Below are 112286 nucleotides of genomic sequence, written 5' to 3' on the forward strand. Positions count from 1 at the left end.
CCAGCCGGATCGGTCAGAAGATGGCCGAGGCCGTCACCCTGGCCAAGCTCGCCGGCACCGACCAGGTCGACCGCGCCCTCGGGGTGGCCGCGGTGCACCAGCGCTTCGCCCACGGCGACCTGGCCTCCCTGCTCACCGCCGCCGGCCACCGCACCGGGATGCACACCGCCACCGAGGAACGGTCCCTGACCCAGGGCACCGCCGGCTGGGCCGGCCTCGGTACCTCCAACACCGAGGGGGCAGCCCGGTGAGCATCCACACCCCGAACACCGCCGCACCGGCGCTGCCGGCCGATTTGGAGGCGCTGTTGCGGCAGCTGAAGATGCCCCACGCCCGCGGTATCGCCGCCGAGGTACTGGCCACCGCCCGGGCCCAACGCTGGGAGCCGGCCGAGGTCCTCAAGGCCCTGCTGGTCGAGGAGACCACCGGTCGGGCCCGATCCATGCTCGCCGCCCGGCGCAAGGCCGCCGGGTTCCCCACCGGCAAGACCTTCACGACCTGGGATCCGGGCGCCTCCTCGATCCCGGCCCCGACCCAGCAGTCCCTGCGCACCCTGGAATGGCTCTCGCGCAGAGAGAACCTCGTGGTCTGCGGGCCCTCCGGCACCGGCAAGACCTTCTTCCTCGAGGCCCTGGGCCAGCAGGCCGTGGAGGAGGGCAAGCGGGTGGCCTGGTTCACCCTGGAGGACCTCGGGGCGATGATCCGGGCCCACCGGCCCGATGACACCATCACCAAAGCCGTCGCCCGAATCCTGCGCGCCGACCTGATCGTCATCGACGACATCGGCCTGCTGCCGGTCGCCGACGATGCCGCCGAGGGCCTCTACCGCATCGTGGACGCCGCCTACGAGAAACGCTCCGTAGCGATCAGCTCGAACCTGCACCCGGCCGGCTTCGACGAGCTGATGCCCAAGACCCTGGCCACCGCCACCGTGGACCGGCTCCTGCACCACGCCCACGTGTGCCAGACCACCGGAGACTCCGTACGGATGACCCAGGCAATGGCCGGGAAGGGAGTCATGCCACTGAACTGATCCCATCACGGTGGCCAGCACCACCACCCAAACGGGCAAACCAGCTGGCCACCAGTGGGCAGTTCTGATGGCCACCAGCGGGAAGAAACACTGGCCGCCTATGGGCAGAACTCAATGGCCCTTGACAGGTGGCGAAGGCTCGGGTCGTGAAGTCGCCGGGCGCGACGTCATCATCCGTTGCATGCTGTGCCCCGCGCTTCCGGCGGGCCCAGGACTGTGTTGGACTGCTCATGATCACCATTCTGGCCTGCACCGGACCCTGAGCGCCGAGCCTCCCGTCAGTTCGTGCGCTTGAGGCCGCGGCGCAGCCAGGGGTCGGCCCAGCGGGTGAGGGCGGGCAGCACGAGGTAGACCATGAACGGCATCACCAGCACGACGTTCGCGAGCACCCGCAGCGGCAGGGGCACGTCTGCCGGCAGGACGTGGGACAGCAGCCACTGGCCGAGCAGGCTCATAGGGAAGAACCCGGAGAAGATCACGATCATCTGCTTCCACCGGGGCGGGGTGACGGGGTCGGCGAGCTCCGCCGGGTCGAACCAGCCCTCGAGCCCGGTCCGCGCACTGACCTGCTCGGACACCACCTGGCCGGCCATCTGCGCCGCCCAGGCCGCCCGCTCAGGCGACTCCTCCCACGCGCGGCACGTGGCGTCGTCGGCGAACCGGTACACCATGTGCCACACGTGCGAGTCCCGCTCCAGGCGCACCAGCCCGGAGCCGAGGTAGCCGTCGAAGCCGAGCATGACGTCCTGCCCCGCGCGCACCCAGTCGCGGATCCGCGGAGCGGCCCCGGGCGCCATGTGCCGGGCGATCTGCTTGGTCACCGTGCTCATGCCAGGAGGATACGGGGCGGGGGCCGCCCAGGCCTGCCCGCCCTCCCCGACCAGGCGCGCCGCCCCACTTCGAGGCGGGAAATCGAGCGCACCCGCGCTCAGAAGCGCGGAATACGCGGGATTTCCCGCCTCGAAGGGTCGGCTGTCAGAGCATGCAGCTGACGCAGCCCTCGACCTCGGTGCCCTCCAGCGCGAGCTGGCGCAGGCGGATGTAGTAGATCGTCTTGATGCCCTTCGTCCACGCGTAGATCTGCGCGCGGTTCAGGTCACGGGTGGTGGCCGTGTCCTTGAAGAACAGCGTCAGGGACAGACCCTGGTCCACGTGCTGCGTCGCCGCGGCGTACGTGTCGATGATCTTCTCGTAGCCGATCTCGTACGCGTCCTCGTAGTACTCGAGGTTCTCGTTGGTGAGGTACGGCGCCGGGTAGTAGACGCGGCCGAGCTTGCCCTCCTTGCGGATCTCGATCTTCGAGGCCACCGGGTGGATCGAGGAGGTCGAGTTGTTGATGTAGGAGATCGAGCCCGTGGGCGGGACGGCCTGCAGGTTGCGGTTGAAGATGCCGTGCTCCATGACGGAGGCCTTCAGCTCACGCCAGTCGTCCTGCGTGGGCAGGGCGATGCCGGCCTCGGCGAACAGCTCGGCGACGCGCTCGGTGGCGGGCGCCCACTCCTGATCCGTGTACTTGTCGAAGAACTCTCCGGAGGCGTACTTCGAGTCCTCGAACCCGCCGAACCGCTGGCCGGTCTCGATGGCGATCCGGTTCGAGGCCCGCAGCGCGTGGAACAGCACCGCGTAGAAGTACATGTTCGTGAAGTCGATGCCCTCCTCCGAGCCGTAGTGGACGCGCTCGCGCGCCAGGTAGCCGTGGAGGTTCATCTGCCCCAGGCCGATGGCGTGGGAGGCGGCGTTGCCCTTGGCGATGGACGGCACCGACTGGATGTCGGACATGACCGACACGGCCGTCAGCGCACGGATCGCGGTCTCCACGGACCGGCCGAAGTCCGGCGAGTCCATGGTCTTGGCGATGTTCATCGAGCCGAGGTTGCAGGAGATGTCCTGGCCCACGTGGGCGTAGCTCAGGTCCTCGTTGTACTCGGAGGCCTCGGAGACCTGCAGGATCTCGGAGCACAGGTTGGACATGGTGATGCGGCCCTTGATCGGGTTCGCGGCGTTCACGGTGTCCTCGAACACGACGTACGGGTAGCCGGACTCGAACTGGATCTCGGCGATGGTCTGGAAGAACTCGCGCGCGTTGATCTTGGTCTTCTTGATCCGCGCGTCGTCGACCATCTCGTAGTACTTCTCGGTCACGGAGATCTCGGAGAACGGCACCCCGTAGACGCGCTCGACGTCGTACGGCGAGAACAGGTACATGTCCTCGTTCTTCTTCGCCAGCTGGAACGTGATGTCCGGGATCACGACGCCGAGGGAGAGGGTCTTGATGCGGATCTTCTCGTCCGCGTTCTCGCGCTTGGTGTCGAGGAAGCGGTGGATGTCCGGGTGGTGCGCGTTGAGGTACACCGCGCCGGCGCCCTGGCGCGCGCCGAGCTGGTTGGCGTAGGAGAAGGAGTCCTCGAGGAGCTTCATCACGGGGATGACGCCGGAGGACTGGTTCTCGATCTGCTTGATGGGCGCGCCGTGCTCGCGGATGTTGGTCAGCGAGAGGGCCACGCCGCCGCCGCGCTTGGACAGCTGCAGGGCGGAGTTGATGCCGCGGGCGATCGACTCCATGTTGTCCTCGATGCGCAGCAGGAAGCAGGAGACGAGCTCGCCGCGCTGCTTCTTGCCCGAGTTGAGGAAGGTGGGGGTGGCCGGCTGGAAGCGGCCGGCGATCATCTCGTCCACCAGGTGGGTGGCCAGCTCCTGGTCGCCCCGGGCCAGGTGGAGGGCGACGACGGCGACGCGGTCCTCGTAGCGCTCGAGGTAGCGCTTGCCGTCGAAGGTCTTCAGGGCGTACGAGGTGTAGAACTTGAACGCGCCGAGGAAGGTCGGGAAGCGGAACTTGGCCTTGTAGGCACGATCGAACAGGCCCCGGATGAACTCGAAGGGATACTGCTCGAACGTCTCGGTCTCGTAGTAGTCGTTCTTCTGCAGGTAGTCGAGCTTCTCCTCCAGGTCGTGGAAGAACACCGTGTTGGTGTTGACATGCTGCAGGAAGTACTGGCGCGCGGCCGCGTGGTCGGCCTCGAACTGGATGCGACCGTCGGCGCCGTAGAGGTTCAGCATGGCGTTGAGCTCGTGATATCCGAGGTTCTGCCACTCGGCGGGCATGTTCTTCGCCTGGCGGATGAGGTCCGCCTCGGTGGGTGCGGTGATGGTCATGTCCACAGTCCTTCCAGGCCGCCGCGGACGCGTTCGACGTCGTCGGGCGTGCCCATCAGCTCGAATTTGTACATGAGGGGGACCTGGCACTTGCGGGAGATGATGTAGCCGGCCAGGCAGTAGCCCTCATGGAAGTTGGTGTTCCCGGACGCGATCACGCCCCGAATCCAGTGACGGTTCTCCGGGACGTTGAGGAACTTGATCACCTGCTTCGGGACCGCGCCCGGCCCGCTGCCCCCGCCGTAGGTGGGGGTCATCAGGACGTACGGGGCGGTGGCCCCGAGGGTGGGTTCCCGGGTGATCAACGGCAGTCGAGCCACCCGGTCCTCGGGCAGCTCGAGCTTCTCGACGAAGCGGTGCGTGTAGTTGGAGGCGGAGGAGAAGTAGATCAGTCCCGCGTCGGTGGGGACGAGCCCCTGCGCCTCGGCCGAGCGGATGTGGCTCGGGTCCGCGGCGACGGTCATGTCGACTCCGGTCAGGCCACCGATGCCGCGGCGGACTCGGCGAGCTCGGCGATCTTGTCCGGGCGGAAGCCGGACCAGGAGTCGGTCTCGGTGACGACGACGGGGGCCTGCATGAAGCCGAGGGCACGGACGCGCTCGAGGGCGGCGGGGTCCTGGGACATGTCCACGACCTCGTAGGCGATGCCCTTCTTGTCCAGTGCACGGTAGGTGGCGTTGCACTGCACGCAGGCCGGCTTGGTGTACACGGTGACGGTCATGGCGATCCCTGTTCCTTCGTGGTCTCTGGTGGTCTGCGGGTGTCGGCGCGGCGCCCGCGAGGTGAATCACGGGGCGTGCCGAGCATCTGCGTCGATACTACATCTAGTGATCACGGCCGGGAACCATCCCTACATGTAGTAGTCACACCACTGTAGTTACGTATCCCCACCCTCTGCCCATCCTGTCCACACCCTGCTGTGCGAGACGATCCGCGCGGACATGCGGGACACGCCAGGGCCGAGGTCGACTGTCCACAGCCGGTGGAGATCTCGGGGCCGGGTTCCCACAGCCGGAAAGTCGGGTTCGCCACGTCCGCGAGCGGCGTGTCAGGCCCCCGCGGACCACTACATGTAGGAGCCCGCCGCCGGCCGGCACCGGAATACCCCGTCACCACCGGGGGTTGCCCCGGCATGAGCACCTCCCCCACCGTCACCCGCAATGACGCCGAGTCCCGCTACGAGCTCCATGACGGCGGCACCCTGCTCGCCGTCCTCGACTTCCGGGACAACGGCGCGGCCGTCTCCCTGAACCGGGCGTTCACCATCCCCGTGCACCGCGGCCGGGGCCACGCCGCCGCGCTGACCGCGGGCGCCGTCGAGGACATCGAGACGAACGGCGGCCCCGCAGGGGGCCGCCGCATCGTGCCGATGTGCTGGTACGTCGCCCAGTGGTTCGACGAGCACCCGGAGAAGAGCGCGCTGCTCGCGCCCCGCTGACCGGAGCGGTCAGGCCGCGACGCGGTGCCGGCGCACCACGGCCAGGACGCCCGCGGTCAGCACCGCGACGGCGGCGGGCCACGCCGCCGGACCACGCCCGGTCTCGACCGTGTCCGGCACCGTGTGCTCGCCCTCGGCCGGGTCCGCGGGGGTCTCGGGCTCCGCCGGCTCCGTGGGGGTGTCGGGATCGGCCGGCTGGCCCGGAGCCGGTGCGTCGAACAGGCCGGCCACGGGGAAGGTCACGAACCCCGGGATCCGCCCGTTCTCCCAGTCGTAGAGGTCCACGCGGGGATCGCCGAACCGCACGGTCACCGTCCGCGTCGTCGTCACGCCGTCCCTCGTGGCCCGCAGGGTGACGGTGTCGGATCCGGTGAAGCCCTCGGGCGCCTGGTACACGTAGCCGCGCGGACCGCCGGTCTCCTCCTCCGTCACCTCGACGACCCGGCCCTCGGCCGGGCCCGCGACGAGCGTCAGCGGCGCTGCCTCATCGCCCGTGTTCGAGGAGATGAACACGTATCGCTCCCCCGGCGCCGCGAGCAGGGTGGTGTCCCAGGCGGTGGGGAGCATGTGGAAGCCGAGCTCATGCCGCTGGTCGGCGCGCAGTGGCTCGCCCGGGTCAGCGTCGGTGAGGTCGGCGTCCGGACCGTAGGTGAGGGCGGCCACCTCGCCGCCCAGGACGTAGAGGGTGTAGACGACGGGGCCGGTCCCCGACTCGCCCAGGCTCCGCCGGGCCGCGGCGACGTCGAAGTCACCGCGCTCCAGCTCGTCGTCGTACGTGAACGGGACCTCGGTCTCGGCGCCGCGGGTCTCCCCTTCCAGCACCGGGGCCACCGTCAGGCGGATGTCGGACTCGTCCACCTCGAACTCGGTGCCGAAGGAGGCACCGGTCTCACCCTCCGCGCTGGCCACGAGGAAGGATCCGCCGGGCAGGCCGTGCTCGGCGGTCCATCCAGCGGGGTGGGCGGGTGAGGCGAGGGCAGGGGTCGCCCCCAGGCCGGTGAGAAGGACGCCGACGCCCAGGGCGGCGGCAAGGCGGGTCGGTCGGGCGGTGCGCATCGTGCTCCTCCAGGGGTGCGGTGCTGCGACGGGCCGAAGGGTTCTTCGGCCCGGACGCCCGAGATCGACCGGATGCCGCACTCGCTGCGTCGGCACGAATCTACGCCGCACGGACGTGATGCGGGTCACTGTCCGGTGATGAAACGCTATCGACTCGGTCACGGCGACGCCCGATGCGGATCGGGCCGGCCGGCGCGTCAGCGGGATGCGCTGGGCGAGGGGCTTGCCCCGGAGGAGGGGCCCGGGGTGGCCTGCGCCGTGTCGGCCGGGCTGGGCGACGGGCTCGCCGATGCGGCGTCCCGCCCCCGCTGGTCCTCGGCGTCCCGGCCGGACGCGCTGGCGGAGCCCGACGCACTGGAGGAACTGGGCGAGCTCGACGACGGCAGCACCGGCTTCTGGGTGGCGCGGAAGTTGCGCACCCGCTGCACCGGCTCCGGGACGAAGTCCGAGGGGACGGAGCCGCCGTTCGCGCCGGTGCCCTCGATCTTGATGGGGCCGGTGAACCCGGACGGTTCCGCCGTGCGCGCCCCGCTCGACCCGATCACGCCCATCTCCGCGAGCGTCTCGGCCAAACTCTCCAGCTCCTTGCGATGGCCCTCGACCACGCTGGAGGCCAGCTCCTTCGCCGCGTCGTCCGAGCCGTCCTCCGCCTCCGTGGCGGAGATCGTCAGCGCGCCCTGATAGAGGCGGCGCATCTGGAGCAGGTAGATCCGTCCTGCCTCCTCCGGCTCGGCGGCGGCCAGCACGTTCTTCTCCCGGTCGGACAGGAGTCCGGCGCGCAACTCGTCGCCCACGATCTGGGTCGGCTCCGCGTCCTCCGTGGACTCGGGCTGCGCAGACGGGGTCGACTCGGCACCCGCACCGCGCACGTCATCCGAGGGGACGCCCCAGCCCTCGAGCATCGACTCGAGCCGGCGCGCCCGCTCCTCGTGCTCGGACTTCATCCGTTCGGCGGTGGCCCGGATCTCCTGGTCCACGCCGTCCTTGCCCAGCACCTCATCGGACTGCTGGATCGCGTCGCGGTGGTTGCGCAGCAGCAGACCCGCGAACTGGATGTCCGCCGCGAGCGGGTCGGCGGACGTCTGGCTGGGGCTGGCCAGCACGCCCTCCAGGTAGGTGTTCCCCGCCTCCGTGCCACCGGTCTGTCCGGGCTCCTCGGCGACGCTGCAGCCGCCGGTGGCCAGGGTGATGCTCAGGAGCGCCCCTCCGACGGCCACGCTCCAGCGGCGGGGGCGCACGCGGGCGGGGGCGATGTCGGCTCGGCTCATGGGCGCAGGTCCTCTCGGCGGTCGTCACCCGGTCACGGGGTCAATGGCGGTCCGACGCGGTCGGCCGCCCCGGCCTCCCCAGGGTACCCCTCCGGCCTCCCGGCCCCGGGGTCGCCGCGGCCTCAGGCGACGCGGGTGGCCTGCACCACCCAGTTGTTGAAGGCGTTCCCGGCCATCCCGGTGCCCGGCACGAGGTCGCACGTGATCAGCGTGACCTTTGCGTCATCGCCCCCGGGCTCCCAGGCCCAGCGGTGCGCCGGATCCTGGGTGAGCGCCTCCTTCTCCACCGAGACCGCGTCCGCGTCCGCCTCGAAGGCGGCCTGCGTGCCGTCGTCGTACGTCACCACGACGACGGCGCCCGCCCGCACGTCGCCCAGGTTCCAGAACACGTCCCGCACGCCGTAGTAGACGACGTGCCCGGCCAGGACCCCCGCGTACGGGGAGCGCTCCCCCGGCGTGGTGCCCCACTGCGGCGGACCGTACCAGCCGACCGTCTGCGGCTCCGGGTCGAGGTCGCCGCCCTCGTCCAACTGTGTCAGGTCGATCCCCGCTCCGACGATCTGCTCGCCGTCCTGGTGGACGTCCACGTGCACGGGTGTCGCCGTGATCTCGTCCCACGGGGCGGCGGGGCCGGAGAGGTGGGCGGCCGCGGCGGGGGCCGGCTCCTCGGTGGGGGTCGGCTCCTCGGACGGCGTGGGCTCCGCCGATGTGGGCGTGCCGGCGGGTTCCTGGGTCCCGCCGGGAACCGCCGCTTCGCCCGTGGGTGCCGCGGAGGACGGGGTCGGCGTCGGGGTCGGTGTGGCCGTCGGTGCAGGGCTGGGCGTGGAGCGTGCTGAGGACGACGGCGACGGGGTCGCGGACGCCGTGGCGCTGAGGGTGGGGGCAGCGCTGATCGGCACGGCGCCGACCGCCAGCACCCCGCGCAGCGCGAGGAACACGAGGCCCAGGCACAGCAGCACCAGGACCACCCACAGGGCGCGTCGGACGGTGGTGTTCATCCGGGTTCTCCCCTCGTGTGCATCGACGCGGCCCGCCCGGGGCCGCGTCCGACGACGGCATGGTCTCACGCGCTCCGGCCTCGGCCCGGCGCGTCGTCCGTTCGGGATGGCCGAGGCGACCGGGACGCGGGTGCGCCCCGGCCGCCTCGGTGCGGGCTCAGGCCAGGCCGAAGGTGCGGCGCAGGCGCACCAGAACGCCGGCGGCCAGGGCGCCGATGGCGGCCAGGCCCCACGCGGAGCCGTTGCCGGTCTCGACCGTGTCCGGGACGGTGTGGCCGTCCTCGGCCGGCTACTCGGGAGCCGGGGCCGCGGGCTCGCCCTCGTCGACGACCGGTTCGGCCGGCTGCTCGGGCTCGGCGGGCTCCTCGGGGGCGGGGGCCGGATCGACCGGCTCCTCCGGGGCGGGCTCGGGTTCCGGAGCCGGCTCGGGTTCCGGAGCCGGCTCGGGTTCCGGAGCCGGCTCGGGTTCCGGAGCCGGCTCGGGCTCGGGCTCGGGCTGCGGCTCGGGGGCGGGCGCCGGGTCGATCGGGGTGGGCGTGGAGTCGCCCGGCAGGTCGAGCACCTCGACCGTGAACTCGACCGTGCGGGTGACGCCGTTCGCGGTCATCACCACGGTGAAGGTGTCGGTCCCGAGGAAGTCCTTCTCCGGGGTGTAGCCGAAGGAGGTCCCGCCGATCTCGACGGTGCCGTGCTGCGGCGCCACGGTGAGCTCGGCGTCGATCGGGCTCGGCACGCCGCCGTCCTCGGTCACGAGGGACTCGACGACGGTCGCGTTCTGGTCCGTGTAGACGCGCCACGTGGCGACCTCGGCCCAGTCCTCGAACGGGATGAACTCCTCGGCCTCGATCGGGGTCATGGTGCCGTCGGCGGCGAAGGCCGCGCCGAAGGCGAGCTGGCCGGCGCCGTAGACATGCACCTCGTAGGGCTGCGCCAGGTCGCCGCCGAGGGCCTGCTCGATGTCGTGCAGGAACACGGCGCCCATGTCGTCCTCGGTGATGAAGTCGACCTGGATCTCGGTCTCCTCCCCCGACGCGGTGACGACGACGGCGCGGATGTCCTCGGTCGCGAAGTTGTCGTAGAGGACGAACTCCATCAGGTCGCCGTCGGCGCTGACGAACGTGCCGGACGGGGTACCGTGCTCGGGCGTCCAGGTGGCGGCGTGGGCCGGGGCGGCGGCGACGCCGACGAGGACGGCGGCACCGAGGGCGGCGGCGGACAGGCGGGCGGGGAACTGCAGGGACATGGGGTCCTCCGGTTCGGCGGCGCGGGCGTGGGTCACCCGGGGCGGGTGCAGGTGATGGGGGTCACGGACATCTCGACCCTATCTGTCACATGTGCATCTGTTGAGCTCCGCCTGTCCACAGCCGCCGAGTTCACTCACTCTTCATGTGAGACGCCACATCCCCGGGCTCGGCATAGCGGTCCCGGACGAAGGCCTGCAGGCGACGGGCGAGCGCCTGCAGCGTCTCGGCGGCGAAGTGGTCCTCCCGCCACGCCGCGTGCAGTCGTACCGCGAGCGTCCGCCCCTGCGCGATGACCCGCACCGGCGTCAGCCCGAAGGCCGGGTCCTCGGTGACGACGGCGACGCCCGCCCCCGTCGCGACCAGGGCCTGGGCCACCCGCCCGGAGTTCGCCTCGGTGAGGGCCGGCGGCGTGAGGCCCGCCACGGCCACGGCGCCGTCGAGGACGCGCCGCGCCATGAAGGTGCGGGCGGGCGCGACGACGGGTTGGGCCACGAGCTCGTTGAGGGACACTCGCGTCCGGCCCGCCCAGGGGTGGCCCGGGGCGACGTACGCCCAGACCGGCAGGTCCATCAGCGGCAGCGACGCGACGGAGGGCGGCGGCACCGTCGGCATCACCACGAGGTCGTGCCGCGCGACGGCGTCGAGCAGCGAGTCGTCCAGCTGGGTCTCCGCGACGCGCGGGCGCGGGTCCTCCTCCCCGAAGGTGGCCACGAACGGCAGCACGACGTCGATGAGGGTGGTGCCCGGTGCGGCCACGGCCACGTCCGTGAGCCGACCGGAGGCGAGCGTGCGGGCCGCCTGCTCCGCCCGGCGATGGGCGACGAGGACCTCGCGCGCCACCGGGAGGAACGCCTCGCCGGCCGTCGTCAGCTCGAGCCGGCCGCCGACCCGGGCGAACAGTGGCAGGCGCAGCTCACGCTGAAGCCGCTGCAGCTGCCGACTGAGCGCGGACTGCAGGAGATCCAGGCGGATCGCGGCCCCCGAGACCGTGCCGACCTCGGCCACCGTGACGAAGGCCCTGAGCAGTTTCTCCTCCATGCCGGATAAGCATAGCCTCCATGCCGGATCATCACTGGACGGCATGGCCTCGACGCCCCACCATGGGAGGACGCGGCCCGACGCGTCGTCGTCGTGCCCACCCGTCGTCCCCGCTCCCCGTGAGCCGTCCCCAGGAGGCATCCCCATGACCGCCACCCCCGACCTCGAGCAGACCCGCCACCTGGCCACCGAGCTGCCCGGCCCACGCTCCCGTGAGCTCGCCGAGCGCCAGAAGCGCGCCGTCCCAGCCGGCGTGGCCACCACGATGCCGGTGTACGCGGCCCGCGCCGCGGGCGGCATCCTCGAGGACGTGGACGGCAACCGCCTGATCGATCTGGCCTCCGGCATCGCCGTCACCTCCGTGGGCGCCTCCCACCCGCGCGTCGTGGCCGCCGTCCAGGAGCAGGTCGCGCAGTTCACCCACACCTCGTTCATGATCACCCCCTACGAGGGCTACGTGGCCGTGGCCGAGCAGCTGGACCGCACCAGCCCGATCCCCGGCGAGACCCGCACCGCCCTGTTCAACTCCGGCGCCGAGGCCGTGGAGAACGCCGTCAAGGTGGCCCGCGCCTACACCGGCAGGCAGGCCGTGGCCGCGTTCGACCACGCCTATCACGGCCGCACCACCCTGACGATGGCGCTGACCGCCAAGTCCATGCCCTACAAGCACAGCTTCGGACCGTTCGCCCCCGAGATCTACCGCGTGCCCGGCTCCTACCCGCTGCGGGACGGCCTGTCCGGCGCCGAGGCCGCGCAGCGCGCCATCTCCGCGCTGGAGAAGCAGATCGGTGCCGACAACCTGGCCGCCGTGATCATGGAGCCGATCCAGGGCGAGGGCGGCTTCATCGTCCCGGCCGAGGGCTTCCTGCCGGCCGTGGTCGAGTGGTGCAAGGCCAACGACGTCCTGTTCATCGCGGACGAGGTCCAGTCCGGCATCGCCCGCACCGGCGCCTGGTTCGCCTCCGAGACCGAGGGCATCGAGCCGGACCTGATGGCGACCGCCAAGGGCATCGCCGGCGGCATGCCGCTCTCCGGCGTCACCGGCCGCGCCGAGGTGATGGACTCCGTGCACCCGGGCGGCCTCGGGGGCACCTACGGCGGCAACCCCGTCGCCACGGCGGCGGCGCTCGCCGTGTTCGAGGCCGTCGAGGAGGACGGTCTCCTGGAGAAGGCCCGCCGGATCGAGCAGGTCATCCGCGAGCACTTCGCGCAGAACGCCGACGACCGCATCGCCGAGGTCCGCGGCCGCGGCGCGATGATGGCGATCGAGTTCGTGGACCCCGCCACCGGCGAGCCGGACGCGACGCTGACCGCCACCGTGGCCGCGGCCGTGCGCGCCGCCGGCGTCATCCTGCTCACCTGCGGCACCTACGGCAACGTCGTACGCTTCCTGCCGCCGCTGACCATCGGTGAAGACCTCCTCAAGGAGGGCCTGAGCGAGGTCACGAACGCGCTGCAGTCCGCCTGAGCCCCCGCCACCGGCGGACCGACGACGACGGCCCCGCATCCCTGCCCGGGATGCGGGGCCGTCCGCCTGTCGGCGGAGGACTCAGATGTCGTCCTCGTACGCGGGGCCGCCTTCGTTCTCCATGGCCTCGATGCGCCGGGACTTCTCGGCGGTGAAGATCCGGCGGACCCCCGTGCCGCCGAACTCGTCCTCCGGGACCAGCCCGACGCCGTACTTCAGCAGGGCCTTCTCCAGACGCAGACGCTCGTCCACCCGCAGGTCGGCCAGCCCCTTCTCGAAGCGGCGCAGCTGCTCCTTCTCGAGACCGGCCGCGGTGGCCAGGGTGCGGACACTGACCTGGGCGAGAGCGCGGCCGGCGCGCGCCACGTCGAAGGTAATCGGGGTGGGGTACATCAGACATTCTCGATTCTGCAGTTCTCGACGGGGATCCGGTCCATGATGGCCACGCCCCGGATGAAGGGACAAGGGCGCGCCAGCCTAGAACCCGCTGTGTGACAGGCGCGTCGCTGACCCATCGCTCCCGCCACGCCGGCGGGACGCGGACGGGCCCGCCTCCGGTCACCGGAGGCGGGCCCGTCGTCGTCGTGGGGTGTCAGTCCTGGACGAAGTACATCTGCTTGTTGACGAACTCGTCCATGCCGAGCGGGCCGAGCTCGCGGCCGAAGCCGGAGCGCTTGATGCCGCCGAACGGGATCTCCGCCCCTTCTCCCGCCGGCGTGTTGACGTTGGCCATGCCGACCTCGAGCTGCCGGGCGATCCGCTCGGCCTGAGCCTCGTCCTGGGAGAACACGGCGCCGCCCAGGCCGTACTGGGAGTCGTTGGCGAGAGCGAGCGCCTCGTCCGCGGACTCCACCTTGTAGACGACTGCGACGGGGCCGAAGAGCTCCTCGCGGTAGGCGTCCATCTCGGAGGTGACGCCCGTGATCACGGCCGGGGCGAAGCGGGCGCCCGCCTCGTCCGTGACGGTCCCGCCGACGTGGACGGTCGCCCCCTGCTGCCGGGCCCGCTCCACCTGCTCGGCCAGGCGCTCGGCGGCACCGCGCGAGGACAGCGGGGTGAACACCGTCGGGTCCTCGTCGGCGGCCTCCCCGGGCTTCATGGCCTCGGCCAGGGACACCAGCTCGGCCACGAAGGCGTCGTGGATGTCCGCCGTGACGATCATGCGCTTGTTGGAGTTGCAGGCCTGGCCCATGTTGTACATGCGGGTCGCCCACGCGGTGCGGGCGGCCTCGGCCGGGTCCTCGGCGTCGAGCACGATGTACGGGTCCGACCCGCCGAGCTCGAGGACGGCCTTCTTGAGGTGCTGGCCCGCGAGCGCGCCGATCACGGAGCCGGCCCGCTCGGAGCCGGTCAGGGACACGCCGGCCACGCGCGGGTCGGCGATGAACTCGGCGATCTGGTCGTGCGTGGCGAAGACGTTGGTGTACACGCCGGCCGGCACGCCGGCGTCGTCCATGATCTGCTGCACGGCCAGGGCCGAGCGGGGGCAGATCTCGGCGTGCTTGAGCACGATCGCGTTGCCGAGCATGAGGTTCGGCGCGGCGAAACGGGCGATCTGGTAGTACGGGAAGTTCCAGGGCATGACCCCCAGCAGCACGCCCAGGGGCAGGTGGCGGATCATGGCGCGGCCGCCCCCGTAGGTCTCGATGGGGCGGTCCGCGGCGAGGGTGGGGCCCTTGTCCGCGAAGTAGCCGAAGATGGCCGAGCTGAACTCCGCCTCCTCGACGCCCTCGGTCACGCGCTTGCCCATCTCGGTGGCGATGATCTGCGCGAGCTCGTCTTTGCGCTCCTCGAAGAGGTCCGCGACCTTCTGCACGATGGTGGCGCGTTCCTCGATGGGGCGGGCGGCCCATGCGCGCTGGGCGGTCTCGGCGGCGGCCAGCACCTGGTCGACCTCACCGTCGGCGAGGGCGGGGAAGGTCTCCACGACCTGGTCGGTGCTGGGGTCCTGCACGCGATAGCCGGTGGGGGTGCTCATGAGTGGGTCCTCTCGTTGGGGTCCCGGACCACGGCAGTGCCGTCGTCGTCCGGACGGATGATCGGGATGGGTCGGGTCGAGTCCGTCTGCGGCAGGGTCTCGCCACGGAAGTAGGCCGGGTGGCGCAGCCGCGTCCACATCATCAGTACCACGCCGATGGCCAGCACGCCCATGCCCAGGATGAACACGGTGCCGACACCGAACACGGAGGAGCCGGAGCCGTAGTCGGGGTCGGTGGAGTCCATCGCGGTCACGCAGAACATCACCAGCAGCACGAGGCCGCCGATCAGCGGGAACAGGAAGGTGGTGAGGGCGTTGCCCACCGAGGTGAACCACTCGCGGCGGAAGTACCAGACGCAGGCCAGGGCGGTGATGCCGTAGTAGAAGCAGATCATCAGGCCCAGAGCGGTGATGGTGTCCCACAGGGCGTTCTCGGAGAGCAGCCGCGTGACGACGTAGAAGAGGCCGGCGAAGCCCGCGCACACCCAGGTCGCGAAGGCCGGGCTGTTGAACCGGGGGCTCAGCTCGGCGAAGCGCGCGGGCACAGCCCGGTAGAAGCCCATCGCCAGCAGGGTGCGGGCCGGGGAGACCATGGTGGACTGCAGGGAGGCCAGGGAGCTGACGAGGATCGCGCTGGACATGATCACGGCAAAGGGGCCCAGGATCGGGCCGGCGAGGACCGCGAAGATCGACTCCTGGTTGTCCGGGTTGCCCGCGCCCAGGCCCTCGGAGCCGATGCCCGCCCAGGAGATCACGGCCAGGGCGGACAGGATGTAGACGGCGATGATGACGAACACGGTGACGGCGGCGGCCCGGCCGGGGGTGCGCTCGGGGTCCTTGGTCTCCTCGTTCATCGTGAGGGTCACGTCCCAGCCCCAGAACAGGAAGATGGACAGGGAGACGCCGGCCGCGACCACACTGAAGTCGCCCGCGGTGAACGGGTTGAACCAGTCCAGCTGCACCGGGGTGGGGTCGAAGCCCGCGCCACGGGAGGACTGCGTCAGGGCGGCGACCGCGAACGCACCGAGGGCCAGGATCTGGAAGGCCACCAGGATGTACTGCAGGTGCTTGGTGGTCTCCATGCCGCGGTGCGAGATCCATCCGGCCAGGGCCAGGTACACCAGGGTCAGGGGGATGTTGACCCACAGGTTGCCGGCCAGGTCCGCGATGGCCTGGCTCCCGGTGATCTGGGCGAGCAGCAGGAACGTGAAGTCGACGGCGACGGCCGCCAGGTTGGACAGCACGATCACGGAGGCGGCGATGAGCCCCCAGCCGCCCATCCACCCGACATACGGCCCGAAGGCGTGCGTGGCCCAGGTGAACGACGTGCCGGAGTCCGGCACCCGCGTGTTCAGCGCCCGGTAGCCGAGGGCCACCAGGAGCATCGGGATGAAGCCGAGCAGCAGGATCGCGGGCACGTGGGTGCCGACGGTGCTGATGGTCGGCCCGAGGCCCGAGGTCAACGTGTAGGCGGGGGCGACGACGGAGACGCCGATCACCACCGCCCCGAGCAGGCCGACCTTGCCGGCCTGGAGCCCCTTGTTGCTCACCCCGCCCGGGTTGAGCAGGTTGACCTGCTCGATGGCGGAGGTGGTCGGGTACACGTGCTCGTGTCCCTCATTGTCGACGACGCGGCGTCGTGGGGTGGATGCGCTCATGAGGATGTCCTTGTCCGTCGGGCCGGTCAGCCGGTGGGCTGCCCCGCGTCAGTGGCTTCCCGCTCGGCGATGGCCAGGGCGGCGGCCTCGCCCATGCGGATCGCGCCGTCCACGTGCTGGTAGCCCTCGGCTGCGATGTCCGAGCACGCGTAGTGGATGGGACCGGTCGGGCGGTTCTGGAGGTGGCCCCAGCGGGAGAGCCCGCCGAGGTCGTAGCTGGTGGCGTAGGCGCCTCGGGTCCACTCCTCGGCGGCCATGTCCGAGAGGAAGAACGCGATCGGCTCGAGGGTCCGGGGGCCGAGGTACTCGGCCATGGCGCCGAGGATCGCGGCCTTGCGCTCCTCCTCCGGCAGGGCCCACATCTGCTCCGCGTACACGTCGGACACGAAGCCGACGAGGGTGCCGTGCGGGTCCTCCTTGCCCGGGGCGCCACCGGCCAGGTTCTCGCCGCGGTTGGTGTTGTCATAGATCTCCTGGACGAGACGGCCCCCACCGAAGCACGTGCCGGACAGGCCCTCCTCGCGCCAGAACGGGGTCTCGTACACGGCGTGCACCTTGATGACCAGGCCCATGGAGATGTGCTGGTGCGCGATCTGCTGCTCGCGCGGCATCGGCGGCTCGAAGGAGATGCGGCTGTAGAGGTTCGGCGGGACGGCCAGGACCGCGTAGCGGGCGTGCACCTCGTAGTCGTCAGTGAGCGCCACGACGTCGCCGGCGGCGCCGTCGTGCGCCACGCCGTTGCGCACGTCTGCGGCCACACCGTTCTTCTCGTCCGCGGTGGACGGGTCCGGCTCGGCCCAGCGCAGGGTGCGCACCGGCTGGCCGAGGACGACGTCGTCGCCCAGCTCGGCGGCCATGGCCAGGGACACGGACTGCATGCCGCCCTCGACGCGCTTGTCCAGGATGAAGTCCTCGTCCACCAGGTTGCGGAACGACCCCGCCGAGGCGGACATGAGCAGCGCCTGGAGCAGCAGGGAGAAGGTGTGGGAGGGCTTGGTCAGCATGCCGGAGGCGATGTAGATGGAGACGTTGTCGATGGCCTCCGGGTCGTCGGACTGCTGCTCCAGCCAGTGCCGGAAGGAGATCTTGTCCAGCTCGGCGGCCCGCGGGTGCTCCCACGGGGCGGCGGCGTCGATCTCGGCGGTCAGTTCGTCGATCTTGGCGATCAGGCGATCCATCTCCCGGTCCGTCTTCTCGGCCACCGGGAAGTCGAGGCCGTCGTAGACGTGGCGTTCTCCGCGCGGGTCCACGTAGACGTTGCGACCGTCGCGGAAGCGGGAGAACGTCGGCAGGCCGAGCTCCTCCACCAGGGAGATGAGGCGGGTCTGGTCCGGGGAGATCCACTGGCCGCCGATCTCGATGAAGTGGTCCTTGCCGTCGGCGCCCTCGACCAGGCCGTTCCAGGTGCGGCCGCCGACGCGCCGGCGAGCCTCCAGGACGGTGACGGACAGGCCCTGGGCCTTCGCGGTGCGGGCGGCCATGAGGCCGGCCGGGCCGGCGCCGATCACGACGACGTCGCTCGTCCGGCGCTCGCGGCCGGCGGTGGCGGGGGCGGTGGTCATGGGGTGCTCCTCTGGCGGGGACGGGGCATCGGGCGGGGCCCGGGTGAATGCCGTTCATTTAGAGTGTCGGCGCTCACTGTACGGGCCGCGCGCCGGGAAGGGAAGGCTGGTCCGTAGCCGGCCTGACACCTCCTGCCCGTCCGACGGGTCAGAATGGCCGGATGGACGAGACCACTGAACCGCCCCGGGCGCGCCGCCGCCGCGGACGACCTCTCTCCCCCGCTCTGAGCCGCGAAGCGATCGCGGACGCGGCGCTCGCGGTCGCCCGCACCGAGGGATACGAAGGGCTCACCATGGCGGCGGTCGGCCGTCGCCTGGGCGTGGCGCCGAGCGCGCTCTACAACCACATCAGCGGCAAGCATGAGCTGCTCGTCCTGCTGCAGGACGCCGTGATGGGCGAGGTCTCGCTCGTCGAGCTGGAGGCCGCGATCCGGGGCGAGGTGCCCGTCGTCGCCGCCCTGCGGGCGTGGGCGCGCTCCTACCGCGACGTCTTCGCGGCCCATCCGCCGCTGATCCCGCTCATCGCGACCCTGCCGATCGAGGGAGCCCCGTCGACGCAGCGGGTCTACGAGACGGTGTGCGCGGTGCTGGCCCGGACCGGTCTGGCGCCGGAGCAGGTGCTGGCCCGGGTGATCGCGCTCGAGTCGTTCATCTACGGGTCTGCGTACGACGTCGACGCTCCGGCCGACATCTTCGAGGTGGCGGGGGCGCAGGAGCGCCTGCCCGCGCTTGGCGCGGCCGCCGAGGCCTTCCGGGCGGGCGGGGGCACGCGCGCGACGGGGGCGCGGAACCCCTATGCGGACGCACCCTTCGAGGAGGGACTGGACCTGCTGCTCGCGGGCCTCGGCGACTGACCCGCGGACTGCCGGCCACGTGTCAGGCCGGCACGGACGCGCCGCCCCTGTGTGTGAGAGGGGCGGCGCGTCGACGGATCTGTGCGCGGCGGATTTTCAGTCGGTCAGGCCCAGACGACGGCGGGCCGCGACCAGCACCCCCGCGGCGGCGGCGCCGAGGCCGGCCAGCCACCAGCCGGTGGACTGCCCCGTCTCGACGGTGTCCGGGGTCGTGTGCTGCTCGTCGGCGTCGTCCTCGACCGGAGCGGGCTGCTCCTCCTCGTCCTCCGGAGCCGGGGCGGCCTCGTCGGCCCGGAACGCGGCGAGCGCCGCGGCGGTGTCCGGGTCGGTCAGGTCGAGCGGCTTCCCGTTGAGAACGCCCTCCTCGGCATCGAGGAAGCCGTCATACGCGGCGGGGATCTCCTCGCCGACATGCACGGTGACGGTCTGGACATGGGCGACGTGCTCGCTGTGGAAGTCGACGGTGAAGGTGTCTGTGCCGACGAAGCCCTCCTCGGGGATGTACCAGGCCCGGAGCTCGGAGTGCCCCGAGTCACGGAACGCGAAGACCTCACCGTGGGCCGGCTCGGCCACGACCTCCGCGTAGGTGCTCTCCATCGTCGGCGCCGCGACCAGGTGGACGATCTCGGCGCCCGCCACCCCGGGTGCCAGCTGCATGGCCGAGTCCCAGATCAGGGGCCGGTCCCCGAGGTGGGCCATCTGCGGGCCGTCGACGGAGTGCACGGCCGCCCCCTGATCGTCGGCGAGGTCGGTGTCCGCCTGGAGCGTGATGCCCATGTTCAGCATCTGCCCGTCGGCCACGACGTCGTACCGCACCAGGCCTGCACCGGCCGCGCCGAGCGCGCGGCGGGTCTCCAGGACGTCCACCGCACCGCCGTCGATGACGTCCAGGGCGGTGAACTCGACCTCCTGGCCGCCCTCCAGGCGGGTGCCGTCCTCGGCCACCGGGGTGAGCGTGAGCGTGAGGTCCTCCGGGTCGTAGCCGTCGTAGGTCTGGAAGAGGGCGGTGGTGACGTTCTCGTGGTCGACGGCCTGGAAGTAGCCGGCCTGGGGGCCGTGGGCGTCGTCCCAGGCGGCGGCGGGGCCGGCGAGGGCGACGGTGGTGACGAGGCCGGCGGCGGCGACGGCGACGGGCAGGTGACGGAGGGAGGGACGACGGGTACGGATGACGGACATGGCAGCTCCTCACTGAGTCGGCCGGACAGGGCCGGCGGCCCCCGCCTCTGCAGCACCGGTGTTCCGGGCTCCACGGGTGGGGACGCCTCGAGTCTGTCCGCCGAGAGCCTGCCATGAAAGAGCTATGCGACGTCGATGCGTGATCGACACTGGACCGCAACCCGGCCGTGACCGGTGGTTCTCGACGGCGAGCTGGCCGTCACGACGACGAAGGCCCGGTCCGCACGGACCGGGCCTTCTGACTGGTGGAGGTAAGGGGATTCGAACCCCTGACCTTCTGCATGCCATGCAGACGCGCTACCAACTGCGCCATACCCCCAGGTGGGTGGTGACTCCGTTCCCGGCGGGCCGGCCGGAGCACCTGGATAGGATACCCAGCCTGCGGCGGCCGTGCAAACCGGCCCGGCGGCGTCGATGGACCGCCGCGGCCCCACGGCCTAGCGTGCAGGGGACGCCCCCATGCCCGCCGCCAGACCAGGAGGTCCTGCATGTCCCGCACTGACGCACCGATCCGCACCGCGTTGATCGGCTATGGGTTCGCCGGGAAGACGTTCCACGTCCCCCTGCTCCACGCCACGGAGGGACTCGCGCTCACCCATGTCGCCTCGAGCCGCCCGGACGCGGTGCACACGGACCTGCCGGACGTCGTCGTGGTGCCCGACGTGGACGCGCTCCTGGCACACCACGACGTGGACCTCGTGGTGATCGCCGCCCCGAACGACCAGCACACGCCGCTCGCGCGCGCCGCCCTCAGGGCGGGCAGGCACGTGGTGGTGGACAAGCCCTTCACGCTGAGTCTCGCCGAGGCGCGGGAGCTGCGCGACCTCGCGGCCGAGACGGGGCAGGTGCTGCGGGTGTTCCAGAACCGCCGCTTCGACAGCGACTTCCTGGGCATCGCCGAGCTGGTCCGCTCCGGCCGGCTCGGGGACGTCGTCCACCTCGAGTCCCGGATCGACCGCTTCCGCCCGACCGTCCGGGACCGCTGGCGGGAAGCCGCGGTGCCCGGGGGCGGCATCTGGTTCGACCTCGGCCCGCACCTGGTCGACCAGGCGCTCCTGCTCTTCGGCGTCCCCGAACGCGTGGACGCCGACCTCGCGGCCCTGCGTCCGGGCGCCCCGGTCGAGGACTGGGCGCACTGCGTGCTGCAGTACCCAGGCCGGCGCGTGGTCCTGCAGGCGTCGATGCTCGTGGCCGGCGGCAGCCCGCGCTTCGCGGTCCACGGCACGCGCGGCACTGCGGTGAAGGAACTGCCGGATCAGCAGGAGGCTCAGCTGCGCGCGGGTCTGCTCCCCGGTGCCGAGGGTTGGGGCGTCGACCCGGACCCGATCCTCCTGCACGACGGGGAGGGGAACATCGAGCGCGTCCCCGCGCCGACCGGAGCCCAGCAGCGGTCCTACACGGGCGTGCGCGACGCGATCCTGGGCCACCCGAGCGGCGACGCCGCCACCCCCGACCAGGCCGTCGCCGTGATGGCGGTGCTCGAGGCCGCCGTCGCCGCGGCGCGGGAGGGCCGTGCGGTGGAACCCGCACTCACGGCGGCGGAGCGCGCCGCGTACCCCGGCGTGTCCCCCGCACCGACCGCGGCGGAGCGACATCACCGCAGTGCCGCGGCGCGGTGATGTCGCAGGGCGGCGGTCGCCGCCCGGGCCCGCACAGGAGCCCGACGACGACGAAGGCCCGGTCCGCATGGACCGGGCCTTCTGACTGGTGGAGGTAAGGGGATTCGAACCCCTGACCTTCTGCATGCCATGCAGACGCGCTACCAACTGCGCCATACCCCCAGATGTGGGCGTCACCCGCGATGTTCACGCGCCGTTTCCGGGCCGTTCGCCTCGCTGGCAACTCGACCAGCGTACACGGTCCCCGCGCGGGCACCAAATCGGCGTACGGGCCGAGGCACCCTCAGATGTTGTAGCCCTCGAGGGTCCAGTCGCCCCAGCCCTCGGCCCCGGTGTCGGGAGCGAACGCGCCCTGCAGCACGGCGGCGCGGGCGTTGCCGATCCGCTCCATCGCCGCGAAGGCCTCGCCCTCGTGACGCAGGAGCAGCCCCGTGGCCGCGCGGATCAGCGCACCGTGGGCCACGGCGAGCAGAGTCTGGGCGCCCCCGTCGCGCGGGGTGTCCGCCCAGTGCGGGGGCACGTGTCCGCGCAGTGCGCGCAGGGCCCGCCCGCCGCCCCCGCGCAGGGTCTCCCCGCCGACGGGGCCGGCGTCGAGCGCCGGCTCGGCCCGCCAGAGGCGGTGCTCGTCCGGCCAGCGTTCCGCGATGGCACTGAGCTCCAGGCCTTCCCACTCTCCCCGGCCAGCTCGACCAGCTCCGGGTCGAGGGCCAGGGCCGCCGCGCCGACGCGGGCCTGGAGGACGATCTCGGCCGTGCGCCGCGCCCGGGCCAGCGGGGAGCACACGGCCACGAGCTCCTCCGCGTCCTCGATCAGGTCGCCCACGGGCCCGCCGGCGGCGCGGCGCGCCTGGCGCTCCCCCTCGGCGTTCAACTCGATGTCCGTATGCCCCTGGTAGCGGTCCAGGGCGTTCCAGTCGGTCTCGCCGTGTCGCAGCAGGATCAGGCGCATCTCGCGGCCCCGCTCAGGAGGCGTGCGAGACGGAGGCGCCGTCGTCCTGAGCGGCGGCGTCCGGGCGGGTGCTCTCCTCCGGCAGGCCGAGGTCGATCGCCGGGGTGTCCTTCCACAGGCGGTCCAGCGCGTAGAACTCGCGGTCCTCGCGATGCTGGACGTGCACCACGAAGTGCCCGTAGTCGAGCAGCACCCAGTGGCCGTCGGACCGGCCCTCGCGACGCAGCGGCTTGAGCTGCTCGTCCTTCAGCAGCGCCTCCTCGACGCCGTCGACGATCGCGTTGACCTGACGCTCCGAAGCGCCGGAGGCGATCAGGAAGGCGTCGGTCAGGCCGAGCCGCTCGGCGACGTCGAACGCGACGATGTGCGTGCCGAGCTTGTCCGCGGCGGCGGCCGCGGCGGTGGTGAGGGCGTCCAGGGTGGTCTGGGGAACGGTCACGAGGTCTCCTCTTCCGAGACGTAGAGGTGGTGCTTGGCGATGTATTGGACGACGCCGTCCGGGACGAGATACCAGACGGGTCGGCCCCGGCGGACGCGCTCCCGGCAGTCCGTGGAGGAGATCGCCATGGCGGGGATCTCCATCAAGGACACGTCATCGCCCAGGCCCATGTCCGAGAGGTCGTGGCCGGGACGGGTGACACCGACGAAGTGCGCCAGGTCCCAGAGCTCGTCCACGTCCTTCCACGTGAGGATCTGGCCCATGGCGTCCGCGCCGGTGATGAAGAACAGCTCGGTGTCCGGGTGCAGGCGGCGCAGGTCCCGCAGCGTGTCCACGGTGTAGGTGGCGCCGGGGCGGTCGATGTCCACGCGGGAGACGGTGAACCGGGGGTTGGAGGCGGTGGCCACCACGGTCATGAGGTAGCGGTCCTCGGCCGGGGAGACCTGCCGGTCCGACTTCTGCCACGGCTGACCCGTGGGGACGAAGACGACCTCGTCCAGCTCGAACTCGGCGGCCACCTCGGAGGCGGCCACGAGGTGCCCGTGGTGGATCGGGTCGAAGGTGCCGCCCATGATGCCGAGGCGACGACGGCGCGCGCCCCCGGCGGTGGGCGCGGGCACGGGGGTGCGGGAGGCGACGGTCATGCGCTCAGGAGACGAACGGACGGCCCGCCACGCAGCCCCCGGCAGGGGCGACGACGCGGCGGGCCGGTGAGACGTCAGTGACCGGAGGTGTGCGAGCCGCGGCCGGTGCCGTGGTGCTGGACCGCGGTGGTGGGCTCGGGCAGGCGCAGCGCGCGGGAGCGCATGGACATGGTGGCGGCCAGGGCGGCCATCAGCAGCGCGAAGACGAGCAGGCCGTACCAGATGGGGTCCATCGGCAGCTCGTTGACGACGTGGTGGCCCTCGGCGGCGGCCAGGATCAGGGAGGTGTTCAGCATGGATGCTCCTCGGTGCAGCGGGTCAGACGGCCGGGCCGGGGCCGGGCCGAAGGGGTCCTGATGTCCATCGTAGCCCGGCTCAGCGGCGGATCTGCCCGTCGCCGCGCAGGATCCACTTGGTGGTCGTGAGCTCCTCCAGGCCCATGGGCCCGCGGGCGTGCATCTTCTGGGTGGAGATGCCCACTTCGGCGCCGAGGCCGAGCTCGCCGCCGTCGGTGAAGCGCGTGGACGCGTTCACGATGACGGCCGCGGCGTCCACCTCGGTGATGAACCGTTCGGCCGCGGCCAGGTCATTCGTGACGATGGCCTCCGTGTGGCCCGTGGACCACCGGCCGATGTGCTCGATCGCCTGGTCGAGGGAGTCCACGACCCGCACGGCCATCTCCATGTCCAGGTACTCGGTGCCCCAGTCCTCCTCGGTGACGTCCACGGCGTCCCGGGCGTGGTCGCCGCGGTCGGCGAGCGTGGGCAGCCAGGCCCGCGCGGCCTCGTCCACGTGCAGCAGCACGCCGGCACGGGTGAGGGCGCGCAGCACCTCTCGGCCCACCTCCTCCGCGTCCCGGTGGAGCAGCAGGGTCTCGGCCGCATTGCACACGGAGGTGCGGTGGGTCTTCGAGTTGAGCGCGATGTCCACCGCCATCTGCTTGGGTGCGGAGGCGTCCACGTACAGATGCACGTTGCCCTCGCCCGTCTCGATCACGGGCACCCGGGCCTCGCGGACCACGCGCTGGATCAGCTCACGGCCGCCGCGCGGAACGAGGACGTCCACCGCACCACGGGCGGCCATCAGGGCGGCGACACCGGGACGTCCGAGGTCGTCGATGCCCTGGATGATGTTGGGGTCGAAGCCCTGGTCCACGAGCGCCTCCCGCAGCACCTGGATCAAAACCGCGTTGGTGGACTCCGCGGCCGAGCCGCCGCGCAGGATCACGCCGTTGCCCGACTTCAGGGCGATGCCGGCGATGTCCACCGTGACGTTCGGACGGGCCTCGTACACGGCACCCACGACGCCCAGGGGCACCCGCACCTGGCTCATCCGCACGCCGTTGGGCAGCGGGCCGCCGCGGACCACGGTGCCCACGGGGTCCGGCAGGCCGGCCAGGGTCTCCAGGGCGAGGGCCAGCGCCTCGACGCGCGCCTCGTCCAGCTTGAGGCGGTCCAGCATGGCCGCCGAGGTGCCGGCTTCGCGGCCGCGGCTGCGGTCCTCGCGGTTGGCCGTGATGATCGCGGCCGCGTTGGCGCGCAGGGCCTCGGCCATGTGGCGCAGGACGGCGTCCTTGCGGACGCGGCCGGCGGTGGCCAGCTCGGGCACGGCCTGACGCGCCCACTCGGCCCGTTGGCGGACGGCCTCCTCGACCTCGGGCGTCGGCGCCTCGGCGTCCTGGCGGCCGGACTGATCCTGGGGTGCGGTGCTCTCGGTGGTCTGCATGCCTCCAGCCTATCGAGCGCCTCGGACGAGGCACGAGGCCCCAGCCCGTCGCCGCGGTCGCGGCCCGTACCGGTCAGCGCTGCGGCGGAGCCAGGCGCACCCAGTCGTCGGCGTGCACGACGACGCCGTCGTAGCCCGCGCCGAGGTCCTCGCGGAGGTCGGCGGTCGTCCGCCCGAGCATGGCGGGCAGCTGCGACGAGGAGTACTGCACGAGGCCGCGCGCCCGCACCCGGCCGTGCGCGTCCACGATCTCGACGACGTCGCCCGGCGTGAAGTCGCCCGTGCAGCCGGTGATGCCCGCGGCCAGCAGGGAGCGGCCGCGGTCGATCGCCCCGGCCACCGCGCCGTCGTCGATGACGAGCCGGCCCCGGACCTCCGCTGTGAGGCCGAGCCACGCCGCGCGTGCGGACCGGCGGCGGCCGGTGGCGGAGAACCACGTGCCCACGTCCTCCCCCGCGAACGCGGCGCCCGCGTTCGCGGCCGAGGTGAGCAGGGTCGGGATGCCGGTGGTGGCCGCGATGCCGGCCGCGTCCACCTTGGTCACCATGCCGCCCGTGCCCACGCCCGCGGAACCGGGCACACGCACGTCGACGCCGGCCAGATCGTCGTCCGAGGTGACCTCCGGGATGCGCCGCGCGTCCGGGTTCGAGGGGTGGCCCGTGTAGAGGGCGTCCACGTCCGAGAGCAGGACCAGCAGGTCCGCCTTGCAGAGGTTGGCGGTGAGGGCCGCGAGGCGGTCGTTGTCGCCGAAGCGGATCTCGCGGGTGGCCACGGCGTCGTTCTCATTCACGATCGGCATCACATCGAGCGTGAGCAGCCGCGACAGGGCGCGGTGCGCGTTCGTGTACTGGGTGCGCCGCATGAGCTCCTCGGCGGTCAGCAGCACCTGGGCCACCTCGGTGTCGTGCCGGCCGAAGCTCGTGGTGTAGTGCGCCATGAGCTTGCTCTGGCCGACCGCCGCCGAGGCCTGCTGGGTGGCGGTGTCCTTGGGGCGTCGGCCCAGTCCGAGGTGGGGGAAGCCGGCCGCGATGGCGCCGGAGGACACGAGCACCACCTGGGTGCCCTTCTGCCGCTCGGCGGCGAGGACGTCCACGAGCCGGTCGATGGCCTCCACGTCCAGGCCGTCCGGGGTGGTCAGCGAGGACGAGCCGATCTTCACGACCACTCGGCGTGCGGCGCCCATCGTCTCCCGCGAGGTCACGGGGTTGGCCCGCGGGTCCTCGGAGCCGCGCGTGGCGGGGGTCGGATAGCGGGTGACGACGGTGCGCCGCACGGACATGGATCATCCCTCTCGATCGTCGGTGTCGTTCCACAGGCCGGAGCGTCGCTCGGCCTCCATCTCGGCCCGGGTCGCCGCACGGGCGGCCCGGCGGGCATCCTGCTCGGCGCGCTTCTCCGCGCGGGTCGCGCGGGTGCGCTCGTCGAGCCGCAGGTCGGTGCCCCGGGGCCCGGCGAGCAGCTCGGCTCCCGCGGACAGCGTGGGCTCCCAGTCGAAGACCACGCCCGTGACGTCGTCGCCGATCACGACGGCGTCGCCCGGCCTCGCACCGGCCTTGAACAGGCCGTCCTCGACGCCGGCCCGCTGGAGCCGGTCCGCAAGGTAGCCGATCGCCTCGTCGTTCTGGAAGTCCGTCTGGGCGACCCACCGCTCGGGCTTCTCGCCGCGCACGCGGAACAGCGGCTCGAGGTTGCGCTCCTCGCGGCGGATCGTGAATTCGGCCCGCTCGCCACGGCGGCGATGCCGGCGCGGCACCTCGACGGGCGCGGCCGGCGCGGGCTCGACCACCCGGGAACGGGCCTCCGCCACGAGCTCGGCCATGGCGTACTTGAGGGCGTCCAGGCCCTCGCGGGCCAGCGCGGAGATGTCGAAGACCCGTAGGCCACGGCCCTCGAGCTCGTCGCGGACCATGTCCGCCATCGCGGCGCCGTCGGGCAGGTCGGTCTTGTTCAGGGCGATGAGGCGGGGCCGCTCGTTCAGCGGTACGACGCCCTCCCCGCCCTGGGAGAAGACGGGCTCCACCGCGTAGGCCTCGAGCTCGGCCTCGATGGCCTCGAAGTCGGCGATCGGGTCGCGGTCGGACTCGAGGCTGCCGCAGTCGAGGACGTGCACGAGCGCGGCGCAGCGCTCGACGTGGCGCAGGAACTCCAGGCCGAGGCCGCGGCCCTCCGAGGCACCGGGGATCAGGCCCGGGACGTCGGCCACGGTGAAGCGCACGTCGCCGGCCTGCACGACCCCGAGGTTGGGCACGAGCGTGGTGAACGGGTAGTCCGCGATCTTGGGACGGGCCGCAGACAGGGCAGCGATGAGGGAGGACTTGCCGGCCGAGGGGAAGCCCACGAGCGCGACGTCCGCCACGGTCTTGATCTCGAGCGTCAGGTCCCGGCTCTCCCCCGGCAGGCCGAGCAGCGCGAAGCCGGGCGCCTTGCGCTTCACGGAGGCCAGAGCCGCGTTGCCGAGGCCGCCCTGACCGCCGGCGGCGGCGACGTAGGTCGCGCCCTCCCCCACGAGATCGGCCACGATGTTGCCCTGCTCATCCTTGACCACCGTGCCGTCCGGCACGGGCAGCACGAGCGACTGGCCGTTCTTGCCCTCGCGGTGGTCGCCCATGCCCGGCTGGCCGTTCTCAGCGGACCGGTGCGGGGCGTGGTGGTAGTCCAGCAGCGTGGTGGTCTGCGAGTCCACCACGAGGGTGATGTCGCCGCCGTCGCCCCCGTCGCCGCCGTCGGGGCCACCCAGGGGCTTGAACTTCTCGCGATGCACGGAGACGCACCCGTGCCCGCCGTTGCCGGCGGTGAGGTGGAGGACCACGCGGTCCACGAAGGCTGCCATGGGAGTGCTCCTAGGGGCTGGAGGGATCGGACTCAGACGGCCCAGGGGCCGGAGACGCCGACGGCGGGGGCGGGTCCGGTGGATGCCGGGCCCGCCCCCGCCGGGGCGTCAGGGGGTGCGGGTGTCCTCGCCGGGCGAGGGTCCGCACGCAGACCGCACGAGTGTCAGATCACTCCGCGGCGGGGACGATGTCCACGACCTTGCGGCCGCGGCGCTGGCCGAAGGCCACGGAGCCCGCGGACAGCGCGAAGAGGGTGTCGTCCTTGCCGCGGCCGACGTTGCGGCCCGGGTGGAACTTGGTGCCACGCTGGCGGACGATGATCTCGCCGGCGTTGACGTCCTCGCCGCCGTAGCGCTTGACGCCGAGGTACTGCGGGTTCGAATCGCGGCCGTTCTTCGAGGAACTGCCGGCCTTCTTATGTGCCATTGCTGTTGCCTAACCTCTCGGATGCTCGGTTTCGCCGGTGCCGGTGACGGCTCAGGCGATCCCGGTGATCTTGACCGTGGACAGCTCAGAGCGGTGGCCCTGGCGCTTCTTGTAGCCGGTCTTGTTCTTGTACTTCATGATGACGACCTTCTTGCCACGGGAGTGGGAGACGACCTCGGCGGTCACCTTCACACCGGCGGCATCGGCGCCAGCCTTGACCTCGTCCCCGTCCACCAGCATCAGAGCGGGCAGCTCGACGGAGCCACCGGTCTCAGCGGGAACGCGGTCAAGGGTAACGAGGTCTCCGACGGAAACCTTCTCCTGGCGGCCGCCAGCGCGGACAATCGCGTACACCACTTGGGACTCACTTCTCTCGACGTTTCAACGGATCAGATCGGGTTCTGCTCGCCCGCACCTCGACCGCGGCTGCGTCCGGGTCCGGCGGTCCCTCACCGGGACATGCGGGAGCGTGCGGGCGGTGAACACCGATGGTCCAGCATACTCGCTGCCGGGCATCCGGACCAAACAGAGGCGTGTCGGCGCGTCGCCGCCGCCCGGGGCAGGCCCGGGGCGGCGGCACCGACGACGGTCAGCGGCCGCGACGGGCCAGGTCGGCGGCCTTCACTCCGACGCCGAGCATCACCGGGGCGGCACCCTGCGGCTCGGCGGGGGTGGACGCCTCGGCCACGGCCGCGGTGAAGCGGCCGCCCTGGGCGCCGCCGGGCGCGGCCTGGACCTGGACGTGGACGCCGTCGGACGACACGGCGCGACGCGAGCGCCGGCGCGGCGATCCAGGCACCGGGGCGGTCGGAGCCGCCTGGGCCTCGGTCGGGGCGTCCGCGGCGGACGCCTGGTCCGCGTCCGCCGTGGGCTCCGCCGTCGGCTCGGTCGCCGCAGGCTCCACCATCACGGCCTCCTCGACGGAGGCCGGGGCGGCGGGCTGCTCGTGGACCTCGGTGGCGTCCGTGGACTCCTCGGGCGAGGGCTCGGTGGCCTCCACCGGAGCCGCGTCCGTGCGGTCGGCCGTCCGCTCGGCGGACGCGTCCGCACCGGCGGCCGGACGGACGACGCCGTCGCTCGAGGCCCGGCGGGACCGGCGGCGCCGGGGCGCCGGGGCATCCTCGGCGGGCACGGGCGCCGGGGCATCCTCGGCAGGCACAGGCTCCGATGCGACCTCGGAGGACACGGCCACCGAGGAGTCGGCGTCCGCGGCCTCGTGCCGCGACGGCGTCGCGCGCTCCGCACCGTGGTCCTCGGCGTCGGCGTCGGCCTCGGTCGAGGCCGCCTCGCCGCCTCGGCGAGACCGCCCGCGGCCACCCCGGCGACGCCGGGACCGGCGGGGACGGTCGTCCTGCTCAGCCGCGTCTTCCGGGGACTCGGCCTCGGCGTCGGCCTCCGCCTCCGCGACGGCGGCCACGGCCTCCTCGGCCTGCACGACCGGGTCCTGGTGCTCGGGGGCCGCGGCGGCGGCCGGCTCGGCCGCCTCCTCCTCGGTCTGACGGGTCTGACCGGCGGACTCGGCGGGGCCGTCGTCGTGCGACCGCGCGGCATCCTCGGAGCCGGCATCCTCGGCGCCGGTGTCCCCCGACTCCTCAGCGCGGCCCCGGCTGCGGCGGCGGCCCCGACGACGCCGGCGACGCGGCGTCTCCTCCTCGTCCGTCCCGGCCGGCTGCCCGGCCTCCGCGGGCCCGGCCGACGCGGCCTCGACGGCCTCGGCCGCGGAGTCCTCGGCGGCGTCCGCCGCCTGCTCGGCGGGGGCGGACTCCTGGGCGGGGGCCTCGTCCTCGGCCACCTTGCCGGAGGCCTTCGCGATCGAGTGCAGGGCGACCCGGGCGGCCTCGGCCCGCTCACGGCGCTGCCGCTCGTCCTCCGAGTCGGCGTGCTCGGCGCCCGTCGTCGTGGCCGCGGCGGCGTGGGCGTGCTCGCCCTCGCCGTCGCCCCGACGCCGGCGACGACGGCGGCCCTCCGCCTCGCCGCGCTGCTCACCGCCGGAGCGGCCCCGCTCGACCGGCGTGTCCTGGATGAGGATGCCGCGGCCGGCGCAGTGCTCGCAGGTCTCCGAGAACACCTCCACGAGCCCGGTGCCCATGCGCTTGCGCGTCATCTGGACCAGGCCGAGCGAGGTCACCTCGGCGACCTGGTGCTTCGTGCGGTCCCGGCCCAGGCACTCCACGAGACGGCGCAGCACGAGGTCGCGGTTGGCCTCGAGCACCATGTCGATGAAGTCGATGACGATGATGCCGCCGATGTCCCGCAGGCGCAGCTGCCGGACGATCTCCTCGGCGGCCTCGAGGTTGTTCTTGGTGACGGTCTCCTCGAGGTTGCCGCCGGAGCCCGTGAACTTGCCGGTGTTCACGTCCACCACGGTCATGGCCTCGGTGCGGTCGATCACGAGCGAGCCGCCGGAGGGCAGGTACACCTTGCGCTCGAGCGCCTTGTGGAGCTGCTCGTCCACGCGGTGGGTGGCGTACAGGTCCTCGCCGTCGTGGTCCTCCGGCACCCAGTGGTGCAGACGGCCCAGCAGGTGCGGGGCCACGTAGGTCACGTAGGCCTCGATGTTGTCCCACGTGGCCTCGCCCTGCACGAGCATGGCGGAGAAGTCCTCGTTGAAGACGTCGCGGACCGTCTTGATGGTCAGGTCCGGCTCGGCGTAGAGCAGCTCGGGGGCGAGCACCTTGGTGCCGGACGCCTTCTCCTGGATGCCCTCCCACTGGGCGCGCAGACGGTTGATGTCGTTCTGCAGCTCCTGCTCGGAGGTGCCCTCGGCCGCGGTGCGCACGATCACGCCGGCGTCCTGCGGCAGGTGGTCCTTGAGGATCTTCTTCAGACGCGAGCGCTCCACGTCCGGCAGCTTGCGGGAGATGCCGGTCATCGAGCCTCCCGGCACGTACACGAGGTAGCGGCCGGGCAGGGAGACCTGGCTGGTCAGACGGGCGCCCTTGTGGCCCACCGGGTCCTTGGTGACCTGGACGAGCACGGTGTCGCCGGACTTGAGCGCGTTCTCGATCTTCCTCGGCTTGCCGTCCAGCTGGGCGGCGTCCCAGTTGACCTCGCCCGCGTAGAGCACGGCGTTGCGTCCGCGGCCGATGTCCACGAACGCGGCCTCCATGGACGGCAGCACGTTCTGGACCTTGCCCAGGTACACGTTGCCGATCATCGAGTCCTGCGTGGTGTGCGAGACGAAGTGCTCGGCCAGCACGCCGTCCTCGAGCACGGCGATCTGGATGCGCTGGTCGCGCTGGCGCACCAGCATCTTGCGGTCCACGGCCTCGCGGCGGGCCAGGAACTCGGCCTCGGTGATCACGGTGCGGCGACGCCCGCCCGAGCGGGAGTCGCGGCGGCGCTGGCGCTTCGCCTCGAGCCGGGTGGATCCCTTGACGCTCTGGACGGTGTCCGAGGCGGTGCCGACGGCCTGGCGCGGCGCGCGCACGCGGGTGACGGTGTGCTCGGGATCGCCGGCCTCGCCGCCGTCGAGCTCCATGTCCACCTCACCGCGGCGGCGTCGGCGGCGCCGCCGGGAGACCACGGCGCCCTCGGCCCGGTCCTCGGACTCTCCGGCGTCCTCGTCCTCGGAGCGCTGCCGGGACGTGGTCTCGGTGCGCAGGACCTCGATCAGGTTCGCCGGCACGGCGAACGGGTCGGTCGGGTCGACCTGCAGCGTCGGCGCGCTCGGCTCCTCGGCCGGGTCCGCGGCGTCGTCGGACGCGGCGGTCCGCTCCGGCTCCGCCCCGTCGGCGGTGTCCGCCGCGGTCTGCGTCACGGCCTGCTCGGCCGTCTCTTCCACGCGTTCGTCTGCGCGGGTCGTGTCCTCGTTGTTGGCCGCCATGGCAGCACCTCCCGCCGACCGACGACGCCACACTCGCCGCCGCCCGGCGTGTCCGCGTCCGCCGCCGGCCGCGTTGCCCCGGGCGCCGTGCGCCACGGGTGCGCCGGGAGGCGGACTCCGAGAAGTCATCGGGTGGACCGCGTCGACCGTCAGGGCCCGGCGCGGAACCGCTGCGCCCTCGAGATCGGGGCCTGGGCGTCACGTGCCGTCCGCCGGCCGGCGCACGGACGCGCACGGGCGAAGCCCGGCGTCCACCTCCCGCACGATGCTCGACGCGGGGGCGCCTCGGCGGCGGCCCGACGTCGGGCGCGCAGCGGGCTGCCCCGCGGTGTGGCCACGGGACGGCCAGGGCCGATTCTCTCACATCCGCCCCGGGCACGCGCCTAGAATCGTGTCCATGCCTGCGACCCCGCTGACGGACGACATCCGCCTCTCCCCCGCCGACGACATCCCCGCCGAGGAGGCCCGGCTCACCTGGTACGCCCGGCCCGCGGGCACGGCGGCGCTGCTCCTGATCACCTCGCTCGTGGCGCTGACGGCCACCATCATCATCATCGTCGAGCGCGCCCTCCTCACCGCGGACCCGACGCACCGCACGTCCTGCGACCTCAACCCGTGGGTGTCCTGCGGCCAGGTGATGCAGTCGTGGCAGGCCCACACCTTCGGCTTCCCGAACACGTACATCGGCGTGGTCGCGTTCTCCGTGCTCATCACCGTGGGGATGTCCCTGCTCGCCGGCGCCCGCTTCGCCCGCTGGTACTGGCTGCTGATGAACGCGGGGATCCTGGCGGGCTTCGCGTTCTGCGTGTGGCTCTGGTACTCGGCCGTCTACAGCATCGGCACGCTCTGCCTCTACTGCATGATCGTGTGGGCCATGGTCATCGCCCAGCTCGTGCTTGTGACGTCCCGGAACCTGCAGACCGGCACGCTGCCGGCCCCGGCCGGTCTCGTCCGCCTCGCCCGGGAGCTGGCCTGGCCCGTGATCGTGCTCCTCTACGTCCTGGTGTTCGCCTCGATCCTGCTGGAACTGGGCCTCGGGGTCGTCGGGATCGACTGAGCCTAAGCTCCCCCACCGGACACGACGACGGCGGCCGGTCACCCCACCAGGGTGACCGGCCGCCGTCGTGCGGGCCCGGAACGGGCTCAGCCGAACCAGATCGCGAGCTCGCGCTCGGCCGAAAGGGTCGAGTCCGAACCGTGGACGAGGTTCTTCTGGACGGCCTCGCCCCAGTCCCGGCCCAGGTCGCCGCGGATGGTGCCCGGGGCGGCCACGGTGGGGTCGGTCTTGCCGGCCAGCGAGCGGAACCCCTCAATCACCGAATCGCCCGTGACGCGCGCGGCCACCACGGGGCCGGAGGCCATGAACGCCACCAGCGGCTCGAAGAACGGCTTGCCCTGGTGCTCCTCGTAGTGGCGCTCCAACATGGCGCGGGTGGGCGTGAGCATCTTCAGGTCGGCGATCACGTAGCCCTTGCGCTCGATGCGCGCGAGGATCTCGCCGACCAGGTTGCGGGCCACCCCGTCCGGCTTGATGAGGACGAGGGTCTCTTCGGTGTGGTGCGTCATGGGGTGTGCTCCTAGCGTCGTCGGACGGCCGCGAGCGCGGCCCGGTTCCCGCTCCACCCTAGTGGGGCCCGGGACTCAGCGTCCGTGCTCGGCCTCCCAGGCGGCCTCGAGGCGGTCGCGCTGGGCGTTCTCGACGTCCATGGCACCGCCCTTGATCACGGCGTACGCCCACGTCAGCGCGAAGAGGGCCCCCACCACGAACATCGAGTACTCCCAGAAGCCGGAGGCCAGCAGGACGGCCTGGATCGCCCAGCCGATCGCGATGCCGACGGGCTTGCGCACCAGGGCGCAGGTCAGCACCGCGACGACGGCCAGCGCGGAGTAGCCCGCCACGAACCACCAGGCGCCCGGCTCGTCCCGGTGCATGCCGAACAGCATGAGTCCGAGGAAGAAGATGAGCACCGCCTCGAGCATGAGGATCGTGGAGGTGAACAGGGCGCGCACGGAGCGTCGGCGCCGGCGAGTGCCGGGGCGCCACTGCCGCTGGGCTCGCGTCTCGCGCTCGGGGCGCCAGGGCTCGTCGCCGAAGCGCCCCTGCTCCGTGGCGCCTCCGGTCTCCGGCTGGTCGGGGGTCATCGGTCCTCCTCCGGCCGGCGGCGGGCGCCGGCGTCGTCGCGGTCCTCGAGCAGCTCGAGGATCTCCGGGTCCAGATCGTCTTCGTCGGCGTCCGCCAGCCCGACGGCGTCGAGCAGGTCGGCGGGGTCGAGGCCGCGGGCGGCCACGGTGACGGGGCCGGCATGGCGGGGCTCGCCCACGAGGGTGCGGACCTCGGCGGCCAGGGTGATCGAGCCGAGCACGAGCACGCCGCCGCCGGTGCCGGAGGCCAGTTCGTCCGCGCTCGTCTCGAGGGCCTCCGCGCGGCCGACCGCCCACTCGAGGGCGTCCGGCACGGACTCGGTGGCGTACACGTCGTCCTCGGGCCAGCCGGCGTCGACGGCCATGCGGGCCAGCTCCCCGGCCGGGATGGCGCGGGCCGAGGAGGACTGCGTCACCGCGAGGTCCTCCACGTCGTCGCCGAACGCCCGGTAGAGCGCCGCGAGCATGCCCGGCGCGTCCTTCTCCTGGAGGATCCCGACGACCAGCGAGAGGCGGGTGAAGCCGAACGCCTCCTGCACCGCACGGGCCGTGGCCCGCACGCCGTCCGGGTTGTGGGCGGCGTCCACGATGAGCGTGGGGGCGGTGCGCAGCACCTCGAGCCGGCCGGGCGAGGTGACCTGGGACAGCCCCTCGCGCAGCAGCTCCTCGTCCAGCGGTCGCACGCCGCCGCCCAGGAACATCTCCAGGGCCGCCACGGCCACCGCGAGGTTCTGCGCCTGGTGCTCCCCGAGCAGCGGCAGGAACAGGTCCCGGTACTCGGCCGCGAGGCCACGCACGGACACCTGCTGGCCGCCCACGGCCAGGGAGCGCTCGAGCACGCCGAACTCGACGCCCTCGAAGCGGAACGGCACGTCGGCCGCCCGGGCCGCCTCGAGCAGCACCTGGGCGGCGTCGCGCTCCTGGGCGGCGGAGACGAGGGCGCCGCCGGGCTTGATGATGCCGGCCTTCTCCTCGGCGATCTCGGCCTCGGTCTCCCCCAGCAGGTCCGTGTGGTCCAGGGAGATGGGGGTGACCACGGAGACGACGGCGTCCGCGACGTTGGTCGCGTCCGTCACACCCCCGAGGCCCACCTCCAGGACGACGACCTCGACGGGCTCGTCCGCGAACACCGCGAAGCCCAGCGTGGTGACCGCCTCGAAGTACGTCAGCGGGACCTCGCCCGCGGCCTCGAGCTCCGCGTCCACGGTCTGCACGATCGGGAGGATCTCCCCCCACACGCGCACGAAGGTCTCGTCGGCCACCGGGGCGCCGTCGATGCTGATCCGCTCCGTGACGCGCTGCAGGTGCGGCGAGGTGTAGCGCCCGGTGCGCAGCCCGTAGGCACGCAGGACGGCCTCGACCATCCGCGCCGTGGACGTCTTGCCGTTGGTGCCGGTCAGGTGGATCACCGGGGCCGCGTGCTGCGGGTCGCCGAGCAGCGCGAGCACGCGCCGCATCGGCTCGAGCCGCGGCTGCATCTTGTTCTCCGGAGCGCGGGCGAGCAGGTCCCGGTAGACCTCCTCGACCGTGCCCGGGACGTCCCCGCGCATCACGCGTCCGCCTTCGCGACGGTGACGGCCACGGTCTTCATGGCGTCGTCGGCCGGGTCCTTGCGCGGGTCGGCCGCGCCGGAGTCCACGAGCTCCAGGTCCACCGTGAGGGTCTCCTCCGCCACGAGGCCGCGGTGGGCCTCGAGCGCCGCCACCACGGCGGTGGGGCCCTCGATCCGCGTGCGCACGCGGTCGGAGACGTCCAGGCCGGCGTCCTTGCGGGCCGCCTGGACGGCGCGGACCACGTCCCGGGCGGTGCCCTCGGCGGCCAGCTCCGCGGTGACCTGCGTGTCCAGGACGAGGAAGCCGGCGGTGCCGGGCAGCACGCCCACCGTGGTCCCCTCGGGGGCACCGGTGGAGACGGTGCGCAGCTCGTAGAGCGCGGGGGCCAGGGTCACGGTCTCGCCGTCGGCGAGCGTGACCGCCAGGCCCTCGGCCGTCTCCTCGTAGGCGCCGGCGTCGACCGCCTGCTTCACGAGCGGCACCTGCCTGCCGAACGCCTTGCCGAGCTCGCGGAAGTTCAGCTTCAGCTCCGTGCCGATGCCGTAGCGGGCGATCGCCGCCTCCGAGAGCTCGGTGAGCTCGACGTCCTTGAGGTTCAGCTCGTCCGCCACGATGCGGGCGTAGGTGCCCTCGAGGCCCGCCGCGTCCGGGACGACGACGGACAGGCGGGGCAGCGGCAGGCGCACCCGGCGCCCGGCCCCCTTGCGCAGGGCCGAGCCGGCCGAGCTGATGCGGCGCACGGCGTCCATGCGGGCCACGAGGGAGTCCGCCTCGGGCCCGTGCGGGAACAGGTCGGCGTCCGGGTAGTCGGTCAGGTGGACCGAGCGGCCTCCGGTGAGACCGCGCCAGATCTCCTCGGCGATCAGCGGCATCAGCGGTGCGGCGGCCCGGGCGAAGGCCTCCAGGACGGTGTAGAGGACGTCGAAGGCGACGGTGTCCTCGTCGAAGAACCGCTCACGGGACCGGCGGATGTACCAGTTGGTCAGCGTGTCCATGAAGCCGCGCAGCGCGTCCGTGGCGTCCGAGACCTCGTAGGCGTCCAGGCCGGTCTTGACCTCCCGCAGCATGCGGCCCGTGGCGGCCAGGATGTACTGGTCCAGGGGGTCCTCGGCGGTGTGCTGCTCCTGCGCGCGGTACCCCTCGGGGCGGGCGCCGCCGTCGTGCGCGGTGTTCGCGTAGAGGGTGAAGAAGTGGTAGGCGTTCCACGCCGGCAGCAGCACCTGGCGGACGCCCTCGCGGATGCCCTCCTCCGTGACGATCAGGTTGCCGCCGCGCAGGATGGGGCTGGCCATGAGGAACCAGCGCATGGCGTCCGCGCCGTCGCGGTCCAGGACCTCCGTGACGTCCGGGTAGTTGCGCAGCGACTTGGACATCTTCTGTCCGTCCGAGCCGAGCACGATGCCGTGCGAGATCACGTTGGAGAACGCCGGCCGGTCGAACAGGGCGGTCGCCAGGATGTGCATGGTGTAGAACCAGCCGCGCGTCTGGCCGATGTACTCCACGATGAAGTCCGCCGGGTTGTGCGTGGGGAACCAGTCCGCGCGCTCGAACGGGTAGTGCACCTGGGCGTACGGCATGGAGCCGGAGTCGAACCAGACGTCCAGCACGTCCTCGACGCGGCGCATGACCGCACCGGCCGCGGCGGCCTCGGGGTCCGGGTGGGGGCGGGTGAGGTCGTCCACCCACGGGCGGTGCAGGTCCACCTCGCCCTGGGCGTTGCGCGGCAGGCGGCCGAAGGCCTCCTCGATCTCCGCGAGCGAGCCGTAGACCTCCTGGCGGGGGAAGTCGGGGTGGTCGGACTCCCACACCGGGATGGGCGAGCCCCAGTACCGGTTGCGGGAGATGGACCAGTCGCGCGCGTTGGCGACCCACGTGCCGAACTGCCCGTGCTTCACGTTGCCGGGGATCCAGGTGATCTCCTCGTTCAGCTCGAGCATGCGCTCCTTGATCTGGGTGACCTTGACGTACCAGGACGTCACCGCGCGGTAGATCAGGGGCGTGCGGCACCGCCAGCAGTGCGGGTAGGAGTGCTCGTAGGAGGCTTCGCGGGCCACGCGGCCCAGGGCGCGCAGGGCGCGGATGATCGTGCGGTTGGCCTCGAAGACCTGCACGCCGGCGATCTCGCGCAGGTCGCCGCGCCCGACGTCCTCGCGGGCGAACAGCGGCAGGAACCGGGCACCGGAGTCCACGGAGAGCAGCACGGGGATGCCGTTGGCCTCGCACACGCGCTGATCGTCCTCACCGTAGGCCGGCGCCTGGTGGACCACGCCGGTGCCGTCCTCGGTGGAGACGTAGTCGTCCACGAGGATGCGGTGGGCGCCCTCGACGCCGAGGTCACGGCCGTTGACGGTGAAGGTCTCCCCGCGGTGGGCGTCGAACACGTCCGTGAACAGCGGCGCGTAGGCCAGGCCGCCGAGGCGGGCGCCGGGGATCGTCTCGGTGACCGCGGCGCGGGCGGCGTCGGCATCGGCGTAGCCGAGCTCCCTGGCGTGGGCGCCCACCAGGTCCACGGCCAGGAGGAAGCGGTCCCCGTCCGCGGTCGCGCCCTCGGGGCCGGCCGGCACCACGGCGTACTGGATCTGGGGGCCGACGGCGAGGGCCGCGTTGGTCGGCAGCGTCCAGGGCGTGGTGGTCCAGGCCAGGACGTGGACGCCGGCCAGGTGCGCGGCGAGCGCCGCGTCGGCGCCGCCGTCGGGCACGAGGGCGGGGTCCGCCGGGAGGCCGGTGATCGGGAACGTGACGGTGACCGAGGGGTCCTGGCGCATCTTGTAGACGTCGTCGTCCATGCGCAGCTCGTGGTTGGACAGCGGGGTCTCGTCGTTCCAGCAGTAGGGCAGGACGCGGAAGCCGCGGTAGGTCAGGCCCTTGCGGTGCAGCTCGGAGAAGGCCCAGATCACGGACTCCATGAAGTCCGGGGTGAGGGTCTTGTAGTCGTTCTCGAAGTCGACCCAGCGGGCCTGGCGGGTCACGTAGTCCTGCCACTGGTCCGTGTACTTCAGGACCGAGGAGCGGCAGGCGTCGTTGAACGTGTCGATGCCCATGGCCTCGATCTCGGACTTGTCCGTCATGCCCAGCTGCTTCATCGCCTCGAGCTCGGCGGGCAGGCCGTGGGTGTCCCAGCCGAAGCGGCGCTCCACGCGGCGGCCCTGCTGCGTCTGGTAGCGGGCCACGAGGTCCTTGACGTACCCGGTGAGCAGGTGGCCGTAGTGCGGCAGGCCGTTGGCGAAGGGCGGGCCGTCGTAGAAGACGAACTCGTTCTGCGAGCCGTCCTCGTTCAGGGCGGGACGCTGGTCGATCGAGGCCTGGAAGGTGCCGTCCTCGTCCCAGTACGCCAGGATGCGGCGCTCGATCTCCGGGAAGCGCGGGGAGGCGGGGGTGCGGCCGTCAGGGGCGGAGGAGGCGAGGGGGTACACGGGGGTCCTTTGCGTCCGGGGCGTCGGTTCCGTGCAAGGACGCCCGAGGGCCCGACCCTCCGGCCGGCCGCGGACGCGGTACCACCTTGCTTGCCGGCGTCGGGAGGTCCCCGGGGTGCCGGCCGCTTGATGACTGCTGTGACGGGCTTACCCGTCCGGTTCTACTGGGGCCGTGCGGCCCGTTCTTCCGGAGGCTCGCCGGTGATGGCCGGGTCGACGCCTATGCCCGCCAGTGTAGTGGACGCTGCGCCGGCCCGTGGCCGCGGGGCCGGAGCGCGTCAGAGGGCGGTGCGCACGGCCGCCGACGCGTCGCCGTCGATCTCCACGTGCACGGCGTCCCGGCCCGAGGCCCAGAGGAGGAGCTCCCCGACCTCGCCGGTCACCGTGACGGGCGCCCGCAGCGCCACGGCCCCACGGGTGACGGTGACCGGGGCGCGGCCCGGGCCCTGGAGGACCACCGGCGCCGTGGACGTGCGCAGGAACAGCGGGGCCATGCGGCGCAGCGAGCGGTAGAGGGCGTCCTCCTCGTCCGGGGAGAACGAGCGCGGGGCGGGCAGCGAGCCGCTGGCCGCGGACTCGCCGCGCCGGACGTCCTCGAGGTGGATGAAGTGCTCGGCCGCGTTCACGTGCCTATCCGCCGCCCGCATGGGGTTCAGCGCCGACGGGCCCGCGGCCCACTCCCGCACGACCTCGGCGTAGTCGCGGCGCGTGGTCTCCGCGGTCAGGCGGTCGAGGTGGCGGGACAGCGGCGGGATGAACAGGGCGGCGAAGGCGTCGGGCCGGCGCTCCCGCAGCCAGAGGTGGGCGGCGAGGTCGCGGGTGCTCCAGCCGCCGCACAGGGTGGGCGCGTGGGGGCCCTTCTCGAGCAGGAGGTCAGCGAGACGGGCGCGTTCGGCTGCGGCGAAGGTGGTCATGGGCACCACGGTAGGGAGCGGGCCGCGGCGCGGGCGAGGGGTGGGCCGCGCCGCGGCCGCGAATCCGCCCGACGGGAGGACTCAGCCTTCGGCGCCGAGGAGGACGCTCTCCCGGGAGATGCGGGTCATCTCCTCCCGGTCCACGACCTTCACCCGCTCCCGCGCCACCGGACCGGCCTCCGTCGCCCGCGCACCCAAGGACTTCTCATGCTCATCCAGAGCATGCCAACCAGCCCACGTGGTGTACCGGACCTCACGGGACTCCAGCAGCTCGATCACCGACTCCTCCGACGGCTCCTGGGCCCTCCACAGCCCCGGCTCGTCCTCGATCAGATGCTTGATCGTCTCCAGAGAGTCACCCTTGGTGTGCCCGATCAACCCCACCGGGCCCCGCTTGATCCACCCCGAGGCATACAGACCCGGCACCGGGGCACCGTCCGCGTCCAGCACCCGGCCTTCCGCGTTCGGGATCACCCCGCGCACCTCATCGAACTCCACCCCCTCCACGGGCGAACCGAAGTAGCCCACCGCCCGGTAGATCGCCTGCACCGGGTAGTCCACGGTCTCGTCCGTCGGGCGGACCCCACCGGAACCGTCCAGCTCCATTCGGCGCATCCGCAGACCGTCCACCCGGCCGTCGCCGTCCTCGTCCAGGAACTCCTCGGGGGCCTGCAGGAAATGCAGGTGCAGCCGACGCGAGGCGCTCTGCTGACGGTCCTCCTGCTCCATGAGCCAGTTCGTCAGCGTCCCCACCATGGTGCGGACCTGGTTGTTCTCCTCGATCGCCTTCTCCGAGGCCGCATCGAAGTCGAAGTCCTCCTCGTACAACACGATGTCCACATCCCGGGAATGCGCCAGCTCCCGCAGCTCCAACGGGGTGAACTTCACCTGCGCCGGCCCACGCCGGCCGAACACGTGCACATCCGTGACCGGGGAAGCGGCCAGGTCCCGGTACACGTTGTCCGGGATCTCGGTGGGCAGCAGGTCCTCGGCATGCTTGGACAGGATCCGGGCCACATCCAGGGCCACGTTCCCGTTGCCGATCACCGCCACCTGCGTGGCCTCCAACGGCCAGTGCCGCGGCACATCCGGGTGCCCGTCATACCAGGACGCGAAGTCGGCGCCACCGAACGAGCCGGCCAACTCCACCCCGGGAACGTCCAGGGCCGCGTCCCGCACGGCACCGGTGGAGAACACGATCGCGTCGTAATGCCGACGCAGATCCGCCAGGCTCAGGTCCGTGCCGTAGTCCACGTTCCCGAGGAAACGGATGTCCCCGCGGTCCATGACCTTGTGCAGGGCGGTGACGATGCCCTTGATGCGCGGGTGGTCCGGGGCCACCCCGTAGCGGATGAGGCCGAACGGGGCCGGGTACCGGTCGAACAGGTCGATGCTGACACGGAAGTCCCGTTCCTCCTTGGTCAGGATGTCCGCCGTGTACACCCCGGCGGGTCCGGCACCGATGATGGCGATGCGCAACGGGCGATCGGGCCTCGAGGCCGAGGGGGTCAGGGTCATGCTCGTGCTCCTTCGGAGGTCGGGTTCAGGGTCAAGATCGGGGCAGGGGGGCGGCGGCCGCAGGCGCGCCGGTGGCGTAGGGGCTCAAGCGCACGACGTCGCCCACGACGATCACGGCGGGGTTCTCCACACCGACGGCGGCCGCCTGCGCGGCGATGGTCTCCACCGTGCCCACGGTGACCCGCTGGTCCGGCATCCAGCCGCGCTCGATGATCGCCACGGGCGTCGCACCGTCGAGGCCGCGCTCCGTCAGTCGGCGCGCGGTGTCCGCGAGCCGACGCACGCCCATCAGCAGGACGAGCGTGTGGTCGGCCCGGGTGGGCACTTCGGCCAGCTCTTCGTGGCCGGTCACCAGCGTGAAGCCGGTGGCGACGCCGCGATGGGTGACCGGGATCCCCGCGGCGGCGGGCACCGAGACGGCGCTCGTGACACCGGGGACCACCTCGACGTCGACGCCATGGGCGCGGCAGTGCGCTGCCTCCTCGCCGCCGCGGCCGAGCACGTACGGGTCGCCGCCCTTGAGCCGGACGACGAGGCGGCCGGCCCGGGCCTCCCGGACCAGGACGGCGTTGATCTCGTCCTGCGTGGCCAGGTGGTTCCCGGGGGCCTTGCCGACCTCGATCACGGGCACCGCCGGGTCCAGCTCGGCCAGGAGGGCGCGCGGGCCCAGCCGGTCGGCGACCACCACGTCGGCCTCCGCGAGCAGCTGTCGGCCGCGCACGGTGATGAGCCCGGAGTCGCCGGGGCCGCCGCCGACGAGGGCCACGCGGCCGGGCTCGGCGGACGCGCGCCGCCGGCGCAGCGGCAGCCGCCCCGTCGACAGGGCGAGGGTGATCGCATCCTTCAGGGCGCGGGCGCGGCGAGGGTCTCCCCCGGCGTTGACGGCCACGGTCACGTCCCCGGCCCGGACGACGGCGGGCGTCCAGGCGGCGGAGGACTCGGCATCGGAGGCGTCGACGCACCAGACGCGGCGGGCCTCGGCGTCGGAGGCCACGGCCCCGTCCACGGCCCGGTCGCCGGTGGCGGTCTGGGCGAACCAGACCCCGTCGAGGTCGGACGGGCGGTAGGGGCGGCGGTGCAGGGTGATCAGGCCGGCCGCCGCGAGCCGCTCCACCTCCTCCCCCGGCTCCGGGGCCACCACGGTGACGAGCGCGCCGGCGTCGAGGAGGGCGCCCATGCGGCGGCCGGCCACGCGCCCGCCGCCCACCATCAGGACGGGCCGGCCGAGCAGACGCAGGGAGGTGGGGTACAGATCGGACGCGGTCATCGCGTGCTCCCTTCCAGCAGCCCCCGGCGGCGCAGCATGCGCCGCTCGACGGGGCCGAATACGGCCAGTTCGACGAGGACGCCGACGGCCAGGATGGTCAGGACGGCGCAGAGGACGACGGCGAGGTCGGACGCGGCACGTCCCTCGTGGAGCAGGGTCCCGAGTCCCACGCCCATGGGCCCGCCGACGGCGATGATCTCGGCGGCCATGAGGCCTCGCCACGCGAAGGCCCAGCCCTGGCGCAGGCCGGAGACGAAGGCGGGCAGGGCGGCCGGGAGGACCACCAGCAGGGCGGTCTCGAGACGCGAGGCGCCCAGCACCCGGGCCGCGCGACGCAGCTGCGGCGGCACCTGGTCCGTGCCGGTGGTGAGGCCGGCGACCACGGCGGGGACGGCGCCGGTGAGCATCACGAAGTACGCGGTGGCGTCGCTGAGGCCGAACCACAGCACCGCGAGCGGCACCCAGGCCACGTTCGGCAGCACCATCAGGGCCGTGAGCAGCGGGCCGAACGCCCGCCGCAGGACGCTGACCTGTCCGAGCACCAGGCCCAGCCCGACGCCGACGACCACGGCGAGTGCGAAGCCGACGACGGCGCGGCCCACCGACGTCGCCACTGCCTGCTGGACGAGGCCCTGGGCCCACAGCGTCCCGAAGGCCCCGACGACGTCGCCGGGACCGGTGATCGGCTCACCGCGCGCACCGGCCAGCCACGCGAAGGCCTGCCAGATCGCCACGAGCAGGACGACGGCGGCCACCGGGAGCAGGACCCGGCTCCAGTCCCACCCGGCCAGACCCGTCCGACGGGTCGAGTCGACGGCCTGGAGCGCGTCGAGGCCGCTGTCGAGCTCGCGCAGCTCGTCGTCGGTGGCGGCCCCCGGCGCGCGGCCGGGGGCGTCGAGGGTGGGGGTGTCAGTGCGCATGGCGACGGATCTCCTGACCGAGTCGGGCGGTGATGGCGGCCGTGAGGGCGGCCGCGGCGGGCGCGTCGTGGCGGGCGGCCGCGGGCACGTCCCATTCGGCGACGACGCGACCCGGACGTGAGGACAGCAGCAGCACCCGCTGGCCGAGGCGGACGGCCTCGGCCACGTTGTGGGTGACGAACACGACCGTCCGACCGGTCTGCCGCCACACGCGCTCGAGCTCCCCATGCAGCAGGTCGCGGGTGATCGCGTCCAAGGCCGCGAACGGCTCGTCCATGAGCAGCAGGGGGCGGTCCTGGGCGAGGGCCCGGGCCAGGGCGACGCGCTGGCGCATGCCGCCGGAGAGCTGGTGGGGTCGCAGGTCGGCGGCGTCGTCCAGGTGGACGAGGCGCAGCAGCTCCCCGGCACGCTCCCGACGCTCCCCCGCGGCCACACCGGCGAAGCGGAGGGCGAGCTCGATGTTGCCGCGGGCGGTGAGCCACGGGAAGAGGGCGGCGTCCTGGAACATGAACGCGGCCCCCTCCCGGGGGGTCTTGACGACGCCCGCGGTGGGCGCCTCGAGCCGGGCGATGAGGTTCAGCAGGGTGGACTTGCCGCACCCGGACGCACCGAGCAGGCAGACGAACTCGCCCGGCTCGATCCGCACGGAGACGTCCTCCAGCACGGGCGTGGGCCCGCCGAAGCTCTTGCCCACGTCCTCCATCACCACCGTCATGACCGCTCCCGTCGCGCCGTCGTCATCCGGATCAGGCCTCGTCGCCGCCGCGCACCATGCCGGCGGCGAGCGTGGCCCCGTCGTGGGGGTCGATCACGAGGAACGCCCCGGTGCGCCGATGCACGGCGTAGGGCTCCACGGGCAGCGGCGCGGCCAGGTGCAGGCGCACCTGTCCGATGTCGTTGAGCCCGAGGGTCTCGGCCGGGTCGAGCCGCAGGGTGTCGAGGTCGAGCCGACCGGCCACCTCCTGGACGAGCGCCCGGACGACGGCGGTGCCGTGCTTGACGAGGACCTGCTGCCCGACGCGCAGCGGTGCGGCGGAGAGCCAGCACAGCGCGGCGGCCACCTCCGCGGTGGGGCGCGGGGCGGTGTCCGCGGCGGCGATCGTGTCCCCGCGGGCCACGTCCACCTCGTCGGCCAGGCGCAGGACCACCGACTGCGGGGAGGAGGCCTCCTCGAGGGATTCCCCGGCGGCGTCCACGCCCACCACGGTGGTGGTGCGCGCCGGTTGCCCCGGGGTGAGGACGGCGACGGCGTCCCCGGGCCGGACGGTGCCCGCGACCACCTGCCCGGCGTAGCCGCGGTAGTCGCGGAACACCTCGGGGTCGAGGCCGGGGGCCAGGGCGCCCTGGGGGCGCACCACGAGCTGCACCGGGAAGCGGAAGGAGGCGGCGGCGTCGTCCTCGGCGTCCGCCCCGGGCAGGGACTCGAGCAGCTCCATGAGCGTGGGGCCGGTGTACCAGTCCGTCCGCTCGGAGCGGGTGACCACGTTGTCGCCCTGCAGGGCGGACACCGGGACGCTCACCGCGTCGGAGAGGCCGAGCTCCCGGGCCACGCGCCGGACGTCCTCGGCGATCGCGGTGAAGACCTCCTCGGCGTAGTCCACGAGATCGATCTTGTTGACGGCGACGATCACGTGCGGCACCCGCAGCAGGGCCACCACGCTGAGGTGGCGCCGGGTCTGCTCCACCACGCCCTTGCGGGCGTCCACGAGCAGCACGACCGCATCGGCCGTCGAGGCGCCCGTGACGGTGTTCCGGGTGTACTGCACGTGCCCGGGGCAGTCGGCCAGCACGAAGGTGCGCCGGTCCGTGGCGAAGTACCGGTACGCGACGTCGATCGTGATCCCCTGCTCCCGCTCGGCGCGCAGGCCGTCGGTCAGCAGCGCCAGGTCCAGCCCGCCCTCGGCACCGCCGAAGCCGCGCTCGGCGGAGGTGCGGGCCACGGCCTCGAGCTGGTCGGCCAGGACGGCCTTGGAGTCGTGCAGGAGGCGGCCCACGAGGGTGGACTTGCCGTCGTCGACCGAGCCGGCCGTGGCCAGGCGGAACAGGGTCCCGGCGGGGGCGTGCCGGTCCAGCAGTGCGGTGCTCATCAGAAGTACCCGTCCTTCTTGCGATCTTCCATGGCCGCCTCGGAGATGCGGTCGTCGGCGCGGGTGGCCCCGCGTTCGGTCAGGGTGGAGGCGGCGACCTCGAGCACGACGTCCTCGACGGTGGCGGCCTCCGAGAGGACGGCGCCGGTGCAGGACATGTCGCCCACCGTGCGGTAGCGCACCGTCCGCGTGGTGACCTCCTCGTCCTCGGCCGGGCGGGAGTGCTCCCCCACGGCGCGCCACATGCCGTCGCGGCGGAAGACCTCCCGCTCGTGCGCGTAGTAGATGGAGGGCAGCTCGATGCCCTCGCGGGCGATGTACCGCCACACGTCCAGCTCGGTCCAGTTGCTGATGGGGAACGCGCGGACGTGCTGGCCGGGGGTGTGACGGCCGTTGTAGAGGTTCCACAGCTCGGGGCGCTGGTTGCGCGGATCCCACTGGCCGAACGCGTCCCGCAGGCTGATGATCCGCTCCTTGGCCCGCGCCTTGTCCTCGTCACGGCGGCCTCCCCCGAAGACGGCGTCGAACCGGTTGGTCCGGATCGTGTCCAGCAGGGGGGTGGTCTGCAGGGTGTTGCGGGTGCCGTCGGCGCGCTCACGCAGCTCGCCGCGGTCGATGTACTCCTGCACGGAGCCCACCACGAGCCGCAGGCCGAGCCGCTCCACCGTGCGGTCGCGGAACTCGAGGACCTCGGGGAAGTTGTGGCCGGTGTCCACGTGGACCACCGGGAAGGGGATCCTCCCCGGCCAGAAGGCCTTCGCGGCCAGGTGGAGCATCACCACGGAGTCCTTGCCGCCCGAGAAGAGCATGGCGGGGCGCTCGAACTCGGCCACCACCTCGCGGATGATGTGGATCGCCTCGGCCTCCAGGGCGTCCTGGACGTCGGGCCCGGCGGGGCTCACGGTCCCCGGGTCGGGGGCATGGGTGAGGGTCATCGTGTCTCCTTGGTCTGTCTCGGGAGCGGCGCTCAGACGTGGATGCCGCACTCGGTCTTCGCGGTCCCGGCCCAGCGCCCGGCACGGGGGTCCTCCCCGGGGGCGACGGGGCGGGTGCAGGGGCGGCAGCCGATCGAGGGGTAGCCGTTCTGCAGGAGCAGGTTCACGGGCACGTCGTGGTCCGTGGCGTAGCCGACCAGGTCGTCGAAGCTCCACGGGGCGACGGGGTTGACCTTGACCATGCCGTGGGCCTCGTCCCAGCCCACCAGCGGGGTGTTCGTGCGCGTCGGCGCCTCGTCCCGGCGGACGCCGGTGAACCACAGGTCGTATCCGGCCAGCGCCCGGTTGAGGGGCTCAACCTTGCGCATCGCGCAGCACAGCCCCGGGTCGCGGGCGAACAGGTCCTTGCCGTGGCGCTCGTCCTGCTCGGCCACGGTCAGCTCCGGGAGCACGTCCACCACGGTGACGTCGAGGCGGCGGGCCACCTCGTCGCGCGTCGCGAGGGTCTCGGTGAAGTGGTAGCCGGTGTCCAGGAAGAGGACGTCCACGCCGGGCATCCGCTGCGCCACCAGGTGCGGCAGGACGGCGTCGGCCATGGAACAGGCCACGGCGGCCCGGCGGAGGTCCACATGGCGGGCGGCCCAGTCGACCACCGCCTCGGCGGGGGCGTCCCAGCCGAGCTCGGCGGCGCCGGACTCCGCGAGCGCCTGCAGGCGCTCGCGGTCCTCGGCCGGACGGGTGGGGGGAACGGTGCTCATCGGAGGGCCTCCTCGTCGACTCGGTGCGCCCACCGGGCGAAGGTCTCGCCCGGCTCACGCTGCTCGTCGTACCGGCGGACGACGCGCTCGACGTAGTCGACCAGGCCGTCCGCGCGGACCTTCAGGCCGCGGACGCTGCGTCCGAGGCCGGCCTCGGCGCGGTCCACGGAGGCCAGCCCGCCGCCCAGGTGGACCTGGAAGCCGGGCGTCTGGCCGCCGTCGTCGTCCGGGAGCAGCTGGCCCTTCAGGCCGATGTCCGCGGTCTGGATGCGGGCGCAGGAGTTGGGACAGCCGTTCACATGCAGGCTCAGCCGCTCGGGAAGGCGGTCGGCGAGGTCGGCCAGGCGCTCCTCGAGCTGGGCGATCGCGGCGGTGGCGGTGTCCTTCGTGTCCACGATGGCGAGCTTGCAGAACTCCAGGCCCGTGCAGGCGATGGTGGAGCGGCGGAACACGGACGGCTCCGGGTCCAGCCCCAGCTCCTTCAAGCCGGCCACGACGGCGTCCACCCGGTCCCGTTCCACGTCCAGCACCACGATCTTCTGGTGGGGGGTGGTGCGCAGCCGCGTGGAGCCGTGGGCCTCGAGCAGGTCCGCGAGGGCGGTGAGGGTGGTGCCGCTGGAGCGGCCGACGACGGGGGCGGCGCCGATGTAGAAGCGGCCGTCCTTCTGCTCGTGGACCCCCACGTGGTCGCCGGGACGGGTGGGCGGGACCGGGGCGGGGCCGTCGGGCAGGGCGTAGCCGAGGTACTCCTCCTCCAGCACGGTGCGGAACCTCTCCGGTCCCCAGTCCTCGAGCAGGTACTTCATGCGGGCCTTGTTGCGCAGGCGCCGGTAGCCGTAGTCACGGAAGATGCTCACGACGGCGTGCCACACCTCGGGGGCGCGCTCGGCCGAGACGAAGGCACCGATCCGGTCGGCCAGGCGGGCCTTCGTGGACAGGCCGCCGCCGACCCACAGGTCGTAGCCGGGGCCCAGCTCGGGGTGCACCACGCCGATCAGGGAGACGTCGTTGATCTCGTGGACCACGTCCTGGGAGGGGTGTCCGGTGATGGCCGTCTTGAACTTGCGGGGCAGGTTGGAGATCTCGAGGTCGCCGATCCAGCGGTCCGCGATCTCCCGGATCACGGGCGTGGGGTCGATGATCTCGTCCGCGGCGATCCCGGCCACCGGTGAGCCGAGGATCACGCGCGGCACGTCGCCGCAGGCCTCGGTGGTGGACAGGCCCACGGACTCCAGGCGCCGCCAGATCTCGGGGACGTCCTCGACGCGGATCCAGTGCAGCTGGACGTTCTGCCGGTCCGTGATGTCCGCGGTGTCACGGCCGAAGTCGGTGGAGATCCCGCCGATCACGCGCAGCTGCTCGGTGGTGAGGTCGCCGCCGTCGATGCGCACGCGCAGCATGAAGTAGCGGTCCTCGAGTTCGTGGGGCTCCAGGGTGGCGGTCTTGCCGCCGTCGATCCCCTGCCGGCGCTGGGTGTACAGGCCCCACCAGCGGAAGCGGCCGTGCAGGTCGTCCGAGGGGATCGAGTCGAAGCCCTCCCGGGCGTAGACCTGCTCGATGCGCTCGCGGACGTTCAGGCCGTCGTCCTGCTGCTTGAACTCCTCGTTGTGGTTCAGGGGGTGGTCCCGTCCACCTTCCACTGGCCGTGCGGCTTGGCGGAGGGACGGCGCGGGGTGCGCGCCGGCCTCGACGTCTCGTTCACCTGGGTCATGGCCGCCACGCTAGGAACCCGGCATGCCGACCCCAAGATCGTCGACGCGGTTCGTCACGTTCCCGGGGCCGACCCGCGGTCGGGGCCCGGCCCAGCCCCGGCCGTGTGACGAGCGGCTCAGCGGCCTCCGGCGGCTCCCCTCGGGGCCTCGGCGAGGGCGGACCGCAGCCGGTCCAGGGCGATCCGCGCCACCAGCGGATGCGGCAGCAGGGGGTCGGTGACCGCGTCCGCGCCGCTCTCGCCGAGTCGGTCGTGGAAGTGCCCGGGGGCCAAGAGGTGGGCGGCCACCACGGCGCGACGGCCGGCGGCGCGCACCCGGGAGACGGCGTCGGGCACACGGGGGTGGCCGCCGCCCCGAACGCCGCGGTCACGGGCAGTCCCGTGGCCCGGGCCAGGGCCCCGGCCAGGGCGTGCACCTGGGCCTGGCCGTCCGCGGCGCGGGTGCCGGCCGCCGCCAGGATGACCTCCGATGTCGCGGCCTCACCGGCCGGCACCGCCTGGGCCACCCGTTCGGCCAGAACGGTCACCAGGCGCGGCTCGACGTCGTCCCCGGCCCCGGCCAGCGGTGCGGCGGCGATCGTGTCGGGTCGGGCGGCCGCGGCGTGGTGGATGTCGTGGTGGACGTGATGGCCCAGGGACAGCAGCAGCGGCACGATCACGGCCGGCTCCCCCGGGGGCAGGGCCGCCACGACCTCGTCGAGGGAGGGGCTCTGCACGTCCACGTAGGCCTCGTGGACCTGGGCGCCCGGCCCCTCGGCGGCCAGGAGGGCCGCCAGGTCGGCACGGAGGCCGTCGATCACGACGCGGCCGGCCGCGTCGTGCGTGCCGTGGGCGCAGGCGATCACGTGCAGCACGGGCGCGCTCATGCCGAGCCCACCGCGTCGGCCCACACGTTCTGCGGCCCGCCGCTCACCGGCGGATTACCTTGTGCTGGGCGGCCTGGGCGACCGGCCGCATCACGATCTGATCCAGGTTCACGTGGTGGGGCAGCTCGACGGCGTGGACGCACACCTCGGCGACGTCCTCGGCGGTGAGCGGCTTCTCCACGCCCGCGTACACGGCGTCCGCGGCGGACTGGTCGCCGCCCAGGCGGTTGCGGGAGAACTCCTCGGTGTGGACCATGCCCGGGAGCACCTCGATCACCCGCACGTTGTGCTCGGCCTCCTCCAGGCGCAGCGCGCCGGTGAGCCCGTGCTGGCCCATCTTCGCGGCGTTGTAGCCGGCGCCGCCCTCGTAGGCGGTGACGGCGGCGGTCGAGGTCAGGTTGAGCACGGTGCCCTCGCCGTGGGCGCGGAGCATGGGCAGGAACGCCTGGCACATCGTCAGGGTGCCGAGCACGTTGACGCGGTACATCCACTCCCAGTCGGCGCGGTCGCCCACGCCCACGGCGTCCGTGCCGCGCGCGCCGCCGGCGATGTTGACGAGGGTGTCGGCGCCGCCGTCGGCCTCGACGCGCGAGGCCAGCGCGGCGACGGCGGCCTCGTCCGTGACGTCCAGGGGGCGGGGACGACGTCGCCGCTCACGCCCTCGGCCCGGGCGTCGGCAGCGAGGGTCTCGAGGCGCTCGGCCCGGCGGCCGACGGCGTACACGCGCCAACCGCGGCGGGCGAGCTCGAGGGCCGTGGCGCGGCCGATGCCGCTCGTGGCCCCCGTCACGACGGCGGCGCGGGCGGGGTTCTTCGCAGGTTCATGGGTGTGGCTCACGCCTCCGACCGTAGCCGAGCCGTGCCGTTCGGAGCACCGCCCGGATCACCTCCTCCAGGTCGACCGACTGGAAGGGCGGGACGTCCCGGGCGTCGTCGCAGGCCCGGCCCGCCGCCCCGGTCATGGGAGGATGGCGGGCATGGCTGAGAACACGCAGGGCACAGACACGCCCATCGACGCATCGACCCCGTCCACCCCCGCCGCCGTGGCCGTGCCGGACAAGCCGGCCCTCGAGGGCCTCGAGGAGAAGCTGACCGCCCGCTGGGCCGACGAGCGCACCTACGCGTTCGACACGCAGACCACCCGCGAGCAGGTCTACTCGATCGACACTCCCCCGCCGACCGCCTCCGGCTCGCTGCACGTGGGCCACGTCTTCTCCTACACGCAGACCGACGTGCTCGCCCGCTACCAGCGCATGAACGGCAAGAACGTGTTCTACCCGATGGGCTGGGACGACAACGGCCTGCCCACCGAGCGCCGCGTGCAGAACTACTACGGCGTCCGCTGCGACCCGGCCAAGCCGTACGTGGAGGGCTACCGCCCGCCGGAGAAGCCGGCGAAGAACCAGCGCGACTGGGACGTGATCTCCCGCAAGAACTTCATCGAGCTCTGCGAGGAGCTCGCCGTCGAGGACGAGAAGGTCTTCGAGGACCTCTTCACCCGCCTCGGCCTGTCCGTCGACTGGGACATGACCTACCGGACCATCGACGACGTCTCCCGCGCCGTCTCCCAGCGCGCCTTCCTGGCCGGCATCGCCTCGGGCGACGCCTACCTGGCCGAGGCCCCCACCATGTGGGACGTGACCTTCCGCACCGCCGTGGCCCAGGCCGAGCTCGAGGACCGCGAGGTCCCCGGCGCCTACCACCGCTACGCCTTCACCGCTGCGGACGGCGAGCAGGTCTTCATCGAGACCACCCGCCCCGAGCTGCTGGCCTCCTGCTCCGGCCTGGTCGCCCACCCGGACGACGAGCGCTACCAGCACCTGTTCGGCACGACCGTCACCTCCCCGCTGTACGGCGTGGAGGTCGAGGTCTTCCCGCACCCGCTGGCCAAGCCGGACAAGGGCTCCGGCATCGCCATGGTCTGCACCTTCGGCGATCTCAACGACGTCACCTGGTGGCGCGAGCTGCAGCTGCCGACCCGCACCCTGATCGGCCGTGACGGCCGCTTCGCCGCCGACACCCCCGAGTGGATCACCACGGACGCCGGCCGGCAGGCCTATGCGGACACCGTGGCCGGCAAGACCGTGTTCTCCGCCAAGCAGGGTGTGGTGGACGCCCTCACCGCGGCCGGCCTGCTGGACGGAGAGCCGAAGAAGATCATGCACGCCGTGAACTTCTACGAGAAGGGCGACAAGCCGCTCGAGGTCGTCACCTCCCGCCAGTGGTACATCCGCAACGGCGGCCGCGACGCCGACCGCCGCGCGGAGCTGATCGAGCGCGGCCGCGAGCTCTCCTGGCACCCGGAGCACATGCGCCACCGCTACGAGAACTGGGTCGAGGGCCTCAACGGTGACTGGCTCGTCTCCCGCCAGCGCTTCTTCGGGGTGCCGATCCCGGTCTGGTACCCGCTGGACGCGGAGGGCGAGCCCGACTATGAGAACCCGATCCTCCCGGCCGACGAGCAGCTCCCCGTGGACCCGGCCGCCGAGGCCGCCCCGGGCTACTCCGAGGACCAGCGCGACGTCCCCGGCGGCTTCACCGGCGACCCGGACGTCCTGGACACCTGGGCCACCTCCTCGCTGACCCCGCAGATCGTGGGCCGCTGGTCCCGTGACGAGGCGTTCTTCAACAACGTCTTCCCGTTCGATCTGCGCCCGCAGGGCCACGACATCATCCGCACCTGGCTGTTCTCCACCGTGGTGCGCGCCCACGCCCTCAACGGCTCCGTGCCGTGGACGGACACCGCGCTCTCCGGCTGGATCCTCGACCCGGACCGCAAGAAGATGTCCAAGTCCAAGGGCAACGTGGTGGTCCCGACCGACATCCTGGACCAGTTCGGCTCGGACGCCGTCCGCTACTGGGCCGCCTCGGCCCGCCTCGGCGCGGACACCGCCTACGAGGTGGCGCAGATGAAGATCGGCCGCCGCCTGGCCATCAAGCTGCTCAACGCCGCCAAGTTCGTGCTGAACCTGGGCGCCACGCAGGACGCCGTCATCCGCACGGCCGACGACGCCGCGGCCGTCACCAACCCGCTGGACGCCTCCCTGCTGGCGCGCCTCGCGGCCACCGTGGAGCAGGCGACCCGCGCGTTCGAGGCCTACGACTACGCGCGTGCCCTCAACGTGACCGAGCAGTTCTTCTGGGCCTTCACGGACGACTACGTGGAGCTCGTGAAGGACCGTGCCTACGGTGGCCACGGCGAGGCCGAGCAGGCCTCGGTGGTGACCACGCTGGCCACCACCCTGGACGCCCTGCTGCGTCTGCTGGCCCCGTTCCAGCCGTTCGCCACCGAGGAGGTGTGGAGCTGGTGGCGCGCCGGCTCCGTGCACACCGCCGCGTGGCCGGGCGCCGCGGACGAGGTGGCGGCCCTGTCCTTCGCCGCCTCCGCCGGTGACGCCGAGGTCCTGCCCACCGTGGCGCAGGTCCTGGGCGGCGTCCGCAAGGCGAAGTCCGAGGCCAAGGTGAAGCAGCGGACCGAGGTGCGCTCCGCCGTGGTGACCGGGCCGGCCGACTGGCTCGAGAAGCTGCGCGGCGGCCTGGCGGACCTCAAGGCGGCAGGCAACATCGCGGACCTGTCCCTCACGCAGGGCGAGGCCGGCGAGTCCGCGCCCCTGACCGTCTCCGACGTGCAGCTCGCACCGGCCGAGGACGACTGATCCGCGCCGCGCGCTCCCTGCAGGTGTCTCGGGAGCACACGCGGCACGACGACGGCCCCGTCGCCCATCACGGGCGGCGGGGCCGTCGTCGCGTCCGTGCCGCGGGCCCGAGTCTGCCGTCAGCGTGGGATGTTCGTGGCCCGGATCCGGTAGGGCACAGCGCACGTCGGACAGTCCGCCGCCGGATCGGAGTTCGTCGGGAGGCGGCCCTCCCGGGGGTGTCGTGGTGCACCTCCTGGTCGTGCTCTTGCCGCATGTCGCAGTGCGGTCACCGCGGCGGGGGTGGACACTGAGAGGATGAGACCCACACCCGATCCCGCCCCGGCCGGCCGCCGCGCCTGCGACTCCTCCGCCCGGCGGATGTCCGCCGCCCTCGCCGCCATGGGCGTGCTCCACTTCGTCCGACCCGAACCCTTCGACGGGCTGATCCCGCCGTTCCTGCCCGGCTCGGCCCGCGCGTGGACCCACGGCTCCGGCGTGGCCGAGCTGGCCGTGGCGGGTCTGCTGGCCGTTCCGCACACCCGGCGCGCGGGCGGACGCGCCGCGCAGGCGCTCTTCCTCGGCGTGTGGCCCGGCAATGCGTGGATGGCCTGGCAGTGGCGACGCCGGCCCTGGCCGGCGCAACTGGTCTCCCTCGGGCGGCTGCCCCTGCAGGTCCCCCTGATCCGCGCGGCCGGCCGGGTGGCGCGCCGCTGACCCCCGCCGCCCCGCGCCCCCGACGACGCCGGCCCCACACCTTCGCGCTGAAGGTGTGGGGCCGGTCTCGTGCGAGCCGGGGGCTCAGTCGAACTGCGGATCCGTGGTGCGGGCCCGCTTGATCTCGTAGAAGTACGGGAAGTCGGCCAGGGCGACGGCGCCGTCGAAGATGCGGCCCGCCTCCTCTCCGCGCGGGATGCGGGTCATCACGGGACCGAAGAAGGCGGTGCCGTTGAACGCCACGACGGGCGTGCCGACGTCGTTGCCCACGAGGTCCTCGGCCTCCTTCTGGCTGGCGCGCAGCTGCTCGTCGGCCACGTCGGTGCGGGCGGCGTCCAGGATGTCCGCGTCGTGGCCGAGCTCCTCGAGGGCCTCGGCCACCACGGCCTCGTAGTCCGTGCGGCCCTGCTCGTGGATGCGGGTGCCGACCGCGCTGTACCACGGGCCGAGCGCCTCGGCGCCGTGCCGCTCGCGCACCTGCACGGCGGCGCGGGCCGGCAGCCAGGCCTTCTCGAGGCGGGCCAGGTAGTCGGGGTCCAGGTCGCGGCCCTCGTTCAGGACGGCGAGCGACATGATTTTGAAGACCACCCGCACGTCGCGCACCTTCTGGACCTCCAGGATCCACCGGGAGGTGATCCAGGCGAACGGGCACGTGGCGTCGAAGTAGAAGTCGACGGTGGGCTGCTGCGTGGTGTCGGTCATGCTGTGCTCCTTGCGGTCAGGGAGCCGTCTCGGCTCCGGTCGGTCCTGCTGGGCGACGCCGGTCAGGCGCTCCGGCCGCGGCGACGTCGTTCCACCTCGGCCGGGATGAGCGTGGGCTCGGCCTCGCCGCGCACCACGTCCCCGGAGATGACGACCGTGCCCACGTCCGAACGGGAGGGCAGCTCGAACATCACGGGCTTGAGGACGTTCTCCATGATGGAGCGCAGGCCGCGGGCACCGGTGCCGCGGGCCTCGGCCTGGGCGACGACGGCATCCAGGGCGTCCTGCTCGAACTCGAGCTCCACGCCGTCCATGAGGAACATCTTCTGGTACTGCTTCAGCAGGGCGTTCTTCGGTTCGGTCAGCACCCGCACGAGCTGTTCGTGCGTGAGGTCCTCGACGGTGGTGATCACGGGCAGGCGGCCGATGAACTCGGGGATGAGGCCGAACTTCAGCAGGTCCTCCGGCCGCACGTCCGCGTAGGTGACGTCCCCCGCGCCCAGATGGTTCAGGGGCGCGCCGAACCCGATGCCCTTGCGGCCGGCACGGGAACCGATGATCTCGTCCAGGCCCGCGAACGCGCCCGCCACGATGAACAGCACGTTGGACGTGTCGATCTGCAGGAACTCCTGGTGGGGGTGCTTGCGCCCGCCCTGCGGCGGCACCGACGCCACCGCGCCCTCGAGGATCTTCAGCAGGGCCTGCTGCACGCCCTCGCCGGAGACGTCCCGGGTGATGGAGGGGTTCTCGGACTTCCGTGAGATCTTGTCGATCTCGTCGATGTAGATGATGCCCTGCTCGGCCTTCTTCACGTCGTAGTCCGCAGCCTGGATGAGCTTGAGGAGGATGTTCTCCACGTCCTCGCCCACATAGCCGGCCTCGGTGAGGCTGGTGGCGTCCGCGACCGCGAACGGGACGTTGAGCCGCCGGGCGAGGGTCTGCGCGAGATACGTCTTGCCGGAGCCGGTGGGGCCGACCATGAGGATGTTCGACTTGCCGACCTCGACGTCCGCGAGGTCGTCCCGCTCGGTGAGGCGGTCGGCCAGGTCACCGCCCCGCGCCTGCGGCCCGCGCACGCGCTTGTAGTGGTTGTACACGGCGACGGCGAGGGAACGCTTGGCCGCCTCCTGACCGATCACGAAGCTCTCGAGGTGGTCGAAGATCTCCTGCGGGGTGGGCAGGACGGTCTCGTCCGCCTCCGCCGCCTCGCCGAGCTCCTCCTCGATGATCTCGTTGCACAGCTCGATGCACTCGTCGCAGATGTAGACACCCGGGCCGGCGATGAGCTTGCGCACCTGCTTCTGGCTCTTCCCGCAGAACGAGCATTTCAGCAGGTCAGCGCTCTCTCCGATACGCGCCATGGTGGTACTCCTCGAAGGCCGGGCGGAGACGTCCGCCCCGCGCGGGCGGCGTCGCTGTCAGATTCCGTCCAGCATACGGCCGTGGACGGACACGTTAAGGGACCGGGTCCCCGGTCGGCGTCGAGGGGTCCGACCGCGCGGCCGGACCCCTCGGCGGGCGTCGTCGGTCAGGCGGACGGGCGGGTGATCTTGCGGGAGGCGAGGACCTCGTCCACAAGGCCGTACTCGAGGGCCTGCTCGGCCGAGAGGAACTTGTCCCGGTCGATGTCCTGCGAGACCTCCTCGGGCGTGCGGTTGGTGAGGGAGGCCAGCGTCTCCTCCATCCACACGCGCATCCGGTTGATCTCCTGGGCGTGGATCTCCAGGTCCGTGGCGGTGCCGCGGTCGCCCTGCATCGCCGGCTGGTGGATCAGCACGCGCGCGTTGGGCAGCGCCAGACGCTTGCCGGGGGCGCCCGCGGCCAGCAGCACGGCCGCGGCGGAGGCGGCCTGGCCCAGGCACACGGTCTGCACCTCGGGCCGGATGAACTGCATGGTGTCGTAGATCGCCGTCATGGCCGTGAACGAGCCGCCCGGCGAGTTGATGTACAGGGTGATGTCACGCTCGGAGTCCATCGCCTCGAGCACGAGCAGCTGGGCCATCACGTCGTCGGCCGACGCGTCGTCCACCTGCGCGCCGAGGAAGACGATGCGGTCCTCGAAGAGCTTGGCGTAGGGGTCCTGACGCTTGAAACCGTAGGGGGTGCGCTCCTCGAACTGCGGGAGGATGTAGCGCGCGTCCGGCGTGGGCAGGGAGGGCATCCCGGTGGGGAGCCCGGCGGGGAACTGGGTCATTCTTGGTCTCCTGGAGAGGGTCGGGACGGTCCGGGCCGGGCTCAGCCCCGGACGCCGCCGCCGCCGGTCACGGACGCGGCACGGTCGGCGATGTGGTCGATGAAGCCGTACTTGAGGGCCTCCTGCGCGGTGAACCACTTGTCACGCGCGTTGTCCTCGAGGATGGTCTCCACGGACTGGCCGGTCTGCTCGGCGGTCAGCTCCGCCATCACCTGCTTCATGTGCAGGATCAGCTGGGCCTGGATGCGGATGTCCGACTCGGTGCCGCCGATGCCGCCGGAGGGCTGGTGCATCAGCACGCGGGCGTGGGGGGTGGCGTAGCGCTTGCCCTTGGTGCCCGAGGCGAGCAGGAACTGGCCCATGGACGCGGCGAGGCCGGTGGCCACCGTCACGACGTCGTTGGGGATGTACTGCATCGTGTCGTAGATCGCCATGCCCGCGGTGACGGAGCCGCCCGGGGAGTTGATGTACAGGTAGATGTCCTTCTCCGTGTCCTCGGCCGAGAGCAGGAGCAGCTGGGAGCAGATCGCGTTGGCGTTGTCGTCACGGACGTCCTCGCCCAGCCAGACGATGCGCGACTTCAGCAGCTGGGTGTAGAGGAAATCCTCGCGCTGCGCCGGGTCCACCGAACGCATGCTGGGGGTGATGTCGGTCATCACTTCCGCCTTCCTGTCGAGATGTCCACGGGCCCCCCGAACGGCGGCCGCTCGCGCGGACGGACGGGTCCCTGATCGAGTCCGACACTAGCCGGGCGTCCGGGCCAGCGCGCGGGACGCCGTCGGCGTTTCGCTGTTGGCGCAGGTTGTCGCGGGCCCTGCCCGGGGCCGCCCACCGTGACCTCGGGACGACGACGGCGCCCCCGCCGGCGTGGGCGGGGGCGCCGTCGTCGTGGCTCGGCGGGGGTGCGTCCCCACCGGCCGGGATCAGGCCTGCTCGGCCGCCTCGTCGGCGCCCTCGGCCTCGGCGCCCTCGGCCTCAGCGTCGAGGGCCTCCTGGCCGCCCGGGGTCACGAACGCCGTCAGGTCCACGGCCTTGCCGTCGGTGTCGGTGACCTCGGCGTACTCGAGGACCTTGGCCAGGGCCTTGCGGCGGCGGACCTCGCCCATGATCATCGGGATCTGCCCGCCCTGGTCGAGCATCATGGCGAACTGGTTCGGGTCCATGCCGTACTCGGAGGAGGTGGCGATGATGTACTCGATCAGCTCACCCTGGTCGACCGTGACCTCCTCGGCCTCGGCGACCTCGTCCAGGATGACCTCGTTGGCGAACGCCTCGCGGGTGTTCTGCTCGAGCTCGGCACGGTGCTCGGCGGTGTCGTGGTCGTCGCCCGCGGTGTGGCCGCCGGCGGAGAAGTGCTGCTCGACCTGCTCGGCGATGACGCCGTCCGGCACCGGGACCTCGACGAGCTTGGCCAGCTCCTCGAGGACCTTGTCGCGGGCCTCGACGCCCTGGCGGTTCACGGCCTCCTCGGCGGCCTGCTTCTTCAGGTCCTCCTTGAGCTCGGCGATGGTGTCGAACTCGGAGGCCAGCTGGGCGAACTCGTCGTCGGCCTCGGGCAGCTCGCGCTCCTTGACGGCCGTCAGCTCCAGCTTGACCACGGCGGTCTCGCCGTCGTGCTCGCCGCCGTTGAGCGTGGTCTCGAAGGTGGCGTCCTCGCCGGCGGACAGGCCGTCGAGGGCCTCGTCGATGCCCTCGAGCATGGTGCCGGCGCCCACCTGGTAGGACAGGCCCTCGGCCTGGTCGACCTGCTCGCCGTCGACCGTGGCGGTCAGGTTCATCGTGACGAAGTCGTCCTGGGCGGCCGGGCGGTCCACATCCTTGAGGGAGCCGAAGCGCGAGCGCAGGGCGTCGAGGGCCTTCTGCTCGTCCTCCTCGGTGGCCTGGGCGGGCTCCACCGTCACCTTGAGGCCCTTGTAGTCGGGCAGCTCGATGGTCGGGCGCACGTCGAACTCGGCGGTGAAGGCCACCGGGCCCTCGGCGTTCTCCGCGTCCGGGGTGGCGGTCACGTCGACCTCGGGGCGGGAGATCGGCGTGACCTCGGCCTCGGCGATGGCGGCGGAGAACCAGGTGTTCAGGCCCTCGTTGACGGCCTGGTCCACGACGATCTCGCGGCCGAAGCGCTGCTCGATCAGGCGCGCCGGGATCTTGCCCTTGCGGAAGCCCGGGATCTGGACCTGGTTGGCGATGTCCTTGAACGCCTTGTCCAGGGCGGGCTTCACCTCCTCGAACGGCACCTCGACGGTCAGCTTGACGCGGGTCGGGCTGAGGTTCTCTGCGGTGGACTTGACCACGGATGACTCCTGTTGGTGGTGGTGGATGGTCTTGACGTCGAGTCGGGGTGACAGGATTTGAACCTGCGGCCTCACGCTCCCAAAGCGCGCGCTCTACCAAGCTGAGCTACACCCCGCCGTCGTCCCCGACGCCGGCGGGCTCACGCGGTGGAGGCTCGCCGGACACCCGAGGGACTGCCCGAGGGCAGACTGTGGAATCCTAGCGCGCCGTCTCGCGCCCCGCGAAAAGCCGCGACCGCCGGCCCGTGAAGCCGTCCATCGTGGCGTTGACCCCGAGGACGTCCATCGCGCGGTCGAAGACGGGCGCCGGCAGGGCGCGCAGGGGCGCGATCAGACCGACGGCGCGCGGCAGCAGCAGGCGGGTGCGGCCGGCCTCGACGGCGTCCAGCACCTCCTGCGCCACGTGGCGCGGATCCAGCACGGGCAGCAGCCAGGGCACCCGGCTGCGCACGCCCGCGAACATCCCGGTGTCGATGTAGAAGGGGCAGACGGCGAGGGAGGTGACGCGGCTGCCGTCCTTGCGCAGCTCCGCGGCGAGGGACTCGGCGAAGCCGACCGCGGCGTGCTTGGTGGCGGAATAGTCCGTCTGGCGCGCGACGCCGACCAACCCCGCGGCCGAGGCCACCGTGACCACGGCCCCGCGGTCCCGGGCCCGCATTCCGGGCAGGACCGCCCGGGTCAGCCAGTACGGCGCGAGTGCGTTCACCTCGAAGGTGCGGCGGATGCCCTCCTCCGTGGCGTCCTCGAGGCGCACGCCCGTCACGACGCCCGCGTTGTTCACGGCGACGTCCACCTCTCCGGCGCGGGCGGCGGCGGCCTCGACGGCGGCCGCGTCCGTCACGTCCACGCGCTCGGCCTGGGCGTCCGCGCCCTGAGACCGGATCTCGGCGGCGACGGCCTCAGCCCCCTGCAGGTCGAGGTCCCAGACGACGACGCGGCCCGCGCCGCGGCGGGCGGCCCCCAGGGCGATCAGTCGACCGATGCCGGACGCGCCGCCCGTCACGAGGACGGTGGCGCCGCGCAGGGACAGGGGACGACGGCCGGCGAGGGCGGACGCGGCCCTGCGGAGGGCGGGACGGGAGCCGTGCATCATGCCTCTTCCCCCACGGCCGACGCGGGCCCGCCGTGATACGGTGTCAGCCGCTGGTCCGCGCCGAGCGCGGCCCCGCGGGGATGTAGCTCAATGGTAGAGCCCCAGTCTTCCAAACTGGCTACGCGGGTTCGATTCCCGTCATCCCCTCCGGACCTCATGAGCCGGGTCATCGTGTGCACACGATGGCCCGGCTCATGGCTTTCTCGGGTGCGTCGTCGTCCGCGCCGGTGCCTTGACCGCTGTGCCCGGTCGGGCCTGCTACAGGCCCCTCAGCTCTGACAGGTGAGGCACCGGTAGAGCTTCCGGGCCGCCATCTCCTCCACCACGATCGTCTCGCACCCGCACACGAGGCACGCCAGGCCCTGCCGCTGGTACACGTAGTTCGCGTGCTCGGGCCACGCGGCCTCGGCGGGCACCCCGGGCCGGTGCTCCGGCCGGGTGGTGACGATCCGCCCGAGCCGCACGCCCTCCCGCATCAGCGCGGCGTTGTCCGCCCAGAGGAATGCCAGGTCCGGTGCAGAGACCTCCCGGGCCGGCCGCCACGGGTCGATGCCGGCGCGGAACAGCGCCTCGGCCCGGAAGATGTTGCCGATCCCGCTGACGGCCCCCTGGTCCATCAGCACGACACCGATCGGCCGTCGTGTCCGCCGTGCGAGGTCGTAGAACGGCGCGGGATCGTCGTCGTTGAGCGGATCCGGGCCGAGACCGGCGACGACATCGGCAGCCTCGGCCCGGGTGAGTGCGCGGCACCGGCTCGCGCCGATCAGGTCGGCCCAGCCGTGCTCGGCGCGCAGTCGCAGCCGGACCGTGGAGGCCGGCGGCGGGGGCTGGACCCAGCCGTCGGCGTCGCGGTCGGGCTCGGCGGCCGGGGCGCCGTCGTCGTGGACCTCCCGCTCGCCGATCCGGCGGGGTGCGCCGATCGAGGACGCGGCCGCGAAGTCCTGATCCCCGCCGAAGGTCCACGCCCCGTACATGCCCAGGTGCACGTGGAGCACGTGGCCGCCGGAGACGTCGGCGAAGAAGTGCTTGCCGTGGGCCCGGGCGCGCTCGAGGACCTGGCCGTCGAGCAGGGCGGCCCCCTCGGCGAAGCGGCCCTGCGGACTCGTGGCGCGGATCCGGCGTCCGCCGAAGACGTCGGTGAACTGGCGCGCGAGACGGTGGACGGAGTGGCCCTCAGGCACTCACATCAGCACCTCTCCGGTGGTCTCGTAGTGCGCGATCTTCGCGATGCGGCGCACGTGGCGCTCGTCCTGGGAGAACGGTTCGGTCAGGAAGGCCTCGATGAGCTCGGTGGCCTCCTCGAGCGAGTGCTGCCGACCGCCGACGGCCACGACGTTCGCGTCGTTGTGCTGGCGAGCCAGCCGCGCCGTGTCCAGGTTCCAGGCCAGGGCGGCGCGGACGCCGACCACCTTGTTGGCGGCGATCTGCTCGCCGTTGCCGGAGCCGCCCAGCACGATGCCGAGCGAGTCCAGTCCCTGCTCGCGGTCGGCGACGACGGCGCGGGCGGCGTTGATGCAGAAGCCCGGGTAGTCGTCCTGCGCGTCGTACTCGGTGGGTCCGTGGTCCACCATCTCGTAGCCGGCGGCGGTGAGGTGCTCCACCAGGTGGGCGGACAGCTCCATGCCGGCGTGGTCGGTGGCGATGTGGACGCGCATGCGCAGACTCCTCCAGAAGGACGACGGTCGGGTGGGGTCAGTCTACTGACGGCCCCACCCGACCCCCTGCCCCGGGGCGGGCCGGCTCAGATCAGCGCGACCGATCGCTCGGGCTCGCGCACCGGCATGGGCTCGGGCTCCCCGCTCGCCGAGGAGAGGAAGCCCTCCCCGGTGAAGTGGCCGTTGCGGGCGCGGAAGTCGTAGGCGTAGTCGGGCCAGATCAGCGTCAACTTGCCCGAACGGGGGTCGACGTACCAGGAGTGGCAGCCGCCGTCCACGAGCCACACCGAGGTGGCGGCCCGCTCCTGGAGACGGTCCACGTACTCCTCCTGGGCGAGTGTCTCGGGGACCATCGTCCTGATTCCCTCGTGCTCCACCCGGTCCAGGGCCTCCACGATGTACGCGATCTGCGACTCGATGATGTAGACGATCGAGTTGTGCCCCAGCGAGGTGTTCGGCCCGTTGATGGCGAACAGATTCGGGAATCCCGCCACGGCCGTGGAGTCGAACGCCGCCATGCCGCTGCTCCAGTGATCGGCCAGGGAACGGCCCTCACCGTCGTGGACGCGCTCGGCGAACGGCGGCTGGGCCGCCTCGAAGCCGGTGCAGAGGACGACGACGTCGACCTCGTACCCGTGACCGCTCACGCCGAACAGCCGGCTCCCCTCGACGCGGTCCAGCGCGCTGTCCTCCAGGGTGACGTTGTCCCGGGCCATGGCCGGGTAGTAGTCGTTGGAGACGAGCACCCGCTTGCAGCCCGGCAGGTACCGCGGCGTGAGGCGCTCGCGGAGCTCGGGGTCGGAGACCGCGGCGGCCAGGTGCCCGAGGGCCTGGGCCCGGACCTGGTCCAGTGCGGCCGGCACACCGCGGCGCTGGGCATAGCTCGACTCGGCGAACCAGAAGATGTCGTCGCGCTCGCGCTGCATGGTGTGCGGGGCGCGCTCGAACATGCGCCGCACGGCCGCGGAATACGGCTTGACCACGCGCGGGGTGACCCACGCGGGGGTGCGCTGGAAGACGACGAGCTCGGCCGCCGTCGCCGCCAGCTCGGGGATGATCTGGATCGCGGAGGCGCCGGTGCCGATGACGGCGACACGCTTGCCCTTCAGGTCCACCGTGTGGTCCCAGCGGGCGGAATGGATGACCTCGCCCTCGAAGGCGTCGAGACCCGGGACGTCCGGCAGGCGGGGGTCGGCGAGGTGCCCGGTGCCCATGATGAGCCAGCGTGCCGTGTAGGTCCCGCGCGGGGTCCGCACCGTCCACCGCTCCGTCTCGGGGTCCCAGTGCGCTTCGAGCATGTCCGCCCCGAGACGCAGGTGCGGGGTGAGGCCCTCGTCCTCGGAGAAGCGCACGAGGTAGTCCTGGATCTCCGGACCCGGTGTGTAGAAGCCCGACCACTGCGGGTTCGGCGCGAAGGAGAAGCTGTAGAGGTGGCTCGGGACGTCGCACGCGGCACCCGGGTAGGTGTTGTCCCTCCAGGTCCCGCCGACCTGCTGGGCGCGGTCCAGGATGAGGAAGTCCTCGCGGCCGTGACGCCGCAGCTGGGCGCCCATGCCGAGGCCGGCGAATCCGGAGCCGATGATGAGGATCTCGGCGGACTCGTCGCGCGGTGCGGGGCGCACGTCGGTGGTGGTGGTCATGGCGGTGGTCATGGCTGGCCCCTCTCTCAGGCGTGGGTCTCGGGGATGATCGCGCCGGCCGGGTGGCGGTCGGGCTCGCGCAGGTACAGGTCGACGATCTGCATGAGTTCGGCCGGGCGCTCGAGGAAGAAGGCGTGGCCGCTCGTCATGGTCGTCAGCCGCGCGTCGTCGATGATGCCGAGCAGCTCGTACTGGTGATGGGGCGGGACCATGATGTCCTCGGCACAGGAGACGATCAGTGTCCGCGCGGTGACGGCGGAGAGACGGTCGGCGACGTCCACGCGGGCGTTCAGGTCCATCTGCCGGGCGGTGAACTCGTCCGCGGTCAGGGAGGCGAGCGCCCCGTCGAGCATGGCCGGGGTCAGGGAGCGCAGGGCCAGCGGGGACAGGCCGCAGAAGGCCGTGTAACGGGCCAGGGCATCAGGGCTCGTGGCGTACAGGTGCCGCCAGACCTCGTTGCGCAGGCGCTGGTGGACATCCGTCGTCGCCCAGCCGGCCACGAGCACGAGGTTCTCCACACGGCGACCGAGGTCGGCGGCCAGCTGCCCGGCCACGACGGCGCCGAGTGAGTAGCCCAGCAGGTCGAACGCGGCGTCGGGGCCGAGGAGCTCGTCGACGACAGCCCGCACCTGGCCGACCAGCAGGTCGACGGTCAGGTCTGCGGCGGGGTCGGCCGTCGGCGCCCAGTCCACGGCGATGACGCGCGTCCGCGTGGCCATCATCGGGAACAGGTGGCCGAAGTGCGAGGCGGTCGTCCCGCCCGTGCCGTGGACCAGCACGAGAGGCCGGTCGAGCTCCCCGGGTGTCACCGAGTCGTGGCAGGTGACGGAGGCACCGTCCACGCTGACGGTGCGCGTGACGGTCGATGCGGTCAGTGGCATGAGGCTCCTCCTGGAAACCAATATGTGGACTATTGGACCCGACACCCGCGATGCGACGCACCCTACATGTCCCAGCATGGCGTGTGCATTTCTCATAATGCAAGCAGGGGCGGCAATCATTGAGTCCATCAGATGGAACTGGCTCCGACGCCGGAGCTGCGGCACGATGGACCGGTGACCCCTCTGACCCCACCCACCGGCGTCCTGCCCCGCGCCGCCCTCGTGATGCGCCTGCTGCACGAGGCCGGACCCGCCGGCCTGCGGCTGAGCCAGCTCGTCCAGCGGACGGGCCTGCCCCAGCCCACCGCCCATCGACTGCTGGCCGACCTGGCGGAGGAGGGTGCCGTGACCCGGCGCGGAGCCGCCTATGCACTCGGTGATCGGTGGGGCCCGGTCGGATTCGAACCGGTGACGCCGCGGTGCCTGATCGAACGCGAGGGCAGCCGGGCCGTGGTCCAGGCCGCCGCGGACGAGCTGGGGGACACGGTCTACCTGGCGGCACGGGTTGCGGGCGGAGTGGCCTACCTCCTGCGATGCGACGGCGACTCCCCTGTGCGCGTCTTCACCGTGGAGGTCGGCGAGGTCAAACGGCTTGCCGCCGGGTACGCCGGCATCGCGCTCCTGGCCTCCCTGCCGCCCGAGCGCCGGCGAGCGGAAGTGGACGCGGTCGTCGCCCGGCCTCCCCGCCGCTGGAACCTGACGGATGACGGGGCCCTGCACGACCTGCTGGACACCCTGCTGCGTCAGATGGACGAGCAGGGGTGGTGCGGCGGTGTGCCGGTCGTGCCCGGGGTGGCCGGAGTCGCCTGTGGCGTCCCGGCGCGGACGGGAGGCATCCCCCAGGTGTCCCTCACCGCCTCGGCGGCCGAGCAGCGGATGCCACCGGCACGCGTGCCCGAGGTGGCTGAGGTGCTGCGTGCGGCGGCGACCCGACTGGCCGAGATCGGGGGCTGAGCACGCCGGCCGGCCCGCCCTTCCGCGGCCGTCCACGACGCCCGGGCCAGGTGGCACACTGGGGAGCACCGTGCCATGGCCCCCATCACAGGCGCCCGGCCGTGCCGCATCCACCCGACCCCAGGAGGAGTCCGACCGTGACCACCGCCGCCGCCATGAACATCACCCGCGAAGAGGCCGCCGCGCGCGCGGCCGCCCTCACCGTGGACGCGTACGAGGTGAGCCTGGACCTCACCCGCGGAGCGGAGCACTTCCACACGGCCACCACCGTGACGTTCGCGGCCACGCAGGACGCGGTGGGCACCCACACGTGGATCGACTTCGTGGCGGAGCAGGCTCCCACGGTGACCCTCAACGGCGAGGCCCTGGACGTGGCGGACTTCGACGGCGCCCGACTGCGGATCGGCCCGCTGGCGGCGCAGAACACCCTCGTGGTCGACGGGCTCGGGGACTACAGCAACACCGGCGAGGGCCTGCACCGGTTCGTGGACCCCGTGGACCAGGAGGTCTACCTCTACACCCAGTTCGAGGTGCCGGACTCCCGCCGCATGTTCGCGGTGTTCGAGCAGCCCGACCTCAAGGCCGCGTTCCGCTTCACGGTGACCGCGCCGGCGCACTGGGCCGTGGTGTCCAACCAGCCGGAGGCCTCCCGCCGCACCCTCGGCGTCGTGGCGAACGAGGAGAACCCGCAGGGGGTGGACGCCGCGGTCTGGGAGTTCAAGCCCACCCCGCGCATCCTCCTACATCACCGCGCTCGTCGCCGGCCCGTACGCCTCCGTGCACTCGGAGCTGACCAGCGCCGACGGCCGCACGATCCCCCTCGGCGTCTACTGCCGCGCGTCGCTGGTGGAGCACCTGGATGCGGAGAACGTCTTCGAGCTCACCCGCCAGGGATTCGAGTTCTTCGAGGCCCAGTACGGCCACGCCTACCCGTTCGAGAAGTACGACCAGCTGTTCGTGCCCGAGTTCAACGCCGGCGCGATGGAGAACGCCGGTTGTGTGACCTTCCTCGAGTCGTACGTCTTCCGCGGGACCGTGCCGGAGGCGCTGATCGAGCGCCGCGCCATCACGATCCTCCACGAGCTCGCCCACATGTGGTTCGGCGACCTGGTCACCATGCGCTGGTGGAACGACCTGTGGCTCAACGAGTCGTTCGCCGAGTTCATGTCCACGCTCGCCGCCGCTGAGAACACGCAGTACACCGGCGCCTGGACCACCTTCTCCTCCATGGAGAAGAACTGGGCCTACCGCCAGGACCAGCTCTCCTCCACGCACCCCATCAAGGCCCGGATCCGCGACCTCGACGACGTGCTCGTCAACTTCGACGGCATCACCTACGCCAAGGGCGCCTCGGTGCTCCGCCAGCTCGTGGCCTGGGTGGGCCAGGAGAACTTCATGGTCGGCGTCCGCGCGTACATCGCCAAGCACGCGTGGCAGAACACGGAGCTGCCGGACCTCATGACCGAGCTCGAGGCCGCGTCCGGCCGCGACCTGTCCGAATGGACCCGCGTGTGGCTCGAGACCTCGGGCGTGAACACGCTGCGCACCGAGGTGGAGACGGATGAGGCCGGCACCATCACCGCGCTGCGTCTGCGCCAGAGCGCCCCGGACGGCTCACCGTCGGCGCCCGGCGACGACGTGCTCCGCCCCCACCGTCTGGCCGTGGGCTTCTACGACGTGGACGAGGCCACCGGCCGCCTGATCCGCACCGAGCGCTTCGAGCTCGACGTGGCCGGGGAGGTGACCGAGGTCGTCGAGGCCGCCGCCCGCCGTCGTCCCGCCGTGATCCTGCCCAACGACGACGACCTGGCCTACGCCAAGCTGCGCCTCGACGACGCCTCGTGGGAGGCCGCGTCCACCCGTCTGAAGGATGTGGACGGCTCCCTGGCGCGCACGCTGCTGTGGGGGGCGGCCTGGGACACCGTGCGCGACGGCGAGGCCTCCGCCGCCTGGTTCGTCGACCTCGTCCTCGCCAACGTCGGCCACGAGCGGGACTCCTCCGTGGTGCAGACGCTGCTGCGCCAGCTCGCGACGGCGATCGGCCTGTACCTGCCCGAGGACCAGGCCGAGGCCGTGCGGGTCGCGGCGGCCGACCGTCTGTGGGGCCTCGTCGCGGAGGCCGAGGACGGCTCGGACAACCAGCTGCAGTTCGTCAAGGCGTTCGCCCTGCACGCGCGCACCACGGCGCAGCTGGACCGCCTGTCCGCCCTCGTCGACGGCACCCGCACCGTGCCCGGGCTGGACCTCACCACGGACCTGCGCTGGGAGCTGCTCACCGCGCTGGTGGCGGCCGGCCGCGCCGGGGAGGCCGAGATCGCCGAGGCCGAGCGCGCCGACGCGACCGCCACGGGCGCGCTCGCCGCGATCCAGGCCCGGGCCGCCGTGCCGACGGCCGAGGCGAAGCGCGCGGTCTGGGACCGGGTGATGGCCGGCGAACTGTCCAACACGGAGCAGCGCCAGGCCCTGATCGGGTTCGCCCGGGTCCATGACGCCGCGCTGATCGCGCCCTTCGCGGACGCCTACTTCGAGGGCGTCGAGGCGATGTGGGACTCCCGTTCTCACGAGATGGCCGAGACCGCCGCGACGCTGGGCTACCCGACCGCCCAGGTCACCCGGGAGATCGCCGACCGCGCCACCGCCCTGTCCGAGCGGCTGGCCGGCACCCGCGCGGGGCTGTCCCGCGTCCTCGCCGAGGGCCGGGACGAGACCGTCCGCGCCCTGGCCGCGCGCGAGCACGCGACGGCGCACGTGCATCAGGTCCACGCCGGGGCCTGAGCCGGACGGCGGCGGCAGCCGCGGCTGACGCCTCTGCTGGCGCCTGCGGGGCGGTGCTGGTGGGCATTCCACGGAAGATGCCCTCCAGCACCGCCCCGGCCGCCGTCGAGGCGCGGGCTGGCTAGGCTGGAACCCATGAAGCACACCTTCTCCCTGCGCACCGAGTGGACGGGCGACCGCGGCTCGGGCACCTCCGGCGTCCGCGACTACGACCGCTCCGTGGTGATCCAGGACGCCGCCGTCGGCGAGATCCAGGCCTCGGCCGCCCGCCCCTTCCGCGGCGACGACTCGAAGTGGAACCCGGAGACCCTCCTGCTCGGCGCGCTCGCCGAGTGCCACGTGCTCTCGTACCTCCATGTCGCGGCGACCTCCGGGGTCGTGGTCACGGGGATGACGTGCGGGGTCGAGGGCGAGCTCGAGGTGGACGGCGACGGCGCCGGGCGGTTCATCGCGATCACGCTGCGGCCCGAGGTCACGCTGCAGGACGAGGCCGACCGGGAGCGGGCCGAGGCCCTCCACGCCGAGGCGCACCGGCTGTGCTTCATCGCGAACTCGCTCTCGGCCCCGGTCACCGTCGAGCCGGTCCGCCCCGAGGCCCTGCCCACCGGCACGCCGACGCTGCCGGACCACTCCGCGCGCCTGGGCGCCCCCTGGCGGTGCTGCGGCCGCGCGTCGCCAAGGGCCCGTCCCGTGTGACGGGCCTGGCGGAGCGGCCCACCGAGGTCGAGCCGGTGATGCAGGAGGGCACGCCCGCCCCGGTGGAGCAGGTGCGCGCCCGCGACGCCGCGGCGGGCCCCGCCGGTGCGACCCCGGGGACCCCGGCCGCGCCCGGTCAGGCCACCAGCTTCTACGACGCCGTCGGCGGCCGCCCGACCTTCGACCGGCTGACCGCCGAGTTCTACGCCCGCGTGCGCGAAGACGAGATCCTCGCCCCGATGTATCCGCAGGACGACTTCGAGGGCGCCCAGCGCCGGCTGCTGATGTTCCTGGAGCAGTACTGGGGCGGACCGCGGACGTACTCCGAGGAGCGCGGCCACCCCCGCCTGCGCATGCGCCACGCCTCGTATCGGATCGACCCGGCCGCGCGCGACGCGTGGCTGCGGCACATGCGCGCCGCCGTGGACACGCTGGAGCTGTCACCGCTGCACGAGGCCGAACTCTGGGACTACCTGGAGCGGGCCGCCCACTCCCTGCAGAACTCGGCCTGACCGGCCCGCGGTCCGCGCCCCGACATGGGGCGCGGGCTCACACCGCCATGGCGGGGCGGCCCAGTACGAAGCCGCCGGGGGCGTCCAGGCGCGTCCATGGCCCCGCCGTGCTGAGCCGGGCGCGGCCGCCGGGCCGCAGGAAGCCCAGCGCGTGCGCGCCGAAGGCCATGCCGGCCGGGAACTGCAGAGCGTCGCCCCCGAGCAGGGGTCCCCACATCTGCGCCCGGATCTTGCGGACCAGCGCCTCCCCCGGGTTCTCGGGCAGGGCGTCCCGCACGGCGTCGGCGCCGCGCGTGGCCACTTCGGCCAGCTCCTCGTCGGCGACCTCGGCCACGGGCGTCCAGCCGCCGCGGGGCGGGGTCAGCGCGGTCCAGGTGACGTGCTCGCGGCCCGGCGGCACGGCGAACGCCAGGTCGACGGGGTCCTGGCCGCGCATCCGGGCGGTGCGCTCGGTGACGGAGCCCAGGGCGACGACGGCGTCCAGGTCCGCCACGCCGTCGGCGGTCGCCAGGGGCACGGTGCGCAGCCCCAGGACGACGGGCACCCCGTCTCCGAGCCCGGCCGGCTGCAGCACGGAGACCCACTGGGCGAGCATCGGGGTGCGGGAGCGCCCTGCCTCAGGCACGACGTGCAGGCGCATCCCCGTGTCGGCGACGCGACGGGCGCGGGTGGCCAGCTGCTCGAGGTCCCGCACAGCGCGGTCGTCGACGAAGCGGAGGACTGGTGCGGCGGCGGAGTGCTCGGTCATGCAAGCATTGTCCCAGGTCCGTCGCGTCCCGGGCCGCCCCGCCGTCGCGGGGTCCATCCACGTCGAAGGAGCCGTTCGTGCCGCAGCGCCATCCCCGTCCCCGCCCCAGTCGCGCACCGGGCCGTCCGGCCTCGGCCCCGAAGGACCCCACCGACGTGCTGCGCGGGATCCTGGAGCTGACGCCGGCCGCGCCGGACCCGGTGACGGGTCAGGTCCGCTTCACGGGCACGACTCCCCGGCAGACGCGCGGCCGGGTGTTCGGCGGCCAGGTGCTCGCCCAGTCGCTGGCGGCCGCCTCCCGCACGGTGCCGGGCGCCCGCCCCGCCCACTCGCTCCACGGCTACTTCATCCGCCCCGGGGACGCGCTGCAGCCCATCACGTTCACCGTCGAGACGCTGCGGGACGGCCGCTCCTTCTCCGTCCGCCGGGTGCTGGCCTCTCAGAACGAGAAGGCCATCCTCGCCCTGACCTGCTCCTTCCAGGAACCCGCCGGCAGCGCGCTGGACCACCAGGTGGCCATGCCCGAGGGCGTGCCCCGGCCCGAGGACCTGCCCACGACAGCGGACGTGCTGGGCGGCATCAACCACCCCGTGGCTCAGGAGTGGGCGTGGGCCCGGCCGTTCGACATCCGTCACGTCACCCCGGCCCTCTACGTGGACCCGGCCCCGGAGACCGAGAACCGCAACATGGTGTGGATGAAGACGTTCACGCCGCTGGCCGACGACCCCGCGCTGCACCGGGCGGCGCTCACCTACGCCTCGGACTACACGCTTCTCGAGCCGATCCTGCGGCAGCACGGCGTCGCCTGGATCCAGCCCGGCATGTCCGTGGCGTCCCTGGACCACGCGATGTGGTTCCACCGGCCCGCCCGCGTCGACCAGTGGCTGCTCTACGTCCAGGACTCCCCCAGCGCCCAGGGCGCGCGCGGCCTCGGCACGGGCGCCGTGTTCACCGAGGACGGGACGCTCGTGGCCACGGTCGCCCAGGAGGGCATGATCCGCCTGCCCGAGGGGGCCGCCGCCCGGCGGGCGCGCGTGCGTGGCGCGGCCCAGCGCATGGCCCTGCGGACGGTGCTGCGCCGCAGCTGGCGGCGCTGACCCCGCCCCGGCGCGACGACGGCCCGTCGCGATCACGTGATCGCGGCGGGCCGTCGTCGGCGCGGCGCCCGGGGGCGCGTCGGCTCAGTCGCGCGTGAGCTTGCGGTGCGTCATCCGGTGCGGGCGGGCGGCCTCGGGGCCGAGCCGATCGACCTTGTTGGCCTCGTAGGACTCGAAGTTGCCCTCGTACCAGTACCAGTTGGCCGGGTCCTCCGCGGTGCCCTCGTAGGCCAGCATGTGGGTGGCCACGCGGTCCAGGAACCAGCGGTCGTGCGAGACGACGACGGCGCAGCCCGGGAACTCGAGCAGCGCGTTCTCGAGGGAGGTCAGGGTCTCCACGTCGAGGTCGTTGGTGGGCTCGTCGAGGAGCAGCAGGTTGCCGCCCTCCTTGAGGGTCAGGGCCAGGTTCAGGCGGTTGCGCTCACCGCCGGAGAGCACGCCGGCCTTCTTCTGCTGGTCCGGGCCCTTGAAGCCGAACGCGGACACGTAGGCGCGCGAGGGCATCTCGACGTTGCCGACCTTGATGTAGTCCAGGCCGTCCGAGACGACCTCCCACAGCGACTTCTCGGGGTCGATGTTGGAGCGGGACTGGTCCACGTACGAGATCTTCACGGTCTCGCCGATCTTCAGCTCGCCGCCGTCCAGGGGCTCGAGACCGACGATGGTCTTGAACAGGGTGGTCTTGCCGACGCCGTTCGGGCCGATCACGCCGACGATGCCGTTGCGGGGCAGGGAGAAGGACAGGCCGTCGATGAGGACGCGGTCCCCGAAGCCCTTCTTCAGGTCCTTGGCCTCGATCACGACGGTGCCCAGGCGCGGGCCCGGCGGGATCTGGATCTCCTCGAAGTCCAGCTTGCGGGTCTTCTCGGCCTCGGCCGCCATCTCCTCGTAGCGGGCCAGGCGGGCCTTGGACTTCGCCTGGCGGCCCTTCGTGTTGGAGCGGACCCAGTCGAGCTCATCGGCCAGGCGCTTGGCGAGCTTGGCGTCCTTCTTGCCCTGCACCTCGAGGCGGGCGCGCTTGGTCTCCAGGTAGGTGGAGTAGTTGCCCTCGTACGGGTAGAGGCGGCCGCGGTCGACCTCCGCGATCCACTCCGCGACGTGGTCGAGGAAGTACCGGTCGTGGGTGACGGCGATGACGGCGCCCGGGTAGGAGGCCAGGTGCTGCTCGAGCCACAGCACGGACTCGGCGTCCAGGTGGTTGGTGGGCTCGTCGAGCAGGAGGAGGTCCGGCTTCTCCAACAGCAGCTTGCACAGCGCGACGCGGCGCTTCTCGCCACCGGAGAGGTTTGTGACCGGCTCGTCCCCCGGGGGCGTGCGCAGGGCGTCCATCGCCTGCTCGAGCTGGGAGTCGATGTCCCACGCGTCCGCGGCGTCGATGGCGGACTGCAGTTCGCCCATCTCCTCCATGAGGGCGTCGAAGTCCGCGTCCGGGTTCGCCATCTCCTCGGAGATCTGGTTGTAGCGCTGGATCTTGCCGTAGATCTCGCCGACGCCCTCCTGGACGTTCTCGAGCACGGTCTTGGACTCGTCCAGCTTGGGCTCCTGCATCAGGATGCCCACCGAGTAGCCGGGAGAGAGCCGCGCCTCGCCGTTCGAGGGCTCGTCCAGCCCGGCCATGATCTTCAGGATCGTCGACTTGCCGGCGCCGTTGGGGCCGACCATGCCGATCTTCGCCCCGGGGTAGAACGACATGGTGACGTCGTCCAGGATCAGTTTGTCGCCCACCTTCTTGCGGGCCTTGACCATCGTGTAGATGAATTCCGCCATGCGGCCCAGGCTAGTCGGTGGCCGCGGGATTCCACTCATCGTGCCGATCCCGCGACCACCGAGCCCGCTCCCCCTCCGTGCCGCCCCGTGGTCAGGCGACGCCGGCCGCCGCCGGCTCGCGCTCGGGGGCGCCCGCGTCCGACTCGTCCGGGCCGGGCGAGGCCGGGGCGTCGCCACCCTGGAACCCGTCCGGCAGGCCCGCGCTGAACCCGTCGCCGACCGCGCCGGCCCGTCCGCCCGACGCGTCGTCGCGCGGGGCCGACTCGGGGCGCGGCACGGCCGCGCGCTGGCTGCGCTGGAACGCCGCCGAGCCGAAGCCCAGGTCCAGCCCGACGGCGTCCGCCACCACGTCCACGGACGTGCCGGAGCGATCGCCCGAGGACCAGTCGCGGACCCGGAGTCGACCGGTGACGATCACGGGGTTGCCCTTCTTCACGGACTGGGCGGTGTTCGAGCCGAGCTGGCCGAACGCCGAGATGCTGTACCAGTTGGTGTGGGCGTCCACCCACTCGGCGGTCTCGCGGTCGAAGCGCCGCTCGGTGGTGGCCAGGCGGAAGCCGGTCACGGCGGCCCCCGATGCGGTGTGGCGGGTGGCGGGGTCCGTGGCCACGAAGCCGCGCACGGTGATGAGGTCCTGCATGGTGTGCCTCCTGGGCTGGGCCCCGGTGGGCGCCGGGGCGGGTCGTCGGCGCATCGGCTGATCCGCCATGGCCAGACAACCCCACCGCGGGGCACCCCGGCAGGATCGGGGCCGGTCTGGGGACGCGCGGAGGTCCCCGGGCGACTGTGCAGGAGCCGACGGCGCCGCGGCCGGCGGCCGTTAGACTGACACGGCCCAGCCCCAGTAGCTCAGCTGGACAGAGCAGCGGCCTTCTAATCCGCCGGTCGGGGGTTCGAATCCCTCCTGGGGCACCCAGACCAGGGGCGGAGCCGTCCGAGCACGCCCGACGACCGCCCGAAGGAGACCGTCCTGGACCGTCTGCGCTCCTGGCTCCGCGCCCCGCGACCCGCCGTCCCCGAGGTCCGTGTGACCCGTCGCGAGGGCGTCCAGCTGGCCGCCCTGCTCGTCGCGGCCGCGGCCCTGTACGTGACGCACTCCTTCCTGCGGTACGCCACCTACGAGGCCAAGGGCTACGACCTGGGCATCTTCGACCAGGTGGTGCGGCAGTACGCGCTGTTCAACGCCCCCCTCAGCTCCGTCAAGGGCGTGGACTTCCACATCCTCGGCGATCACTTCCACCCGATCCTCGCGCTGCTGGCCCCCTTCTACTGGGTGTGGCCGGACCCCCGCATGCTCGGCGTGGTCATGGCGCTGGCCCTCGCCGCGTCCGCCGTGCCGGTGTACCTGTTCGCCCGTCGTCGCACGGGACACGGGGTGGCCCTGGCCGCCGTCGCCGCCCTGCTGCTCTCCTGGCCCTTCCAGGCGATGGTGAACTGGGACTTCCACGAGGTCACCCTCGGCGTGCCGATCCTCGCCTGGCTCGTGTGGGCCCTGGACGGGCAGCGGGCGTGGCTCGCCACCGGCCTGGCGGCGCTGCTGCTCACGGTCCGAGAGGACATGGGCGTGACCCTGCTGGCCGTGGCCCTGGTGATGGCGATCCGGCGCTTCTGGCCGCAGGCCGCGGTCACCGCCGTGCTGGGTGTGCTCGGCTACTGGTTCGCCACGTCCGTGGTGATCCCCCACTACTCCCCCACCGGGGCGTTCGGCTACTGGCAGTTCACCGCCCTGGGCCCGGACATGCGCAGTTCGGTCCTGTTCCTGCTGACCCAACCGTGGAACGCCGTCGCGGTGCTGTTCGACCACCCGCTGAAGGTGGCCCTCTGGCTCCTGCACTTCGTCCCGCTGCTGTTCCTGCCGGTCCTGAGCCCGCTCACGCTGATGGCCCTGCCGATCCTGCTCTCGCGGCTGTTCAACGACCGCCTCAACGTGTGGGCCCCCGTGTACCAGTACGACGCGATCCTCGCCCCGCTGCTGCTCATGGCCGCGCTCGAGGCGGCCCACCGGCTGGCCGGACGCCGGGACACGCTGCGCCGGCTGCCCGCCGTCCTCGTCTCCACGGCGCTGGCCGCCGGTCTGATCGGCACCGCGTTCTTCCCGCAGGTGTACCCGCTGCACCGCACGATCGTCGGCGACATGACGATGACGCAGCACGCCCGCGACCTCGACCACGCGGTCGCGCTGATCCCGGACGGGGTGTGCGTCGAGGCCGCCGACAACGCCGTGCCGCACCTGACGGCCCGCACCCACGTCGGGCTGCACGGGGACATCGGAGACGAACTGGCCACGTGGATGATCGTGGACACCTCGGTGCCCGAGCTCGGCGGCTGGGACCCCCTCACCCCGGAGCAGGCACTGGCCCGCGCCGAGCGGCTCGGCTTCGAGCGGGTCTGGTCCGCGGGCGACGTCGTCGTCCTGCACCACCCGGACCGCGCGGTCTCGCCCACCTGCACGACGTACCTCGAACACCGCTGAGCCGCGCCCCACGGCGTCGGCGGACCCGCCCCGCCGTCAGCGGTCCGCGGACCCGCCGAGCGGCTGCAGGCCGCGTCCGGCCGGGGGCAGGAGCAGTCGGTCAGGTGCACCGGTGAAGACGCCGGCGTGTGGGTCCTCCGCCACCCCCGGGGCGATCTCGGGGGCGCCCTGGTCGAGGGCGGTGCGGCGCACCGGGTCACGGGCGGGGTCCAGGACGTCCTTGACCACCGTGGTCATGAGCCACACGAGGGCGACGATGTGCGCCACGATCCCCGAGGCGTACCAGGCGGTGATCCACCAGGCGCCGCCGGCGAACGCCCCGTCCGAGGTGATGCGGGCCGACTCCATCCACACCCCGCCCCAGTGGTAGACCTCCACGGCCTGCCAGATCCAGAACGCGCGCCACCGCGGCGTCGCGAGGACCACGAGCGGGATCAGCCACATCACGAACTGCGGCGAGTACACCTTCCCCCACAGGATGAAGGACGCCACGATCAGGAAGCACAGCTGGGCCATGCGCGGACGGTGCCGCGCCGCGAGGGCGAGGTAGGCGATCCCCGCGCAGCACACCAGGAACAGGCCGTTCTGGAGCGTCGTGAACGTCTCCCCGGACCATCCTGTCCAGGCCAGCGCCAGCCAGGTCGAGGAGAAGGAGACCGCGCGGTCCCCCGAGAACGTGTAGAAGCGGGACCACTGGTCGAACGCCGTCAGCATGAACGGGAGGTTCACGGCGAGCCAGGCCGCCGCCCCGGCCACGGCCGCCTTCACGAACCCGGCCCAGCGGCCCGTGCGCAGCGCCAGCACGAAGATCGCGCCGAAGAAGAACAGTGGGTACAGCTTCGTGGCGGTGCCGAGTCCGATGAGCATGCCGGCGAGGGTCGGACGGCCCGCCGTCCACGCCCACAGGGCCAGGGCGGCCAGCATCACGGCCCACAGGTCCCAGTTGAGCATCGAGGTGAGGATGATCCCCGGGGCCAGGGCCACGAGGAGGGCGTCCCGGGAGCGACCGCGGGCGGTGTACGCGGTCGCGACGACCAGCACGATCCAGCACAGCACCACGCCGATCGCGTTCACGTCGAAGTAGGTCACGGTGCGCTCGTGCAGGTCGCCGGAGACGGGCACGAACCACATGGTCACACCCGCGACCACGGCCAGCAACGCCGGGTACTCCATCCACTGCTCGGGCGGCAGCGGCGTGTAGAAGGGGAAGTGGCCGTCGGAGAGGCCACGCGTGGGGAACAGCTGGGCGAAGTCCGAATAGCACATGTGCGCGTGCACGCCGGGGGCCGCCCAGCCGTTCACGCGGCACCACTGCTTGGTCAGCACGCCGACGGCGGCAGCCACCACGGTCAGGCCGACGAGCAGGCCGACCCAGCGGGCGCTCGGGCGGGTCGGGGCGGGACTGCGGGGGTGGGAGGTCACGGTCTCTCCTGGGGGATGCGGGTGGACGAGGAGGCGGAGTGCGAGGCGGTCGACGGCGGCCCGTCGGGCGGTGCGTCCGGCGGCACGCCCGCCTCCGGAGGCGTCGACGACGCCGCCTCGGCCCGCGGCTCGACCACCTCCAGGGGAGGACGCCGCCGCCCGGGGAACAGGGGCGCGGTGACGGGATCGCGGTGGATGATCCATCCGATCCCCGCGAGCATCAGGACGAGGGTGAACACGCGGACGGCCAGGACCGGCAGCCACTGTGCCACCGAGAGCTGGTCCACCACGCCGACGCCGGTGAGCAGCAGCACCGCGAGCGCGGTGACCCACCCGAGCCAGCGGGGATGGTCGGCGCCCCACGGCAGCGGGCGGAGGGCGCACGCCAGCAGCGGCAGGACCCAGAGCAGGTACCACGGCTGGATGATCGGGGCGGTGGCGACGGCCACCACGAGCACGGCCGCCGCGCTGAACACCGGGTCCAGGGGGCGGCGGCGCAGGGCCAGCCACGCCGTGAAGCCGAGGGCCGCCACCGTCATCACGGTGTAGAAGGCCGCGGCCACGTCGCGCGCCCCCAGGGGCGTCACGGCTTCGACGACCGCGCCGAGCAGCAGGCCGAGCAGGCCCACGGGAGCGTACGGGAACGCCGCGTCCCCGCTCGTGAGCATGGCCGGCACCCAGCCGAACCAGAGGCCGGAGCCGGCGCCGAGGATCGTGAGGACGGCCAGGGAGATCACCGCCGTCGTGAACCACGGGCCGAGCCGGTCCCGCCGGCGCAGGCGCGGATCGGCCGCGCGGAACCGGGCCCAGCCGGTGGGCAGGAGCAGGGCCACGAAGGGCAGCACCAAAGCTGTCAGGGGCTTGATCGCGACGGACAGGGCGATCAGCACGATCCCCCACAGCGCATGCACGCGGCGGCGGGGCGGGCGGACCATGAGCAGGATGCCCGCGAGCATCAGCCCCGACATCAGCGCGTCATTGTGCGCGCCGGCGATCATGTAGAGCAGGAACAACGGGTTCGCCACGGCCACCCACGTGGCCCACGGCCCGCACCGGCCCGCGACGGCGGCCAGCCGCGGCACCGCCCACAGGCACAGTGCCAGGCCCGCCAGGGCGAGGAGGCGGAACGCCGTGACGGACAGTTCGATGCTGCCGCCCGTGGCCCGCCACGTCGTCTCGGCGAACAGCAGGAACAGCGGCCCGTAGGGGGACGGGGACTCGGCCCAGATGGAGTCCGCCCCCTGCATGAACCAGCCGGGCAGGGCGGACACGCCCTGGGAGTACGGGTCGAGACCCGACGCGAGGAGCCGGCCCTGCTGGAGGTAGGAGAACACATCGCGGGAGAAGATCGGCAGCGCGAGCATCAGCGGGGCGGACCACCACCAGGCGGCGTGGGCCACCAGCCGGCCGTGCTCCTCCCAGCGGCCCCGCAGCGCGCGGCCCAGCTCGAGCCAGGATCGGACGAGGAGCAGCGAGCCGGCGGCCAGCAGCACGGTGCTGAGCAGCACGCCGGGAAGGTAGACCCGCAGCGGGTTGAGCAGGGTGGTGCCGGAGAACACCGAGTCGGGCGTCATCGGCAGCCACCCCACGCCCCAGGAGCCCACCGTGATGAGCACGGACGCCCACGTGCCCCGGCGGACGGCCGCCTCCGGCTCGGGCTGCGCCGCCACGCGGCTCGGACGGGGCCCTCGGGCGCCGGTCGTCGCGGGGGCGGCGGGCCTCACTCCCCGGCTCCACGGGTCGAGGGGCGCCACGGAGCCGGGCCAGGCCGGCGCGCACGGCGGGGCGCACGTGCCAGTGGTCCTTCACGAACCGGCTGGTGCGGCGGTCCACGACGAGGATCCACAGCAGACACACGGCGGAGACGATCAGGGACACGGCCTTGACCTGGTCCGCGATGTCCAGGAACTGCCAGGTGAAGAGCTGGTCCGACGCGCCGAACGCCAGGAAGTAGCCGACCGTGAACACGACCCACTTGATCTGCCAGTTGTCCCGGATGCCGATCACGGCGAAGAACGGGAGCAGCCACAACAGGTACCAGGGCTGGATGATGGGCGAGAGGATCACCAGCGCGGTGAACGCCCAGGTCATGCGCGTCATCACGCGGTCCTGGCGGCCGAGGAACATCAGGGCCAGCACGATGAGCACCGAGAGCACGCGTCCGGCGGTCTTGTACACCCCCTCGACGGCCTGCACGTCCGCCCCCTGCCCGAGGAGCTCGCTCGCCCCCACCGTGATGAGGGACAGCATGCCGATCGGCCCCCACGGCACGGTGCCCGTGCCCGTGCCGACCATCACGGCCACCCAGCCGAAGCCGAAGCCGTTGAGCACGCCCACCAGGGCCATGAGGCCGAAGGAGATCCCGGCGGTGAGGGCCCAGAAGGCGAACCGGCGCGGCCATCGGGCCGTCGGGCCGGCCCACAGCAGGCCGATGAACGGGAGCAGCACGAGGGTGATGGGCTTGATGCCCAGGGACAGGGTGACCAGCACGACGCCGGCCACCCCCCACGCGACGGACTGCCCGGGTCGCTGGGGGCGGAGCGGATGTCCGGCGCGCAGCGCGCACCACGTGCCGGCCAGGGCGAGGCCGACCATGAGGGCGTCGTTGTGCCCGGACGCGACGAAGCTGATGGTGAAGAGCGGGTTGGCGGCGCTGATCCACTGCGCCCACGCACCGTTGACGCCCAGCCGGCGGGCGAGCAGCGGCACGAAGACCATGATCAGCGCGACGCCGGCCACCGCCACCAGGCGGAACAGGAAGATCGCCAGGTCCGGGTTCATGTCCCCCGAGATCGCGACGACGGCCTGCTCGATCCACAGGAAGATCGGACCGTACGGGGTCTCGGAGTCCGCCCAGGTCGCGTCCGCTCCGAGCTGGAACCAGTTGGACAGCGAGGAGATCGTGTCCACGTAGGGGTCCTGCCCCGCCACCATGAGACGGCCCTGCCCCACGTAGGCGAAGATGTCCCGGCTGAAGATCGGCAGTGCCACGACCTGGGGCAGGCACCACAGGACGGTGGCGAGGTTGACCGTGCGCAAAGCGCCGCGGCCGAAGGGGCGGATCGTCTGGCCCAGCCGCAGCCAGGCCCAGAACATCACCCAGCAGCCGAGGGTGAGGAGCACCGTGCCGGCCAGCACGCCGGTCTCCTGGGTGCGCCACGGGATCAGCCACTGCCAGCGGTTGATCGGGGAGGCCGAGGCCAGCCAGCCGACGGAGTACGAGCCCACCACCAGGAGGAGGGAGCCGAGGGTCCCCACCAGGATGGGCCACCAGTCCGCGCCGGCGACCTGGGGGTCCGCGCGGAGGCCGCCGACGCCGACGTACTCCGGCCGGTGGGCCGTGGACCCGGACGGACGCGGGGTCGACACGCTCATGCGACGGGTCCTTCCGTGCGGTCCTGCGTGGGCGCGCGAGGGCGCGGCTCGCTCGAATCTACCATCGTGACACGCGAGTAGCCTGGGGGCATGAGCGAGACGAGCACCCCCGCGCCGGAGAGCGCCCCCTGGTCTGGATCGACTGCGAGATGACCGGCCTGCACCCCCAGGTCGACGAGCTCGTCGAGGTGGCGGTGCTCATCACGGACGCCGAGCTGAACATCCTGGACGAGGGCATCGACCTGGTGATCCGTCCCTCCGCGGCCGCCCTCGAGCAGATGGACCCGTTCGTCCGGGACATGCACACCACCTCGGGCCTCCTGCCGGAGCTCGCGGAGGGCCTCGAGCTCGACGACGCCGCCGCGCGCGTCCTCGAGTACATCGCCGCCCGCGTGCCCGCCGGCAAGGGCCTGCTGGCCGGCAACACGGTGGGCCAGGACAAGCTGTTCCTCGCCCGCTACATGCCCGCCGTCGTCGACCACCTGCACTACCGGATCGTGGACGTGTCCACCGTGAAGGAGCTGGCCCGGCGCTGGTACCCGCGCGCCTACTACCAGGCCCCCGCCAAGACCGGCGGCCACCGCGCCCTCGGGGACATCAAGGACTCCATCACCGAGCTGCGCTACTACCGGGCCGCCGTCATGGCCCCCGCCCCCGGCCCCACCACGGAGGAGGCCCGCGCCATCGCGGAGGTGGTGTCCGGGGCGCAGGCCTGAGCAGGCACTCCCGGCCCCACTGCCCCGATTCGGCGCTGCGCGGGATCTCGTGTACTGTGGACCCCGCTGCGCCGCGCGGATCCGTCCGTGTGAAGCAGACATGGTGGGCGTAGCTCAGTCGGCAGAGCGTCTGGTTGTGGTCCAGAAGGTCGCGGGTTCAATCCCCGTCGCTCACCCTGAACGGGCGAGGTTCAAACCCTCGACCAGAGTCACCGCTCTGGTTTGGGTTTGGACCTCGCCCTTCTCCTTTGCTTCGGCCGCCCAGTTCAAGGCGTTGGCCTGGACCTCGGGATCGCAGAGCGTGTCGTAGGGCCGCTGGTACTCGACGCGGGGTTCGCCGTCGTCGTCAATGAAGATGGCGGTGAAGAACGCCTGGTTGCACAGACGACGGTTCGCGTCGTCGCACCGCCGGTAGATGTCCGCCGCGTGTGCGAGCAGCCCGATCGAGTCCTCCAAGTTCGCGCGAGCCTCGGCGTACTGGTCGTGGTGTGCAGCGATCCGATTGTTGATCGTCTCCAGCTCAGCGCCGATGCGGGCTTGTTCCTGCTTGAGCAGGTCCAGCGGCACGGCGTCGGCATAGTGCGCTTGCAGCAGCTTGACCCGCTCGTTGTCGAGACGATCACGGTCAGCGGCGAGGCCGGCCAACTCCTTGACGTCGGCAGCCATCAGCCGGTCGAAGGTGGCGTGGAGCATCCCGGCGACGTTTTGCCGGGTCTGTCCGTCGATCTGGATGGTCTCGTAGTAACCCCCGATCAGTCGCTCCACGTCCTCGATGAGCACGGCCTGCCGGGTGCAACCGCTCGTATCGCCGTGCCGGCCTGAGCACACGAAGTACGGGTAGACCTTGCCGTGACGGTTGCGGGAATGGCAGATGAGCAGCCGTGAATCGCCCCGGGTTTGTTAGAGGCTCGTAAGTGCCGTCCCGGCGGGCGCCGGCACGGGGTTCTCATGATGGTAGACGTCCTCGAACTCGACCGGAGGGACCAGCCTGATCTCGCCGTGCACACGACGATGGTTGAACCAGTCGATGTACTCCGCGACCGCGATCTCCAGGTCCTCGATGGACTTGAATGGCCCCTTGTTCCGGATCAGCTCCGCCTTGAACAGCGAGTTGAACGCCCCCGCGAGGGCATTGTCATACGAGTCCCCCGTCGAGCCGACTGAGGCGACTGCGCCGGCCTGGGCCAGCCGCTGGGTGTATCGCACGGCGACGTACTGGGCGGGTTCAACCGGTCGTTGCAACACCGTGCGTTGAGAGCGAGCGTAGCTGCTCGGCGAAGACCTCCGCGGGAGTCTTCCAGTCCAGGACCTTCCTGGGCCTGTTGTTCAGCGTGTACGCGACTGCTGCGAGGTCCTCGGCCGACCATCTCGACAGGTCCGTGCCCTTGGGGAAGTACTGCCGCAGCACCCCGTTCGTGTTCTCGTTCGTCGGCCGCTGCCACGGCGAGTGGGGGTCAGCGAAGAACACCTTCGTGCCCGTGGCCATCGTGAACTGGACATGCCCGGCCAGCTCCTTGCCCCGATCCCACGTCAAGCTCTGACGCAGCTGCTCCGGCACCGTCGCCATCGCCTTGATCAGGGCCGCGGTCATCGCCTCGGCCCCGTACCCACCCAGCGACGGCCCGTTCTTCACCGGCGGCCGCTCACCCCATCCCTCCAGGCGGGGCAAGCGGACCAGGATCGTGGCCCGGCTCTTGCGCTCGGCCAGAGTCCCGATCGCTGAACGCTCGGTCCCGATGATCAGGTCCCCTTCCCAGTGCCCGGGCACAGCACGATCAGCGGCCTCGGGTGGGCGCTTGCTGAACACCACATCCTCGGTGACATGGCCCTGGGGCTTGTTCCGGGAACGTGCCCGCGGCTCGCGCAGAGCCCGCCCGGTACGCAGGCACGCGACGAGCTCACGCTTGAGCGCCCCACGCCCCTGGATGAACAGCGACTGATAGATCGCTTCATGAGAGATCCGCATGGACTCATCATCAGGGAACTCCAGGCGCAGCCGGCGGCTGATCTGCTCAGGGCTCCACGCCGTAGACCACCGACGATCCGCCCGGCGCGGTTTCATCTTCCGCCCCTTAAAACCGGCCCCGACCGGTCCCGGCACGGCCACGCCATCGGGGCCCAGGACCATCCCGTTCAGCCGTGCCTGGACGTAGTCGTGCAGTCGCTGGTTCGTGGCCAGCTTCGCCGGCTTGGGCCGCCTGGCAGCTTCCTGGGCCTTCCACTGCGCCACCGTGGCCCGGTACTCCTGCTTCCCGGAACGAGTGGCGCAGTTACGGCGCAGCTCACGGCTGATCGTGCCGGGATCACGTCCCAGCGTGCGTGCGATCTGACGGACCCCCTGGCCCTGGGCATGGAGGATCGCGAGCTCCTCACGCTCAGCGAAGGACAGATACCGGCCGGTGGGCTCGGCTAAGGACAGCGGGGTCATCCCGCCAGCGTGACGGAACCAGCGCGCCCCGACGGGCCAGGACACGCCCACAGTCAGGGATGCCTCGACCGTCGTAACGCCGGTGGCGATCACACGCCAGAACTGGCGTTGGACCTCCCGTGAGGGCTGCGGCCTGCCAGGAGAGCGCATCGGGGCCCGCAAGGCCCGATCCGCTCTCCACTGTCGACGTGTCCCCTCGGGCACGTCACTGATCTTCCTCGCCCAGTCCTTGCTTGCCATCGCCCATACCTCCAGTGATTCAGAGAGGGTGTTGCGACGACCGATTGAATCCACCCTGGACTCCTTTATCGCTGTGATGTTTATCGCTGTGATGCCGTAGCCCGGCCACGTCGTGGCCTGCGCGCTGACGCGTCCAGAACGCCATCTCCAACGCGTCCAGGGCCAGGTCCGTGCGCAGCGACTTCGACAGCTGCCAGCCCAGCACCCGTCGGGAGAACACGTCGATGATGAACGCGGCGTACACCCATCCGCTGAAAGTGCGGCAGTAGGTGATGTCAGCGACCCACAGCTGGTTCGGAGCCGCCGCGGTGAAGTCTCGCTGGACCAGGTCTTGACGCTCATCCGGGCCGCGGCCTGGGACCGTGGTCCTCGGTCCCTTCGCGCGGCTGATCCCGCGCAGGCCTGCGGCTCGCATGAGCCGCTCCACCGTGCACCTGGCCACCTGCAGGCCCTCCCTCCGCAGTTGCGCGTGGACCTTCCGGGCCCCGTAGACCCCGTAGTTGGCCTCATGCACCCGCCGGATTTCCACGAGCACCTGCTCATCGCGCAGGCTGCGCACTGAAGGAGGGCGCGTCTTGGCCGCGTAGTACGTGCTCGGTGCGATCTGTGTGCCTGCCGCGGACAGCGTGGCGCAGATCGGCTCGACACCGAACGCGTGTTTGTGTTCGTCGATGTAGTCCACGATCAGCGCTGTGGGCGGTCGAGCTCCGCCGCGAAGAAAGCCGACGCCGAGCGCAGGATCGCGTTCGCCCGCCGTAGTTCACGGTTCTCCTTCTCCAGCTCGGCCACCCGGACGGCTTCGCTGGTCGTGATTCCGGGGCGGTGGCCGTGGTCGATCTCGGCTTGGCGGACCCAGTTGCGCAGCGTCTCGGGATTGATCCCGAGCTGTTCTCCTACGCGGCGGAATGCTCCGGTCCTCGTGGCGGGGTCTTGACGGGCTTCCAGCGTCATCCGCGTGGCGCGTTCGCGGAGCTCGTCGGGGTACTTCCGTGGTGCGGGCATGCTCTGCATCCTTCCGTTGGATCAGAGCCTCCACCAGACCCGGAGCGATTCACAACGTGTGCCTGCGGGATCCCGTCGTGCAGGTGGCGGTGGACCATCCTGAGACGGCCGGTGGGGGTCAGGGGTGCGTTAGCGTGAGTCATGAGTGGGTCTTTTCGGGCTGGTGGGTTGTTGAGGAACTTCCATCCTGCGGGAGAGGCCCGCTCGTCTCATCTCAGCCCGTACCCCGTGGCAAGAACCTCATGACCCACAACAGCTAGTGTGAAGATGCGTCCCGCTCAAGGAGGCTATGGGAAGATGGCGGAAGAACAGGAAGTTCTGACTGCGGAGGAGGCAGCAGCACTGCTGCGAGTCTCAACCAAGACTGTGCTCGCACTGGCGCGCGCAGGCTCCCTTCCTGGGGAGAAGGTCAGCCGCGCCTGGCGCTTCGTGCGAAGCGATGTCCTCGACTACGTGCGCGGCGCAGGGGCACCGAAGGGGGATGAATCGCATGGCAGGTAGGCCACAGCGTGGACCGACAAGCACAGCGAACGGATGGAGTCCGAGCGCATGCTAGACACGTCCAAATGGCCCACGATCGAGCTGGATGTTCTGAAAGAAGTTCACCTCGACCCGAAGAACGTTCGCCTGGAGATAGCCGACGCCAAGGTCGAAGCAGACATCATCGAAGACCTCTTCGTCAATGAAGACGCACTCGGGCTCGTTGAAGGCATCTGCAAGATCGGCTACCTGACTCACGAGACACCCGTCGTACTCAAGCGCCGCGGCAAGTACGTAATGGTTGAAGGTAACCGCCGCCTCGCGGCGCTCAAAGCGATCCAAAACCCTATGCTGGTGCCTGACTTCCAGGCCAGGATTTCCGCACAAGCATCCGTGCTGCCGGACCGGACCGCCCTCTCGAAGGTGCGGGTCATGGTCGCTCCCAACCAGACCGAAGCCGACCAGCTCATCGCGGCAATCCACACCGGCAACCTGCGGAAAGCGTGGAGTCCCAGCAGGCAAGCTGCCTTCTTCCAGGCACAGATCGACTCCGGCAGGAAGCTCAGCGACCTGCTCGTGCGGTACCCGACCATCGACGTCCGCAAGTTTGTCTTTCGCGCCCACATCATCAACCTCTTCAAATCGGTCAAGTACGAAGATGCTGAACTCCAAGACTTCTTGGCGACGAAGAAGTGGGCAAGGGGCCTCTCTACCTTGGCGCGCATCTACGAATCCAAAGAGTTCCTTGCTCTCACCGGACTCGCGATGGACACGAACGGCGATATTTCCAAGACCATCTCGGATGCAACTTTCAAAGACATCGCCACGGCCATCGTGCGGGGCATGTTCGAGGAGAACATCAACACCCGCAGCCTGAACTCCGTCAGCAGCCCTCGCTACACACAGTTGATGAAAGAACTCCGCCAAATCGTAGCGGACGCCAATGACGTCGCGGCGCCTGCCGGTGGCACTGGTTCAACCGCGGGTTCTGGCGGCGCATCCGGCGGGACGACAACCACGGGGGTACCCGGCGGCACAGGCGGAACCACTGGCACCGGAGGAACGGCTGGGCTTGGCGGAACGACCGGCACCGGGAGCGGCACTGGCTCAGCGCCGACGAACAAGCCGACCACGAAGAAGGCACCTCCCGCCAAGAAGAAGAAGCCGCGCAACCTCGACCTGGGCCAGGTCAAGGCTCCCGACTCATACCCAGAAGCGCTCAAGTCGCTGCTAGGCGAACTGTCTGAGGTTGATGTTCAGAAGTTCCCGAACGGAACCTTCCTCATGACGCGCGCAGTCTTGGAGAAGTCGATCAAGGCCTTCGCCGAGGCGAAATCCATCGACATCAAGGCCACGGGAAACAACCAGAATGGTCGGGTGCAACTCGGACACGCACTGAACTGGCTCTTGGACTACGTAAAGACCAATGGACCCACTTACCTGATCCAGGTGATCGAGGGAGTACGAACCGGCAAGCTCGTCGTCTACACCAACTCCGGCGATTCCCTCAATGCCATCAACCACAATCACCACTTCATGGTTGATGCCGACCAAGCGTTCTCAATGTGGGCGTCGATTGATTCCTTGATGAGACACCTGATGAAGCCATGACCACTGCAAGCATTCGAATCTCCACCCGCCGGCCACGGGTCTCACCCCTCAGGTATCCCGGCGGGAAGTCCGCTCTGTATTCCAGATTGCGGAAGATGATCCGCGATATGGATCTTGCAGGATGCACCTACGTTGAGCCCTACGCGGGAGGTGTTGGTGCTGGACTCGGACTCCTTGTAACCGGCCAGGTTGAACGTGTCGTCATCAATGATCTTGATCCCGCCATCCATGCCTTCTGGTCGACCGTTCAAGGGGAGGCTGGCTGGCTGATCGAACAAATCCACAAGGCCAAACTGGATGTCAAGGAATGGAGACGGCAGCGGGAGATATACGCCGCAGCTGACACATCCCAACTCCTAGAACTCGGATTCGCAACCTTCTACCTCAATCGCACCAACAGATCAGGCGTCCTCAATGGCGGACCGATCGGTGGCCTCAACCAGACCGGAAACTATAAGATTGACGCACGGTTCAACCGCCAAGGGCTGGCGGAGAGAATCAGAATCCTCTCACTCTACTCGGAGAGTATCGTTGCTACATCACGCGACGGCATAGACGTAATCCACGAATACGCAAAGCGGGACGATACCTTCATTTATGCAGACCCGCCATATTTCGAGAAGGCCGGTTCTCTGTACCTCAACGCCTTCGCACCGGCGGACCACGAGGCTCTGGCGCGAGTCCTCAACGAGCACGCTGACCGGCCCTGGCTCCTTACCTACGACAACGCCCCCCAGGTTGCCGACCTTTACGAGAAACGCAGAAGGCGTGAGTTCGAGTTGAACTATTCCGCTCACCGGGTGGGAAAGGCCACGGAAATCGCTGTCCTCTCCGACGTGTTGCCGGAGATCGGCGAAGGGTGGAATCTCTTGCCAAGCACAGCCGTCGACTGACGACGATGAACCGCGAACGACCAGACGAAGCACGGGCGCGGGCGCTGGTTGAGCGCGTGATGGATGTATCACTAGAGCACGCCGACAAGACCGGCGGTGTCGACTATCTTTCCCAAGACGGAACCGTGGCGCTTGAGGTCACGCGGTTCACGGATGCGGAGAAGCGACGCGGGCGAGCGGCGGCACGAGGTTCACGCGGCTCATCCGCTGCGTCATCGCGCCTACGGTCGTGTTGGGTCCTCATGGTCCCCGAAACTCAACCGAAGATGAAGAGCCTCGTGCAAGGTGCTCTTCCACACCTCCTTCTGCTCGAAGGAGTCGGTGAGACCTACTTCTCCAGCCATCAGGCGACGATCCATGTCCGGCGCGGTGGGCCATTATCCGGCGTGTACGAAGCTCTACTACAGGCAGGCGTCAAGCGTGCCGGCGCCCTTGGTGACGACCCCACACCGGAGAAATCACACATTCACCGTGTGGTGCTGAGCCTCGGAAGCAGTGGCACAGTTGGCGGCAACGACGAGGCGCTACAGGGGTTGGAAGCCGAACTCAACGCCCGGCAGGACAACCTTAAGAAGTTGTCTGCGACGGCGACAGAGGAGCGCCACTTGTTCGTGTGGTTGGACGACGACACTCCGTACGAGGTCGCCCGCCCGCTACACCGCTTGGCACCTGACCGAACACCCGGCGGAGAGATGGTGCCGTCGCGTCCGCCGCAACTTGATCCCATCGTCACCCACCTTTGGGTGGTAAGCGAAGAATCCGGACGAGGGTGGCTCTGGCACCGTGAAATCTGGACCTATCTCGCTGAGGACGACAAGCAGAACCGAGGCTAGGTGTAGGAGGGCATGACGTTGTTGACTCGGGTCGGTGCCAGTGAGGCCGGAGGAGCGTCTCCGCAGGAGGTATGAGGCCGATGGTAGTTGTAGTGGTTCACCCACACCGCCAGGGCCTCACGCCGAGCTTGCTCTGAGGTGTAGGGGCGGGCGTAGATGACCTCGTCCACCATCAGCCGGTTGTAGCGTTCGACCTTCCCGTTGTGGCGCGGGGTGTAGGGGCGGATCCGGTGATGCCGGCCCCCGAGCGAGACCACCTTCGCGGTGAAGTCCGCAGCCCGGTAGTTGTTTCCGTTGTCCGTGATCACCCGGTCCACGGTGATGCCGTGGGCGGCGAAGAACGCCCTCGCCCGGCAGAAGAACCCGATCGTGGTCACCGCCTTCTCGTCCTCCAACGCCTCGGTGTACGCCAGGCGGGTGTACCCGTCGATCGCCGAGTGCAGGTAGGTGTACCCGACCCGTCGGCCAGGCCCGCGTTTGGCCGCTCGCGCGTTCTCGGAGTCCCGGCCGTGAGCACGCCAGCCGCCCCCCTCGGGGATGCGCCCGATTTTCTTCACATCCAGGTGCACCATGTGCCCCGGCCCTCTCGCGGTGATCTTCTGTGGTCGTTGGCGCAGGTCCTCACCCGTGGGCGCGAGGTCTGGCAACCGGGAGATGCCCAGCCGGTGCATCCACCTCCCCACGGTGCGCAGGCACAGCTGGTGGTCTTCGGAGGCGAGGTGGTGATGGATGCGAATGCAACCCTGGTTGGTAGCCTCCGTCCACCGAACACGACCTGTTCAAACCGGGGCGCGTGGCCCACCGTCCCGCATGATTCGGCCAGGCCGGGGCGTGTCCAGCCGGGTTCAATCCCCGTCCCTCATCCCACACGAAGCGCCCGGAATCCTTGCGGATGCCGGGAGCTTCTTCGTGTGCTCAGTGATTCCCGGACGCTCGGCGCAGCCGCAGCGCGCCGATCAATCCGAGCACGAGGAACACGGCCGCGATGAGCAGTGCCCAGCGCGTCGCGTCGGCGAAGCCGGCCGTGAGCGCGTCGACGGCGGCCCCCGTGCGCTCCCCGAGCGGGCCGCGCTCCCCCTGCGCCCGCAGCTGCGGGATCGTGGTGCCGGCCGAGTCCCGCGTGGCCGCGGCGAGCGAGTCGGCCGCCGAGCCGGTGAGGCCGGCGTCGTCCAGGGCCGCGGGCAGCGTGGCGGCGAGGGCGATGGACAGGGTGGCCCCGGCGAACGCGGTGCCCAGCGCTGAGCCGATCTGTCGGACCGTGCTCTGCGTCGCGGAGCCCTGACCCGAGATCTCCACGGGGATGTCCTGGCAGACGGTGCCCGTCAGCTGCGCCGAGGCCAGGCCGCCAGGTGACGGGCCGCGGCGCCCGAGAGGAACGCGCCCGCGGCTATCGCGGCCAGGACCAGGCCCGCCCCCATCACGTCCAGGCCGAGCGGGTTGATGAGGTAGAGCGGCAGCACGAAGATGAGGGCGAACTCACCGACGGCGACCATGGCCGCGATGGCGTTGCCCCCGAGAACGTCGAGAACGTGAACAGTCCGAGATCGAGCAGGGCCGAGCGGCGCACCTTCTCGCGGTGCCGCTCCGACGCGACGAACAGTCCCAGGGCGAGCACCACGACCGCGAGCGCGAGCGCGAGGGGGACGATCGAGATCGGCGCGCGTGGACCAGACCCAGCCGAGGATCGTCAGGTCCTGCTTCGGGGTCCACCAGCCGAGGTCCGGGCCCTCGATGACGGCGAACACGAGCGCACCGAACGTGATGGCGCTGAGCAGGGCGCCGTCGACGTCGACGCCGGGACGCTTCTTCTCGCCGCGGGTCTCCGGGACGGGCAGCAGCGCGGCCAGCAGCACGGCGTAGAGGCTGTTCACCCACTGCGCGTCGGTGAGGTCCTGGTGCAGGTCGGCGATGATGGCGAGCGGGGCCGCCCGGCGGCCGAGTCCACGGCTCAGCGTCGCAGGGGCGACGCCGCCGGGCATCAACCGCTCGACGGATCCCCGGTCCGCTGCCGGGCGTAGAGTCGGCCGGTGAGGGCGTCGACCCGACGCCGCACCCCCGCCGACGAGGAGGCCAGCCCATGTCCGTCGTGAAGATCAACGCCATCAGCGTCCCCGAGGGCGCCGGCCCGGAACTCGAGAAGCGGTTCGCCGCCCGCAAGCACGCGGTGGACCAGGAGCCGGGCTTCGAGGGCTTCCAGCTGCTCCGGCCCACCGCGGGCGAGGACCGCTACTTCGTGGTCACGACGTGGGCGTCGGAGGAGGACTTCCAGCGCTGGCGGGACGGGCGCATGCCCGCCGCTCACGCCGCCGAGCAGGGCGGCCGCCCGGCGCCGGTCGCCACGGGCGCCGACCTGCTCGAGTTCGAGGTCGTGGACCTGGGCTGACCCGGGCGCCGCAGCAGGCGCATCGCGTTCACGATGACCAGCAGCACGGACGCCTCGTGCACGAGCATGCCGACGGCCATCGTGACGCCGCCGGTGAAGACGCCGGCCAGCAGGGCCGCGACGGTGACGAGGGAGATCGCGATGTTCTGCCGCATCACCCGCACCGTGCGCCGGGCCAGATCGAGCGCCTGCGGCAGCGGCTCGAGCCGGTCGCCCATCAGGGCGATGTCCGCGGTCTCGATGGCCACGCCGGAGCCGGCCGCGCCCATGGCCACGCCGATGTCCGCCGTCGCCAGGGCCGGGGCGTCGTTGACGCCGTCACCGACCATCGCGACGACGCGGCCCTCGGCCTGCAGGGCCTCGATCGCCTCGAGCTTGTCCTGGGGCAGCAGGCCCGCCCGCACGTCGTCGACGCCCACCTGCCGGGCCACGGCCTGCGCGACGCCGGGCTGGTCGCCGGTCAGCATCACGACCTCGCGGACGCCGATCCCGTGCAGCGCCCGGATCATGCCCGCGGCCTCGGGCCGGAGGGTGTCTGCGATGGCGAGGACGCCGAGCGGGATGCCGTCGACGACGACCGCCGCCGGGGTCCGGCCCGCCTCCGCGAGCTCGGCCGCGACGGTCTCGACCCGGTCGGTCGCGGCCGGATCCACGCCGCGCTCGCGCAGCAGCGCCACGTTGCCCACGGCGACGACGCGGCCGTCCACCTCTCCGGTGAGCCCGCGGCCGAGGACGACGTCCACATCCGTGGCCAGCGGGCCGTCCAGCAGGCCGCGGTCCCGGCCCGCCGCGACGACCGGCGCGGCCAGCGGGTGGTCCGAGGCCGCCTCGAGCCGTGCGGCCCAGCGCAGCACCTCGTCCTCGGCCCCGGGCTCGAACGCGACGACGTCTGTCAGCTCGGGGGTGCCCGACGTGAGGGTGCCGGTCTTGTCGACGGCGACGGCGTCGACCTTAGCGGAGCGCTCGAGGAACTCCCCTCCCTTGATGAGCACGCCGTCCTTGGCGCCGCGGCCGATCCCTGCCACGATCGCGACCGGGATGGAGATCACGAGGGCGCCCGGGCAGCCGATGACCAGCAGGGTCAGGGCCAGGGGGACGTCCCGCGTGATCAGGCCGGTAGCGAAGGCCAGCACCATGATCGCCGGGGTGTACCAGCGGGAGAAGCGGTCCATGAACTGCTGGGTCCGCGCACGGGCCTCCTGCGCCGCCTCGACGCGGTGGATGATGCGCGCCAGCGTGGTGTCGGCGCCGACGCCCCGGGCCTGCACCTGCAGCAGGCCGGCCGTGGCGACGGTGCCCGCGTACATGGCGTCACCGTCGGTCTTCTCCGCCGGGATGGACTCGCCCGTGATGGATGCCTCGTCCACGGCGCCGACCCCGGTGAGCACCACGCCGTCCACCGGCACCCGAGCGCCGACCTTGACGAGGACGGTCGCGCCGGGGGCCACCTCGTGGGCAGGCACGGTGCGCTGGGTCCCGTCTGCGTCCACGACGACGGCGGTCTCGGGCGCCGTGGAGACGAGGTCCGCGAGCGCCGAGCGAGTCTGAGACAGGGTCGCGTCCTCGAGGGCGTGGCCGAGGGCGAAGAGGAAGGTCACGGCGGCGGCCTCCCAGAAATTGCCGAGCAGTGACGCGCCGATCGCGGCGGTGGCGACGAGCAGGTCGATGCCGACGGTCTTCACCCGCAGGGCGGCGATCGCGTCGCGCGCGATCGGCAGGCCGGCCACGACGGCGGCGGCGAGCATCAGGCCCGCCGCCACGAGGTGTCCGGTCCCGTGGGCCAGCTGCTCGGGCGCCAGCACGAGCGAGACGGCGATCAGCAGGCCGGCCACCACGGGGCGCCGCCAGCGGCGGGACAACGCGAACCGGGCACGAGGGCGGCCCGGACGTGTGACGGCGGGGGTGGACATGGCGGACTCCGTTCGTCGGGGGCGGGGCGGTGTCAGAAGGCCGACGGCCGGGCGGTGTAGCCGACCTTGGCGACGGCCTCGACGAGGTCCTGGGCAGTGGTGGTCTGCGGGTCGTGGTCGACCTCGATGCGCTGGGTCTCGAAGTGGACCTGCGCGCCGGTCACGCCGGGCAGGGCGTCGAGGGCCTTCTCGATCTTCCGGACGCACGAGGGGCAGCTGAAGCCCTCGGCGCGGAGCAGGGTGTGCGTGGTGGCGGTCATGGTCACTCCTGTGGGTCGTCACCGGCGCGGCCGCCGATGAGGCTGAGCGGACGGGCGGGTGCCCGGTCCGATCCCCGGCCTCCGGGGATGTCACTGACGCTACGAAGGGGACGGCGGGCCCGCCTTGACCGCGGTCAAGCCGCCGTGTGGGAGGCTGATGGCGTGCGTATGGACCTGCCCCTCGCCCCCATGGACGAACCAGAGCCGTGCGCGGCCCGGGTCCCGCTGTTCACCGGGCTGGATCTGGAGCAGCTGCGCCGGGTCTCCGCCCTGGCGCGGCCGCTCGTGCTCGAGGCCGGCGATGCCCTGCACCTGGCCGGTGACCGCACGGACCGCCTGTGCGTCGTGCACAGCGGCCGCCTGGCGCTGACGCTCGGCTCAGCGACCGGCCGGGAACGCGTGGTGCGGATGGTCGAGCCCGGCGACTCCGTGGGCGAGCACGAGTTCCTCACGGGCGAGCCGGCCCGGCACGGGGCGCGCGCCGTGGTCGCGACCCGCCTGTGCACCTTCTCCCACGCCGAGGTCGCCCGACTCCTGGCCGAGCATCCGGGCATCGGGGGACGCGTGATGCGGGCGCTGGCCGTCCGCCTGGCCGAGGCGGAACAACGGCTGGCATGGGAGCGTCAGCCTGTCACCGCGCGGATCGCCGGACATCTGCTCGGCCTGCCGGCCCTCCGGGACGAGGCCGACCTCGTCGTGGTGCTGGCCGCGCCGAAGAAGGACGTCGCCTCGCTGCTGGGCACCACCCCCGAGGCGTTCAGCCGCGGGCTGCGCCGCCTCGCCGACGACGGCCTGATCGCCATCGAGGGCCCGCGGGTGACGCTGCTGAACCCGGATGCGCTGGAGGCCCTTGCCGCGGAATGACCGCCGTCGTCGTGATGTCCCCGGCGGTAGGCTGGGGACTCCCCCCGTCCTCCTACCCACGCAGGCCCGCAGCCCGGGCCGGGAAGCGCAGTGCCATGGCCTCCATCCGTCCCATCACCGTCTACGGCGAGCCCGTGCTGCACAGGCGCGCGGCCGAGGTGGAGGTGATCGACGACGAGATCCGCGAGCTGATCGAGGACATGTACGTCACGCAGGACGCCGCGCACGGCGTGGGCCTGGCCGCCCCGCAGGTCGGGGTCGGGCTGCGGATCTTCACGTGGACGTTCCCGGACTCCGGCGACGCGCCGAACGTGGGCCACGTGATCAACCCCGTGCTGACCCACCTGGACAAGGCGCCGCGGGAGGACCCGCACCCGGACGAGCACACCGAGGGCTGCCTCTCGGTGCCCGGGCTCGGCTTCCCCCTGCAGCGCCCGACCCGCGTGCGCCTGTCCGGCCAGCGCGTGGACGGCGAGATGTTCGAGTTCGAGGCCGAGGGCTGGTTCGCGCGCATCATGCAGCACGAGTACGACCACCTCAACGGCACCCTCTACGTGAACCGGCTCGAGGGCAAGTGGCAGCGGCGCTGGAAGCGCGCGCAGCGGGCCGAGCGCCTGAACGTGCCCGGCGTGACGTGGCTGCCCGGTACCGACGAGGACCCCTTCGGCCATGACGCCGACGACCACGCGGACCACGAGCACGGCCCCGACGGCGACCACGGGGACGACGAGGCCTGAGCCTCGGCTCGAGGTCCGACCCGGTCGGCACACGACGACGGCCCGTCCCCTCCGCGGGGACGGGCCGTCGGTCGTCTGCGGGTCAGGCCTGCGGGAAGGCGGGGACCTGCTGGCCCGCCATCTTCTCCACCACGCGGATCACCTGGTGCGAGTAGCCGTACTCGTTGTCGTACCAGACGTAGAGGATCGCGTTCTTGCCGTCGTTGTTCACGAGGGTCGCCAGGCCGTCCACGACGCCGGCGCGGTCCGAGCCGACGAAGTCGGTGGACACGACCTCCGGGGAGTCCACGTAGCCGACCTGGCCGCGCAGGGGGCCGGTGAGGGACTCCTGCTTCAGGCGGGCGTTGAGCTCCTCCACCGAGGTGGGCTTGGTCAGCTCGAGGTTGAGGATGGCCATGGACACGTCCGGGGTGGGGACGCGGATGGCGTTGCCGGAGAGCTTGCCCTTGAGCTCGGGCAGGGCCTTGGCCACGGCCTTGGCGGCGCCGGTCTCGGTGAGGACCATGTTCATGCCGGCGGCACGGCCACGACGGGCGCCCTTGTGGAAGTTGTCCACGAGGTTCTGGTCGTTGGTGTAGGCGTGCACGGTCTCCACGTGGCCGTGGTCGATGCCGTAGTCGTCCTGGATGACCTTGAGCACCGGGGTGATGCCGTTGGTGGTGCAGGAGGCTGCCGAGACGATCGTGTCCTGGGGCGTGATGTCGTCCGAGTTCACGCCGAACACGATGTTCTTCATCTCGCCCTTGCCCGGGGCGGTCAGCAGAACCTTCGCGGCGCCCTTGGCCTGCAGGTGCTGGGACAGGCCCTCGTCGTCGCGCCAGCGTCCGGTGTTGTCGACGACCAGCGCGTCCTTGATGCCGTAGGAGGTGTAGTCCACCGTGGTCGGGTCGTTCGAGTAGATGACCTGGATCTCGGTGCCGTTGGCGGTGATCACGTCGCGGTCCTCGTCCACCACGATCGTCCCGTCGAACGGGCCGTGGATCGAGTCGCGGCGCAGCAGGGAGGCGCGCTTGATCAGGTCGTCCTCCGAGTTCTTGCGCACGACGACGGCACGCAGGCGCAGCTTGGAGCCACCGCCGGCGTGGTCGAGGAGGATGCGGGCCAGCAGGCGGCCGATGCGACCGAAGCCGTAGAGCACGACGTCCTGGGTCTCGCCCAGGCCCTCACCGGCCTTGCCCTTGACCTCGGCGAGCTCGGCGTCCAGGAAGGCCTGGACGTCCTGCCCCGAGGCCTTCTGCTTGGCGGCCAGCTCGGCCAGGTCGACGGTGGCGGCGCCCAGGTCCATCGCAGCCATCGCCTCGACCAGGGGGTAGGTGGACTCGACGCTCAGCGGGGCCTCCTGCACGCGGCGGGCGTAGCGGTGGGCCTTGATGATGTCGATCACGCCGCGGTTCACGAGGGAGCGCCCGTAGATCGAGGTGACCACGTTGTGCTCGCGGTACAGGGTGCCCAGCAGGGGGACCATCTTCTCCGCGAGCTTCTGCTGCGTGTTCCACTCAGGGGTCTGGGTCGAGGCGGTGTCTGCCACGGGAGTCCTTCCTTGAAACCTGGCGGGGCCGTCCTGGGCAGGCCCCATCCCCCGACCTCGTTGTCGGCGGACGCCTCCATTCTAAGTGAGGACACGTCCGGAGCGCCCCCGCGGCCTCGGCGGGGCGTAGACTGGTCGGTCGGGACGGATCGGCGGACGGCCGCGTGCCCCTGCGGGGGTGCGAGGAAAGTCCGGGCACCGCAGAGCAGGATGGTGGACAACATCCACCCGGGGCGACCCGCGGGCCAGTGCCACAGAGAGAAGACCGCCTCCGCGCCGCTGGCGCGGCGGTAAGGGTGAAAGGGTGGTGTAAGAGACCACCAGCGGCCCCGGTGACGGGGCCGGCTCGGTAAACCCCATCCGGTGCAAGGCCGAACAGGACGCGTCACGAGGGCTGCTCGCCCCAGCGTCCGGGTTGGCCGCTCGAGCCCGTCAGCGATGGCGGGCCCAGATGGATGGCCGTCACCTCGCGCGGGGCAACGCGCGCGAGGCACAGAACCCGGCTTACAGCCGGTCCGTCCCGCCTCACGGCCCCCGGCGAGGGTCAGAACCCCTCGTCGTCGAGGATCCGCTCGAACTCGAGCTCCACCACGTGCTCGCGCTCCCGCTTGTCCAGCAGGCGGTACCCGTACGACTCGCCGATCGAGACGACCTTCGCCAGGCTCGGGCGTCGCCGGTCCCGCGGCCATTCGAGCGTCACGCGGTCCTGCCCCGTGAAGGTGCGCTCCCGCAGGCGCTGCTCCAGAGCGGAGGCGTGCGTGCGCTCCCGCCCACTGGAGCGGATCCCGAGCCACACGGCGGCCGCGATCACGAGCAGGACGAACGGGTACACCACGCCGAACACGTTCATGGCGGTCATCGGGCGACTCCTGGGATGCGGGGCGGCTGTGCGGACCCCACCACTGTGCCAGGTCCGGACGACGACGTCGGCCCGGGGCGCCTGGCTAGGCTGGCCCGGTGCTGATCCTGCTGCCGCCCTCCGAGGGCAAGACCGCGCCCCGCTCCGGGGCCCCGCTCGACCTCGATGCCCTCGCGTTGGCCGATGACGCCGCGGTGACGGGCGCCCGCGCGGACCTGCTCACGCGGCTCGCCGCGGTCTCGGCCGCCCCGGATGCCCTGGCGGCTCTCGGCGTCGGGGCGTCGCTCACCGGCGAGGTCGAGGCGAACACGCGCCTGGCCTCGGCCCCTGCCGCGCCCGGTCACCGGGTGTTCACGGGCGTGCTCTTCGATGCGCTCGACCACGCCTCCCTGTCCGCGGCGGCGAAGCGCCGCGCCCGCGCGTCCGTGCTGGTCTTCTCCGCGCTGTTCGGCGCCACCGCGCTGGCGGACCGGATCCCCGCCTTCCGGCTGCCCGTCAGCGCGAAGCTGCCCGGGCTGCCCGGGCTGGCCGCGCACTGGCGCCCCGTCCTGACCCCCGCCCTCGACGCGCTCGCCGCACGGGACGGCGGGCCCGTCGTCGACTGCCGCTCCGGCGGCTATGCGGCCCAGTGGCGGGCACCGGCGGAGCGGACCCTCGCAGTGGACGTGTTCCAGCTGCGCGACGGCCAGCGTACGGTCGTCTCGCACTTCGCCAAGCACACCCGCGGCCTCGTGGCCCGCGCGCTCCTGGAGGCGGGGGCGCGGGAGACCTCGACGCTGGACCGCGTGGCGGACGTGGTCGCGCGGGCCGGGGACGGCCACGGCTGGGAGGTCGAGCTGGCCCGGCCGTCCGGCGCGAAGCCCGGCGCGCTGCGGGTGATCCTGCCCGAGGGGTGACCCCGGGCGAGGCGCGGTCTGCCCGGACGCGGCCTCAGTCCTCGACGGCCACCAGCTCCACCTCGAAGCCGTCCGCGGTCTCGAGGTAGGCGGCGTAGTGGTCCGCTCCCCCGGCGTGCGGGTGGCGGTCCTCGAAGAGCAGGCGGAACCCCCGGTCGCGCGCGGCGGCGGTGAGCTCGTCCACGCGGGCGCGCGATCCGGCCCGGAAGGCCAGGTGGTTCAGGCCCGGGCGGGTGCGCTCGTGGGCGCCCGCGGCGACGTCGGGCCCGGCCTCGAGCACGAGGTACTCCCCCGCCCCCTGGTACGTCCGGCCCTCGGCCCACCCCTCGCCCGGCACGTAGCCGAGCTCGCCGAACAGCCAGCCGAGGCTCGCCTCGGCCGCCGCGAGGTCGGCGACCCAGATCTCCACGTGGTGCAGCCGGCCCGTGGGCGCGGGCGCCGGGGTCGCACCCTCCGGCGAGGCGACGGCGTCGGGCCCGTCCGCCTCCACGGCCCGGACGTCCGCGTCCGCGTCGAGGCCGGACCCGGCCACCGCCGATGCGGGGGTCGTGGACGCCTCCGCGGCGGTCGACCCCGCGGCCGCGGGGGCCGCGACCGGCACCTCGGACGCGCCCGCGTCCCATTGGCCGCCCCGCGCGCCGGCGTCCATGGCCTCGTTGGAGAGGCGGTCGGCGTCCTTGTTCCGGTTGCGCGGGATCCATTCGTAGGTGACGCGCTCGGGGGGCAACACGGACCGGGCCTCGGCCGCGAGGCGCCGCATGTCCTCGTGCTTGATCTTCCACCGCCCGGACATCTGCTCCACCACGAGCTTGGAGTCCATCAGCACGTGCACCCGCGCCTCGGGGTCGAGGTCCCGGGCCATCCGCAGCCCGGCCACGAGCCCGGAGTACTCGGCCACGTTGTTCGACGCCTTCCCCAGCGGGGCGGCGTCGGTCCGGAGGATCTCGCCCGTGGCCGGGTCGCGCACCAGGGCACCATAGCCGGCGACGCCGGGGTTGCCCCGCGACCCGCCGTCGGCCTCCACCTGCAGGACTCGTCCGCTCACCGTGCGCCTCCTCGTGTCCGTGGTCGCGCCGTCCGACGCGGCCCCCCACTCTACTGATCGCGCCGGGGGCGGGGCCCGGGGTCAGTCCCGGATGAGGATGGCGCCGGACTCGGGGCAACGGGCGACGGCGGCCGGCGGGAGGGCCCGGATGCGCGCGACCTCCGCGGGCGACAGCTCCGTGCCCGCGGCCGCGGACCGGTTCCCGACGAGCCGGGCCGCGCCGATGCCGCCGTTGCGCTCCCGCGCCTGCTCGTACAGGGCCAGCAACGACGCGGGGAACTCCGCGGCCAACGCCGCCCGGCGCTGGATGAGGTCCCGGCCACGCTGGGTCACGGCCTGCCCCACGCGGCGCACCTCCGCCGCGCGGGCCTCGACCTCGTCCCGCGCCTGCTCCAGAGCAGCCTGGCCCTTCACGAGCCGGGACTCGGCGGCGTCGGCGGCCTCCATGGCCTCGAGGGCCGCGGCCTCGTGATCATCGAGCAGCGCGGTGAGCGTATCGTCCTCGTGCTGCATGGCCTGCAGCTCCTTGGACCCGCCCTGGCCCGCTTCGAGCCGCTCTCGGGTCCGGTCCCGACGGGCGCGGGTGGCGGCGGCCCTCTCGGTGGCCTCGGCCCCCGCCCGGTCGGCGGTGCGGGCGGCGTCCTGCAGACCGGGCAGCGCCTCCTCGAACTCCTGCGCACGGGCGCGCAGCCGGGCGTGCTCCGGGTCCGCCTTGAGCCGACGGACGGCGGCGCGGGCCTGATCCAGGGCCGTGTCGAGCTCCTGCAGCTCCAGCAGCCGGGCTTGGACCGCCGGCGGTGCGGTGACCTCACTCACGCGTGACTCCCCTCGTCGGCCCGCTCTCCCCCGACCAGGAAGTCCCAGGGGTCGCTGCGGTGATCTGAGAACAGGGTGGTGACGCCCAGTCCCCGCTCCGCCAGGGCAGCCTCCAGGGCGCGGGCGCCGTGCTCGAGCCACAGGGACTCGCTCGCCCAGTGCGAGACGTCCACGAGCGCAGGACGCCCCTCCCCCGTCGCGGCCGTCTCCCGGGCCTCCGAGGCCGGGTGGTGGCGCAGATCGGCGGTCACGTAGACGTCCGCACCGGACGCGCGGACCGCGTCGAAGAGGCTGTCTCCGGCACCGCCGCACACGGCGACGCGGCGGATGCGCTGGGCGGGGTCGCCCGCCACGCGCACGCCGCCGGCCGTGGCGGGCAGCGCCGCGTGCACGGCCCGGGCGAAGGCGGCCAGGTCGGTCTCCTCGGGCAGGTCGCCCACCCGGCCGATGCCTTCGGCCCCGGTGCCGGCGGCGGAGGCCGTCAGGGGCGAGAGCGCTCCGGTGACGCCGACGGCACGGGCCAGCACGTCCGAGACGCCGTCCACGACGACGTCGGCGTTGGTGTGCGCGGCCAGCAGGGCGATGCGGTGCTCGATCAGGGTGTGCAGCAGGCGGCCCTTCGCGGCGGCGGCGTGTCCGACGGCGGCGACGGACGAGGTCCCGCGCAGCAGGAGCGGGTGGTGGGTGACCACGAGGTCGGCCCCGCGGGCGACGGCCTCGTCGGCCACGGCCTGCACGGGATCCAGCGCCCACAGGACGGTCCGCACCGGGGCCTCCGGGCGCCCGGCCACCGGCCCGACGGCGTCCCACGGCTCCGCCAGCTCCCGCGGCCACAGCCCCTGGACGACCTCGAGGACCTGCCCGAGCGTCGGCGGGGCCAGGGCATGCACCGGCGAGACGGGGACGGTGGGACGGGACACGGTCATACCGGCCATGATGGCCCACCCGGCCCGGGCACGCACGACCCGGCGGCCCTGGGTGAGGGCACGGCGCGGCGCCGTCGGGAATGAAAAGCGCGGGCCGCGTTGCTGTGCCTGCCATGACCGACTCCCCCCGTACCGAGCCCCTCGGCGCCTCCGACGCGCCCGCCGACGTCCGCGAGCTGACGCTCGCCGGCGGCTGCTTCTGGTGCCTCGACGCCGTCTACCGTCGCGTGCGGGGCGTGCTCGCCGTCGAGTCCGGCTACACCGGAGGCGACGACCCCGCCCCGAGCTACGAGTCCGTGTGCACCGGGACCACCGGCCACGCCGAAGCGGTCCGCGTGCGCTTCGACGCCGCCGTCGTGCCGCCCGAGGTGATCATGGATCTGTTCTTCACCGGCCACGACCCCACGTCGTTGAACCGCCAGGGGGCCGACGTCGGCACCCAGTACCGATCGGCCGTCTTCGCCCACGACGAGGCCGAGGCCCGGTTCTTCGCGGACGAGATCGCCCGGGCGCAGGCGAACTATGACAGCCCCATCGTCACACGCGTCGAGCCGGCGTCCGCGTGGCACCCGGCCGAGGACATTCACCAGGACTTCTATGCGCGGCGCCGTTCCAACGGATACTGCCGTGTGGTCATCGATCCGAAGCTCGCGAAGGTGCGCCGGAACTACTCCGCGTGGCTCGTGGACGCCTGAGCGGCGCCGCGGCTCGATAGCCTGACGCAGGAACACCCACTAGATCGCCCGCGCCCCGAGGCGCACCACCACCGGAGGTATCACCATGGCCCGCATCCTTGACGACATCACCCAGGCGGTCGGCAACACGCCCCTGGTCCGGCTGAACCGCCTCGCGCAGGACCTGCCCGGCGACGTCGCCGTGAAGGTCGAGTTCTACAACCCGGCCAACTCGGTGAAGGACCGCATCGGCACCGCCATCGTCGACGCCGCGGAGGCGGCCGGCGAGCTGACCCCCGGCGGCACCATCGTGGAGGGCACCTCCGGCAACACCGGCATCGCCCTGGCCATGGTCGGCGCGGCGCGCGGCTACCGCGTGATCCTGACCATGCCTGAGACCATGTCCACCGAGCGCCGCGTGATGCTCAAGGCGTTCGGCGCCGAGATCGTGCTGACCCCCGGTGCAGACGGCATGCGCGGCGCCCTCGAGCGCGCCCAGGAGATCGTCCGCAGCACCCCGAACTCCATCTGGGCCCAGCAGTTCGCGAACCAGGCCAACGTCCAGGCCCACTACACGGGCACCGGCCCGGAGATCTGGGACGCGTCCGAGGGCGCCGTGGACGTGTTCATCGCCGGCGTCGGCACCGGCGGCACCATCACGGGCGCGGGCCGGTACCTGCGCGAGCAGAAGCCGGACGTGAAGCTCATCGCCGTCGAGCCGGCCGACTCCCCCATCCTCTCCGGTGGCCAGGCCGGCCCGCACAAGATCCAGGGCATCGGCGCGAACTTCGTGCCCGAGATCCTCGACACCGACCTCTACGACGAGGTCTACCCGGCCACCTTCGAGGAGTCCATCGAGACCGCCCGTCGGCTCGGGACCGAGGAGGGCATCCTCGGCGGCATCTCCACCGGCGCGATCATCTCGGCCGCCCTCAAGGAGGCCGCCAAGCCCGAGTCCGAGGGCAAGCTGATCGTCGCCATCGTGTGTGACTTCGGCGAGCGCTACATCTCCACCGCCCTCTTCGAGGACATCCGCGGCTGACCGCCGCCCGCTCACCGACCGCACCGACCCGAAGGGGCCGCCCGTGGGACTGTTCTCCCGCATCAAGGAAGACATCGCGACCGTCCGCAGCCATGACCCGGCGGCGCGCGGTGACCTCGAGGTGGCCCTCGTCTACTCGGGTCTGCACGCCGTGTGGGCGCACCGCGTCGCGCACCGGATGTGGCGGCACGACCGGCTGAAGATGCCCGCCCGCGTGCTCTCGCAGGTCACGCGCGCGGCCACGGGCATCGAGATCCACCCCGGCGCCTCGATCGGTCGCCGGTTCTTCATCGACCACGGCATGGGCGTCGTGATCGGCGAGACCGCGGAGATCGGCGACGACGTGATGCTGTACCACGGGGTCACCCTCGGCGGCCGCTCCCTGGCCAAGGTGAAGCGGCACCCCACGCTGCGCGACGGCGTCGTGGTGGGGGCCGGCGCCAAGATCCTCGGGCCCGTCGAGATCGGGGAGGGGACGGCGGTGGGCGCCAACGCCGTCGTCGTGAAGGACACCCCCGCCGACGCGATCGCCACCGGCGTGCCGGCCACCGTCCGCCCGCGCAAGGGCCCGGCCGAGGGCAAGCCGCTCGTGGACCCCGCGGAGTACGTGGACCCGGCCCTCTGGATCTGAGGGCCGGGCCCCCGCCGGGTCAGTCCTGCGTGGGGTCGCCCTCGGTCGGCTGCGGCATGACCACGGGCACGCCCTCGCCGTCGACCTCGGTGCGGTCACCGGACCACAGCGTGTGGAACGAGCCCTCGCGGTCGACGCGCAGGTAGGTGTGGGCGCCGAAGTAGTCGCGCTGGCCCTGCACGAGGGCGGCCGGCAGGCGGTCGGCCCGCAGGCCGTCGTAGTACGCCAGGGCCGAGGAGAACACCGGGACCGGCACGCCCGCGGCGACGGCGGTGCCCACCACGCGGCGCCAGGCCGGCAGGGCCTCGGCGATCGCCTGGGCGAACTCGGGAGCGAAGAGCAGGTTGAGCGGCTGCCCGGGGGCACGCGTGCCCGGCGCCGGGTGGCGGGAGGTGTCGCGGCCGCCGAAGGCCTGCATGATCACGTCGAGCAGGTCGGCGCGGATGATGCAGCCGTCCCGCCACAACGAGGCGATGGTCCCCAGGTCCAGCGACCAGCCGTACTCCTCGGCGGCGGCGGCGAGCATGTCCATGCCCTGCGCGTAGGCCACGAGCTTGGAGGCGAACAGCGCCTGGCGCACGTCCTCCACGAACGCGTCCGTGTCCTGCGGGACGCGCTGCGCCTCCTCGTCGACGCCGGCCGCGAGGGTCTCACGGGCGGCCTCGCGCACCGCGCGCTGGGAGGACAGCGAGCGGGCAAAGACGGACTCGGCGATCGCGGCCACCGGGGAGCCGACGTCGAGACCCGAGATCGCGGTCCAGCGGCCGGTGCCCTTCTGGCCGGCCTCGTCCACGATCACGTCCACGAGCGGGCGGCCCGTGGCCGCGTCCACCTGGGCGAGCACCTCGGCCGTGATCTCGATGAGGTAGGAGGCCAGGTCGGTCTGGTTCCACGCCGTGAAGACCTCGGCCTGCTCGGCGGGCTCGAGGCCGCCCACGCGACGCAGCAGGTCGTAGGCCTCGCCGATGACCTGCATGTCCGCGTACTCGATGCCGTTGTGGACCATCTTCACGTAGTGGCCGGCGCCGTCCGTGCCGACCCAGGCGCAGCACGGCTCCCCCTCGAACTGCGCGGAGATCTTCTCGAGCATCGGACCGAGGGCCTCGTAGGACTTCTCCGGACCGCCGGGCATGATCGCCGGACCGTGCAGGGCACCCTCCTCGCCGCCGGAGACACCGACGCCCACGAAGTGCAGGCCCTTCTCGGCGAGGGCCGCCTCGCGGCGGCGGGTGTCCTCGTAATGGGAGTTGCCGGCGTCGATGACGATGTCGCCCTCGTCCAGCAGGGGGACGAGCTGGTCGATGACGGCGTCCACGGGGGCGCCCGCCTTGACCATGATGAGCACCCGGCGCGGCACGGCGAGGGACTGCACGAGCTCGGCGAGCGTCTCCGTCGCCACGAACGCACCCTCGTCACCGTGCTCGGCCACGAGCTGGTCCGTGCGGGCCCGGCTGCGGTTGTGCAGGGCCACCGTGTAGCCGTGGCGGGCGAAGTTGCGGGCGAGGTTCGCGCCCATCACCGCCAGGCCCGTGACGCCGATGTCGGCGGCGCCGACGGGGACGGTGGTGGTCTGCTCGGTCATCGCGGGTGGCCTCCTGTGGCTCGGACGGTGGGACGGGCCGTGCCGGACACGGACCCGCCCCCAGCCTACGTCGACCGCGGTCAGTCCCCCACGGCGTCGCGGCCGCGGCGCACGATCAGCGGGTCCGGGGTGCCGACGACCTCGTGGTCCTTGCCCTCGTACTCGAACTGGGACAGGAAGTAGCGCATCGCGTTGAGGCGGGCCCGCTTCTTGTCGTTGGAGCGGATGGAGATCCACGGGGCGTGGTCCGTGTCCGTGTGGAGGAACATGGCCTCCTTGGCCTCCGTGTACGCCTCCCAACGGTCCAGGGACTCGAGGTCCATGGGCGAGAGCTTCCACTGGCGGACCGGGTCGATCTGGCGGATCGCGAAGCGCGTGCGCTGCTCGGTCTGTGTCACGGAGAACCAGAACTTGGTGAGGTGGATGCCGTCGTCCACGAGCATCTTCTCGAACAGCGGCACCTGGTTCATGAAGCGGCGGTACTGCTCGTCCGTGGCGAAGCCCATCACGCGCTCGACGCCGGCGCGGTTGTACCACGATCGGTCGAACAGCACGATCTCGCCCGCCGTGGGGAAGTGCTGGATGTAGCGCTGGAAGTACCACTGGCCGAGCTCGCGGTCCGAGGGCTTGTTGAGGGCCACGACGCGGGCGGTGCGGGGGTTCAGGTGCTCGGTGAAGCGCTTGATGGTGCCGCCCTTGCCGGCGGCGTCGCGGCCCTCGAAGACGATGATGTGGCGCTGGCCGGTGTCCTCGCCCCAGTACTGCAGCTTGAGCAGTTCGATCTGCAGGCGGTACTTCTCCAGCTCGTACTCCTCGCGCGTCATGCGCGTCTCGTACGGGTAGTCCTCCCTCCACGTCTCCACGGCACGGCCCTGCGGATCGATCAGGTCGGGATCGTTGGTGTGGCCGTCCGAGACGGTGTAGCCGCCGTCGCGCAGCTTGTCGATGAACTCGCGGAGGTTCTCGCGGGGGGCGTCGGGCTGCAGCAGCTCCATGGACCGTCTCCTTCACTGGGTGCGTCACCGTGCCCGTCCGTCCCCCTCCTCGGTACGACGGCGGCGGGCCGCGGCCTGTGCTCTGTCCACCATTATGGGCGGGCGGCGGACGAGGAAGCCGGGCCCGGCAGCGCAGCCGCGTGAACAGCAGGTGAACCCTGGGAGGCGAACGGTCGCGGCCCCGGGCCGACGAGTGTCGGCCTGCTCAGCCGCGCGGGCCGACGCCCAGGAGCTCGTCGATCGCCGCGACGGCGGCACGCGCCGCGTCGACGTCGGCGAACTGCGCGACGGCGTCGTCGTACCGGCGGTGCCCGGGAAGCTTGAGGCCGACGGAGGCGCCGTCCGTGGCGGGGAGGATCCAGATCCGGCCGCGCGGCTCGACGTCGCGCTGCTCGGCCACGTCGGCCTCCTCGAACTCGCGGTCGTAGCCGGCCCACTCGATACCGGGCCGCGGGGTGTCGGCACCGTCGAGGACGTCACGGCCGCCCATGCGCAGACAGGTGACGGACTGCAGGAGCGCGTCCAGGGTGCGGGCGGCGGCCTTGCCGGCCAGCTCGTCCTGGAAGAGGGCGAGGATGGACCATTGCCCGTCCTGGAGGAAGAGCATGGTCTGCTGCGCCTCGCCCCCGGTGATGACGGCGAGGTGACGGGCGGCGCCGTCGGGACGTGCGGGCAGCTTCCAGAAGCCGAGGGGGGTCGCGGACATGCGCTCCACCCTAGTGCGCCCCGGACGCCGACGACGCGCCGCCGCCCGGCCCCTGCCCCGCATCCCGGGTTGAGTTGTCGCGGGTGCGCGGGCCCGTCACCCGCGACAACTCAACCCGGGATGCGGGAGGGTGGGCCGATGGGCCTGCTCCGCGACCTCCTCACCCGCCGCTCCGCCCGCGACCGCCCGTCCGACCCGACGGCGACGCTCGGCCGGCACCTCGACAACGCCGCGACGATCGTGGCCGCCGCACGCCGGGCGGACGTGCCCCTCCCGGTGGCGGCGGCCCTGGCCGAGCTCGAGTCCGGTGGCCGGAACGTCTTCGGCCACGACGCCGGCGGCGTGCACAGCGCCCCGCGCGGGACGGACGTCCCCGTGACCCGGGAGCGCTACGAGGAGCTCGTGGCCCGGGTGGCGCAGGGGGAGACGTCCAACGGCGTGGGGCCCGCGCAGATCACGTGGCCGCCGTACTTCGCGCAGGCAGCCGAGCGCGGGTTTCGTCTGTGGGAGCCGGAGGACAACCTGGCCTTCGGGTTGGAGATCCTGCGCGGGCACCTGCGCGGCGACCTCTCCGCGGAGGGGATCGCCCGGGCGGGGACGCTCTACAACGCCGGGACGCTCACCCACGGGGTCACCGCCTACGGCCGCCGCCTCGCCGCGGCGACCCGCGTGTGGGCCGAACGCCTGGGCGAACTCGCCCCGCCGCCGGTCAGGCCAGGTTGACCAACAGCACGTAGGCCAGCGTGCCGGCCGCGATCGAGACCAGGGTCCGCCGCCCGGCCAGCAGATGCACGACGACTGTCACCGCCGCCGCGATCAGCGCGTGGGCCACCCGCGCCCCGTCCACGGGCTCTCCGGGGGCCAGCGCCGCGGCGTCGAGCAGCATCACCAGGGCCAGGATGGTCAGCACGCCGGCGGGCATCCACACCGCCAGCCGCGCGGCGAGCACGGACTCCCGCAACGGCTGCAGCAGGGCGAACGGCAACGCGCGCAGGCAGAAGGTCACGAGGCCCGCGACGACGGCCGCGGCCACCAGGTACGCGGCGCCGGTCATCGGGGGTCCTCCCCGGCGCCGGGCTCGGCATCCGTGCCGGCCCGCTCCCCCGTCGCGGCGACGACGGGAACCGGTCCGGTGACGGGCACGGGCTCGGGCAGCGGCAGGGCGGTCCCGCGCGCGGCGAGCACGTGGAACGCGATCAGCACCGCGGCGTAGAGGGCGAAGGCGACGACGAGCACCTGCGCCGGCGCGAGCAGCAGAGCCACCCCGACGGCGACCGTGGCCGCCAGCACGAGGGGCAGCTGGGCCCGCGTGCGGGCGGCGTCCATGGCGAGCACGATGAAGAGGGCGACGAGCGCGAACTCGAGGCCCTCGACCGGCGCGGGCAGCAGCCACGCGACGGCCACCCCGGCGAGGCCCCCGAGCACCCAATACGCATGCAGCGCGATCTGCATGGCCAGCAGCCGGGGCGCCGTCCAACCGCGGGGCTGGGCGGCGGCGATGGCGTAGGCCTCGTCGATCAGGGCGCCCATCGAGTAGATCCGCGCGAGGCGCCCCCGGACCACGCGCAGCGGGAAGCTGAACGCATAGAACACGTGGCGGAAGTTCACGAGGAACACCGTCACGGCGATCGTGAGCAGCGGCGTGCCCGCCACCACCAGCGAGACGAGCAGCAGCTCGACGGACCCGGCGAACACGACCACGGAGAACAGGGGTGCGACCCACGCGGGCAGCCCGGCCTGGACCACGAGCATCCCGAAGGCCACGCCCAGGGGGAACAGGCCGAGGCCGGCGCCCAGCGTCACGGCGACGCCGGAGCGCACCTCGGCCCACCGCGAGGGCGGAGCGGAGGCGCGCGAGGACGCTGACGAGGAGCCCATGATGGTGAGCATGCTCTCATAGGCGCCTGACGGGCGGTCGGCATGACGGAGCCGCGGCGTCACGCCGTGTCATGGCCCCGCGATCGGTGCACCCGGAGGGACTCGAACCCCCGACCCTCTCGGTGTAAACGAGATGCTCTGACCAACTGAGCTACAGGTGCCGGTGTCCGTCCAGGCTACCGGTCCGCGAGCAGGTCGCGCGTCGCCGCCTCGTGCTCGCTCCGGGTGCGTGCCTGTCCCGGGGCGGCGACCACGCGCGCGGCCTCGACCCCGTCCGCGTCGAGCAGCACGGAGACGCGGCGGGGCCGCCCGGTCTCCGCGTCGAAGACGTCGAAGGCACGGCAGGCCGCGCCGTGGGGCCAGAAATCGGAGAGCAGGGTGAGCGGCTCCGGCAGTGCCAGCTCCTCGCGGACGCGGCGCAGCACGGGGGCGGCATCACACGAGACCACGCGGACAGCCACATCGTCGACCGCCACGTCCTCGGCGAGCGCCCCGATCCAGCCGAGCTCGTCCGTGCACACCGGCGTGAACGCCCCGGGCAGGAAGACGAGCCACGTGCCCCGCGGCCCGGCGGCGTCCTGGGGCCCGCGCGTCGGCGGCCACGGCCACGTCTGGCCGTGGTCGTCGCGCAGCGCGGGGACGACGTCGGCGCCCCGCGTCCCGCCGGACGGGGGCTCAGCCACCGCGCTTCTGGACGAGCTTCTGAGCGGCCCAGTCCTCGGAGGCACCGGCCCCGGTGGTGGCGTGCAGGCCCGCGGTGGAGGCGGCCTCGGCGACGTCCGCCGGGCTGACGTGGCCGGGGCGCCCCTTGCGGGGGGTCATGATCCAGACGGGGCCGGCATCGAGGGAGCGCTGGGCGTCCACGAGGGCGTCCGCGAGATCCATGACGTCGCCGTCGTCCGCGCGCCACCAGAAGAGGACCGCGTCCGCCGGCTCCTGGTCGTCCTCGGTCAGGAGCTCCTCGCCGAGCGCGTCCTCGAGCGCGTCACGGAAGGTGACGTCGACGTCGTCGTCGTACCCCCACTCCTGCACCAGGTCGCCCCTCGAGAGGGCGAGCTCCGCCAGCAGGGCGCTGTCCGTCGAGGTCGGCGTCGACCCAGCCTGCATAGTGTCCGGTCCTCCTTGATGGTGGCGGGCACTGCGGCCCGCGCCGTCGAGCGGGTGATGATGACCACCATACGCCGTGGACGCCGCCGTTCCGGGGCCTCCGGCCGGGCGGACGCGGCGGCTCCGGTCTACTCTGGGGAGGAACAGACGCACTCTCCGGGCGACGCGCCCGGCTCGGCGTCGCGGGCCCGGACCGGATCGTCTGCCCGCAGCCCACCGCGGAGCACCCCTCCGCACGAGAACCAGGAGGCACCGTGAGCGCAGCCGAAGAGAGCTCGCAGATCCGCAGCGGTCTGACCGACCAGCTCCCGGACAAGGATCCCCAGGAGACGTCGGAGTGGATCGAGTCCCTCGACGGACTCATCGAGGAGCGCGGCACGGAGCGGGCGCAGTACATCATGCGCTCCCTCATGCAGCGCGCGAGCGCCCAGTCCGTCGCCCTGCCCTACGTGACCACCACGGACTACGTGAACACGATCCCGGCGGACCAGGAGCCGGAGTACCCGGGCGACGAGGAGCTCGAGCGCCGCTACCGCAACTACCTGCGGTGGAACGCCATGGCCCTCGTGCAGCGCGCCCAGCGCGACGGCGTCGGCGTCGGCGGTCACATCTCCTCCTACGCAGGCCAGGCGACCCTCTACGAGGTGGGCCTGAACCACTTCTTCCGCGGCCAGGACCACCCGGGCGGCGGCGACCACATCTTCTTCCAGGGCCACTCCTCGCCGGGCAACTACGCCCGAGCCTTCCTCGAGGGCCGCCTGACCGAGGAGGACCTCGACGGCTTCCGCCAGGAGAAGTCCCGCCAGGGCCACGGCCTGCCCTCCTACCCGCACCCGCGGATGATGCCGCACTTCTGGCAGTACCCCACCGTGTCCATGGGCCTGGGGCCGATGAACGCCATCTTCCAGGCGCAGACCAACCGGTACCTGCACAACAACGGCATCAAGGACACCTCCGACCGGCACGTGTGGGCCTTCCTCGGCGACGGCGAGATGGACGAGCCCGAGTCGCGCGGCCAGCTGCACATCGCGGCCAACGACAAGCTCGACAACCTCACCTTCGTCATCAACTGCAACCTGCAGCGTCTCGACGGGCCGGTGCGCGGCAACGGCAAGATCGTCCAGGAGCTGGAGTCCTACTTCCGGGGCGCCGGCTGGAACGTCATCAAGGTCCTGTGGGGCCGCGAGTGGGATCCGCTGCTCGAGGCCGACGACGAGGGCGAGCTCGTGCGCATCATGAACGAGACGCTCGACGGCGACTACCAGACCTACAAGGCCGAGTCCGGCGGCTTCGTGCGCGACCACTTCTTCGGCCGGTCCTCCGTCACCAAGGAGATGGTGGCGGACATGACCGACGACGAGATCTGGGGCCTCAAGCGTGGCGGCCACGACTACAAGAAGGTGTACGCCGCCTACAAGGCCGCCATGGAGCACAAGGGCCAGCCCACCGTGATCCTGGCCCACACCATCAAGGGCTACGGCCTGGGCAAGTCCTTCGAGGGTCGCAACGCCACGCACCAGATGAAGAAGCTGACGGTGGACGACCTCAAGGTGTTCCGGGACCGCCACCGCATCCCGATCTCGGACGAGCAGATCGAGAAGGACCCGTACGACATCCCGTACTACCACCCGGGCGCCGACGCTCCGGAGATCACGTACATGATGGAGCGGCGCAAGGAGCTGGGCGGCTTCGTGCCGGAGCGGCGCAGCGACTACCACGCGATCCCGCTGCCCCCGGAGTCCGCGTACAAGCAGGCCCGCAAGGGATCGGGCAAGCAGCAGGCCGCCACGACCATGGCGTTCGTGCGCCTGCTCAAGGACCTGATGCGGGACAAGAACATGGGACCGCGCTTCGTGCCGATCATCCCGGACGAGGCCCGCACCTTCGGCATGGACTCGTTCTTCCCGACCGCGAAGATCTACAACCCCAAGGGCCAGAACTACCTGTCCGTGGACCGGGACCTGTTCCTGTCCTACAAGGAGTCCCCGCAGGGGAAGATCTACCACGTCGGCATCAACGAGGACGGCGCCACCGCGGCGTTCAACGCGATCGGCACGGCGTACTCCACGCACGGCGAGCCGATGATCCCGGTGTACATCTTCTACTCGATGTTCGGCTTCCAGCGGACCGCGGACAACATCTGGGCCGCAGG

Annotated in this window: 101 protein-coding genes, 7 tRNA genes, 1 other RNA gene, 6 pseudogenes and 1 other annotated feature (2 of these 116 running past the window's edge); of the genes and pseudogenes, 33 read left to right on the forward strand and 82 right to left on the reverse strand. The window is 72.1% G+C overall.

Annotated features, from left to right (window positions below):
- Together POD19_RS10210 and istB are read left to right on the forward strand one after the other, a co-directional pair.
- Positions 1-251 carry the final stretch of an IS21-like element ISMlu14 family transposase gene (locus POD19_RS10210; protein ID WP_031943827.1) on the forward strand. 1273 nt of this gene lie to the left of the window's left edge, so 251 of the gene's 1524 nt are visible here — the last part of the coding sequence; the start codon falls outside the window, past its left edge; it ends in the stop codon at positions 249-251.
- The gene (gene istB / locus POD19_RS10215; RefSeq protein ID WP_010078636.1) at positions 248-1033 is read left to right on the forward strand and encodes an IS21-like element helper ATPase IstB; all 786 of its coding nucleotides are present in this window, start codon (positions 248-250) and stop codon (positions 1031-1033) included. Before POD19_RS10210 ends, istB begins: the two co-directional genes overlap by 4 nt.
- 278 nt (positions 1034-1311) lie before the next feature.
- Here the strand turns inward: istB and POD19_RS10220 are convergent, their stop codons facing one another.
- The 4 genes from POD19_RS10220 to nrdH all read right to left on the reverse strand — a co-directional run bounded on the left by POD19_RS10220 (position 1312) and on the right by nrdH (position 4907).
- Positions 1312-1863, reverse strand: coding sequence for an antibiotic biosynthesis monooxygenase (locus POD19_RS10220; protein WP_136939771.1), 552 nt, complete (start codon positions 1861-1863; stop codon positions 1312-1314).
- Between the two features lie 145 nt (positions 1864-2008).
- The gene (gene nrdE / locus POD19_RS10225) at positions 2009-4135 is read right to left on the reverse strand and encodes a class 1b ribonucleoside-diphosphate reductase subunit alpha (protein ID WP_180537555.1); all 2127 of its coding nucleotides are present in this window, start codon (positions 4133-4135) and stop codon (positions 2009-2011) included.
- Positions 4136-4182: 47 nt separating this feature from the next.
- Positions 4183-4650, reverse strand: a complete 468-nt coding sequence (gene nrdI, locus POD19_RS10230; RefSeq protein ID WP_004167610.1) for a class Ib ribonucleoside-diphosphate reductase assembly flavoprotein NrdI — start codon at positions 4648-4650, stop codon at positions 4183-4185.
- An 11-nt stretch (positions 4651-4661) separates the two neighbouring features.
- Positions 4662-4907, reverse strand: coding sequence for a glutaredoxin-like protein NrdH (gene nrdH / locus POD19_RS10235; protein WP_036313172.1), 246 nt, complete (start codon positions 4905-4907; stop codon positions 4662-4664).
- A gap of 411 nt (positions 4908-5318) precedes the next feature.
- On the opposite strand from nrdH, the gene POD19_RS10240 reads away from it, so the two are divergent.
- Entirely contained in the window at positions 5319-5624 is a 306-nt protein-coding gene (locus POD19_RS10240; RefSeq protein WP_044659652.1) for a GNAT family N-acetyltransferase, read from the forward strand.
- Between the two features lie 9 nt (positions 5625-5633).
- On the opposite strand, the gene POD19_RS10245 is transcribed toward POD19_RS10240, so the two are convergent.
- From POD19_RS10245 to POD19_RS10265, 5 genes are all read right to left on the reverse strand, one after another.
- Complete coding sequence (locus POD19_RS10245; RefSeq protein WP_144818440.1) at positions 5634-6680, reverse strand: hypothetical protein; 1047 nt, start codon at positions 6678-6680, stop codon at positions 5634-5636.
- A gap of 197 nt (positions 6681-6877) precedes the next feature.
- Positions 6878-7948: a DUF305 domain-containing protein gene (locus POD19_RS10250; RefSeq protein WP_070709087.1), complete on the reverse strand. Its 1071-nt coding sequence runs from the start codon at positions 7946-7948 to the stop codon at positions 6878-6880.
- 122 nt (positions 7949-8070) lie between these two features.
- Positions 8071-8946, reverse strand: a complete 876-nt coding sequence (locus POD19_RS10255) for a class F sortase (RefSeq protein ID WP_041103013.1) — start codon at positions 8944-8946, stop codon at positions 8071-8073.
- 289 nt (positions 8947-9235) lie between these two features.
- Complete coding sequence (locus POD19_RS10260) at positions 9236-10189, reverse strand: Ig-like domain-containing protein (RefSeq protein ID WP_186299582.1); 954 nt, start codon at positions 10187-10189, stop codon at positions 9236-9238.
- A gap of 130 nt (positions 10190-10319) precedes the next feature.
- Positions 10320-11228 (reverse strand): LysR family transcriptional regulator, encoded by a 909-nt coding sequence (locus POD19_RS10265; protein ID WP_144818438.1) that lies wholly within the window; start codon positions 11226-11228, stop codon positions 10320-10322.
- 145 nt (positions 11229-11373) lie between these two features.
- On the opposite strand from POD19_RS10265, the gene gabT reads away from it, so the two are divergent.
- Positions 11374-12696 (forward strand): 4-aminobutyrate--2-oxoglutarate transaminase, encoded by a 1323-nt coding sequence (gabT, locus tag POD19_RS10270; RefSeq protein ID WP_136939773.1) that lies wholly within the window; start codon positions 11374-11376, stop codon positions 12694-12696.
- An 81-nt stretch (positions 12697-12777) separates the two neighbouring features.
- On the opposite strand, the gene POD19_RS10275 is transcribed toward gabT, so the two are convergent.
- The 4 genes from POD19_RS10275 to POD19_RS10290 all read right to left on the reverse strand — a co-directional run bounded on the left by POD19_RS10275 (position 12778) and on the right by POD19_RS10290 (position 17894).
- Positions 12778-13089 carry a hypothetical protein gene (locus POD19_RS10275; protein WP_036340936.1) on the reverse strand — a complete coding sequence of 104 codons (312 nt, stop codon included), beginning with the start codon at positions 13087-13089 and terminating at the stop codon, positions 12778-12780.
- Positions 13090-13288: 199 nt separating this feature from the next.
- Complete coding sequence (locus POD19_RS10280) at positions 13289-14674, reverse strand: NAD-dependent succinate-semialdehyde dehydrogenase (protein ID WP_113914192.1); 1386 nt, start codon at positions 14672-14674, stop codon at positions 13289-13291.
- A complete protein-coding gene (locus tag POD19_RS10285) occupies positions 14671-16332 on the reverse strand; it encodes an APC family permease (protein ID WP_036316957.1) in 1662 nt (553 codons plus the stop codon). The genes POD19_RS10280 and POD19_RS10285 overlap by 4 nt, the downstream gene beginning before the upstream one ends.
- A 26-nt stretch (positions 16333-16358) precedes the next feature.
- The gene (locus POD19_RS10290) at positions 16359-17894 is read right to left on the reverse strand and encodes a flavin monoamine oxidase family protein (RefSeq protein WP_340309458.1); all 1536 of its coding nucleotides are present in this window, start codon (positions 17892-17894) and stop codon (positions 16359-16361) included.
- A gap of 161 nt (positions 17895-18055) precedes the next feature.
- On the opposite strand from POD19_RS10290, the gene POD19_RS10295 reads away from it, so the two are divergent.
- Positions 18056-18748, forward strand: a complete 693-nt coding sequence (locus POD19_RS10295; RefSeq protein WP_036381598.1) for a TetR/AcrR family transcriptional regulator — start codon at positions 18056-18058, stop codon at positions 18746-18748.
- Positions 18749-18844: 96 nt separating this feature from the next.
- On the opposite strand, the gene POD19_RS10300 is transcribed toward POD19_RS10295, so the two are convergent.
- On the reverse strand, positions 18845-19924 hold the full coding sequence (locus POD19_RS10300; protein ID WP_119217335.1) for a hypothetical protein: 1080 nt from the start codon (positions 19922-19924) through the stop codon (positions 18845-18847).
- 243 nt (positions 19925-20167) lie between these two features.
- A tRNA-Ala gene (locus POD19_RS10305) sits at positions 20168-20243 on the reverse strand.
- 169 nt (positions 20244-20412) lie between these two features.
- Between POD19_RS10305 and POD19_RS10310 the strand changes: the two genes are divergently transcribed.
- A complete protein-coding gene (locus POD19_RS10310) occupies positions 20413-21543 on the forward strand; it encodes an oxidoreductase (RefSeq protein WP_144818436.1) in 1131 nt (376 codons plus the stop codon).
- An 86-nt stretch (positions 21544-21629) separates the two neighbouring features.
- Here POD19_RS10310 and POD19_RS10315 read toward each other — a convergent pair.
- From POD19_RS10315 to POD19_RS10370, 12 genes and pseudogenes are all read right to left on the reverse strand, one after another.
- Positions 21630-21705, reverse strand: a tRNA-Ala gene (locus POD19_RS10315).
- A 121-nt stretch (positions 21706-21826) separates the two neighbouring features.
- Positions 21827-22324 (reverse strand): histidine phosphatase family protein, encoded by a 498-nt coding sequence (locus POD19_RS10320; RefSeq protein WP_340309459.1) that lies wholly within the window; start codon positions 22322-22324, stop codon positions 21827-21829.
- Positions 22282-22491 (reverse strand): annotated as a pseudogene (locus POD19_RS10325) (histidine phosphatase family protein); the annotation flags it as partial. The gene POD19_RS10320 and the pseudogene POD19_RS10325, both read right to left, overlap by 43 nt.
- 13 nt (positions 22492-22504) lie before the next feature.
- Positions 22505-22930: a ribosome silencing factor gene (gene rsfS, locus POD19_RS10330; protein ID WP_036341027.1), complete on the reverse strand. Its 426-nt coding sequence runs from the start codon at positions 22928-22930 to the stop codon at positions 22505-22507.
- Positions 22927-23574 (reverse strand): nicotinate-nucleotide adenylyltransferase, encoded by a 648-nt coding sequence (gene nadD / locus POD19_RS10335; protein WP_073115406.1) that lies wholly within the window; start codon positions 23572-23574, stop codon positions 22927-22929. Before nadD ends, rsfS begins: the two co-directional genes overlap by 4 nt.
- A 74-nt stretch (positions 23575-23648) precedes the next feature.
- The gene (locus POD19_RS10340; protein ID WP_010078833.1) at positions 23649-23870 is read right to left on the reverse strand and encodes a hypothetical protein; all 222 of its coding nucleotides are present in this window, start codon (positions 23868-23870) and stop codon (positions 23649-23651) included.
- A gap of 79 nt (positions 23871-23949) precedes the next feature.
- Positions 23950-25299: a glutamate-5-semialdehyde dehydrogenase gene (locus tag POD19_RS10345; RefSeq protein ID WP_144818432.1), complete on the reverse strand. Its 1350-nt coding sequence runs from the start codon at positions 25297-25299 to the stop codon at positions 23950-23952.
- Positions 25300-25372: 73 nt separating this feature from the next.
- Entirely contained in the window at positions 25373-26578 is a 1206-nt protein-coding gene (gene proB / locus POD19_RS10350; protein ID WP_144818431.1) for a glutamate 5-kinase, read from the reverse strand.
- A 3-nt stretch (positions 26579-26581) separates the two neighbouring features.
- Positions 26582-28129 carry a GTPase ObgE gene (gene obgE / locus POD19_RS10355; protein WP_041104897.1) on the reverse strand — a complete coding sequence of 516 codons (1548 nt, stop codon included), beginning with the start codon at positions 28127-28129 and terminating at the stop codon, positions 26582-26584.
- A gap of 169 nt (positions 28130-28298) precedes the next feature.
- Positions 28299-28556: a 50S ribosomal protein L27 gene (gene rpmA, locus POD19_RS10360; RefSeq protein WP_002853915.1), complete on the reverse strand. Its 258-nt coding sequence runs from the start codon at positions 28554-28556 to the stop codon at positions 28299-28301.
- 51 nt (positions 28557-28607) lie between these two features.
- On the reverse strand, positions 28608-28913 hold the full coding sequence (gene rplU / locus POD19_RS10365) for a 50S ribosomal protein L21 (RefSeq protein ID WP_002853919.1): 306 nt from the start codon (positions 28911-28913) through the stop codon (positions 28608-28610).
- Between the two features lie 232 nt (positions 28914-29145).
- Entirely contained in the window at positions 29146-32382 is a 3237-nt protein-coding gene (locus tag POD19_RS10370; protein WP_260849640.1) for an Rne/Rng family ribonuclease, read from the reverse strand.
- A gap of 397 nt (positions 32383-32779) precedes the next feature.
- Here POD19_RS10370 and POD19_RS10375 point away from each other — a divergent pair, with 397 nt between their 5' ends.
- Positions 32780-33439 (forward strand): vitamin K epoxide reductase family protein, encoded by a 660-nt coding sequence (locus POD19_RS10375; RefSeq protein ID WP_041104903.1) that lies wholly within the window; start codon positions 32780-32782, stop codon positions 33437-33439.
- A gap of 86 nt (positions 33440-33525) precedes the next feature.
- Here POD19_RS10375 and ndk read toward each other — a convergent pair whose 3' ends face one another.
- The 15 genes and pseudogenes from ndk to POD19_RS10450 form a co-directional block, all read right to left on the reverse strand.
- Positions 33526-33948, reverse strand: a complete 423-nt coding sequence (gene ndk / locus POD19_RS10380; RefSeq protein WP_012750845.1) for a nucleoside-diphosphate kinase — start codon at positions 33946-33948, stop codon at positions 33526-33528.
- 75 nt (positions 33949-34023) lie between these two features.
- The gene (locus POD19_RS10385) at positions 34024-34524 is read right to left on the reverse strand and encodes a DUF4233 domain-containing protein (RefSeq protein WP_078026091.1); all 501 of its coding nucleotides are present in this window, start codon (positions 34522-34524) and stop codon (positions 34024-34026) included.
- A complete protein-coding gene (locus tag POD19_RS10390) occupies positions 34521-36074 on the reverse strand; it encodes a bifunctional folylpolyglutamate synthase/dihydrofolate synthase (RefSeq protein ID WP_063188734.1) in 1554 nt (517 codons plus the stop codon). Before POD19_RS10390 ends, POD19_RS10385 begins: the two co-directional genes overlap by 4 nt.
- On the reverse strand, positions 36074-39490 hold the full coding sequence (gene ileS / locus POD19_RS10395; protein ID WP_144818427.1) for an isoleucine--tRNA ligase: 3417 nt from the start codon (positions 39488-39490) through the stop codon (positions 36074-36076). Before ileS ends, POD19_RS10390 begins: the two co-directional genes overlap by 1 nt.
- A gap of 278 nt (positions 39491-39768) precedes the next feature.
- Positions 39769-40404: a TIGR03085 family metal-binding protein gene (locus tag POD19_RS10400; RefSeq protein ID WP_144818425.1), complete on the reverse strand. Its 636-nt coding sequence runs from the start codon at positions 40402-40404 to the stop codon at positions 39769-39771.
- Between the two features lie 81 nt (positions 40405-40485).
- The gene (locus tag POD19_RS10405) at positions 40486-41922 is read right to left on the reverse strand and encodes an FAD-dependent oxidoreductase (protein ID WP_144818423.1); all 1437 of its coding nucleotides are present in this window, start codon (positions 41920-41922) and stop codon (positions 40486-40488) included.
- A 31-nt stretch (positions 41923-41953) separates the two neighbouring features.
- Complete coding sequence (gene cobA, locus POD19_RS10410) at positions 41954-43189, reverse strand: uroporphyrinogen-III C-methyltransferase (protein ID WP_340309460.1); 1236 nt, start codon at positions 43187-43189, stop codon at positions 41954-41956.
- On the reverse strand, positions 43186-44109 hold the full coding sequence (locus POD19_RS10415) for an ABC transporter permease (RefSeq protein WP_041104780.1): 924 nt from the start codon (positions 44107-44109) through the stop codon (positions 43186-43188). The genes cobA and POD19_RS10415 overlap by 4 nt, the downstream gene beginning before the upstream one ends.
- Positions 44099-44824: an ABC transporter ATP-binding protein gene (locus tag POD19_RS10420; protein WP_036381162.1), complete on the reverse strand. Its 726-nt coding sequence runs from the start codon at positions 44822-44824 to the stop codon at positions 44099-44101. Before POD19_RS10420 ends, POD19_RS10415 begins: the two co-directional genes overlap by 11 nt.
- Before the next feature lie 31 nt (positions 44825-44855).
- Positions 44856-46196, reverse strand: coding sequence for a sulfate adenylyltransferase subunit 1 (locus POD19_RS10425; protein ID WP_036316896.1), 1341 nt, complete (start codon positions 46194-46196; stop codon positions 44856-44858).
- Complete coding sequence (cysD, locus tag POD19_RS10430) at positions 46196-47131, reverse strand: sulfate adenylyltransferase subunit CysD (RefSeq protein ID WP_144818419.1); 936 nt, start codon at positions 47129-47131, stop codon at positions 46196-46198. Before cysD ends, POD19_RS10425 begins: the two co-directional genes overlap by 1 nt.
- A 32-nt stretch (positions 47132-47163) precedes the next feature.
- Positions 47164-47889, reverse strand: a complete 726-nt coding sequence (locus POD19_RS10435) for a phosphoadenylyl-sulfate reductase (protein ID WP_144818417.1) — start codon at positions 47887-47889, stop codon at positions 47164-47166.
- Positions 47886-49600: pseudogene (locus POD19_RS10440) on the reverse strand (nitrite/sulfite reductase). The gene POD19_RS10435 and the pseudogene POD19_RS10440 overlap by 4 nt, the downstream one beginning before the upstream one ends.
- Positions 49597-50466 (reverse strand): sirohydrochlorin chelatase, encoded by an 870-nt coding sequence (locus POD19_RS10445; RefSeq protein ID WP_340309461.1) that lies wholly within the window; start codon positions 50464-50466, stop codon positions 49597-49599. Before POD19_RS10445 ends, POD19_RS10440 begins: the two are co-directional and overlap by 4 nt.
- Positions 50467-50509: 43 nt before the next feature.
- A pseudogene (locus tag POD19_RS10450) lies at positions 50510-51303 on the reverse strand (SDR family oxidoreductase).
- A 139-nt stretch (positions 51304-51442) separates the two neighbouring features.
- Between POD19_RS10450 and valS the strand changes: the two are divergent.
- Both valS and POD19_RS10460 read left to right on the forward strand, forming a co-directional pair.
- On the forward strand, positions 51443-54121 hold the full coding sequence (gene valS / locus POD19_RS10455; RefSeq protein ID WP_144818409.1) for a valine--tRNA ligase: 2679 nt from the start codon (positions 51443-51445) through the stop codon (positions 54119-54121).
- Between the two features lie 360 nt (positions 54122-54481).
- Entirely contained in the window at positions 54482-54817 is a 336-nt protein-coding gene (locus POD19_RS10460; protein ID WP_144818471.1) for a DoxX family protein, read from the forward strand.
- Between the two features lie 84 nt (positions 54818-54901).
- Here the strand turns inward: POD19_RS10460 and POD19_RS10465 are convergent, their stop codons facing one another.
- From POD19_RS10465 to POD19_RS10495, 7 genes are all read right to left on the reverse strand, one after another.
- Complete coding sequence (locus POD19_RS10465) at positions 54902-55519, reverse strand: mycothiol-dependent nitroreductase Rv2466c family protein (protein ID WP_144818407.1); 618 nt, start codon at positions 55517-55519, stop codon at positions 54902-54904.
- A 62-nt stretch (positions 55520-55581) separates the two neighbouring features.
- Entirely contained in the window at positions 55582-56880 is a 1299-nt protein-coding gene (gene clpX, locus POD19_RS10470) for an ATP-dependent Clp protease ATP-binding subunit ClpX (RefSeq protein WP_144818405.1), read from the reverse strand.
- Between the two features lie 167 nt (positions 56881-57047).
- Positions 57048-57713, reverse strand: coding sequence for an ATP-dependent Clp protease proteolytic subunit (locus POD19_RS10475; RefSeq protein ID WP_002855988.1), 666 nt, complete (start codon positions 57711-57713; stop codon positions 57048-57050).
- Between the two features lie 41 nt (positions 57714-57754).
- Positions 57755-58369, reverse strand: coding sequence for a ClpP family protease (locus POD19_RS10480; protein ID WP_170720911.1), 615 nt, complete (start codon positions 58367-58369; stop codon positions 57755-57757).
- Between the two features lie 267 nt (positions 58370-58636).
- Positions 58637-60004, reverse strand: a complete 1368-nt coding sequence (tig, locus tag POD19_RS10485) for a trigger factor (RefSeq protein WP_129866861.1) — start codon at positions 60002-60004, stop codon at positions 58637-58639.
- Positions 60005-60046: 42 nt separating this feature from the next.
- Positions 60047-60120: transfer RNA gene (locus tag POD19_RS10490), tRNA-Pro, on the reverse strand.
- A gap of 83 nt (positions 60121-60203) precedes the next feature.
- Positions 60204-61097 carry an SDR family oxidoreductase gene (locus POD19_RS10495; protein WP_036316872.1) on the reverse strand — a complete coding sequence of 298 codons (894 nt, stop codon included), beginning with the start codon at positions 61095-61097 and terminating at the stop codon, positions 60204-60206.
- A gap of 76 nt (positions 61098-61173) precedes the next feature.
- Between POD19_RS10495 and POD19_RS10500 the strand changes: the two genes are divergently transcribed.
- Positions 61174-61244: transfer RNA gene (locus POD19_RS10500), tRNA-Gly, on the forward strand.
- Between the two features lie 122 nt (positions 61245-61366).
- Here the strand turns inward: POD19_RS10500 and POD19_RS10505 are convergent.
- The 4 genes from POD19_RS10505 to POD19_RS10520 form a co-directional block, all read right to left on the reverse strand.
- Entirely contained in the window at positions 61367-62278 is a 912-nt protein-coding gene (locus POD19_RS10505) for an Fpg/Nei family DNA glycosylase (protein WP_144818403.1), read from the reverse strand.
- The gene (locus POD19_RS10510; RefSeq protein ID WP_036316866.1) at positions 62279-62752 is read right to left on the reverse strand and encodes a ribose-5-phosphate isomerase; all 474 of its coding nucleotides are present in this window, start codon (positions 62750-62752) and stop codon (positions 62279-62281) included.
- 86 nt (positions 62753-62838) lie between these two features.
- Positions 62839-64404: a flavin-containing monooxygenase gene (locus POD19_RS10515; RefSeq protein ID WP_222114838.1), complete on the reverse strand. Its 1566-nt coding sequence runs from the start codon at positions 64402-64404 to the stop codon at positions 62839-62841.
- Between the two features lie 14 nt (positions 64405-64418).
- Positions 64419-65273 carry an alpha/beta fold hydrolase gene (locus tag POD19_RS10520; RefSeq protein ID WP_049146105.1) on the reverse strand — a complete coding sequence of 285 codons (855 nt, stop codon included), beginning with the start codon at positions 65271-65273 and terminating at the stop codon, positions 64419-64421.
- 174 nt (positions 65274-65447) lie between these two features.
- Here POD19_RS10520 and POD19_RS10525 point away from each other — a divergent pair, with 174 nt between their 5' ends.
- The 4 genes and pseudogenes from POD19_RS10525 (at position 65448) to POD19_RS10540 (ending at position 70210) form a co-directional block, all read left to right on the forward strand.
- Positions 65448-66227, forward strand: a complete 780-nt coding sequence (locus POD19_RS10525) for an IclR family transcriptional regulator (protein ID WP_036316862.1) — start codon at positions 65448-65450, stop codon at positions 66225-66227.
- 155 nt (positions 66228-66382) lie between these two features.
- Positions 66383-69002 (forward strand): annotated as a pseudogene (gene pepN, locus POD19_RS10530) (aminopeptidase N).
- Positions 69003-69137: 135 nt separating this feature from the next.
- On the forward strand, positions 69138-69698 hold the full coding sequence (locus tag POD19_RS10535) for an OsmC family protein (RefSeq protein ID WP_340309462.1): 561 nt from the start codon (positions 69138-69140) through the stop codon (positions 69696-69698).
- A gap of 38 nt (positions 69699-69736) precedes the next feature.
- Positions 69737-70210 carry a globin gene (locus tag POD19_RS10540; RefSeq protein ID WP_158184944.1) on the forward strand — a complete coding sequence of 158 codons (474 nt, stop codon included), beginning with the start codon at positions 69737-69739 and terminating at the stop codon, positions 70208-70210.
- A 37-nt stretch (positions 70211-70247) separates the two neighbouring features.
- On the opposite strand, the gene POD19_RS10545 is transcribed toward POD19_RS10540, so the two are convergent.
- Positions 70248-70958 (reverse strand): hypothetical protein, encoded by a 711-nt coding sequence (locus tag POD19_RS10545; protein ID WP_044659098.1) that lies wholly within the window; start codon positions 70956-70958, stop codon positions 70248-70250.
- A gap of 77 nt (positions 70959-71035) precedes the next feature.
- On the opposite strand from POD19_RS10545, the gene POD19_RS10550 reads away from it, so the two are divergent.
- Entirely contained in the window at positions 71036-72055 is a 1020-nt protein-coding gene (locus tag POD19_RS10550) for an acyl-CoA thioesterase (RefSeq protein WP_036316850.1), read from the forward strand.
- Between the two features lie 84 nt (positions 72056-72139).
- On the opposite strand, the gene ettA is transcribed toward POD19_RS10550, so the two are convergent.
- Both ettA and POD19_RS10560 read right to left on the reverse strand, forming a co-directional pair.
- A complete protein-coding gene (gene ettA, locus POD19_RS10555) occupies positions 72140-73822 on the reverse strand; it encodes an energy-dependent translational throttle protein EttA (protein ID WP_060974242.1) in 1683 nt (560 codons plus the stop codon).
- Positions 73823-73913: 91 nt separating this feature from the next.
- Positions 73914-74462: a single-stranded DNA-binding protein gene (locus POD19_RS10560; protein WP_036316845.1), complete on the reverse strand. Its 549-nt coding sequence runs from the start codon at positions 74460-74462 to the stop codon at positions 73914-73916.
- Between the two features lie 198 nt (positions 74463-74660).
- Here POD19_RS10560 and POD19_RS10565 point away from each other — a divergent pair.
- Both POD19_RS10565 and POD19_RS10570 read left to right on the forward strand, forming a co-directional pair.
- Positions 74661-74734: transfer RNA gene (locus POD19_RS10565), tRNA-Arg, on the forward strand.
- Positions 74735-74849: 115 nt separating this feature from the next.
- Complete coding sequence (locus POD19_RS10570; RefSeq protein ID WP_060974243.1) at positions 74850-76295, forward strand: DUF2079 domain-containing protein; 1446 nt, start codon at positions 74850-74852, stop codon at positions 76293-76295.
- A gap of 36 nt (positions 76296-76331) precedes the next feature.
- On the opposite strand, the gene POD19_RS10575 is transcribed toward POD19_RS10570, so the two are convergent.
- The 3 genes and pseudogenes from POD19_RS10575 to mptB (POD19_RS10585) all read right to left on the reverse strand — a co-directional run.
- Positions 76332-77717 (reverse strand): glycosyltransferase family 87 protein, encoded by a 1386-nt coding sequence (locus tag POD19_RS10575; protein WP_095353774.1) that lies wholly within the window; start codon positions 77715-77717, stop codon positions 76332-76334.
- Positions 77714-79291: a polyprenol phosphomannose-dependent alpha 1,6 mannosyltransferase MptB gene (gene mptB, locus POD19_RS10580; RefSeq protein WP_254184108.1), complete on the reverse strand. Its 1578-nt coding sequence runs from the start codon at positions 79289-79291 to the stop codon at positions 77714-77716. Before mptB (POD19_RS10580) ends, POD19_RS10575 begins: the two co-directional genes overlap by 4 nt.
- Positions 79292-79736: 445 nt before the next feature.
- Positions 79737-81092 (reverse strand): annotated as a pseudogene (gene mptB / locus POD19_RS10585) (polyprenol phosphomannose-dependent alpha 1,6 mannosyltransferase MptB); the annotation flags it as partial.
- 149 nt (positions 81093-81241) lie between these two features.
- Between mptB (POD19_RS10585) and orn the strand changes: the two are divergent.
- Both orn and POD19_RS10595 read left to right on the forward strand, forming a co-directional pair.
- Positions 81242-81808, forward strand: a complete 567-nt coding sequence (gene orn, locus POD19_RS10590) for an oligoribonuclease (RefSeq protein ID WP_340309463.1) — start codon at positions 81242-81244, stop codon at positions 81806-81808.
- A gap of 103 nt (positions 81809-81911) precedes the next feature.
- Positions 81912-81984, forward strand: a tRNA-His gene (locus POD19_RS10595).
- Here the strand turns inward: POD19_RS10595 and POD19_RS10600 are convergent.
- The 5 genes from POD19_RS10600 to POD19_RS10620 all read right to left on the reverse strand — a co-directional run bounded on the left by POD19_RS10600 (position 81980) and on the right by POD19_RS10620 (position 85478).
- Positions 81980-82588: a hypothetical protein gene (locus tag POD19_RS10600; protein WP_051995309.1), complete on the reverse strand. Its 609-nt coding sequence runs from the start codon at positions 82586-82588 to the stop codon at positions 81980-81982. The genes POD19_RS10595 and POD19_RS10600 overlap by 5 nt on opposite strands.
- 120 nt (positions 82589-82708) lie before the next feature.
- Positions 82709-83014, reverse strand: coding sequence for an IS3 family transposase (locus tag POD19_RS10605; RefSeq protein WP_161664814.1), 306 nt, complete (start codon positions 83012-83014; stop codon positions 82709-82711).
- A 19-nt stretch (positions 83015-83033) separates the two neighbouring features.
- A complete protein-coding gene (locus POD19_RS10610; RefSeq protein WP_426316928.1) occupies positions 83034-84476 on the reverse strand; it encodes an IS30 family transposase in 1443 nt (480 codons plus the stop codon).
- A 19-nt stretch (positions 84477-84495) separates the two neighbouring features.
- On the reverse strand, positions 84496-85158 hold the full coding sequence (locus POD19_RS10615; protein WP_161664812.1) for an IS3 family transposase: 663 nt from the start codon (positions 85156-85158) through the stop codon (positions 84496-84498).
- Positions 85072-85200, reverse strand: a sequence feature (AL1L pseudoknot). It overlaps the preceding gene by 87 nt.
- Complete coding sequence (locus POD19_RS10620; protein WP_036316833.1) at positions 85161-85478, reverse strand: transposase; 318 nt, start codon at positions 85476-85478, stop codon at positions 85161-85163. Its footprint overlaps the feature before it by 40 nt.
- A 297-nt stretch (positions 85479-85775) precedes the next feature.
- On the opposite strand from POD19_RS10620, the gene POD19_RS10625 reads away from it, so the two are divergent.
- The 4 genes from POD19_RS10625 to POD19_RS10640 are packed head-to-tail and all read left to right on the forward strand — an operon-like array spanning position 85776 to position 89295.
- A complete protein-coding gene (locus POD19_RS10625) occupies positions 85776-85979 on the forward strand; it encodes a helix-turn-helix domain-containing protein (RefSeq protein ID WP_080695906.1) in 204 nt (67 codons plus the stop codon).
- Positions 85980-86012: 33 nt separating this feature from the next.
- Positions 86013-87569, forward strand: a complete 1557-nt coding sequence (locus tag POD19_RS10630; protein ID WP_144818393.1) for a hypothetical protein — start codon at positions 86013-86015, stop codon at positions 87567-87569.
- A complete protein-coding gene (locus tag POD19_RS10635) occupies positions 87566-88462 on the forward strand; it encodes a DNA adenine methylase (RefSeq protein WP_051995169.1) in 897 nt (298 codons plus the stop codon). The genes POD19_RS10630 and POD19_RS10635 overlap by 4 nt, the downstream gene beginning before the upstream one ends.
- Positions 88463-88467: 5 nt before the next feature.
- A complete protein-coding gene (locus POD19_RS10640) occupies positions 88468-89295 on the forward strand; it encodes a hypothetical protein (protein ID WP_144818391.1) in 828 nt (275 codons plus the stop codon).
- Here the strand turns inward: POD19_RS10640 and POD19_RS10645 are convergent.
- The 3 genes and pseudogenes from POD19_RS10645 to POD19_RS10655 form a co-directional block, all read right to left on the reverse strand.
- A pseudogene (locus tag POD19_RS10645) lies at positions 89292-90029 on the reverse strand (integrase core domain-containing protein); the annotation flags it as partial. The gene POD19_RS10640 and the pseudogene POD19_RS10645 sit on opposite strands and share 4 nt — an antisense overlap.
- A 181-nt stretch (positions 90030-90210) precedes the next feature.
- Complete coding sequence (locus tag POD19_RS10650) at positions 90211-90591, reverse strand: hypothetical protein (protein ID WP_051995170.1); 381 nt, start codon at positions 90589-90591, stop codon at positions 90211-90213.
- Between the two features lie 26 nt (positions 90592-90617).
- The gene (locus tag POD19_RS10655; protein WP_051995171.1) at positions 90618-91274 is read right to left on the reverse strand and encodes a hypothetical protein; all 657 of its coding nucleotides are present in this window, start codon (positions 91272-91274) and stop codon (positions 90618-90620) included.
- A gap of 98 nt (positions 91275-91372) precedes the next feature.
- On the opposite strand from POD19_RS10655, the gene POD19_RS10660 reads away from it, so the two are divergent.
- The gene (locus tag POD19_RS10660) at positions 91373-91678 is read left to right on the forward strand and encodes an antibiotic biosynthesis monooxygenase family protein (protein WP_010078879.1); all 306 of its coding nucleotides are present in this window, start codon (positions 91373-91375) and stop codon (positions 91676-91678) included.
- Here the strand turns inward: POD19_RS10660 and POD19_RS10665 are convergent.
- Positions 91594-93588, reverse strand: coding sequence for a heavy metal translocating P-type ATPase (locus POD19_RS10665; protein ID WP_390895466.1), 1995 nt, complete (start codon positions 93586-93588; stop codon positions 91594-91596). The genes POD19_RS10660 and POD19_RS10665 overlap by 85 nt on opposite strands.
- Positions 93589-93620: 32 nt before the next feature.
- Positions 93621-93848 carry a heavy-metal-associated domain-containing protein gene (locus tag POD19_RS10670; protein ID WP_010078881.1) on the reverse strand — a complete coding sequence of 76 codons (228 nt, stop codon included), beginning with the start codon at positions 93846-93848 and terminating at the stop codon, positions 93621-93623.
- Positions 93849-94037: 189 nt separating this feature from the next.
- On the opposite strand from POD19_RS10670, the gene POD19_RS10675 reads away from it, so the two are divergent.
- On the forward strand, positions 94038-94712 hold the full coding sequence (locus POD19_RS10675; RefSeq protein ID WP_260849637.1) for a Crp/Fnr family transcriptional regulator: 675 nt from the start codon (positions 94038-94040) through the stop codon (positions 94710-94712).
- A gap of 95 nt (positions 94713-94807) precedes the next feature.
- On the forward strand, positions 94808-95449 hold the full coding sequence (def, locus tag POD19_RS10680) for a peptide deformylase (RefSeq protein ID WP_036312746.1): 642 nt from the start codon (positions 94808-94810) through the stop codon (positions 95447-95449).
- A gap of 82 nt (positions 95450-95531) precedes the next feature.
- On the opposite strand, the gene POD19_RS10685 is transcribed toward def, so the two are convergent.
- Positions 95532-96977 carry a glyceraldehyde-3-phosphate dehydrogenase gene (locus tag POD19_RS10685; RefSeq protein ID WP_036312749.1) on the reverse strand — a complete coding sequence of 482 codons (1446 nt, stop codon included), beginning with the start codon at positions 96975-96977 and terminating at the stop codon, positions 95532-95534.
- Positions 96978-97121: 144 nt separating this feature from the next.
- Here POD19_RS10685 and rnpB point away from each other — a divergent pair.
- Positions 97122-97500, forward strand: an RNA gene (gene rnpB / locus POD19_RS10690) — RNase P RNA component class A.
- A gap of 21 nt (positions 97501-97521) precedes the next feature.
- On the opposite strand, the gene POD19_RS10695 is transcribed toward rnpB, so the two are convergent.
- Complete coding sequence (locus POD19_RS10695) at positions 97522-97836, reverse strand: hypothetical protein (protein WP_036312752.1); 315 nt, start codon at positions 97834-97836, stop codon at positions 97522-97524.
- Between the two features lie 98 nt (positions 97837-97934).
- On the opposite strand from POD19_RS10695, the gene POD19_RS10700 reads away from it, so the two are divergent.
- On the forward strand, positions 97935-98732 hold the full coding sequence (locus POD19_RS10700) for a YaaA family protein (RefSeq protein ID WP_036312755.1): 798 nt from the start codon (positions 97935-97937) through the stop codon (positions 98730-98732).
- A 34-nt stretch (positions 98733-98766) separates the two neighbouring features.
- On the opposite strand, the gene POD19_RS10705 is transcribed toward POD19_RS10700, so the two are convergent.
- The 3 genes from POD19_RS10705 to POD19_RS10715 all read right to left on the reverse strand — a co-directional run bounded on the left by POD19_RS10705 (position 98767) and on the right by POD19_RS10715 (position 101519).
- Positions 98767-99777, reverse strand: a complete 1011-nt coding sequence (locus POD19_RS10705; RefSeq protein ID WP_036312758.1) for a reverse transcriptase-like protein — start codon at positions 99775-99777, stop codon at positions 98767-98769.
- An 81-nt stretch (positions 99778-99858) separates the two neighbouring features.
- A complete protein-coding gene (locus POD19_RS10710; RefSeq protein WP_036312761.1) occupies positions 99859-100593 on the reverse strand; it encodes a zinc ribbon domain-containing protein in 735 nt (244 codons plus the stop codon).
- Positions 100590-101519 carry a Nif3-like dinuclear metal center hexameric protein gene (locus POD19_RS10715; protein ID WP_036312764.1) on the reverse strand — a complete coding sequence of 310 codons (930 nt, stop codon included), beginning with the start codon at positions 101517-101519 and terminating at the stop codon, positions 100590-100592. Before POD19_RS10715 ends, POD19_RS10710 begins: the two co-directional genes overlap by 4 nt.
- 113 nt (positions 101520-101632) lie before the next feature.
- Between POD19_RS10715 and msrA the strand changes: the two genes are divergently transcribed.
- The 3 genes from msrA to epsC all read left to right on the forward strand — a co-directional run bounded on the left by msrA (position 101633) and on the right by epsC (position 103866).
- On the forward strand, positions 101633-102214 hold the full coding sequence (gene msrA / locus POD19_RS10720) for a peptide-methionine (S)-S-oxide reductase MsrA (protein WP_036312770.1): 582 nt from the start codon (positions 101633-101635) through the stop codon (positions 102212-102214).
- A gap of 85 nt (positions 102215-102299) precedes the next feature.
- Positions 102300-103235, forward strand: coding sequence for a cysteine synthase A (gene cysK, locus POD19_RS10725; protein WP_020624781.1), 936 nt, complete (start codon positions 102300-102302; stop codon positions 103233-103235).
- Positions 103236-103278: 43 nt separating this feature from the next.
- Entirely contained in the window at positions 103279-103866 is a 588-nt protein-coding gene (epsC, locus tag POD19_RS10730; RefSeq protein WP_020624780.1) for a serine O-acetyltransferase EpsC, read from the forward strand.
- Between the two features lie 19 nt (positions 103867-103885).
- Here the strand turns inward: epsC and gndA are convergent, their stop codons facing one another.
- The 3 genes from gndA to POD19_RS10745 all read right to left on the reverse strand — a co-directional run bounded on the left by gndA (position 103886) and on the right by POD19_RS10745 (position 107149).
- Complete coding sequence (gene gndA / locus POD19_RS10735) at positions 103886-105448, reverse strand: NADP-dependent phosphogluconate dehydrogenase (RefSeq protein WP_036312777.1); 1563 nt, start codon at positions 105446-105448, stop codon at positions 103886-103888.
- Between the two features lie 80 nt (positions 105449-105528).
- Positions 105529-106443 carry a polyphosphate kinase 2 gene (ppk2, locus tag POD19_RS10740; RefSeq protein WP_010078895.1) on the reverse strand — a complete coding sequence of 305 codons (915 nt, stop codon included), beginning with the start codon at positions 106441-106443 and terminating at the stop codon, positions 105529-105531.
- A gap of 205 nt (positions 106444-106648) precedes the next feature.
- Complete coding sequence (locus POD19_RS10745; protein ID WP_036312781.1) at positions 106649-107149, reverse strand: hypothetical protein; 501 nt, start codon at positions 107147-107149, stop codon at positions 106649-106651.
- A 138-nt stretch (positions 107150-107287) separates the two neighbouring features.
- On the opposite strand from POD19_RS10745, the gene POD19_RS10750 reads away from it, so the two are divergent.
- On the forward strand, positions 107288-107872 hold the full coding sequence (locus POD19_RS10750; RefSeq protein ID WP_119217369.1) for a hypothetical protein: 585 nt from the start codon (positions 107288-107290) through the stop codon (positions 107870-107872).
- Here POD19_RS10750 and POD19_RS10755 read toward each other — a convergent pair.
- The 5 genes from POD19_RS10755 to POD19_RS10775 form a co-directional block, all read right to left on the reverse strand.
- Complete coding sequence (locus POD19_RS10755; protein WP_070709804.1) at positions 107859-108203, reverse strand: AzlD domain-containing protein; 345 nt, start codon at positions 108201-108203, stop codon at positions 107859-107861. The two genes, POD19_RS10750 and POD19_RS10755, sit on opposite strands and share 14 nt — an antisense overlap.
- On the reverse strand, positions 108200-109039 hold the full coding sequence (locus POD19_RS10760) for an AzlC family ABC transporter permease (RefSeq protein ID WP_144818389.1): 840 nt from the start codon (positions 109037-109039) through the stop codon (positions 108200-108202). Before POD19_RS10760 ends, POD19_RS10755 begins: the two co-directional genes overlap by 4 nt.
- Positions 109040-109114: 75 nt before the next feature.
- A tRNA-Val gene (locus tag POD19_RS10765) sits at positions 109115-109188 on the reverse strand.
- Positions 109189-109203: 15 nt separating this feature from the next.
- Entirely contained in the window at positions 109204-109710 is a 507-nt protein-coding gene (locus POD19_RS10770) for a redoxin domain-containing protein (protein WP_144818387.1), read from the reverse strand.
- Positions 109703-110134 carry a DUF3052 domain-containing protein gene (locus POD19_RS10775; RefSeq protein WP_036340159.1) on the reverse strand — a complete coding sequence of 144 codons (432 nt, stop codon included), beginning with the start codon at positions 110132-110134 and terminating at the stop codon, positions 109703-109705. The genes POD19_RS10770 and POD19_RS10775 overlap by 8 nt, the downstream gene beginning before the upstream one ends.
- A 254-nt stretch (positions 110135-110388) precedes the next feature.
- On the opposite strand from POD19_RS10775, the gene aceE reads away from it, so the two are divergent.
- Positions 110389-112286: the 5' portion of a pyruvate dehydrogenase (acetyl-transferring), homodimeric type gene (gene aceE, locus POD19_RS10780; RefSeq protein WP_144818385.1), read on the forward strand. Its footprint extends 853 nt past the window's final position; 1898 of the gene's 2751 nt are visible here — the first part of the coding sequence; it begins with the start codon at positions 110389-110391; the stop codon falls past the right edge of the window.

Origin of the sequence: Micrococcus sp. GPGPB33 (assembly GCF_037853785.1) — a bacterium.
In the GTDB taxonomy this organism is placed as follows: Bacteria; Actinomycetota; Actinomycetes; order Actinomycetales; family Micrococcaceae; genus Micrococcus; species Micrococcus luteus.

Excerpts from the sequence above, each read along its gene's own strand:
- POD19_RS10515 (WP_222114838.1), bottom strand. The coding sequence starts at position 64,404 with ATGACCACCGCCATGACCACCACCACCGACGTGCGCCCCGCACCGCGC.
- rpmA (WP_002853915.1), bottom strand. The coding sequence starts at position 28,556 with ATGGCACATAAGAAGGCCGGCAGTTCCTCGAAGAACGGCCGCGATTCG.
- POD19_RS10480 (WP_170720911.1), bottom strand. The coding sequence starts at position 58,369 with ATGACCGACATCACCCCCAGCATGCGTTCGGTGGACCCGGCGCAGCGC.
- POD19_RS10660 (WP_010078879.1), top strand. The coding sequence starts at position 91,373 with ATGTCCGTCGTGAAGATCAACGCCATCAGCGTCCCCGAGGGCGCCGGC.
- msrA (WP_036312770.1), top strand. The coding sequence starts at position 101,633 with ATGACCGACTCCCCCCGTACCGAGCCCCTCGGCGCCTCCGACGCGCCC.
- POD19_RS10240 (WP_044659652.1), top strand. The coding sequence starts at position 5,319 with ATGAGCACCTCCCCCACCGTCACCCGCAATGACGCCGAGTCCCGCTAC.
- POD19_RS10460 (WP_144818471.1), top strand. The coding sequence starts at position 54,482 with ATGTCCGCCGCCCTCGCCGCCATGGGCGTGCTCCACTTCGTCCGACCC.
- proB (WP_144818431.1), bottom strand. The coding sequence starts at position 26,578 with ATGTCCGTGCGGCGCACCGTCGTCACCCGCTATCCGACCCCCGCCACG.
- gabT (WP_136939773.1), top strand. The coding sequence starts at position 11,374 with ATGACCGCCACCCCCGACCTCGAGCAGACCCGCCACCTGGCCACCGAG.
- cysD (WP_144818419.1), bottom strand. The coding sequence starts at position 47,131 with ATGACCCTCACCCATGCCCCCGACCCGGGGACCGTGAGCCCCGCCGGG.
- nadD (WP_073115406.1), bottom strand. The coding sequence starts at position 23,574 with ATGACCGTCGCCTCCCGCACCCCCGTGCCCGCGCCCACCGCCGGGGGC.
- POD19_RS10250 (WP_070709087.1), bottom strand. The coding sequence starts at position 7,948 with ATGAGCCGAGCCGACATCGCCCCCGCCCGCGTGCGCCCCCGCCGCTGG.
- POD19_RS10405 (WP_144818423.1), bottom strand. The coding sequence starts at position 41,922 with ATGACCCTGACCCCCTCGGCCTCGAGGCCCGATCGCCCGTTGCGCATC.
- POD19_RS10760 (WP_144818389.1), bottom strand. The coding sequence starts at position 109,039 with ATGCTCACCATCATGGGCTCCTCGTCAGCGTCCTCGCGCGCCTCCGCT.
- POD19_RS10755 (WP_070709804.1), bottom strand. The coding sequence starts at position 108,203 with ATGACCGGCGCCGCGTACCTGGTGGCCGCGGCCGTCGTCGCGGGCCTC.
- POD19_RS10465 (WP_144818407.1), bottom strand. The coding sequence starts at position 55,519 with ATGACCGACACCACGCAGCAGCCCACCGTCGACTTCTACTTCGACGCC.
- POD19_RS10375 (WP_041104903.1), top strand. The coding sequence starts at position 32,780 with ATGCCTGCGACCCCGCTGACGGACGACATCCGCCTCTCCCCCGCCGAC.
- POD19_RS10655 (WP_051995171.1), bottom strand. The coding sequence starts at position 91,274 with ATGCCCGGCGGCGTCGCCCCTGCGACGCTGAGCCGTGGACTCGGCCGC.
- cobA (WP_340309460.1), bottom strand. The coding sequence starts at position 43,189 with ATGACCGCGTCCGATCTGTACCCCACCTCCCTGCGTCTGCTCGGCCGG.
- cysK (WP_020624781.1), top strand. The coding sequence starts at position 102,300 with ATGGCCCGCATCCTTGACGACATCACCCAGGCGGTCGGCAACACGCCC.
- POD19_RS10520 (WP_049146105.1), bottom strand. The coding sequence starts at position 65,273 with ATGCCACTGACCGCATCGACCGTCACGCGCACCGTCAGCGTGGACGGT.
- POD19_RS10435 (WP_144818417.1), bottom strand. The coding sequence starts at position 47,889 with ATGAGCACCGTTCCCCCCACCCGTCCGGCCGAGGACCGCGAGCGCCTG.
- orn (WP_340309463.1), top strand. The coding sequence starts at position 81,242 with ATGACCGGCCTGCACCCCCAGGTCGACGAGCTCGTCGAGGTGGCGGTG.
- POD19_RS10345 (WP_144818432.1), bottom strand. The coding sequence starts at position 25,299 with ATGCAGACCACCGAGAGCACCGCACCCCAGGATCAGTCCGGCCGCCAG.
- POD19_RS10510 (WP_036316866.1), bottom strand. The coding sequence starts at position 62,752 with ATGCGCGTCCACATCGCCACCGACCACGCCGGCATGGAGCTGTCCGCC.
- POD19_RS10285 (WP_036316957.1), bottom strand. The coding sequence starts at position 16,332 with ATGAGCGCATCCACCCCACGACGCCGCGTCGTCGACAATGAGGGACAC.
- POD19_RS10745 (WP_036312781.1), bottom strand. The coding sequence starts at position 107,149 with ATGTCCGCGACCCCCCTCGGCTTCTGGAAGCTGCCCGCACGTCCCGAC.
- ettA (WP_060974242.1), bottom strand. The coding sequence starts at position 73,822 with ATGGCGGAATTCATCTACACGATGGTCAAGGCCCGCAAGAAGGTGGGC.
- POD19_RS10265 (WP_144818438.1), bottom strand. The coding sequence starts at position 11,228 with ATGGAGGAGAAACTGCTCAGGGCCTTCGTCACGGTGGCCGAGGTCGGC.
- POD19_RS10545 (WP_044659098.1), bottom strand. The coding sequence starts at position 70,958 with ATGACCGAGCACTCCGCCGCCGCACCAGTCCTCCGCTTCGTCGACGAC.
- POD19_RS10255 (WP_041103013.1), bottom strand. The coding sequence starts at position 8,946 with ATGAACACCACCGTCCGACGCGCCCTGTGGGTGGTCCTGGTGCTGCTG.
- POD19_RS10400 (WP_144818425.1), bottom strand. The coding sequence starts at position 40,404 with ATGACCACCTTCGCCGCAGCCGAACGCGCCCGTCTCGCTGACCTCCTG.
- POD19_RS10495 (WP_036316872.1), bottom strand. The coding sequence starts at position 61,097 with ATGATGCACGGCTCCCGTCCCGCCCTCCGCAGGGCCGCGTCCGCCCTC.
- POD19_RS10475 (WP_002855988.1), bottom strand. The coding sequence starts at position 57,713 with ATGACCCAGTTCCCCGCCGGGCTCCCCACCGGGATGCCCTCCCTGCCC.
- mptB (WP_254184108.1), bottom strand. The coding sequence starts at position 79,291 with ATGACGCCCGACTCGGTGTTCTCCGGCACCACCCTGCTCAACCCGCTG.
- POD19_RS10425 (WP_036316896.1), bottom strand. The coding sequence starts at position 46,196 with ATGAGCACCGCACTGCTGGACCGGCACGCCCCCGCCGGGACCCTGTTC.
- POD19_RS10535 (WP_340309462.1), top strand. The coding sequence starts at position 69,138 with ATGAAGCACACCTTCTCCCTGCGCACCGAGTGGACGGGCGACCGCGGC.
- POD19_RS10275 (WP_036340936.1), bottom strand. The coding sequence starts at position 13,089 with ATGTACCCCACCCCGATTACCTTCGACGTGGCGCGCGCCGGCCGCGCT.
- POD19_RS10220 (WP_136939771.1), bottom strand. The coding sequence starts at position 1,863 with ATGAGCACGGTGACCAAGCAGATCGCCCGGCACATGGCGCCCGGGGCC.
- ndk (WP_012750845.1), bottom strand. The coding sequence starts at position 33,948 with ATGACGCACCACACCGAAGAGACCCTCGTCCTCATCAAGCCGGACGGG.
- POD19_RS10560 (WP_036316845.1), bottom strand. The coding sequence starts at position 74,462 with ATGCAGGACCTCATCACCGTGCGCGGCTTCGTGGCCACGGACCCCGCC.
- POD19_RS10245 (WP_144818440.1), bottom strand. The coding sequence starts at position 6,680 with ATGCGCACCGCCCGACCGACCCGCCTTGCCGCCGCCCTGGGCGTCGGC.
- POD19_RS10695 (WP_036312752.1), bottom strand. The coding sequence starts at position 97,836 with ATGACCGCCATGAACGTGTTCGGCGTGGTGTACCCGTTCGTCCTGCTC.
- POD19_RS10670 (WP_010078881.1), bottom strand. The coding sequence starts at position 93,848 with ATGACCGCCACCACGCACACCCTGCTCCGCGCCGAGGGCTTCAGCTGC.
- gndA (WP_036312777.1), bottom strand. The coding sequence starts at position 105,448 with ATGACCGAGCAGACCACCACCGTCCCCGTCGGCGCCGCCGACATCGGC.
- POD19_RS10630 (WP_144818393.1), top strand. The coding sequence starts at position 86,013 with ATGGAGTCCGAGCGCATGCTAGACACGTCCAAATGGCCCACGATCGAG.
- POD19_RS10260 (WP_186299582.1), bottom strand. The coding sequence starts at position 10,189 with ATGTCCCTGCAGTTCCCCGCCCGCCTGTCCGCCGCCGCCCTCGGTGCC.
- POD19_RS10715 (WP_036312764.1), bottom strand. The coding sequence starts at position 101,519 with ATGACCGTGTCCCGTCCCACCGTCCCCGTCTCGCCGGTGCATGCCCTG.
- POD19_RS10625 (WP_080695906.1), top strand. The coding sequence starts at position 85,776 with ATGGCGGAAGAACAGGAAGTTCTGACTGCGGAGGAGGCAGCAGCACTG.
- clpX (WP_144818405.1), bottom strand. The coding sequence starts at position 56,880 with ATGGCGCGTATCGGAGAGAGCGCTGACCTGCTGAAATGCTCGTTCTGC.
- POD19_RS10620 (WP_036316833.1), bottom strand. The coding sequence starts at position 85,478 with ATGCCCGCACCACGGAAGTACCCCGACGAGCTCCGCGAACGCGCCACG.
- POD19_RS10300 (WP_119217335.1), bottom strand. The coding sequence starts at position 19,924 with ATGTCCGTCATCCGTACCCGTCGTCCCTCCCTCCGTCACCTGCCCGTC.
- valS (WP_144818409.1), top strand. The coding sequence starts at position 51,443 with ATGGCTGAGAACACGCAGGGCACAGACACGCCCATCGACGCATCGACC.
- POD19_RS10540 (WP_158184944.1), top strand. The coding sequence starts at position 69,737 with ATGCAGGAGGGCACGCCCGCCCCGGTGGAGCAGGTGCGCGCCCGCGAC.
- nrdI (WP_004167610.1), bottom strand. The coding sequence starts at position 4,650 with ATGACCGTCGCCGCGGACCCGAGCCACATCCGCTCGGCCGAGGCGCAG.
- POD19_RS10610 (WP_426316928.1), bottom strand. The coding sequence starts at position 84,476 with ATGGCAAGCAAGGACTGGGCGAGGAAGATCAGTGACGTGCCCGAGGGG.
- POD19_RS10385 (WP_078026091.1), bottom strand. The coding sequence starts at position 34,524 with ATGACCCCCGACCAGCCGGAGACCGGAGGCGCCACGGAGCAGGGGCGC.
- POD19_RS10750 (WP_119217369.1), top strand. The coding sequence starts at position 107,288 with ATGGGCCTGCTCCGCGACCTCCTCACCCGCCGCTCCGCCCGCGACCGC.
- obgE (WP_041104897.1), bottom strand. The coding sequence starts at position 28,129 with ATGGCAGCCTTCGTGGACCGCGTGGTCCTCCACCTCACCGCCGGCAAC.
- POD19_RS10775 (WP_036340159.1), bottom strand. The coding sequence starts at position 110,134 with ATGCAGGCTGGGTCGACGCCGACCTCGACGGACAGCGCCCTGCTGGCG.
- POD19_RS10445 (WP_340309461.1), bottom strand. The coding sequence starts at position 50,466 with ATGAGCGCGCCCGTGCTGCACGTGATCGCCTGCGCCCACGGCACGCAC.
- POD19_RS10420 (WP_036381162.1), bottom strand. The coding sequence starts at position 44,824 with ATGACGGTGGTGATGGAGGACGTGGGCAAGAGCTTCGGCGGGCCCACG.
- POD19_RS10280 (WP_113914192.1), bottom strand. The coding sequence starts at position 14,674 with ATGAGCACCCCCACCGGCTATCGCGTGCAGGACCCCAGCACCGACCAG.
- ppk2 (WP_010078895.1), bottom strand. The coding sequence starts at position 106,443 with ATGGAGCTGCTGCAGCCCGACGCCCCCCGCGAGAACCTCCGCGAGTTC.
- def (WP_036312746.1), top strand. The coding sequence starts at position 94,808 with ATGGCCTCCATCCGTCCCATCACCGTCTACGGCGAGCCCGTGCTGCAC.
- POD19_RS10310 (WP_144818436.1), top strand. The coding sequence starts at position 20,413 with ATGTCCCGCACTGACGCACCGATCCGCACCGCGTTGATCGGCTATGGG.
- POD19_RS10415 (WP_041104780.1), bottom strand. The coding sequence starts at position 44,109 with ATGCGCACTGACACCCCCACCCTCGACGCCCCCGGCCGCGCGCCGGGG.
- POD19_RS10640 (WP_144818391.1), top strand. The coding sequence starts at position 88,468 with ATGAACCGCGAACGACCAGACGAAGCACGGGCGCGGGCGCTGGTTGAG.
- POD19_RS10635 (WP_051995169.1), top strand. The coding sequence starts at position 87,566 with ATGACCACTGCAAGCATTCGAATCTCCACCCGCCGGCCACGGGTCTCA.
- POD19_RS10675 (WP_260849637.1), top strand. The coding sequence starts at position 94,038 with ATGGACGAACCAGAGCCGTGCGCGGCCCGGGTCCCGCTGTTCACCGGG.
- POD19_RS10370 (WP_260849640.1), bottom strand. The coding sequence starts at position 32,382 with ATGGCGGCCAACAACGAGGACACGACCCGCGCAGACGAACGCGTGGAA.
- nrdH (WP_036313172.1), bottom strand. The coding sequence starts at position 4,907 with ATGACCGTCACCGTGTACACCAAGCCGGCCTGCGTGCAGTGCAACGCC.
- POD19_RS10390 (WP_063188734.1), bottom strand. The coding sequence starts at position 36,074 with ATGCGCGGGGACGTCCCGGGCACGGTCGAGGAGGTCTACCGGGACCTG.
- POD19_RS10290 (WP_340309458.1), bottom strand. The coding sequence starts at position 17,894 with ATGACCACCGCCCCCGCCACCGCCGGCCGCGAGCGCCGGACGAGCGAC.
- POD19_RS10295 (WP_036381598.1), top strand. The coding sequence starts at position 18,056 with ATGGACGAGACCACTGAACCGCCCCGGGCGCGCCGCCGCCGCGGACGA.
- POD19_RS10340 (WP_010078833.1), bottom strand. The coding sequence starts at position 23,870 with ATGCTGAACACCTCCCTGATCCTGGCCGCCGCCGAGGGCCACCACGTC.
- POD19_RS10665 (WP_390895466.1), bottom strand. The coding sequence starts at position 93,588 with ATGTCCACCCCCGCCGTCACACGTCCGGGCCGCCCTCGTGCCCGGTTC.
- nrdE (WP_180537555.1), bottom strand. The coding sequence starts at position 4,135 with ATGCCCGCCGAGTGGCAGAACCTCGGATATCACGAGCTCAACGCCATG.